80 protein-coding genes and 2 pseudogenes (1 of these 82 running past the window's edge) are annotated in these 86,751 nt (G+C 65.3%); 57 read left to right on the forward strand and 25 right to left on the reverse strand.

The genetic code is table 11. The features are described from left to right. The 4 genes in view from aliA to ACODRX_RS09585 are tightly spaced (at most 55 nt apart) and all read left to right on the forward strand, a layout consistent with a single transcriptional unit that may run on beyond the window. On the forward strand, positions 1 to 27 hold the end of the coding sequence (gene aliA, locus ACODRX_RS09570; protein ID WP_488871208.1) for a cyclohexanecarboxylate-CoA ligase. The gene continues 1,617 nt to the left of window position 1, outside the view; 27 of the gene's 1,644 nt are visible here — the last part of the coding sequence; its start codon lies beyond the left edge, outside the window; it ends in the stop codon at positions 25 to 27. Positions 28 to 82: 55 nt separating this feature from the next. Further along, positions 83 to 1,297 (forward strand): ABC transporter substrate-binding protein, encoded by a 1,215-nt coding sequence (locus ACODRX_RS09575; protein WP_488871209.1) that lies wholly within the window; start codon positions 83 to 85, stop codon positions 1,295 to 1,297. Further along, positions 1,288 to 1,770: an FAS1-like dehydratase domain-containing protein gene (locus ACODRX_RS09580; protein WP_488871210.1), complete on the forward strand. Its 483-nt coding sequence runs from the start codon at positions 1,288 to 1,290 to the stop codon at positions 1,768 to 1,770. Before ACODRX_RS09575 ends, ACODRX_RS09580 begins: the two co-directional genes overlap by 10 nt. After that, positions 1,760 to 2,218 (forward strand): MaoC/PaaZ C-terminal domain-containing protein, encoded by a 459-nt coding sequence (locus ACODRX_RS09585; protein WP_488871212.1) that lies wholly within the window; start codon positions 1,760 to 1,762, stop codon positions 2,216 to 2,218. The genes ACODRX_RS09580 and ACODRX_RS09585 overlap by 11 nt, the downstream gene beginning before the upstream one ends. Here the strand turns inward: ACODRX_RS09585 and ACODRX_RS09590 are convergent. Then, positions 2,196 to 2,885 carry a GntR family transcriptional regulator gene (locus ACODRX_RS09590; protein WP_488871213.1) on the reverse strand — a complete coding sequence of 230 codons (690 nt, stop codon included), beginning with the start codon at positions 2,883 to 2,885 and terminating at the stop codon, positions 2,196 to 2,198. The two genes, ACODRX_RS09585 and ACODRX_RS09590, sit on opposite strands and share 23 nt — an antisense overlap. 106 nt (positions 2,886 to 2,991) lie before the next feature. Here ACODRX_RS09590 and ACODRX_RS09595 point away from each other — a divergent pair, with 106 nt between their 5' ends. Genes ACODRX_RS09595 through ACODRX_RS09625 form a run of 7 tightly spaced genes read left to right on the forward strand, consistent with a single transcriptional unit; the run spans position 2,992 to position 8,557 of the window. Then, positions 2,992 to 4,062 (forward strand): porin, encoded by a 1,071-nt coding sequence (locus ACODRX_RS09595; protein ID WP_488871315.1) that lies wholly within the window; start codon positions 2,992 to 2,994, stop codon positions 4,060 to 4,062. A gap of 45 nt (positions 4,063 to 4,107) precedes the next feature. Continuing rightward, complete coding sequence (locus ACODRX_RS09600; protein WP_488871215.1) at positions 4,108 to 5,103, forward strand: Bug family tripartite tricarboxylate transporter substrate binding protein; 996 nt, start codon at positions 4,108 to 4,110, stop codon at positions 5,101 to 5,103. Positions 5,104 to 5,111: 8 nt separating this feature from the next. Beyond that, on the forward strand, positions 5,112 to 6,101 hold the full coding sequence (locus ACODRX_RS09605) for an NAD-dependent epimerase/dehydratase family protein (RefSeq protein WP_488871217.1): 990 nt from the start codon (positions 5,112 to 5,114) through the stop codon (positions 6,099 to 6,101). 4 nt (positions 6,102 to 6,105) lie between these two features. Beyond that, positions 6,106 to 7,020, forward strand: coding sequence for an alpha/beta hydrolase (locus ACODRX_RS09610; RefSeq protein WP_488871218.1), 915 nt, complete (start codon positions 6,106 to 6,108; stop codon positions 7,018 to 7,020). Continuing rightward, a complete protein-coding gene (locus tag ACODRX_RS09615; RefSeq protein WP_488871219.1) occupies positions 7,017 to 7,394 on the forward strand; it encodes a RidA family protein in 378 nt (125 codons plus the stop codon). The genes ACODRX_RS09610 and ACODRX_RS09615 overlap by 4 nt, the downstream gene beginning before the upstream one ends. Before the next feature lie 38 nt (positions 7,395 to 7,432). Beyond that, a complete protein-coding gene (locus tag ACODRX_RS09620; protein ID WP_488871220.1) occupies positions 7,433 to 8,185 on the forward strand; it encodes an SDR family NAD(P)-dependent oxidoreductase in 753 nt (250 codons plus the stop codon). Between the two features lie 30 nt (positions 8,186 to 8,215). After that, positions 8,216 to 8,557: an EthD domain-containing protein gene (locus tag ACODRX_RS09625; RefSeq protein WP_488871222.1), complete on the forward strand. Its 342-nt coding sequence runs from the start codon at positions 8,216 to 8,218 to the stop codon at positions 8,555 to 8,557. A gap of 1 nt (position 8,558) precedes the next feature. On the opposite strand, the gene ACODRX_RS09630 is transcribed toward ACODRX_RS09625, so the two are convergent. Further along, positions 8,559 to 8,981, reverse strand: coding sequence for a hypothetical protein (locus tag ACODRX_RS09630; protein ID WP_488871317.1), 423 nt, complete (start codon positions 8,979 to 8,981; stop codon positions 8,559 to 8,561). A gap of 134 nt (positions 8,982 to 9,115) precedes the next feature. Between ACODRX_RS09630 and ACODRX_RS09635 the strand changes: the two genes are divergently transcribed. Next, positions 9,116 to 9,940 carry a helix-turn-helix domain-containing protein gene (locus ACODRX_RS09635; RefSeq protein WP_488871223.1) on the forward strand — a complete coding sequence of 275 codons (825 nt, stop codon included), beginning with the start codon at positions 9,116 to 9,118 and terminating at the stop codon, positions 9,938 to 9,940. A gap of 64 nt (positions 9,941 to 10,004) precedes the next feature. Here ACODRX_RS09635 and acnB read toward each other — a convergent pair whose 3' ends face one another. The 5 genes from acnB to ACODRX_RS09660 all read right to left on the reverse strand — a co-directional run bounded on the left by acnB (position 10,005) and on the right by ACODRX_RS09660 (position 16,151). Continuing rightward, the gene (acnB, locus tag ACODRX_RS09640; protein WP_488871225.1) at positions 10,005 to 12,596 is read right to left on the reverse strand and encodes a bifunctional aconitate hydratase 2/2-methylisocitrate dehydratase; all 2,592 of its coding nucleotides are present in this window, start codon (positions 12,594 to 12,596) and stop codon (positions 10,005 to 10,007) included. An 89-nt stretch (positions 12,597 to 12,685) separates the two neighbouring features. Continuing rightward, positions 12,686 to 13,309: a hypothetical protein gene (locus tag ACODRX_RS09645; protein ID WP_488871226.1), complete on the reverse strand. Its 624-nt coding sequence runs from the start codon at positions 13,307 to 13,309 to the stop codon at positions 12,686 to 12,688. 37 nt (positions 13,310 to 13,346) lie between these two features. Continuing rightward, a complete protein-coding gene (locus tag ACODRX_RS09650) occupies positions 13,347 to 14,348 on the reverse strand; it encodes an HpcH/HpaI aldolase/citrate lyase family protein (RefSeq protein WP_488871228.1) in 1,002 nt (333 codons plus the stop codon). Then, on the reverse strand, positions 14,348 to 15,157 hold the full coding sequence (gene tam / locus ACODRX_RS09655) for a trans-aconitate 2-methyltransferase (protein ID WP_488871229.1): 810 nt from the start codon (positions 15,155 to 15,157) through the stop codon (positions 14,348 to 14,350). The genes ACODRX_RS09650 and tam overlap by 1 nt, the downstream gene beginning before the upstream one ends. A gap of 7 nt (positions 15,158 to 15,164) precedes the next feature. Then, positions 15,165 to 16,151, reverse strand: coding sequence for a malate dehydrogenase (locus ACODRX_RS09660; RefSeq protein WP_488871230.1), 987 nt, complete (start codon positions 16,149 to 16,151; stop codon positions 15,165 to 15,167). Positions 16,152 to 16,337: 186 nt separating this feature from the next. Between ACODRX_RS09660 and ACODRX_RS09665 the strand changes: the two genes are divergently transcribed. The 11 genes from ACODRX_RS09665 to qhpG all read left to right on the forward strand — a co-directional run bounded on the left by ACODRX_RS09665 (position 16,338) and on the right by qhpG (position 28,817). After that, a complete protein-coding gene (locus ACODRX_RS09665; protein ID WP_488871231.1) occupies positions 16,338 to 17,144 on the forward strand; it encodes a GntR family transcriptional regulator in 807 nt (268 codons plus the stop codon). Between the two features lie 133 nt (positions 17,145 to 17,277). Further along, positions 17,278 to 17,712, forward strand: a complete 435-nt coding sequence (gene sdhC / locus ACODRX_RS09670; protein WP_488871232.1) for a succinate dehydrogenase, cytochrome b556 subunit — start codon at positions 17,278 to 17,280, stop codon at positions 17,710 to 17,712. Between the two features lie 43 nt (positions 17,713 to 17,755). Continuing rightward, complete coding sequence (gene sdhD, locus ACODRX_RS09675) at positions 17,756 to 18,121, forward strand: succinate dehydrogenase, hydrophobic membrane anchor protein (RefSeq protein WP_488871234.1); 366 nt, start codon at positions 17,756 to 17,758, stop codon at positions 18,119 to 18,121. Positions 18,122 to 18,143: 22 nt separating this feature from the next. Next, positions 18,144 to 19,949: a succinate dehydrogenase flavoprotein subunit gene (sdhA, locus tag ACODRX_RS09680; protein WP_488871235.1), complete on the forward strand. Its 1,806-nt coding sequence runs from the start codon at positions 18,144 to 18,146 to the stop codon at positions 19,947 to 19,949. A 27-nt stretch (positions 19,950 to 19,976) separates the two neighbouring features. Then, positions 19,977 to 20,678: a succinate dehydrogenase iron-sulfur subunit gene (locus ACODRX_RS09685; protein ID WP_488871237.1), complete on the forward strand. Its 702-nt coding sequence runs from the start codon at positions 19,977 to 19,979 to the stop codon at positions 20,676 to 20,678. Positions 20,679 to 20,699: 21 nt separating this feature from the next. After that, positions 20,700 to 20,996 carry an FAD assembly factor SdhE gene (locus tag ACODRX_RS09690; protein WP_488871238.1) on the forward strand — a complete coding sequence of 99 codons (297 nt, stop codon included), beginning with the start codon at positions 20,700 to 20,702 and terminating at the stop codon, positions 20,994 to 20,996. Positions 20,997 to 21,007: 11 nt separating this feature from the next. Beyond that, a complete protein-coding gene (locus ACODRX_RS09695; RefSeq protein ID WP_488871239.1) occupies positions 21,008 to 22,318 on the forward strand; it encodes a citrate synthase in 1,311 nt (436 codons plus the stop codon). 668 nt (positions 22,319 to 22,986) lie between these two features. After that, the gene (locus ACODRX_RS09700) at positions 22,987 to 24,900 is read left to right on the forward strand and encodes a sigma-54-dependent Fis family transcriptional regulator (protein WP_488871240.1); all 1,914 of its coding nucleotides are present in this window, start codon (positions 22,987 to 22,989) and stop codon (positions 24,898 to 24,900) included. A 107-nt stretch (positions 24,901 to 25,007) separates the two neighbouring features. Next, the gene (locus ACODRX_RS09705) at positions 25,008 to 26,726 is read left to right on the forward strand and encodes an ABC transporter ATP-binding protein (protein WP_488871242.1); all 1,719 of its coding nucleotides are present in this window, start codon (positions 25,008 to 25,010) and stop codon (positions 26,724 to 26,726) included. Further along, complete coding sequence (gene qhpE, locus ACODRX_RS09710; RefSeq protein WP_488871244.1) at positions 26,723 to 27,466, forward strand: subtilisin-like serine protease QhpE; 744 nt, start codon at positions 26,723 to 26,725, stop codon at positions 27,464 to 27,466. The genes ACODRX_RS09705 and qhpE overlap by 4 nt, the downstream gene beginning before the upstream one ends. Further along, on the forward strand, positions 27,438 to 28,817 hold the full coding sequence (gene qhpG, locus ACODRX_RS09715; protein ID WP_488871245.1) for a flavin-dependent monooxygenase QhpG: 1,380 nt from the start codon (positions 27,438 to 27,440) through the stop codon (positions 28,815 to 28,817). The genes qhpE and qhpG overlap by 29 nt, the downstream gene beginning before the upstream one ends. Here the strand turns inward: qhpG and ACODRX_RS09720 are convergent. Then, entirely contained in the window at positions 28,781 to 30,280 is a 1,500-nt protein-coding gene (locus tag ACODRX_RS09720) for an aldehyde dehydrogenase family protein (RefSeq protein WP_488871246.1), read from the reverse strand. The two genes, qhpG and ACODRX_RS09720, sit on opposite strands and share 37 nt — an antisense overlap. A gap of 379 nt (positions 30,281 to 30,659) precedes the next feature. On the opposite strand from ACODRX_RS09720, the gene peaA reads away from it, so the two are divergent. From peaA to ACODRX_RS09750, 6 genes are all read left to right on the forward strand, one after another. After that, positions 30,660 to 32,246, forward strand: coding sequence for a quinohemoprotein amine dehydrogenase subunit alpha (gene peaA, locus ACODRX_RS09725; RefSeq protein WP_488871247.1), 1,587 nt, complete (start codon positions 30,660 to 30,662; stop codon positions 32,244 to 32,246). A 36-nt stretch (positions 32,247 to 32,282) separates the two neighbouring features. Continuing rightward, on the forward strand, positions 32,283 to 33,722 hold the full coding sequence (gene peaB / locus ACODRX_RS09730; protein WP_488871249.1) for a quinohemoprotein amine dehydrogenase maturation protein: 1,440 nt from the start codon (positions 32,283 to 32,285) through the stop codon (positions 33,720 to 33,722). 1 nt (position 33,723) lies between these two features. After that, positions 33,724 to 34,065 (forward strand): quinohemoprotein amine dehydrogenase subunit gamma, encoded by a 342-nt coding sequence (gene qhpC, locus ACODRX_RS09735; protein ID WP_488871250.1) that lies wholly within the window; start codon positions 33,724 to 33,726, stop codon positions 34,063 to 34,065. Positions 34,066 to 34,085: 20 nt separating this feature from the next. Beyond that, positions 34,086 to 35,213: a quinohemoprotein amine dehydrogenase subunit beta gene (gene peaD, locus ACODRX_RS09740; protein ID WP_488871251.1), complete on the forward strand. Its 1,128-nt coding sequence runs from the start codon at positions 34,086 to 34,088 to the stop codon at positions 35,211 to 35,213. Positions 35,214 to 35,340: 127 nt separating this feature from the next. Next, positions 35,341 to 36,153, forward strand: coding sequence for a TorF family putative porin (locus ACODRX_RS09745; protein ID WP_488871253.1), 813 nt, complete (start codon positions 35,341 to 35,343; stop codon positions 36,151 to 36,153). 40 nt (positions 36,154 to 36,193) lie between these two features. Further along, on the forward strand, positions 36,194 to 37,771 hold the full coding sequence (locus ACODRX_RS09750) for an amidase (protein WP_488871254.1): 1,578 nt from the start codon (positions 36,194 to 36,196) through the stop codon (positions 37,769 to 37,771). Positions 37,772 to 37,863: 92 nt separating this feature from the next. Here ACODRX_RS09750 and ACODRX_RS09755 read toward each other — a convergent pair whose 3' ends face one another. The 4 genes from ACODRX_RS09755 to ACODRX_RS09770 all read right to left on the reverse strand — a co-directional run bounded on the left by ACODRX_RS09755 (position 37,864) and on the right by ACODRX_RS09770 (position 39,418). Beyond that, a complete protein-coding gene (locus ACODRX_RS09755; protein ID WP_488871255.1) occupies positions 37,864 to 38,097 on the reverse strand; it encodes a hypothetical protein in 234 nt (77 codons plus the stop codon). Further along, positions 38,094 to 38,363, reverse strand: a complete 270-nt coding sequence (locus ACODRX_RS09760) for a sodium:solute symporter family transporter (protein WP_488871256.1) — start codon at positions 38,361 to 38,363, stop codon at positions 38,094 to 38,096. Before ACODRX_RS09760 ends, ACODRX_RS09755 begins: the two co-directional genes overlap by 4 nt. Further along, positions 38,360 to 38,599 (reverse strand): DUF485 domain-containing protein, encoded by a 240-nt coding sequence (locus tag ACODRX_RS09765; protein ID WP_488871257.1) that lies wholly within the window; start codon positions 38,597 to 38,599, stop codon positions 38,360 to 38,362. Before ACODRX_RS09765 ends, ACODRX_RS09760 begins: the two co-directional genes overlap by 4 nt. A gap of 111 nt (positions 38,600 to 38,710) precedes the next feature. Next, the gene (locus ACODRX_RS09770; protein ID WP_488871259.1) at positions 38,711 to 39,418 is read right to left on the reverse strand and encodes a GntR family transcriptional regulator; all 708 of its coding nucleotides are present in this window, start codon (positions 39,416 to 39,418) and stop codon (positions 38,711 to 38,713) included. A 109-nt stretch (positions 39,419 to 39,527) separates the two neighbouring features. On the opposite strand from ACODRX_RS09770, the gene ACODRX_RS09775 reads away from it, so the two are divergent. The 15 genes from ACODRX_RS09775 (at position 39,528) to ACODRX_RS09845 (ending at position 55,275) form a co-directional block, all read left to right on the forward strand. Continuing rightward, positions 39,528 to 40,526 carry a Bug family tripartite tricarboxylate transporter substrate binding protein gene (locus ACODRX_RS09775; RefSeq protein ID WP_488871261.1) on the forward strand — a complete coding sequence of 333 codons (999 nt, stop codon included), beginning with the start codon at positions 39,528 to 39,530 and terminating at the stop codon, positions 40,524 to 40,526. 36 nt (positions 40,527 to 40,562) lie between these two features. Next, positions 40,563 to 42,896: a xanthine dehydrogenase family protein molybdopterin-binding subunit gene (locus ACODRX_RS09780; protein WP_488871262.1), complete on the forward strand. Its 2,334-nt coding sequence runs from the start codon at positions 40,563 to 40,565 to the stop codon at positions 42,894 to 42,896. Beyond that, positions 42,893 to 43,747 carry an FAD binding domain-containing protein gene (locus ACODRX_RS09785; RefSeq protein ID WP_488871264.1) on the forward strand — a complete coding sequence of 285 codons (855 nt, stop codon included), beginning with the start codon at positions 42,893 to 42,895 and terminating at the stop codon, positions 43,745 to 43,747. Before ACODRX_RS09780 ends, ACODRX_RS09785 begins: the two co-directional genes overlap by 4 nt. Next, positions 43,740 to 44,258: a (2Fe-2S)-binding protein gene (locus ACODRX_RS09790; RefSeq protein WP_488871265.1), complete on the forward strand. Its 519-nt coding sequence runs from the start codon at positions 43,740 to 43,742 to the stop codon at positions 44,256 to 44,258. The genes ACODRX_RS09785 and ACODRX_RS09790 overlap by 8 nt, the downstream gene beginning before the upstream one ends. Next, positions 44,245 to 45,354 (forward strand): DODA-type extradiol aromatic ring-opening family dioxygenase, encoded by a 1,110-nt coding sequence (locus ACODRX_RS09795; protein WP_488871267.1) that lies wholly within the window; start codon positions 44,245 to 44,247, stop codon positions 45,352 to 45,354. The genes ACODRX_RS09790 and ACODRX_RS09795 overlap by 14 nt, the downstream gene beginning before the upstream one ends. Before the next feature lie 23 nt (positions 45,355 to 45,377). Then, the gene (locus tag ACODRX_RS09800) at positions 45,378 to 46,526 is read left to right on the forward strand and encodes an FAD-dependent oxidoreductase (protein ID WP_488871269.1); all 1,149 of its coding nucleotides are present in this window, start codon (positions 45,378 to 45,380) and stop codon (positions 46,524 to 46,526) included. 1 nt (position 46,527) lies between these two features. After that, positions 46,528 to 47,166 carry an SRPBCC family protein gene (locus ACODRX_RS09805; RefSeq protein WP_488871270.1) on the forward strand — a complete coding sequence of 213 codons (639 nt, stop codon included), beginning with the start codon at positions 46,528 to 46,530 and terminating at the stop codon, positions 47,164 to 47,166. After that, the gene (locus tag ACODRX_RS09810) at positions 47,163 to 48,731 is read left to right on the forward strand and encodes a gamma-glutamyltransferase family protein (RefSeq protein WP_488871272.1); all 1,569 of its coding nucleotides are present in this window, start codon (positions 47,163 to 47,165) and stop codon (positions 48,729 to 48,731) included. The genes ACODRX_RS09805 and ACODRX_RS09810 overlap by 4 nt, the downstream gene beginning before the upstream one ends. Positions 48,732 to 48,790: 59 nt before the next feature. Then, positions 48,791 to 49,543, forward strand: a complete 753-nt coding sequence (cnbZ, locus tag ACODRX_RS09815) for a 2-amino-5-chloromuconate deaminase CnbZ (protein ID WP_488871273.1) — start codon at positions 48,791 to 48,793, stop codon at positions 49,541 to 49,543. 2 nt (positions 49,544 to 49,545) lie between these two features. Next, positions 49,546 to 50,529 (forward strand): fumarylacetoacetate hydrolase family protein, encoded by a 984-nt coding sequence (locus tag ACODRX_RS09820; protein ID WP_488871274.1) that lies wholly within the window; start codon positions 49,546 to 49,548, stop codon positions 50,527 to 50,529. Between the two features lie 262 nt (positions 50,530 to 50,791). Next, on the forward strand, positions 50,792 to 51,619 hold the full coding sequence (locus ACODRX_RS09825) for a transporter substrate-binding domain-containing protein (RefSeq protein ID WP_488871277.1): 828 nt from the start codon (positions 50,792 to 50,794) through the stop codon (positions 51,617 to 51,619). Positions 51,620 to 51,686: 67 nt separating this feature from the next. Beyond that, positions 51,687 to 52,382, forward strand: coding sequence for an amino acid ABC transporter permease (locus ACODRX_RS09830; protein ID WP_488871278.1), 696 nt, complete (start codon positions 51,687 to 51,689; stop codon positions 52,380 to 52,382). Between the two features lie 9 nt (positions 52,383 to 52,391). Then, positions 52,392 to 53,105, forward strand: coding sequence for an amino acid ABC transporter permease (locus tag ACODRX_RS09835; protein WP_488871280.1), 714 nt, complete (start codon positions 52,392 to 52,394; stop codon positions 53,103 to 53,105). Continuing rightward, the gene (locus ACODRX_RS09840) at positions 53,102 to 53,839 is read left to right on the forward strand and encodes an amino acid ABC transporter ATP-binding protein (protein WP_488871281.1); all 738 of its coding nucleotides are present in this window, start codon (positions 53,102 to 53,104) and stop codon (positions 53,837 to 53,839) included. Before ACODRX_RS09835 ends, ACODRX_RS09840 begins: the two co-directional genes overlap by 4 nt. A gap of 146 nt (positions 53,840 to 53,985) precedes the next feature. Continuing rightward, positions 53,986 to 55,275, forward strand: coding sequence for a DEAD/DEAH box helicase (locus ACODRX_RS09845; protein ID WP_488871283.1), 1,290 nt, complete (start codon positions 53,986 to 53,988; stop codon positions 55,273 to 55,275). A gap of 15 nt (positions 55,276 to 55,290) precedes the next feature. Here ACODRX_RS09845 and ACODRX_RS09850 read toward each other — a convergent pair whose 3' ends face one another. Beyond that, the gene (locus ACODRX_RS09850) at positions 55,291 to 56,313 is read right to left on the reverse strand and encodes a GlxA family transcriptional regulator (protein ID WP_488871284.1); all 1,023 of its coding nucleotides are present in this window, start codon (positions 56,311 to 56,313) and stop codon (positions 55,291 to 55,293) included. 236 nt (positions 56,314 to 56,549) lie between these two features. On the opposite strand from ACODRX_RS09850, the gene ACODRX_RS09855 reads away from it, so the two are divergent. The 3 genes from ACODRX_RS09855 to ACODRX_RS09865 all read left to right on the forward strand — a co-directional run bounded on the left by ACODRX_RS09855 (position 56,550) and on the right by ACODRX_RS09865 (position 59,332). Beyond that, positions 56,550 to 57,668 carry an S-(hydroxymethyl)glutathione dehydrogenase/class III alcohol dehydrogenase gene (locus tag ACODRX_RS09855; protein ID WP_488871285.1) on the forward strand — a complete coding sequence of 373 codons (1,119 nt, stop codon included), beginning with the start codon at positions 56,550 to 56,552 and terminating at the stop codon, positions 57,666 to 57,668. Between the two features lie 143 nt (positions 57,669 to 57,811). Beyond that, positions 57,812 to 58,657 (forward strand): S-formylglutathione hydrolase, encoded by an 846-nt coding sequence (gene fghA / locus ACODRX_RS09860; RefSeq protein ID WP_488871319.1) that lies wholly within the window; start codon positions 57,812 to 57,814, stop codon positions 58,655 to 58,657. Positions 58,658 to 58,813: 156 nt separating this feature from the next. Next, positions 58,814 to 59,332, forward strand: coding sequence for a hypothetical protein (locus tag ACODRX_RS09865; protein WP_488871286.1), 519 nt, complete (start codon positions 58,814 to 58,816; stop codon positions 59,330 to 59,332). A gap of 107 nt (positions 59,333 to 59,439) precedes the next feature. Here the strand turns inward: ACODRX_RS09865 and ACODRX_RS09870 are convergent, their stop codons facing one another. Then, positions 59,440 to 59,634 carry a hypothetical protein gene (locus ACODRX_RS09870; RefSeq protein WP_488871287.1) on the reverse strand — a complete coding sequence of 65 codons (195 nt, stop codon included), beginning with the start codon at positions 59,632 to 59,634 and terminating at the stop codon, positions 59,440 to 59,442. Between the two features lie 73 nt (positions 59,635 to 59,707). On the opposite strand from ACODRX_RS09870, the gene ACODRX_RS09875 reads away from it, so the two are divergent. After that, the gene (locus ACODRX_RS09875; protein WP_488871288.1) at positions 59,708 to 60,595 is read left to right on the forward strand and encodes a LysR family transcriptional regulator; all 888 of its coding nucleotides are present in this window, start codon (positions 59,708 to 59,710) and stop codon (positions 60,593 to 60,595) included. A 41-nt stretch (positions 60,596 to 60,636) separates the two neighbouring features. On the opposite strand, the gene ACODRX_RS09880 is transcribed toward ACODRX_RS09875, so the two are convergent. From ACODRX_RS09880 to ACODRX_RS09910, 7 genes are all read right to left on the reverse strand, one after another. Beyond that, complete coding sequence (locus tag ACODRX_RS09880) at positions 60,637 to 60,936, reverse strand: putative quinol monooxygenase (RefSeq protein ID WP_488871290.1); 300 nt, start codon at positions 60,934 to 60,936, stop codon at positions 60,637 to 60,639. A 119-nt stretch (positions 60,937 to 61,055) separates the two neighbouring features. Then, the gene (locus tag ACODRX_RS09885; protein WP_488871292.1) at positions 61,056 to 62,039 is read right to left on the reverse strand and encodes a Bug family tripartite tricarboxylate transporter substrate binding protein; all 984 of its coding nucleotides are present in this window, start codon (positions 62,037 to 62,039) and stop codon (positions 61,056 to 61,058) included. Positions 62,040 to 62,081: 42 nt separating this feature from the next. Further along, positions 62,082 to 63,068, reverse strand: a complete 987-nt coding sequence (locus tag ACODRX_RS09890; protein ID WP_488871293.1) for a tripartite tricarboxylate transporter substrate binding protein — start codon at positions 63,066 to 63,068, stop codon at positions 62,082 to 62,084. Between the two features lie 83 nt (positions 63,069 to 63,151). Next, a complete protein-coding gene (locus ACODRX_RS09895) occupies positions 63,152 to 64,291 on the reverse strand; it encodes a mandelate racemase/muconate lactonizing enzyme family protein (RefSeq protein ID WP_488871321.1) in 1,140 nt (379 codons plus the stop codon). 46 nt (positions 64,292 to 64,337) lie between these two features. Next, positions 64,338 to 65,504: a mandelate racemase/muconate lactonizing enzyme family protein gene (locus ACODRX_RS09900; protein WP_488871295.1), complete on the reverse strand. Its 1,167-nt coding sequence runs from the start codon at positions 65,502 to 65,504 to the stop codon at positions 64,338 to 64,340. Continuing rightward, positions 65,501 to 66,526, reverse strand: coding sequence for an NAD(P)-dependent oxidoreductase (locus tag ACODRX_RS09905; protein ID WP_488871297.1), 1,026 nt, complete (start codon positions 66,524 to 66,526; stop codon positions 65,501 to 65,503). Before ACODRX_RS09905 ends, ACODRX_RS09900 begins: the two co-directional genes overlap by 4 nt. A 7-nt stretch (positions 66,527 to 66,533) precedes the next feature. After that, on the reverse strand, positions 66,534 to 67,265 hold the full coding sequence (locus tag ACODRX_RS09910; RefSeq protein ID WP_488871298.1) for a FadR/GntR family transcriptional regulator: 732 nt from the start codon (positions 67,263 to 67,265) through the stop codon (positions 66,534 to 66,536). A 146-nt stretch (positions 67,266 to 67,411) separates the two neighbouring features. Between ACODRX_RS09910 and ACODRX_RS09915 the strand changes: the two are divergent. Next, positions 67,412 to 68,156 (forward strand): annotated as a pseudogene (locus ACODRX_RS09915) (IS4 family transposase); the annotation flags it as partial. Positions 68,157 to 68,591: 435 nt separating this feature from the next. Here ACODRX_RS09915 and ACODRX_RS09920 read toward each other — a convergent pair. The 3 genes from ACODRX_RS09920 to ACODRX_RS09930 all read right to left on the reverse strand — a co-directional run bounded on the left by ACODRX_RS09920 (position 68,592) and on the right by ACODRX_RS09930 (position 72,192). After that, positions 68,592 to 69,542, reverse strand: coding sequence for an NAD(P)-dependent oxidoreductase (locus tag ACODRX_RS09920; protein ID WP_488871300.1), 951 nt, complete (start codon positions 69,540 to 69,542; stop codon positions 68,592 to 68,594). Next, entirely contained in the window at positions 69,539 to 70,933 is a 1,395-nt protein-coding gene (locus ACODRX_RS09925) for an aldehyde dehydrogenase family protein (RefSeq protein WP_488871322.1), read from the reverse strand. The genes ACODRX_RS09920 and ACODRX_RS09925 overlap by 4 nt, the downstream gene beginning before the upstream one ends. Before the next feature lie 62 nt (positions 70,934 to 70,995). Beyond that, positions 70,996 to 72,192 (reverse strand): ABC transporter substrate-binding protein, encoded by a 1,197-nt coding sequence (locus tag ACODRX_RS09930; protein WP_488871301.1) that lies wholly within the window; start codon positions 72,190 to 72,192, stop codon positions 70,996 to 70,998. A 272-nt stretch (positions 72,193 to 72,464) separates the two neighbouring features. Here ACODRX_RS09930 and ACODRX_RS09935 point away from each other — a divergent pair, with 272 nt between their 5' ends. From ACODRX_RS09935 to ACODRX_RS09970, 8 genes are all read left to right on the forward strand, one after another. Next, complete coding sequence (locus ACODRX_RS09935; protein ID WP_488871303.1) at positions 72,465 to 73,688, forward strand: tyrosine-type recombinase/integrase; 1,224 nt, start codon at positions 72,465 to 72,467, stop codon at positions 73,686 to 73,688. Positions 73,689 to 73,824: 136 nt separating this feature from the next. After that, on the forward strand, positions 73,825 to 74,172 hold the full coding sequence (locus tag ACODRX_RS09940; protein WP_488871305.1) for a type II toxin-antitoxin system RelE/ParE family toxin: 348 nt from the start codon (positions 73,825 to 73,827) through the stop codon (positions 74,170 to 74,172). Beyond that, positions 74,153 to 74,470, forward strand: coding sequence for a helix-turn-helix domain-containing transcriptional regulator (locus ACODRX_RS09945; protein ID WP_488871323.1), 318 nt, complete (start codon positions 74,153 to 74,155; stop codon positions 74,468 to 74,470). The genes ACODRX_RS09940 and ACODRX_RS09945 overlap by 20 nt, the downstream gene beginning before the upstream one ends. Positions 74,471 to 74,482: 12 nt before the next feature. Beyond that, positions 74,483 to 75,418, forward strand: coding sequence for a hypothetical protein (locus ACODRX_RS09950; protein ID WP_488871306.1), 936 nt, complete (start codon positions 74,483 to 74,485; stop codon positions 75,416 to 75,418). A 17-nt stretch (positions 75,419 to 75,435) separates the two neighbouring features. Then, positions 75,436 to 76,278, forward strand: a complete 843-nt coding sequence (locus tag ACODRX_RS09955) for a TIGR02391 family protein (protein ID WP_488871307.1) — start codon at positions 75,436 to 75,438, stop codon at positions 76,276 to 76,278. Positions 76,279 to 76,691: 413 nt separating this feature from the next. Then, positions 76,692 to 78,950, forward strand: a complete 2,259-nt coding sequence (locus tag ACODRX_RS09960) for an nSTAND3 domain-containing NTPase (RefSeq protein WP_488871309.1) — start codon at positions 76,692 to 76,694, stop codon at positions 78,948 to 78,950. Between the two features lie 767 nt (positions 78,951 to 79,717). Continuing rightward, the gene (locus ACODRX_RS09965) at positions 79,718 to 84,220 is read left to right on the forward strand and encodes an HTH domain-containing protein (protein WP_488871310.1); all 4,503 of its coding nucleotides are present in this window, start codon (positions 79,718 to 79,720) and stop codon (positions 84,218 to 84,220) included. Continuing rightward, positions 84,210 to 86,135 (forward strand): hypothetical protein, encoded by a 1,926-nt coding sequence (locus tag ACODRX_RS09970; RefSeq protein ID WP_488871312.1) that lies wholly within the window; start codon positions 84,210 to 84,212, stop codon positions 86,133 to 86,135. Before ACODRX_RS09965 ends, ACODRX_RS09970 begins: the two co-directional genes overlap by 11 nt. Before the next feature lie 374 nt (positions 86,136 to 86,509). Here the strand turns inward: ACODRX_RS09970 and ACODRX_RS09975 are convergent. Beyond that, positions 86,510 to 86,751 (reverse strand): annotated as a pseudogene (locus ACODRX_RS09975) (TonB-dependent receptor); the annotation flags it as partial.

Below are 86,751 nucleotides of genomic sequence, written 5' to 3' on the forward strand. Positions count from 1 at the left end.
GAGCTGCTGGAGGGCGAAGCGCCCTGACTGGGCTCGCCCGCCCGCCCCGCAAGAATCCGAAAAAAACAGCCAGGAGACACACATGCAGGCACGCCAGCCACATCTCGCCCTGTGCATCGCGCTCGGCCTGCTCGGCCTGGGCAGCCCGAGCGGCCCCGCCAAGGCGCAGGCGCAGGAGAAAATCCGCATCGGCTTTCTGACCGACATGTCCAGCGCCTATGCCGACCTGGACGGCAAGAACGGCGCCCTGGCCATCCAGATGGCCATCGACGATTTCGGCGGCCAGGTCAACGGCCAGCCGGTCGAGCTGCTCAGCGCCGATCACCAGAACAAGGCCGACATCGCCGCCTCCAAGGCGCGCGAATGGATGGACACGCAGAACATCCGCATGCTCGTGGGCGGCACCCACTCCGCCGCGGCCCTGGCCATGGCCAAGCTGGCGCAGGAGAAGAAGCGGGTCTTCATCGTCAACGGCTCCGGCAGCTCGGCGCTGACCAACGAGCAATGCTCGCCCTACACCATCCACTACGCCTGGGACACCACCGCGCTGGCCAAGGGCACGGCCGGCGCCCTGCTGCAGCAGGGCTACAAAAGCTGGTTCTTCCTGGCAGCCGACTATGCCTTCGGCGAGGCGCTGCAGCGCGATGCCACCAGCGTGATCAAGGCCAATGGCGGCCAGCTCGTAGGCAGCGTGAAGCACCCGCTGGGCGTGGCCGACTTCTCCTCCTTCCTGCTGCAGGCGCAAAGCTCCAAGGCGCAGATCCTCGGCATTGCCAATGGCGGCAGCGACATGATCAACGCGCTCAAGGCATCGCGCGAATTCGGCATCGGCAAGAGCATGAAGGTCGCCAGCCTGATGCTCTTTCTGGTCGACGTGCACAGCATGGGCCTGAAGAACGCCGAAGGCCTGCTGTTCACCACCAGCTGGGACTGGAGCCTGAATGACGAAAGCCGCCAGTTCGGCCGCCGCTTCTTCGACAAGACCCGGCGCATGCCCACCGACATCCAGGCCGCGAACTACTCGGCCACGCTGCAGTGGCTCAAGGCGGTGCAGGCGGTCAAGAGCACCGATGCCGACCAGGTCATGGCCTGGTTCAGGCAGACCCCGCTCAAGGACTTCTACGCCCAGGGCCATGTGCGCGCCGACGGCCGCTACGTGCACGACATGTACCTGATGCAGGTCAAGTCGCCCGCCGAGTCGACCATGCCCTGGGACTATGTGAAGCGGGTCGCCACCATGCCGGGCGAAGCCGTCTTCACCACCAAGGCCGAGAGCCGCTGCGCGCTGTGGAAGTGAGCTGGGACCCGGCGCTGGCGGGCAGCGCGCTGACGCCCTTCAGCGCCGAAGTGGAGCGCGGCCGCCTGCGCGCCTTCGCGCGCGCCACCGGCGAGGAGAACCCGGTGTTCTACGACGAGGCGGCGGCGCGCGCCGCGGGCCATCCGGCGCCGCTGGTGCCACCCACCTTCTTCTTCTGCCTGGCCATGGAAGGCCCCAACCCGCTGGAGATCTACGAACGGCTGGGCGTGAACTACGCGCATGTGCTGCACGGCGAGCAGCACTTCAGCTGGCACCGCCCGGCCTTCGCCGGCCAGACGCTGCACTTCGAGCCGCGCATCGGCCAGCTCAAGCTGCGCAAAGGCGGCACCCTCGGGTTGTTCGAATGGCACAACCGGGTGTGCGACAGCCAGGGCCGCGCGCTGGCCGACCTGCGCAGCGTCATGGCCGTGCGCGCGCCGATGCCAGGGCCGGGGAATGCCCATGCCGCCTGATTTCGACGCCCTCGCCGTCGGCGACACACTGCCCCCGCTGGTGCTTGGCGCCATCACCCGGCACACGCTCGGCCTGTACGCCGGCGCCTCGGGCGACTACAACCCGCTGCACATCGACCAGGACTACGCCCGCCGGCAGGCGGGCGCGCCCGACGTGTTCGCGCACGGCATGCTGTCGGCCGCCTATCTTGCGCGCCTGCTCACCCGCTGGGTGGAGCCCGGCACGATCCGGCAGCTGAGCCTGCGCTTCGTGGCCATCACCCACCTGGGCGACGAGGTGCATTGCCGCGCCACGGTGGCCGGCAAGTTCCACGACGGCGCCACGCCCTGCGTGCGCCTCGAGCTGCTGGCCCACAACCAGGCGGGCGAGCCACGGCTCAGGGGCACGGCGGTGGTGGCGCTGGGCCCACCCGCGGCTGCAGCCGCTACCAGCCCAGCGCCGCATTGACGGCTTGCTCGGTGCCGCGCAGATGCTGCTCCATCAGCGCGATGACCGCATCGGCATCGCGGCGCAGGGCCGCATCGAGCAAGGCCTGGTGCTCGGCCTGCACATCCCGCGCAACCAGCGGGCCATGCAGGCGTATCTTGCGGTAGCGCTCCGAATGATCGACCAGCTGGTTCCAGAACTGCAGCAGCCATTCGGAGCCGCAGGCGCTCACCAGCGCCGTATGAAAGCGCCGGTGCTGCGACTCCCACTCGGAAGACAGCGCCGCGGGGCTGCCGTCATCCGGCAGCGGAACATGGGCCAGCATGTGCAGCGAGGCAATGGCCTCCGCCTCCCAGCGGGCATCGCCGCGCCGCACCGATTCGGCAAGGCACAGGCGCTCGATATCGCGGCGGGTCTTCATCAGGTCGGCGAACTCCGGCGCTGAAATTCCGCGCACCCTGGCCCCCCGGTTGGACTCGGCCGACACCAGCCCCTCCATGTCCAGGCGCACCAGCGCCTCGCGGATAGGCGTCAGCCCCAGGCCGAAGCGCTCATCCAGATCCGCCGCCCGCAGGCGCTGGCCGGGCGCCAGCTCGCCCCGCAGGATCTCGACCCGCAGGCGCTGATAGGCGCGCTCCGTCCTCGATCCGGCATCGCCCTTGTCATCCGGTACTCCATTTTCGTCCATAGGTGTACGAGAGCTTATCCTCATATTGATTTTCATCAAATATCTTAAATTTCATGAAATCACAAATATTTCATGAAATATGAATCTCCATTATTCCACCCAACCCATGGCCCAGCAGGCCAAGGCACGCCCGCCACTGTCACCCGCATGCATCGCCTCGCTGAGCGCTGCCCTGGCATTGGTTCCGGCATCCAGTATGGCCCAAAGCGGCACCACGGTTTACGGGGTCGTGGACCTCGGCTTTGTGCGCGAGAGCGGCGGCCCCAACGGTGCCAGCGCCAACAAGCTGACCAGCGGCGTCGCCTCGGGCTCGCGCCTGGGCTTCAAGGGCAGCGAAGATCTGGGCGGCGGCCTGGCGGCGTTCTACACGCTGGAGACGGGCCTGCTGGCGGACACCGGCGGCCTGGCACAAGGCGGCCTGGCCTTCGGCCGCCAGGCAGCGGTCGGTATCCAGGGAAGATTCGGCTTGCTCGCGCTGGGCCGCCAATACACGCCCGTGGCACTGATCCAGACCGAGACCGATCCCTTCGTCACCGGCCTGGCGGGGGATTCCGCCAACCTCATCAGCGCGGGCGGCGCCGGCGGCAACAACCGCATGGACAACACGCTGCGCTACACCTACAAGTCAGCCAGCGGCCTGGTGGCCGACGCGGTCTACGGCTTCGGCGAAGCCGCCGGCAACGCACAGGCCAACCGGCAGTATGGCGGCGCTTTCGGCTATGCATCCGGCCCCGCCTATGTCAAGCTCGGCTACCACAGCGTCAATGATGCAAGCGGCAAAGCCGGCCGGCTCAGCTTTCTCGGCGCGACCTACGACTTCGGCGTCGCCACGGCGCACTTTAACTACGTGGTGAACAAGGGCTCCGCCGTCTTCGGCATCGTGAACCAGGACTCGCGCGACCTGCTGCTCGGTGTCAGCGTGCCCAACGGAGCGGGCCGCTTCATGGCCTCGTACATCCGCAAGGACGACAAGACGGCAGCCAACTTCGACGCCAACCAGTGGGCCTTCGGCTACCTCTACTTTCTGTCGAAGCGCACCACGCTCTACACCTCCATCGCGCGCATAGACAACAACGCGCCGGCAACCTCGAAGACGGGCTTCTACCGCGTTGGCAACGCCACCGAGCAGGGCCTGGGCTCGCGCGCCTTCAATTTCGGCATCCGGCACAGCTTCTAGGCCGGAGCCTCCCCCATACTCAACAACCAATCGCAGGAACCCACCATGCAAGTATCCCGCCGGCGCACCTTCCTTGCCGCCGCATGCGCCACGGCCTTCGGCCTTCTGTCCGGCAGCGCCCCCGCGCTGGCCGCCGACCGCTATCCGCACAAGCCCATCACCCTGGTGGTCGCCTACCCCGCGGGCGGCGACACCGACGTGCTGGCGCGCGTCATCGCCGAAAAGCTGACCACGCGCCTGGGCCAACCGGTGATCGTCGAGAACCGCACCGGCGCGGCCGGCACCATCGGCACCGCGTACGTGGCAAAGGCCGTGCCCGACGGCTACACGCTGCTGCTAGCCCCGAACACCATCACCATCACGCCCCATGTGCTCAAGGGCGTGGCGGGCGCGCAGGTCGACCCGGTGCGCGACCTGACCGCCATCTCGCAGCTGGGCAGCCAGTCGCTGTTCGTCGTGGCCACGGCGGCCTCGGGCGTCTCGTCGGTGAAGGAGCTGCTGGCCAGCGTGAAGGCCGGCAAGATCACCTCGTATGCCAGCCCCGGCAACGGCTCGCCCATGCACATCCTGGGCGAGCTGTTCGACCGGGCCACCGGCGTGAAGATCGCCCAGATCCCCTACCGCGGCAGCGCGCCGGCCGTGGCCGACCTGGTCGGCGGGCAGGTGCCGATGATGTACACGACGCTGGGGCCAGTGGCGCCCTACATCAAGACCGGCAAGCTGGTGCCGCTCGCGGTCGCCGATGCCCGGCGCTCGCCCTTCCTGCCGCAGGTGCCCACCCTCGCCGAGCTGGGCTACCCGGGTGTCGAGGTCGGCGCCTGGCAGGCGCTGATGGGCCCCAAGGGCCTGCCGCCGGAACTGGTCAGGCTGCTCAACCAGCACTGTGAAGCCATCCTCAAGATGCCCGACGTGGTCGCGCGCATGGAAACATTGGCGCTAGCCCCCGCCGGCGGCGACGCCGCCGCGCTGGGCAAGCTGGTGCAGAGCGACTACCAGCGCTACGAGAAGGTCGTCAAGGACTTCGGCATCCAGGCCAACTGAAGAACGCCATGACCACACTTGTTACCGGTGCCGGCGTGATCGGCTGCCATACCGCCCACCTGCTGGCGCAGCGCGGAGAGTCCGTGCTCCTGGTCGACGTGGCGCCCGCCCGCGCGGCAATCGCCACCATCGTAGACGATCCCCGGGTCCGCATCGAAGCCGCCGACGTGACCGACCATGCCCAGCTCACCCGGCTTGTAGAGAACCACGGCGTGCGCCGCATCGTCCACACAGCGGCCCTGCTGTCCACCGCCATCCGCCAGAACCCGCTCAAAGGCGTGGAGGTCAACGTCATGGGCACAGCCCATGTGCTCGAGATCGCCCGGCGGCACCGGCTGGAGCGGGTCGTCCTCGCCAGCTCCACGACCGTCGGCTACCCCGTATTCGGCGAATTCGAAGGCGACAGCCTTCCCGAAGACTTCGCACTGCGCTCGATCCGCCACCGCCCCGGCTCCCTCTATGCGGCAACCAAGGTGGCCGCGGAGCATCTGGCGCTGCTCTACCGCGACCTGTACGGCGTCGATACCGTATCGCTGCGCTATGCCGCGGTCATCAGCGCCTGGAGCGGCCCAGGCACCTCGGTGCCGGCGCGCGTGCTCTCGTCGCTGGCCGGCCCCGCCGCCCGGGGTGAAGTCTCCGTCATCGACGATCCCTATCTCGTCTGGCAGGGCGGCGAGGAATTCATCGACGCCCGCGACTGCGCCCTGGCCAATGTCGCGGCGCTGGATGCCGCGCATCCGGCACAAGGCATCTACCACATTGGCCTCGGCCGGCTGCATGGCTTCGATGACTTCGTGGCCAGCGTGCGCCATGGCTACCCGGCTCTGCGGGTTGAAATGCGGGTGGAGCCGCGGGGCGGCTTCGCGGGCTTTGCGTATGTGCGCAGAGCCGCATCGGACATCTCCGCCGCGGCGCACGAGCTTGCGTGGCAGCCCACCCACGCGCTCGGCGACTCCATCGCGCACTTTGCGCCCTTTTGCATTTCCAAGGAGGACTAAGCCCATGCAGGATCAGTATCTTGCCGGCGAATGCCTCCCGGCCGATGTCCCCTGCTCGCTGGCCGACCCCGACCACCAGATGCCTCTGCCCTTTCCGCAGGCCAAGGCCTATGCGCGCCAGGTCATGGGCTGGGCGCGCGAGCTACCAACCGGCGGCCTGGACGTGCGCCTGGGCGTGCCCTACGGCCCGCATGCGCTGCAGCGCTATGACGTCTTTGGCCCACAAAACGCCCGGGGCGCGCCACTCCTGCTCTTCTGGCACGGCGGCGGCTGGACCAACGGCTACCGCGGCTATGCCAGCTTCATGGCGCCGCTGGTCGCGGCGCTGGGCTGCATCCTGGTGGCCCCGTCCTACCGGCTCGCGCCGCAGCACCGGCTGCCCGCCGCCTACGAAGACGGCCTGGCCGCGCTGCGCCATGTGTTCGACCACGCCGAGGCCTATGGCGGCCACGCGCAGCGCCTGCATCTGGCCGGCCATTCCGCCGGAGGCCACCTGGCGGCCCTGATCGCGCTGCGGCAGGCCGATGCCCGCAAGGCCGGCATACCGGCCGAAGCCGTGCGCGCCTGCCTGCCCATCAGCGGCATCATGGACCTGCACCACCCGGCCCCTGAACCCAACAGCCTGGAGCAGCGCGTCTACACCCTGGTCCTGCGCGAGCCCGGCGACGATGCCGCCATGAGCCCCGTCCACTGGAGCGCGGGCAGCACCGTGCCCATGCATCTGAGCTACGGTGAGCACGACAGCGAGCGCGTGCAGCGCTCCAACCAGGAGCTTGCGCAGCGGCTGCGGCAGGCCGGCACGCCCTGCTCGCTCTCGGTCGAGGCGGGCCTGGATCATTTCTCCACCCACACCGCCTTGCGCACGCCCCAGGTCCCCTGGTACCGGCGCCTGGCCAGCATCCTGGAGGCATCCGCATGAAGCACATCGTCGACACCGGCCTGCCCGCCATCGGCCAGCCCTTCTCCTGGGCAGTGAAAGCCGGCGGGCTGCTGTTCACCACCCACGGCCCGGTGCGCGCCGACGGCTCGATCGACACCGGCCCCGTCGAGCAGCAGACGCGGCTGACGCTGGAAAACCTGCGCCATGCCATCACCGCAGCCGGCGGATGCATGAGCGACGTGGCCCAGGTGCTGATCTACATGGTGGATGAAAACGACATGCCCGCCATCGACCGCGTCTATCGCGAGTTCTTCGCAGCCCCCTACCCCAACCGCTCCAGCGTGGCGGTGCGCGGCCTTGTCGCGCCCGGCATGCGCGTGGAGATGGTGGCCTATGCCTGCACAGGCTCCTGAAGGCCCGCCCCTCAACCCCATCAACCTCAAGAAACAGCATGAAACCCACACCATCGCCAGATTCTGGCAAGGAAACCGCCTTTGTCACCGGCGCCGCCTCCGGCATCGGCCTGGCCGCGGCCCGGCGGCTGGCCGAAGAGGGCTTTCGCGTCATCCTTCTCGACCGGAGCCAGGAGGCCGTCTCGCAGGCGGCGGCCGGACTGCGGCATGAAGGCCTGGACGCCTGTGCCCACGCGGCGGACATCCGCGACCGCCCGGCCATTGCGGAGGCCTTCGCCGCGCAGGCCCGGGTCGATGTGCTGGTCTGCGCGGCGGGCATCGGCCCCATGCAGGCCTTCCAGGACATCACCGACGAGGACTTCCGCGCCGTGCTCGATGTCAACCTGCTCGGCACCTTCATCTGCTGCCAGGAAGCCTCGCGGCGCATGCAGCCCGGCGGGCGCATCGTCACCGTTTCGTCGCGGGCCGCATTGGGGACCGGCCATTTTGCCCACTACGTGGCCTCGAAGTCGGGCGTGGTCGGCCTGACCCGTGCCATGGCCATCGACTTGCGCGCACAGAAGATCTCGGTCAACTCCGTGGCGCCGGGTTTCACCGACACGGGCATGACGCGCTCCCTGACGCCCGAGCAGCATGCCGCCGCCAGCGCGCTGGAGCCGTCGGGCCGGCCGGCTGCCCCCGCCGAGATCGCCAATGCGATCGCCTTCTTCGCCTCGGCCCGCACCAGCTTCATCACTGGCCAGACCCTGTTCGTCGATGGCGGCAAGTCGCTTGGCAGCCTGGGTGCCTGACCGGGGCCCGCAACCCCAGGGGATTCCTCGATGATTGTCAGAACCGCCTGCCTGGAAGGACGCGTGCAGCCCCAGGATATAGCCAGGCTCGACGCCCTGGTCACCACGGAAATCGTGCCGCTGATGAGGCGCTTTCCCGGCGTGCAGTCGATACGCGTGCTGCGCGCCCTGTCCATCGAAGACGATGGCCCCCTGCTGCACCTGACCTTCGAGTCGGCCTACGAAAGCGAGGAAGCCATGCGCCAGGCCTTTCTCGACCCGGTGCGGCAGGAGCTCAAGGCCCGGCTGGCGCAGGCGGCCCCGTGGTTCACCGGGCGCCTGTTCCATATCACCCAGAAAGTCATTGCCGACGAGCGCGTGGTCGCGGACTGAATCAGGCCGCCACCTGCTGCCCGCGCTGCGCCGCATGGCGCGTGGCGCTCAGGCCGGCCACCTGCAGATCGGCCAGGGCCAACACCACGACTGCCTGCGCCGCCACCCAGGCCACGCCCCAGGCGCTCAGCGCCAGGCCGGAACCGAAGATCAGCGCCAGGCAGCCCAGCGCCCAGCCCAGGTTGCCCGCGGCCACCAGGCCGATCAGCGTGCGCGGCACCGGCTGGCGACGCGCCATCCACGCGGCGGCCAGCGCATAGACCAGCAGGAAGACACCCGTGCCCAGCAGCAAGGGAACCGGCAGGCCCGTCAGCGCCGCCAACGGCTGCGTGGCGGCCAGCTGCAGCGCGCCGGTGGCGGCGCACGAGGCCGCGTCGGCAGCCATCACACGGGGAAGAAAGCGGGGCGAAGCGAAGATGGACATGGTGAACTCCTGTGGGAAAGTGGGCGGCCGGCCCGATGCCGGCTGCTGGGCTCCATGATTGCGGCGCGGCTGCAGCGCGTCGATAACCTCGGAGGTCATGGCCGCGCGCAGCGGCCAGCCGCTACGATGCCGCCGTGAGCTCCAGCCCAGCCCTCTCTTCCCCGCCGCCCGGCGCGCGCGCCCCGTTCGGCGACCACCTGCGCCACTGGCGCCAGCACCGGCGCCTGAGCCAGCAGAGCCTGGCTTTCGAGGCCGAGGTCTCGACCCGCCACCTGAGCTATGTGGAGACCGGGCGCGCCCAGCCCAGCCGCGAGATGGTGCTGCGCCTGGCCGAGCGCCTGTCGGTGCCGCTGCGCGAGCGCAACGTGCTGCTGGTGGCCGCGGGTTTCGCACCCATGTACCAGGCGCGGCCGCTGGATCACCCCGAGCTGGCGGCCGCGCGCCAGGCCGTGGACCTGGTGCTGAAAGGCCACGAGCCCAACCCCGCGCTGGCCGTGGACCGGCACTGGAACCTGGTGGCCGCCAACGCCGTCGTGCCACTGCTGCTCGACGGCGTGGCGCCGCAGCTGCTGGCGCCGCCGGTGAACGTGCTGCGCCTGAGCCTGCACCCCGAGGGCCTGGGCCCGCGCCTGGCCAATGTCGCGCAGTGGCGCGCCCATTTGTTGCACCGATTGCAGCAGCAGATCGCCGCCACGGCCGATGGCGAGCTGCAGGCGCTGCACGACGAGATTGCGGCCTACCCGTTCGACGACAAGCGCAGCCCCCCGCCGCCCAGCCCCATCGCCGTGCCCTTCGAGCTGCGCACCCGGCTGGGCACACTGAGCTTCATCAGCACCATCACCATCATTGGCACGCCGGTGGACGTAACGCTGCAAGAGCTGGCCGTCGAGTCCTTCTTCCCGGCCAACGCCGAGACCCAGGCGGCGCTGCAGCAGCTGCGGCAGGCGGCCGCGCCATGAAAAAAGCCCGCAGGACCTTCGTCCCGCGGGCTTTCGGCAGCAGGCCCCGAAGGCCCCTGGCAGCTTAGGCGGTCACGCCCTTGGCTACGTCCGCGTATTCCTCGATCTGGTCGAAGTTCATGTAGCGGTACACCGATGCCTTGTCGGCATCGATCACGCCCATTTCCTTGAGATACTCTTCCTTGGTGGGCAGCTTGCCAATACGCGAGGCGATCGCGGCCAGCTCGGCCGAGCCCAGGAACACGTTGGTGTTCTTGCCCAGGCGGTTGGGGAAGTTGCGGGTCGAGGTGGAGATCACCGTCGCGCCTTCGTGCACCTGCGCCTGGTTGCCCATGCACAGCGAGCAGCCGGGCATTTCGGTGCGGGCGCCGGCGGTGCCGAAGGCGGCGTAGTGCCCTTCCTTGATCAGCTCGCTCTGGTCCATCTTGGTGGGCGGTGCCACCCACAGCTTGACGGGGATGTCGCGCTGGCCGCCGAGCAGCTTGGCGGCTGCGCGGAAGTGGCCGATGTTGGTCATGCACGAACCGATGAAGGCTTCATCGATCTTGGTGCCGGCCACTTCGGACAGGAACTTGGCGTCATCCGGGTCGTTGGGGCAGCAGACGATGGGCTCCTTGATGTCGGCCAGGTCGATCTCGATCACGGCGGCGTACTCGGCGTCCTTGTCGGCTTCGAGCAGCTCGGGCTTGGCCAGCCAGGCCTCGACCTTCTCGATGCGGCGCTGCAGCGTCTTGGCATCGGCGTAGCCGTCGGCGATCATGTTCTTCATCAGCACAATGTTCGACTTCAGGTACTCGATGATCGGCTCCTTGTTGAGCTTGATCGTGCAGCCGGCGGCCGAGCGCTCGGCCGAGGCGTCGGACAGCTCGAAGGCCTGTTCCACCTTCAGCTCGGGCAGGCCTTCGATTTCCAGGATGCGGCCCGAGAAGATGTTCTTCTTGCCGGCCTTGGCCACGGTCAAGAGACCGGCCTTGATGGCGTACAGCGGGATGGCGTGCACCAGGTCGCGCAGGGTCACGCCGGGCTGCATTTCGCCCTTGAAGCGCACCAGCACCGATTCGGGCATGTCCAGCGGCATCACGCCGGTGGCGGCGCCAAAGGCCACCAGGCCGGAACCTGCGGGGAAGGAGATGCCGATGGGGAAGCGCGTGTGCGAGTCGCCGCCGGTGCCCACGGTGTCGGGCAGCAGCAGGCGGTTGAGCCAGCTGTGGATCACGCCGTCGCCGGGGCGCAGGGCCACGCCGCCGCGGTTGCTGATGAAGGCCGGCAGCTCGCGGTGGGTCTTGACGTCCACCGACTTCGGGTAGGCCGCGGTGTGGCAGAAGGACTGCATCACCATGTCGGCCGAGAAGCCCAGGCAGGCCAGGTCCTTGAGCTCGTCGCGGGTCATGGGGCCGGTGGTGTCTTGCGAGCCCACGGTGGTCATGCGCGGCTCACAGTAGGTACCGGGGCGCACGCCCTGGCCTTCGGGCAGGCCGACGGCGCGGCCGACCATCTTCTGCGCCAGCGTGAAGCCGGCGTTCGAAGCCGCGGGCGCCTGCGGCAGGCGGAAGGCGGTCGATGCGGGCAGGCCCAGGGCTTCGCGGGCCTTGGCGGTGAGCGAGCGGCCGATGATCAGGTTGATGCGGCCGCCGGCGCGCACTTCGTCGAACAGCACATCGCTCTTGAGCTGGAACTCGGCGACGGTCTCGCCGTTCTTCACCAGCTTGCCGTCATAGGGCAGCACGTCGATGACGTCGCCCATCTCCAGCTTGGAGACGTCCACTTCGATGGGCAGCGAGCCCGAGTCTTCCTGCGTGTTGAAGAAGATGGGGGCGATCTTGCCGCCCAGCGTCACGCCGCCGAAGCGCTTGTTGGGCACGAAGGGGATGTCCTGGCCCGTGGCCCAGACGATGGAGTTGGTGGCCGACTTGCGCGAGGAGCCGGTGCCCACCACGTCGCCCACGTAGGCGACCAGGTGGCCCTTCTTCTTGAGGTCGTCGATGAACTGCATCGGGCCGCGCTTGCCGTCTTCCTCGGGCTTGAAGGCCGCGTCGGGGCGGGTGTTCTTGAGCATGGCCAGGTAGTGCAGCGGAATGTCCGGACGGCTCCAGGCATCGGGCGCGGGCGACAGGTCGTCGGTGTTGGTCTCGCCGGGCACCTTGAAGACGGTGACGGTGATCTTTTTGTCGACTTCGGGGCGCGAGGTGAACCACTCGGCGTCGGCCCAGCTTTGCATGACTTCCTGGGCCTTGGCGTTGCCGGCCTTGGCCTTGGTGGCCACGTCATTGAAGAAGTCGAACATCAAGAGCGTCTTCTTCAGCGCATCGGCGGCCACACCGGCGACTTCGGCGTCGTCCAGCAGCTCGATCAGCGGATGCACGTTGTAGCCGCCCACCATGGTACCCAGCAGCTCGGTGGCCTTGGCCTTGGAGATCAGGCCGACCTGGATGTCGCCATGCGCCACCGCGGCCAGGAACGAGGCCTTGACCTTGGCCGCATCGTCCACACCCGGGGGTACGCGGTGGGTCAGCAGATCCAGCAGGTACGCCTCTTCGCCGGCGGGCGGGTTCTTGATCAGCTCGATCAGCTCGGCCACCTGCTGGGGCGCAAGAGGCAGTGGGGGGATGCCCAGTGCGGCGCGTTCGGCCACATGGTCACGGTAGGCTTTCAACATGGTTTTCTCCGGTTTTTGATATCGATGCGGGCTTACGGTTTACCCACGGCCGGCCATCGCTGGCGGGCCTTCAATTTGGCATGCCTTGCTTACTTGGAGCCGCCCAGCAGGTCGCTGGCGGGCTGGCTCTTCATGGCATCGGCAAACTTCAGCTGTTCGGTGCTCTGGCAGTCGTCGGCCATGCGCTGGCCCTGCTTGCGGTTGATCAGCATGGACTTGTTCGCCACCTGCAGCCACATGGCGCCCTGCTTGGCGTCTTCCAGGCGCACCGCGCCGGTGGAGGTCGCCACCGGCGACATGTGGTAGCGAAAGCCCTTGCCTTCCACGAAGAAGTAGCCGGGGTTGACGCTGTCCTTGCTGATGTTGACCGTGGCGCCCAGCTCGCACTGGATGTGGCCCTGGTACACGCCCTCGGCAATCGCCAATTCGGCCGGGGTCAGCGCGGCTTCGGCGGCGGCCACGCCGCTGGCCACCTGGCTGGTGGCGCTGCGCAGCTGCGTGCGGCTGCCGGCGGGGTTGTTCTTGCCCTTGGTCGACACCTTCTTGGTGGACTTGGCCGGCGCCTGCTTGGCGGTTGTGGCCTTCTTGGCTGCCGGCTTGGCCGCAGCCTTTGCCGCCGTCTTGGCCGCAGGTTTCGCGGCGGGCTTGCCATTGGTCTGGGCCATCACCATCGCAGGCACCAGGATCAGCAAAGAGATCAAGCTTTTTTTCATCACAACTCCTGCGACCACAAGGTCGGAAAATCAATATTCACAGCCACTCGCGCACCGACTCGGGCAGGGCGCGCCCGGTCTGGGCCGCCCGCTCCAGCACTTGCCAGAAGTAGCGGTAGCTGGCGCGGTCGTGCAGCACGCCGTCGTCGCTGATGGGCGCCCACTGCGCATCGGCGGCAGCGCGCACGATGCGCGCGGCCTGCCCGATCAGCGCATCCGTGGGCGCGAAGGCGCTCAGGATCGGGCGGATCTGCGCGGGGTGGATGCTCCACATCCGGGTGTAGCCGAATTCGTCGGCCGCCTTGCCGGCGGCGCGCTGCATGGCATCGGCATCCTTGAATTCGGTGACCACGCAATGCGACGGCACCTTGCCGTGCGCATGGCAGGCGCTGGCGATCTCCAGCTTGGCCCGCACCACCAGCGGATGGCTGAACTGGCCGGCCACGCCCATGGCGCTGGCCGGGATCGCGCCGCCGTGGGCCGAGACGAAATCCATCAGCCCGAAGCTGATGCTCTGCACCCGGGGGTGGGCGGCGATCTCGTGGGCATGCTGCAGCGCCAGCGGCGACTCTATCAAGACATGCAGCGGCACGCGCGTGCCGCTCGCGCGCTCCAGCAGCTTCTCGGCCTGGAGCACGTCGTCGACCGACTCGACCTTGGGCACCATGATGTGGCACAGGTGCTCGCCCGCCTCGCCGGCGATGGTGGCGATGTCGTCGGCGAATGCCGGGTGGTCCACCGCATGCACCCGCGCCGCGACGCGGTTTGCCGGATCGCTGGCCTTGAGCAGCGCCACCACCAGGCGCGCATGCGCGCGCTCCTCGCCGACGGCGGCGCCGTCCTCGCAGTCCAGTGTCACGTCAAAGACGCAGCGGCCGAACTCCTGCGTCATCTGCTGCTGCAGCTGCAGGCTCTTGCGCATGCGTTCCTCGACGCCGCTGTAGTGGTCGCACACCGGCAGCGCGGCATGGCCGCCCTGGGCACCGAGCAAGACCGCGGCGGGGTGGATGGAGGAAGAAGAAACGGTCATCTCGGTCATCAGGCGCCTTCGCCAGTACGCTGGGCAACCATGAACATGCGGGGAAAGGCCAGCAGCCGGCGCCCGTCGGCGCGCGGCGGATAGGCGGCATCGATGCGCCGGGTGTATTCGGCGACGAAGCCCTGCGCCAGCGCCGGGCCGAGCGGCTGCAGGAAAGGCCTGAGGCCGGTGCCGCTCACCCAGTCGACGATGGCCTTGGCATCGGCCATCGGGTGCTGGTAGATGGTGTGCCACACGTCCACGCGGGCCACCAAGCGGGCATCCCGCACCAGCAGATCGTAGTATTGCCCGATCTTGAGCAGATCGGTGCGCATCTTGTGGGGGTCGCCAATCGCCTCGGCCCAGGGTGCTTCGCCGGCCACCTCGCGCATCAGGCGGTGCGTGGGCTCTTCACGGTTGTCGGGCATCTGCACTGCGAGCACGCCGCCGGGCGCCAGCATGGCCAGCAGGCGCGGCAGCAGCGTCTCGTGGCCGCCCACCCACTGCAGCGCGGCGTTGGCATAGATCAGCTCGGGCTTGCGACCCTGCAGCAGCGGGGCTTGCCACCGGGCGATATCGCCCCATTCGAAACTGGCGGCCGGCAGGCGCTGGCGCGCATCGGCCAGCATGGACTCGGAGTTGTCCACGCCCAGCACATGCGCCTTGGGAAAGCGCCGCGCCAGCAGCTCGGTGGAGTTTCCCGGGCCGCAGCCCAGGTCGACGACATAGGCCGCGTCATCGGCCAGCGGCACCCGCGCCAGCAGCTCGGCGGCGGGACGGGTGCGCTCGTCCTCGAATTGGCGATAAAGCCCGGGGTTCCACTGCAGCATAGGCAGATCAGAGCAGGTGCTTGACGCCGTCCTGCTCGCCTTGCAGCTCGGCCAGGGTCTTGTTGATGCACTCTTGCGAGAAGGCGTCGATCTCCAGGCCTTCGACGATCTTGTATTCGCCGTTTTCGGTGGTCACGGGGAAGCCGAACACGATGTCTTTGGGAATGCCGTATTCACCGTTGGAGGGCACGCCCATGGTGACCCATTCGCCCTTGGAGCCCAGGGCCCAGTCGCGCATGTGGTCGATCGCGGCATTGGCGGCCGAGGCCGCCGAGGACAGGCCGCGCGCCGCGATGATGGCGGCGCCGCGCTTGCCCACGGTGGGCAGGAACACGTCCTTGTTCCAGGCCTGGTCGTTGATCGCGTCCTTGACCGACTTGCCGTCCACGGTGGCGAAGCGGTAGTCGGCGTACATCGTGGGCGAGTGGTTGCCCCAGACGGTCAGCTTGCGGATGTCGCCCACCTTGAAGCCGCCCTTGGCAGCCAGCTGCGATGCAGCGCGGTTGTGGTCCAGGCGCAGCATGGCGGTGAAGTTCTTGGCCGGCAGGTCGGGGGCCGACTTCATCGCGATGTAGGCGTTGGTGTTGGCGGGGTTGCCCACCACCAGCACCTTCACGTTGCGCGAGGCCACGGCGTTCAGCGCCTTGCCCTGTGCCGTGAAGATCTGCGCGTTGGCGGCCAGCAGGTCGGCACGCTCCATGCCGGGGCCGCGCGGACGGGCGCCGACCAGCAGCGCATAATCGGTATCCTTGAAGGCGGTCATCGGATCGCTGTGGGCTTCGATGCCGGCCAGCAGCGGGAAGGCGCAGTCTTCGAGTTCCATGATCACGCCCTTGAGCGCGTTCTGGGCCTTTTCGTCGGGGATTTCGAGCAATTGCAGGATGACGGGCTGATCCTTGCCCAACATTTCGCCGGAAGCGATGCGGAACAACAGGGCGTAACCGATTTGGCCAGCGGCGCCGGTGACGGCAACACGGACGGGCTTTTTGCTCATGGGGAAAACTCCAGAAAAGGAAAGATAAGAGGGATCAACCCAAGCTGCTGCCCCAACCCGCCCCGGGAAAACTCCACTTGCACGGCATCCGGCATCAGCCTGTCAAACCGGCCGCAAGTGTACTCCTGATTTCTTCGCCCGGTCAATTTGTCTTATGTCTTATATAAGATATGATTGCAGATTGAAATGGCAGTCACACTTTCCAACGCGCAGCCCAGTGCGCAAGAGCCCAGCCTGCCCCTTGCCGGCGACGGCACGGGTGCCCCCACGCCGGCATTCAGCCCCCTGTACCAGCAGATCAAGGGGCTGATCCTGCAGGGCCTGCAGGGCGGCATCTGGAAGCCCGGCGAGATGATCCCCAGCGAGATGGAGCTGGCCTCGCGCTACCGCGTCAGCCAGGGCACGGTGCGCAAGGCGATCGACGAGCTGGCCGCCGAGAACCTGCTGATGCGCCGCCAGGGCAAGGGCACCTTCGTGGCCACGCATGCCGAGCGCCATGTGCAGTACCGCTTCCTGCGCCTGCTGCCCGACAAGGCCGACAGCAGCGAGGAAGGCCCCGCGCAGCGCAGTATCATCCAGTGCCGCGCCGTCAAGGGCAGCAGCGAGATCTGCAAGCTGCTGTCCGTGCCCACCGGCGAATCGCTGATCCACGTGCGGCGGGTGCTGGCCTTCTCGGGCACGCCCACCATCCTCGAGGACATCTGGCTGCCGGGCGCCAACTTCAAGTCGCTCACCGCCGAGCAGATGCGCGACTACGCCGGCCCAACCTACGCCATGTTCGAGCTGGAATACGGCGTGCGCATGGTGCGGGCCGAAGAGAAGCTGCGCGCCGTGCTGCCCGACGCCGCCCAGAGCGCGCTGCTCCAGGTCGCCGACCGGACACCGCTGCTCAGCGTAGAGCGCATTGCTTACACTTATAACGACATTCCCATGGAGTTACGAAGAGGCCTCTACCGCACCGATACCCACTACTACAGCAACACCTTGAGTTAACAAGCGCCACCGTCGTGCAATTCTCATGCGATATAGTGTGAAACCCTTAGGCGTTTTCGCTGCATTGCAATAAAATTTTCCCGGTTTTTTGCCACCGAGTTACACAGCAGTTACCTCCACGAAAGAAGCACCCATGACCGAAATCACCAAGAAGCGGCCGGAGTTCCGGAATATCAACGTATTCACGGACGTCTCGGGCTACCGCATGCCCCTGGCCGCCATCCTGTCGATCCTGCACCGTGCCAGCGGCGCCCTGATGTTCGTGCTGCTGCCCTTCGTGGTCTGGTTGTTCGACACCTCGCTGACCTCGGAATTCTCGTACGCGCGCTTCACCGCCGCCTTCAGCACCGGCGCCGGCATCTTCCCCGGCTGGTTCATCAAGCTGGCCACGCTGGCGCTGATCTGGGCCTACCTGCACCACTTCTGCGCCGGCCTGCGCCACATCTGGATGGACGTGTCGCACCACGCGGTGAGCAAGGAATTCGGCAAGTCCTCGGCCGTCGGCTGCTTCGCGATCAGCCTGATCCTGACCGCGGCCCTGGGCGCCAAGCTGTTCGGCCTGTACTGAACCCCACGCATAAAAGCAGAGAAATAACAGGAAAGGAATCCCCATGTCCGTCAATTACGGCTCCAAGCGCACCGTGGTCGGTGCGCACTACGGCTTGCGCGACTGGCTGGCGCAGCGCGTCACCGGTCTGCTGATGGCGCTGTTCACCATCGTGCTGCTGGCGCAGGTGCTGCTGATCAAGGGCCCCATCGGCTACGAGCAGTGGGCCGGCATCTTCTCGCAGCAGTGGATGAAGTTCATCACCTTCGGCGTGCTGGTGGCGCTGGCCTACCACGCCTGGGTGGGCATGCGTGAAATCTTCATGGACTACGTCCAGCCCGTAGTCCTGCGCCTGGTGCTGCAGGTCGGCGTGCTGGTGTGGTTGGTGGGCTGCCTGGGCTGGGGCCTGCAGGTTCTGTGGCGTCTGTGATACCCGCGATTGAAAGAAAACAATGAGCTATACGAAAGAGAACATCAGCAAGCGCAAGTTCGACGTGGTCATCGTCGGCGCCGGCGGCTCCGGCATGCGCGCGGCCCTGGAGCTTTCTCGCGCGGGCCTGAACGTGGCCTGCCTGTCCAAGGTCTTCCCCACCCGCTCGCACACCGTGGCCGCCCAGGGCGGCGTGTCGGCGTCGCTGGGCAACATGAGCGAGGACAACTGGGAATGGCACTTCTACGACACCATCAAGGGCTCGGACTGGCTGGGTGACCAGGACGCCATCGAATTCATGTGCCGCGAGGCACCGAAGGTGGTGTACGAGCTGGAGCACTTCGGCATGCCGTTCGACCGCAACCCCGACGGCACCATCTACCAGCGCCCCTTCGGCGGCCACACCGCCAACCATGGCGAAAAGCCCGTGCAGCGCGCCTGCGCCGCGGCCGACCGCACCGGCCACGCCATGCTGCACACGCTGTACCAGCAGAACGTCAAGGCCAAGACCAACTTCTTCGTGGAGTGGATGGCGCTGGACCTGATCCGCAACGAAGCCGGCGACGTGGTCGGTGTAACCGCGCTGGAACTGGAAACCGGCGACCTGTACGAGCTGCAGGCCAAGGCCGTGCTGCTGGCCACTGGCGGCGCGGGCCGCATCTTCGCCGCCTCGACCAACGCCTTCATCAACACCGGCGACGGCCTGGGCATGGCCGCGCGCGCCGGCATCCCGCTGCAGGACATGGAGTTCTGGCAGTTCCACCCCACCGGCGTGGCCGGCGCGGGCGTGCTGCTGACCGAGGGCTGCCGCGGCGAAGGCGCCATCCTGCTCAACAGCGAAGGCGAGCGCTTCATGGAGCGCTATGCGCCCACGCTCAAGGACCTGGCGCCGCGTGATTTCGTCTCGCGCTCGATGGACCAGGAGATCAAGGAAGGCCGGGGCTGCGGTCCGAACAAGGACTACATCCTGATGAAGCTCAGCCACCTGGGCGCGGACACCATCCGCAAGCGCCTGCCATCGGTGGAGGAGATCGGCCACAACTTCGCCAACGTGGACATCACCAAGGAAGACATTCCCGTGGTGCCCACCATCCACTACCAGATGGGCGGCATCCCCACCAACATCAACGGCCAGGTCGTGGTGCACGACGGCCAGCAGAACCAGGTGGTGGGCGGCCTGTACGCGGTGGGCGAATGCTCCTGCGTGTCGGTGCACGGCGCCAACCGGCTGGGCACGAACTCGCTGCTCGACCTGCTGGTGTTCGGCAAATCGGCCGGCAAGCACATCGTCGAATTCGTCAACGGCTATGGCGAGTTCCAGCCGGTGCCGGCCGACGGCAGCGAGCGCACGCTGGCCCGCCTCAACGAGCTGGACAGTTCCTCGGAAGGCATCTACGCGCAGGACATCGCCAATGAGATCCGCGCCTCGATGCAGCAGCACGCCGGCGTGTTCCGCACGCAAAAGGGCATGGACGAAGGCGTGGTCAAGATCAACGCCATCCGCGACAAGGTCGGCAAGGTCACGCTCAAGGACAAGTCCAAGGTGTGGAACACCGCGCGCATGGAAGCGCTGGAAGTCGACAACCTGATCGAAGTGGCCCAGGCCACGATGACCTCGGCCGCCGCCCGCCACGAATGCCGCGGCGCGCACACGGTGTACGACTACGAGCACCCGGCCGACCACGCCGACTTCCCGCTCGGACGCAATGACAAGGAATGGCTCAAGCACACGCTGTGGCACAGCGCCTCCAACAGCCTGAGCTACAAGCCCGTCAACCTGAAGCCGCTGACGGTGGAATCCATTCCGCCCAAGGTCCGCACGTTCTAACCATCAGCCGCCTCACGAGAGAAGAACATGAAACGCACTTTCCAAATCTACCGCTACGACCCGGACAAGGACGCCAAGCCCTACATGCAGACCGTCGAGGTCGAGCTGGACGGCCATGAGCGCATGCTGCTGGACGCGCTGGTCAAGCTGAAGGCGCAGGACCCGTCGATCTCGTTCCGCCGCTCGTGCCGCGAAGGCGTGTGCGGCTCGGACGCGATGAACATCAACGGCAAGAACGGCCTGGCCTGCCTGACGAACATGAACACCCTCAAGGGCACCATCGTTCTCAAGCCCCTGCCCGGCCTGCCGGTGATCCGCGACCTGATCGTGGACATGACCCAGTTCTTCAAGCAGTACCACTCGATCAAGCCCTACCTGATGGTGGACACGCCCGCGCCCGAGCGCGAGCGCCTGCAGTCGCCCGAAGAGCGCGAAGAGCTCAACGGCCTGTACGAGTGCATCCTGTGCGCGAGCTGCTCGACCAGCTGCCCCAGCTTCTGGTGGAACCCCGACAAGTTCGTGGGCCCGGCCGGCCTGCTGCAGGCCTACCGCTTCATCGCCGACAGCCGCGACGAGCACACCGGCGAGCGCCTCGACAACCTGGAAGACCCCTATCGCCTGTTCCGCTGCCACACCATCATGAACTGCGTGGACGTGTGCCCCAAGCACCTGAACCCCACGCGCGCGATCGGCAAGATTAAGGAACTGATGGTGCGTCGCGCCATCTGACGGATGGTGCAGGACACAGCGATGAACAACGAACTGCTCGGTGAACGTGAACGCAACCTGCTCCAGTGGCGCTGCCGCCGGGGCCTGGTGGAAAACGACATCTTCATCGAACAGTTCTTCAAAACCTATGGAGCAAGCCTGACTGTCCGCCAGGCGCAAGGGCTGACCGCTTTGATGGACCTGTCCGACAACGACCTGCTCGACTTGCTGCTCAGGCGCAAGGAGGCCACGGCCGAACTCGGCACCCCCGAGGTCCAGGAAGTACTCGGGATGCTGCGCAGCCGCAAAACAAACGCATCCACGCGGACCAACTCGTGAAGGAATCAGTGATGAAACTAGCAGACAACAAAGCCACGCTATCGTTTAGCAACGGCGCCGCCGGTATCGAGCTCCCGGTCTACCAGGGCACGATCGGCCCGGATGTCATCGACATCCGCAAGCTGTATGCGCAAACGGGCATGTTCACCTATGATCCGGGCTTCCTCTCTACCGCGGCCTGCCAGTCCGCCATCACCTATATCGATGGCGACAAGGGCGAGCTGCTGTATCGCGGCTACCCAATCGAGCAACTGGCCAAGAACTGCAACTTCCTGGAAACCTGTTACCTGCTGCTGTACGGCGAGCTGCCCAACGAAAAGCAGAAGGCTGACTTCGAGCACCTCGTGACCCAGCACACCATGGTCAACGAGCAGATGCAATTCTTCCTGCGGGGCTTCCGCCGCGACGCGCACCCGATGGCCGTGCTGACCGGCCTGGTGGGCGGCATGTCGGCCTTCTACCACGACAGCACCGACATCAACAACCCCGAGCACCGCAACATCGCCGCGATCCGCCTGATCGCCAAGATGCCCACGCTGGTGGCCATGGCCTACAAGTACGGCGTCGGCCAGCCCTACATGTATCCCAAGAACGACCTGTCGTACGCCGGCAACTTCATGCGGATGATGTTCGGCAACCCCTGCGAGGAGTACAAGGTCAACCCCGTGGTCGAGCGCGCGCTGGACCGCATCTTCATCCTGCACGCAGACCACGAGCAAAACGCCTCCACCTCCACCGTGCGCCTGTGCGGCTCGTCGGGCACCAACCCCTTCGCCGCCATCTCCGCCGGCGTGGCCTGCCTGTGGGGCCCTGCCCACGGCGGCGCCAACGAAGCCTGCCTGAACATGCTGGAAGACATCCAGCGCAACGGCGGCATTGCCAAGGTTGGCGAGTTCATGGAGCAGGTCAAGGACAAGAACAGCGGCGTCAAGCTGATGGGCTTTGGCCACCGCGTCTACAAGAACTACGACCCGCGCGCCAAGCTGATGCAGGAAACCTGCAACGAAATCCTGTCCGAGCTGGGCCTGGAGAACGATCCCCTGTTCGCGCTGGCCAAGAAGCTGGAGAAGATCGCGCTGGAAGACGACTACTTCGTGCAACGCAAGCTCTACCCGAACGTGGACTTCTACTCCGGCATCGTGCAGCGCGCCATCGGCATCCCGGTGAACCTGTTCACCGGCATCTTCGCGCTGGCCCGTACCGTGGGCTGGATCGCCCAGCTCAACGAGCAAATGGCCGACCCCGAGTACAAGATCGGCCGTCCGCGCCAGCTGTTCACCGGCGCCGCCAGCCGCGACGTGAAGCCTATCGAGCAGCGTTGATCCCCTCCGCCGGTGCACCCGCCGGCGGCTGCCTCGCAAGCCCATGCGCCATCGGCGCGTGGGCTTTTTTCATCGCCGGGCCGCCCCAAGATGAAAAGCACCCCTCTTGGAGGGGCAGCGACCACACGAAGTGGGGAGCGTGGGGGGTCATTTTTCATCGCCGGGCCGCCCCAAGGTGAAAAAGCATCCCCTCGGGGGATCGGGCAAGCGCGAAGCGGTTGGCCGAGGGGCCACTTTTCATCGCCGGGCCGCCCCAAGATGAAAAGCGCCCCCTTGGGGGCGCCCGGCATAGGGGGCAGCGGCTACACGCAGTGAGCAAGCGTGGGGGTCTTTTTCTCACCGCCGGGCCGCCCCAAGGTGAAAAAGCGCCCCCTCGGGGGGCAGCGGCTACACGCAGTGAGCAAGCTTGGGGGTCATTTTCCACGGCCAATCCAGGCAGAGCCCCCATGGCGCCAAGAGGATTAGGGCAAACTCCAGTTGCCAAGCCGGCATGGGGCGTATGCAATCACTTTCAATCCTTGCCCGATATCGCCGCCCTCAGGCCCGTGCCATGCAGATTTTTCGCCCAGGCGAGTGCCCCCGGGCCTTGTGGAGCGCCGAGGGCCCGGCCTTGGGCATGACCTCCTCAGAGAAGGGTTGCCCCCAGGCCATATGCAATGACCGTTGCCATGACTCCAGTCCCCGAGCCCCCTCCGTGGAACAATGAAGAGGAGCGGCTGCGCGTGTTGCAGAGCATGCGCAGCCGGCTTCATGGCGAAGGCTTGCTGGCCCAAGGCATTCTCCCTCCAGCCATCGAGGCATCCTGGAAGCGCAGCCTGTCCTATGGCCTGCGCCCCGGCGAAGTATGCCCCACCGGCCACAGCCTGGGCTCCAGTCGGGATGCCGAACTGCTGAGGCAGTGCGCCGAGCCCGAACTCGAATTCCTGACCCAGCAATATGCACGGCATGGCGCGCTGGTGCTTGCCGATGCCGATGCCCAGGTGCTGCGCGTCAATGGCTCGCTGGGCAATGCCAGCAACCCGATCTGCGTCGAGCAGGTGCGCGAGGGGGTTTGCTGGGACGAATCCATCCGGGGCACCAACGCCCTGGGCACTTCGCTCGTGCACCAAAATCCCGTCTGGATCAACAGCGGCGAACACTTTCTCGACGGACTGGCCCATCTGTCCTGCATAGCCGTGCCGATACGCAATGCACACGGCGAGTTGGCAGGCGTTCTGGACCTGACCCGCGAAGGCCCGCTGCGCGCGCCCCGCGACAGCATCAACCTGCTCATGCTCTCGGCCAGGCAGATCGAGGGCCGGTTGCTGTGTGCCGCCCATGGCGAGCACCTGGTCCTGTCCATGCACAGCCGCCAACCGTACCTGGAATCCGCCTGGCGCGGCCTGCTGGCCATCGATGGCAAAGGCATCATCCAGGCCGTCAATGAACAGGCATGCAGCCTGCTCAACCGGCCGGCGCAGCAGCTGCGCGGCATGCGGCTCGATGAACTGCTGGGCCTCTCGCTTGAGTCGCTGCAGGTACGCCTGCACCATGTCTCCATACTGGAACAAGGCTACCGCGGATCCACGCTGTACATGCGCTGCGAGCAATGGCCCGCCGCGCTGCGGCGGCAGCTAGCCCCGCAGGGCGTGGCGAGGCCCGCGGCCAAGGCTGCCGCCACCCAGCCACCCATGAGCGGCGCCGGCCTGGGCCAGCAGCTGCAGGACAGCATCAAGGCCCTGAATGCCGGCGTACCCATCCTGCTGCAAGGCGAGACCGGCACCGGCAAGGAGGTCGCGGCGCGCACCCTGCACGCCCATAGCAAGCGCGCGCAGCAGCCCTTTGTCGCCATCAATTGCGCCGCCATTCCCGAAGGCCTCATCGAGTCGGAGCTGTTCGGCTACCGTGAAGGGGCCTTCACCGGCGCCCGCCGCGGCGGCGCGCCCGGCCGGCTGCTGCAGGCCCATGGCGGCACGCTGTTTCTCGACGAGATCGGCGACATGCCGCCGAGCCTGCAGGCCCGATTGCTGCGTGTGCTGCAAGAGCGCAGGATCACTCCGCTGGGCTCGGGCGCCGAGGTGGAGCTGGATGTGCTGCTCATCTGCGCAACCCACCGCGACCTCGCGGCGATGGTCGCGCAGCAGCAGTTCCGCCAAGACCTCTTCTACCGCATCCATGGATTCACGCTGCTGCTGCAGCCGCTGCGCCAGCGCGGCGATTTTGCCGAGCTGGCCAGCCAGTTGGCCCAGCGGCTGGCTGGTGTGCCCGTGCCTATCAGCCCCGAGTTCATGCAATTGCTGCGGCGCCACGACTGGCCCGGCAATATCCGCCAGCTGGAGATGGTGCTGCGCACCGCGCTGGCTTTGCGTGAAGATGCGCACACGCCTTTGCAGCCCGGCCATTTGAGCGCGGGATTTCTCGCCCAGTTGAGCACCGGCACCATGCCCCCGGCAGCTGCGCCCGCCAGCAAGCTGCAGGCGCTGCAGGCCCAGGCCCTGACCGAAGCGCTGCAGCAGCATGGCGGCAACGCGACGGCGGCAGCGCGCTCGCTGGGCATCAGCCGGGCCACTTTCTACCGCAAGCTGCGCCAGTATGGATGCTAAAGCTGCCGACCGCCATCCCCCGGCGCCAGCGGGGGGCCACGGCCTTGGCGCCGCCCCCTATTCTTGACGGCGTCCTCACCCGAACCAGGTCCACCCCAGCCCGCGCCATGCCAGCCAGCCCCGCCCCCGCGCCGCATCCCGCCACGCCCCTGGGCTGGCTGTATGCTTTCGTGCGGCCCGAGCGCCGGGCCATCGCCAGGCTGCTGGCGACATCGCTGCTGGCCACAGGACTGGCGCTGGCGCAGCCGTGGTTCACCAAGCTGCTGATCGACGACGGGCTGGTGGCGCGCGACTATGCCATGCTGGCCACCATGTGCGGCGTGCTGCTGCTCGCCGGCCTCGCCGCTGTCGTGCTCTCCGGCATCAACCGGCTGCAGCACACGCGGCTGTCCGGCCGCATCCTGTTCGCGCTGCGCGCCGACATCTATGCGCATCTGCAAAGGCTGTCGCCATCCTTCTTCGCCCGCAAGCGCCTGGGCGACCTGCTGTCGCGCCTGGACTCCGATGTGGCCGAGATCCAGCGCTTCGCGGTGGACTCCCTGTTTGCCGCGCTATCCAGCCTGATCGGCCTGCTGGGGGCCCTGGCGCTGCTGCTCACGCTGTCGTGGAAGCTGGCCCTGGTCGCCGCCTTGCTGCTGCCGCTCGAATTTCTCTGGCTGCAGCGCATGCGCCCGCGCCTGGAAGCGCGCACCCGGGCGCTGCGCGAAAGCAGCACCGACCTCTCCTCCTTCCTCGTCGAAAGCCTGCCGGCCCTCAAGCTCACCCAGGCCAGCGGCCAGCAGCAGGCCGAGCTGCAGCGGCTGGGTCGGCACACCGGGCACTACATGGACAGCCTGCTGGGCCTGCAGAAAACCGAAATCCTCACCCAGGCACTGCCCTCCACCCTGACCTCGCTGTCCCGGGCCGCCGTCTTTCTGCTGGGTGGCTACTGGGTCATCCAGGGCCAGTGGCAGCTGGGCTCGCTGATCGCCTTTTCCTCCTACCTGGGCATGGCAATAGGCCCGGTCAAGAGCCTGCTGAACATCTATGTCGCCACCCAGCGCATGCAGGTCAGCCTGGCGCGGGCCATGGAATTGCGCCAGGCCCCGGTGAGCGTGCAGGCCGCGCCCGCGCCGCGCGCGCCAGCCGCCGGGATCTGCGACCTGGAGCTGGAGGGCGTGTGCTTTCGCTATCCCGATGCGGCCCGCGCCGTGCTCGACGGCGCCAGCGCCCTCTTCCCTGCAGGCCGCAAGATTGCCCTGCACGGCGCATCGGGCGCCGGCAAATCCACCCTCATCGACCTGCTGCTGCGCTTCGAAGACCCGGAGCTAGGCTGCATTCGCTATGGCGGCCAGCCGCTGACGGCGCTGGAGCTGCAGCAGTGGCGCCGCCGCATCGCCGTGGTCAGCCAGGATACGCTGCTGTTTCGCGCCAGCCTGCGCGACAACATCGGCTATGCCTGCCCGGAAGCCGGCGACGAGCGCATTGCCGATGCCGCGCGCCGCGCCGGCCTGTCGGACTGGATTGCGGGCCTGGAGCACGGACTGCAGACCCAGGTGGGCGAACGCGGCCAGCAGCTGTCGGGCGGCCAGCGCCAGCGCATTGCCATCGCCAGGGCGCTGCTGCAGGAGCCGGCCATTCTCGTGCTTGATGAGGCCACCTCGGCCGTCGACCTGAAGCGCGAGCGCCAGATACTCGCCGAGATCGATGCCCTGTTCCACGACCGTACGCGCATCCTGGTCAGCCACCGCCCCGAGACGCTGGCGGGCGCGGACCAGCACTGGCGGCTCAGCCAGGGCCGGCTGCAGGAACTCCGGCCCGAAGCCGCCGCAAGGGCTACGGCATGAGACCGGTGCGCATAGGCATCATCGACAGCGGCGCGGACTCCGGGCTGCAGCCGCCTGCGCTGCAAGGCCGGGGGTTCGTGCTGGCTGCGGACGGCGCCGTCGCCTGCGCGGCCCTGCAGCCCGACGCCATGGGCCACGGCAGCGCAGTAAGCCGGATCGTGCGCCGCTACGCCCCCCTGGCCGATCTGCTGATCGCCCAGGTATTCGATGCGGGCGGGCGGACCAGCACGCTGCAGATCGCCGCGGCGCTCGACTGGCTGCGCAGCGAGCAGGCCGACATGGCCTGCATGAGCCTGGGCGTGCGCGATGACCGCCCGCGCCTTGCCCAGGCGGTGGCAGATGCCCTGGCCGCGGGCATGCTGCTATGCGCCTCCGCGCCCGCGCGCGGAGCGCCCGTCTACCCAGCTGCCTACCCCGGCGTGCTGCGCGTCACCGGCGACGCCCGCTGCGCCGCGCACGAATGGTCCTGGCTGGGCAGCGCCCAGACCGATTTCGGGGCCGCGGTGCGCCAGCAGGCGCAGGGCCCCGCCGGCGCCAGCATGGCCAATGCCGCGCTGTGCGGGCACCTGGCGGCCCAATGGCACGAATGGCGCGAACGGACCGAACGGACCAAATCGCCAGCGCTGTCCGCGGCGCGCCAAATCGAGCTGCTGCGCCAGCGCGCCAGCATCCAGGGGCCCCAGACCCCGCCCTCAGCGAAAGCGGTACGGCATGCTGCGCCAGCCTCCGGCATCGTGTGACGTTCTGGTGCTCGGCACAGGCCCCGCGGGCTGCGCCGCGGCGCTGGGCCTGGCGCGGCTGGGCTATGCCGTCTGCGTGGCCGGCGACTGGCGGCGCTTCCAGGCGATAGAAGGCATTTCCGCCCGCGGCCTGCAGGGCCTGCGCCAGGCCGGCCTCACCGACGCCGCGGCCACCGCGGGCGGCCCGTCGCTGCGCACCGTGCGCTGGAATGGCGACGAACGTGCCAGCAACCAGGAGTGGTTGCTGGATCGCCAGCGGCTGGATGCCGCGCTGCGCGAAGACCTCGCACAGGCCTCGGTGCCGGTGCTGCAGTCCAGCATCCGCTCCTGGCAGGTCCATGCCAGCGGCCATACCGTACAGCTCGATACCGCCGGCCGGCTGCACAGCCTGCAGGCCGGTTTCGTCATCGAAGCCCGGGGGCGGCTGGCGCCGGCCCTGGCCCAGGGCCGCAAGGGACCGCAGACCCTGAGCCTGCTGCATGCCTGGCAAGGCCCGGCGATGGCGGAAAGCCGCGTGGGCATCGAAAGCATGGAACAGGGCTGGGCCTGGATGGCCTGCCTGGCCGACGGCCGCCGCTACTGGCAGTGCACGCTCGATCCGCGGCACGCCGCGCTGCCGCCGCGTCCAGGGATTGCGCAGTGGAGCCAGCCCCTGCGGCAGACCCCGCTGGCATTGCGGCTGCTGGGGCCGCCGCCCGCTGCAGCGCAGATAGCGCTGAACGCAAGGCCCAGCACCGCGACGCTCAGCGCCGAAACCGGCGGCGCCCACTGGCTGCGTGTGGGCGATGCCGCCATGGCTGTGGACCCCCTGTCGGGCAATGGCATCTTCCAGTCCCTGTCCTCGGCGCTGCAGGCGCCGGCCGTGGCCCATACCTTGATGCAGCGGCCCGGCGACGCGGCGCTGGCCCTGCAATTCCACGCCCAGCGCATAGAGCACCTGTACCTGCGCTTTGCGCGCACCGGCAGGGATTTCTATGCGCTGGAGCAGCGCTGGCCCGGCCACGCCTTCTGGCGCGAGCGCAGCGGCTGGCCCGACCGCGAACCGCTGCATCCGGCGCCGGGCGCGCAGCTATCACTTGCCGCCCGCCCGGTCGTGGATGGGCACTACATCCGGCAGGCCGAGGTCGTCATCAGCGCCGACCAGCCGCTGGGGATGTGGCAGGTGGCCGGCGTGGAACTGGCCCCGCTGCTCCTGGGCCTGCGCCAGGCACCGCAGCCAGAGGCCTGGCTGCGCCTGCAACTGCAGGCCCAGGCACCCGCCGCCCGAGCCGCGCTGCTGGGCTGGCTGCAGGCGCACGGCCTGCTTGGCGGCCATCAAACGCTCATCACCACCGACTTCAGCTCGGTATAGTGCTCGATGGAGGCCGCCCCCATCTCGCGCCCCAGGCCCGAGAGCTTGTAGCCGCCGAACGGCATGCTCGGGTCCAGCGCGCTGTGGCAGTTCACCCAGACGGAGCCGGCCTTGATGCGCGGCACCAGCCGGTGTGCATCGCTGAGGTTGTTGGTCCAGATGCTGGCACCCAGCCCATAGCGCGAGTCGTTGGCCAGGCGCACGGCCTCGTCCAGGTCGTCGAAGGGCATGGCCACGAGCACCGGGCCGAAGATCTCCTCCTGCACCAGCAACCCTTTCTGCTGCACGTCCACCATCACCGTCGGCTGCACGAAATAGCCCGGCCCGCTCTTGCCGCCGCCGGAGGCCAGCGTGGCGCCCAGCGCCCGGCCCTGCTCGATGTAGCCGAACACGCGCTGCTGCTGCTTGGCCGAAACCAGCGGCCCCATGTCCACAGAGGGGTCCATGCCGCTGCCCAGCTTCATCCTGCTGGCAATGCCGGCGATGTCTCCCACCACATTGTCGAAGTGCTTGCGATGCACGTACAGGCGCGAGCCCGCGCAGCAGACCTGGCCATGGTTGAAGAAGATGGCGCCCGCCGCGCCGGCCGCCGCCACCGCGGGATCGGCATCCGCCAGCACGATGGTGGGCGATTTGCCGCCCAGCTCCAGGGTGACGCGGGTCATGGAATCCATGGCTGCCTTGCCGATCAGCTTGCCCACCTCGGTGGAGCCGGTGAAGGTCAGCTTGTCCACCGCAGGGTGGGCTGCCAGCGCAGCGCCTGCCTCGGCGCCCACGCCGGTCACCAAGTTGAAGACGCCGGCCGGATAGCCCGCCTCCTCGACCAGCCGCGCCAGCCACAGCGCCGAGAGCGGCGTTTCGTCGGCCGGCTTGAGCACCATGGTGCAGCCAGTGGCAAGCGCCGGCCCCAGCTTCCAGCACGCCAGCAGCAGCGGAAAATTCCAGGCCACCACGGCCCCCACCACACCCACCGCCTCGCGGCGCACGAAGCTGTGGAAATGCCCGTCCGGCATCAGCGGCATCGATACCTCGGGCACGCTGCCCTCGATCTTGGTGGCCCAGCCCGCCATGTAGCGCAGGAAGTCGATGCACAGCTGCACATCCATGGCCCGGGCCACCGCAGCGCTCTTGCCGTTGTTCTGGCATTCGATCTGGGCCAGCACGTCCGCGTCGCGCTCGATCAGATCTGCCAGGCGCCACAGCAGATTCTGGCGTTCGCGGGGACGCATGCGGCTCCAGCGAGAGTCATCGAAAGCCCTGCGCGCAGCCTGCACGGCGCGCTCCACATCGGCGGCCGTGCCGCGTTGCACCCGGCATAGCTCCTCGGCCGTGGCGGGGTTGAACAAGGCCATGGTCTGGCCGGAGCCGGCCGCCTCCCAGCGCCCGTCTATCCAGAGCCGGTGGTCTTGCCGAAGAAATTGCTGCACGGCCGGCAGGACTGCAAATTGCTCACTCATTCTCATGTCTCCTAATGGAAGTTGCCAGGGTAAGGAGACCAGGCTTGAGCAGCTTCCATGCCAACCGGCAGCCATGCCGCCTCCAGCCGGCAGCCCCCTGGCCACTGCGCCCGCGGCATGGCCGCCGGCGTGCAGCGAGGCCGCGCCCTGCGGTCTCAAGAATGAGACTGGCCGAGACGATGCGAGACGGCCTGAGACAGTTCCACTGCGCCACCGCCGCCCACACCCGCAATCCAGGCTCAATGGCATGCGCCGGCCCGATAGCAATCCCCCGGGTTTCCCCGAAACAGGCCCGGATTGGCACGCGCCATGCTTTATGGCTGGCGAATGCGGTAGGGCCATGCCGGCCTTGCAAGCTCATAAGACCCACGGAAGGAGACATCTCTTGAAGCACAAGCAGCACTTGCACAGGCATATGGCCGCCCTGGCCATTACCGCCTTCTCGCTCTGCGGCGCCGGCGCTGCCACGACGCAGCCGCGCGATGCCGTGAGCATCATCACCCAGACCTGCGCAGCCTGCCACGCCCCCCAAGGGCCGCAGGCATGGAGCCGCATCAGCCACCAGCGCAAGACTCCCGAAGGCTGGCTGATGACGATTGCGCGCATGCAGAACGCCCATGGCGTGCAGATCAGCGATGAAGACCGGAGCACCGTGGTCAAGTACCTGGCGGACCGCCAGGGCCTGGCCCCCGCGGAAAGCGCCTTGGGCCACTATGCGCTGGAGCGCCGGCTCAACACCGTCGAGCAGATCGGCGACCAGCGCTACAAGGAAATGTGCGCCCGCTGCCACTCGGCTGCCCGGCCCACTCTGCAGCGCCGCCCGGAGCAGGAATGGCGCCACCTGGTCAATCAGCACCTGGGCCAATGGCCATCGCTCGAATACCAGCAATACGGCCGCGACCGCGAGTGGCTGAAGATCGCACTGGAAGAGATGGTGCCCTACATGGCCAAGACCTATCCCATGGACAGCGCCGCCTGGCAACAGTGGCGCCAGCACATGCCCGGCAGCGCCGCCTTCGCGGGCAACTGGAGCTTCAGCGGCCACATGCCCGGCAAGGGTGAGCTGCGCGGCAGCATGCGCGTCCAGGCCGCAGAGCAGGACCGCTACGCCGTGGAGTTGCAGGGCCAGTTTGCCGATGGCTCGCCCTTCAGTGGCAAGGGCCAGGCCCTGGTCTACACCGGCCATGAGTGGCGCGCCAGCCTGAACATCAACGGCGTGGCGATGCGCCAGGTCTTCTCGGTGCAGGACGGCCGCATGCAGGGCCGCATGTTCGAAGCCGAGCACGACGAGCGCGGCCTGGACTTTGCGGCTGCCCGCGAGGACGGCCCGGCCACGGTGCTGTCGGTGCAGCCCGCCCATGTGCGCCGCGGCAGCGAGGCCACGCTCACCGTGATCGGCACCGGCCTGCAGGGCCGCCCCGACTTCGGCCCCGGCGTGCAGGTGCTGTCGGTCAAGGGCAGCGGCAGCCGCATGCAGGTCCAGGTGCGCGCGGCGGCCGACGCAGCGACCGGCGTGCGCACGGCCAGCGTGGCCGGCGCCGCGGGCTATCCCGTGGCGGTGTACGACAGCGTGCAGCAGGTCAAGGTGGTGCCGGCCTATTCGGTGGCGCGCATCGGCGGCAACGGCGGCAGCCGGCCCAAGATCCAGGGCCGCTTCGATGCCGAGGCCTGGGGCAAGGACGCCCAGGGCCAGGACTTCCGCATCGGCATCATGCCGGCCCACTGGTCGGTCCAGCCCTTCCATGACATTGCCCGGCAAGAGCGCGATGTGGAGTTCGCCGGCAAGATGGATGCGCGCAGCGGCATCTTCACGCCCGGCGACGCGGGCCCCAACGCCCGGCGCAAGATGGGCACCAACAACGCAGGCAACCTGAAAGTACTGGCCACGGTGCAGGACGGCAAGCAGTCCGTGCAGGGCGAAGGCCAGCTCATCGTCACGGTCCAGACCTGGATCAACGCCCCCATTCCCTGAGCTCAGCGTCCGCACTTCATCCACAAGGAGACTGCCATGGGTTCCCGCCTTCAACTGGTAGAACACAATATGCACGAGGTGCAGCTCGCGGACGCGGCCAGCCGGCTGCTGTTCCATGTGCCCAGCAGCTCGCTGTTCGCGGCCGACGATGCGGTGGCCGGCATCATCGATACGCTGCGCGCCGGCAGCTGCACGCAGCACGACCTGCTGCAGCGCCTGGGCCTGCGCTTCAGCCCCGAGCTGCTCGGAGAAACGCTGCAGGAGCTGCGCAGCCTGGAGATCGTGGCCGAGCAGGGCCAGGCGCTGTCGCCCGACATCCGGGTGCGGCAGATCGAGCGCACGGCGCTGAGCACCGTGGTGCTAAACGTCAATACCGGCTGCAACCTCAGCTGCACCTACTGCTACAAGGAAGACCTGGACACGCCGGGCGCCGGCAAGCGCATGGGCGCCGAGACGGCCGAGGCCGCCGTGGAGATGCTGCTGCGCGAGTCGCCCGGCGAGCCCCGCTACACGGTGGTTTTCTTCGGTGGCGAGCCGCTGAGCAACCGCGCGCTCATCGAGCACATGGTTGGCTACTGCGAGCGCCGCTTCGCCGCCCTCGGCAAACCGGTGGACTTCGTCATGACCACCAACGCCACGCTGCTGAACGAGGAGATCGTGGATTGGCTCGACGCCCACCGCTTCGGCCTCTCGGTCAGCATGGACGGCCCCGCAACCATCCACGACCGCAACCGCCGCACCGTGGGCGGCATGGGCACCTATGCCACCGTGCGGCGCAAGGTGGACATGCTGCTGTCGCGCTACCGCAGCCGGCCGGTGGGCGCGCGCGTGACCCTGACGGCCGGCACCACCGACGTGGAGCGTATCTGGGAGCACCTGTTCAACGAAGTAGGCTTTGCCGAGGTGGGCTTCGCCCCCGTCACCTCGGGCAGCATCGACACCTTCAACCTCAGCCAGGCCGAAGTGGCCGAGATCTTCACCGGCATGAAGGCGCTGGGCCGCCGCTACCTCGACGCGGCGCTGCAAGGCCGCAGCACGGGGTTTTCCAACATGCACCAGCTGCTCACCGACCTGCATGAAGGCCACAAGAAATCGCTGCCCTGCGGCGCGGGCCTGAAGATGCTGTCGGTGGACCACCGCGGCGAGCTGGACCTGTGCCACCGCTTCACCGGCTCCAGCCTGCCTTCGTTCGGCAACGTGCGCACCGGCGTGGACACGCCACGCCTCACCGAGTTCCTGTCGCAGCGGCTGGACCGCAGCGGCACGGGCTGCGCCACCTGCCGCATCCGCAACCTGTGCTCGGGCGGCTGCTACCACGAAAGCTATGCGCGCTACGGCGACCCCACCCACCCTACCTACCACTACTGCGAGCTGATGCGCGACTGGGTGGACTTCGGCATCGGCGTCTATGGCCAGATCCTGCAGACCAACCCCGCGTTCTTCGAGCGCCACATCGATACCCGAAAGGCCCACTGAGATGAAACACCTGACCCCTCTGAACCACAAGGCCCGCCAGATGGAGCACGCCGTGGACGACAACGCCGCAGGCGCCGATGCGGTGGCCGACGTGGTGGCGATGAGCACCATCGCCGGCTGCACCGCCACCATCGATCCGGGCTGGGAAGTGGATGTCTTCGGCGGCGTGGCATCGCTGTGCCAGCCCATGGAATCCGACCTCTACGGCTGCGCCGACCCTTGCTGGTGGCCGGCCCAGGTGCCGGACATGATGTCCACCTACCCCGGCTGGAGCGACAAGGCTCCCGACTCCAGCCAGGACTGGCGCCAGCTCGGCTCCGTCTTCCCGACCGACAAGAAGTAAATCGCCCCATGGAGACAAGAATGCCTGCGATACCCCGCTTCATGCAGCGCGCCCTGGCGCTCCTGGCCACTGCCTCGGCCGCCGCCACCGCAGCCCAGGCCGCGCCCGATACGCCACTGACGCCCGGCCACGAATACCTGGCCGTCACCAACCGCCCCAACAACCTCAGCATCGTCGACACCCAGACCGACACCGTGCTCAAGACCTGCCAGATGCCGGACGGCTTCGGGCCCGGCACCTTGCAGGTCAGCCCCGACGGCGCCCGCATCTATGTGCTCAACAACCATTTCGGCGATTTGTACGGCATCGAGGTGGACAGCTGCAAGACCGTCTTCCACGCCTCGCTGAGCACCGAGCCCGGCGAGCGCGGCAAGGCCATGTTCTCGATCGCCGTGAGCCGCGACGGCAAGGAGCTCTACAGCATCGCCAACCCGACGCTGCGTGGCTTGGACCATCTGGAGGTCAAAGAGCCGCGCCTGCTGGTCTTCTCCACTGCCGACGGCCTCGACGCCAAGCCCGTCCGCCAGTTCCCGGCCCCGCGCCAGACCACGCTGATGCAGGTAGGCAACGATGGCACGCTCTACGTGGTCGGCCCCGATCTCTACCGCGTCAACGCCAAGACCGGCGCATTCACGGTGCACGAGCCGCTGCGGCATTGGCAGCATGCGCTGACCAGCGCCCCCGACGTGCTCTACGTCTGGCCGCAGCAGCGCCCCCAGAACACCATGGGCCTGCTCTACACCGCGCAGCGCTTCAAGGACGACAAGCGCGACCCCGACACGGCAAGTACCTACTACGGTTTTCTCGACCTGGATCTGGCCACCGGCAAGACCGAGCTGCTGAACTTTGCCGACTTCACCGAGGTGTATTTCACCGGAGCGCGCTCCCCCAAGGACCCGAACCTGATGTACGGCGTGCTCAACCACCTGCACAAATACGACATCCGGGAACGCAAGCTGCTCGCCAGCGCGTCGCTGCAGCACACCCTCTACGCACTGGCCTTCAACAAGAGCGGCTCCAAGCTGTATGCGGGCGGCACCTTCAACAACCTGGCGGTGTTCGACCCTGACAGCCTGCGGCAGACCGCCAACGTCAAGCTGCCCGGCGGCGACATGGCCATCAGCACGCCGCAGATATTCACGCGCTGACCTTCAGGCTCCCCCTGGCCGCGAGCCCCCTTGCCGCATGCGCCCATGGCTGCGCAGGGAGGCTCGTGCGCTCACGCCCATCCTTTGGCAACACACCATGCACCTTCATTTTTCGCAACCTCCCCGAATGGCCCGCCGCGCCGCGCCACTGCTGCTTGCCGGCCTGGGTGCCGCAGCCCTGCTGCCAGCGCTCGGCGCCCGGGCCGGCGAAGCGCCGCCCCCCTCGCCCTGGAGCGCCAATGTCTCCATTGCCAGCCAATACGTTGCACGCGGCATCCGCCAGACCTGGGGCGGCCCGGCGCTGCAGGCCGGGCTGGACTATGCCGGCCCCGGCGGCTTCTTCATGGGGGCCTGGACTTCCAACGTCAGCCACAAGTTCATCGATGGCGGCCATCTCGAAATAGACCTGTACGGCGGCTACGGCTGGAGCGCCCAGGGCGTGAACTACCGCGCCGCGCTGTTCTACTACCTCTACCCGGGCGCCCGCATGGCAGCCACCGGCACCCGCTATGACTACGGCGAGGCCGTGCTGTCCGCCAACTACCAGTGGCTGACCCTCAAGTACGCGCTAACCGTGACACGCGACTACTTCGGCTTCAACAGCGCCACCCTGCTGGAAGGCACGGGCCGGCACTCGCTCGGCTCAGGCTACCTCGATGCCAGCCTCAACATTCCAGTGGCGGAACAAACCGAGCTGCAGCTGCACTATGGCTACCAGCGCGTCAACCACTTCTCGCGCTTCAACTGGCAAGACATCAAAGTGGCCTTGTCGCGGAATTTCGACGGTGGCTGGAATCTGGCCGGTGGTCTGACCCGGGCCTACAACAGCCACCACGTATACGACGCCTACACCACGGGCACACCCGGCGCGCGCGGCGAAATCGCCACCTCCAATCCACTCAAGGCCACCGCTTTCGTCACGCTGACCAGGACCTTCTGACACCAACACCCACCACACGAGAACCCCAAGGAGACCCACCATGCCCGCCACACCTGCGCCGGACCGCCGGCAGTTCCTGAAAACCACCGGCGTACTCTCCATGTCGGGGCTTGCGCCCGGTGCCGCCCGTGCCGCCAGCCCGGCGCTGCCCAAGGGCCCAGGCAAGAGGCCTGGCGATGCGCGCGACATCGTGATGGCGGATGCGCTGGTGCTGTCCGGCTGGATCCATGCGCGCCAGGTTTCGTGCCGCGAAGTGATGAATGCCTATCTGGACCACATCGAGCGCATCAACCCCAAGGTCAATGCCATCGTTTCGCTGCAGGAGCGCGAGGGACTGCTGCGCCAGGCCGACGAGCGCGACCGCCAGCTGCAGGCCGGCCAATCCCAGGGCTGGATGCACGGCATGCCGCAGGCGCCGAAGGACCTGGCCGCCACCGCCGGCATCGTCACCACCAGCGGCTCGCCCATCTTCCGCAACCATGTTCCCAAGCAAGATGCCATCATCGTGGAGCGGGTGCGGCGCAACGGCGCCATCCTGATCGGCAAGACCAACACCCCGGAATTCGGCCTGGGCTCGCACACCTACAACACCGTGTTCGGCATCACCGGCAACGCCTATGCGCCCGAGCTGTGCGCCGGCGGCAGCAGCGGCGGCGCCGCCGTGGCGCTGGCCACCCGCATGCTGCCCGTGGCCGACGGCAGCGACATGATGGGCTCGCTGCGCAACCCCGGCGCATTCAATAACGTCTATGGCTTTCGCCCGTCCCAGGGGCGGGTACCGTTCGGGCCGGCCAGCGAGGTGTTCTACCAACAACTGGGCTACGAAGGCCCCATGGGCCGCAGCGTTGCCGACCTCGCCATGCTGCTGTCGGTGCAGGCGGGCTTCGATGCGCGGCTGCCACTGAGCATGGGCCAGGATGCGCGGCAATTCGCCGGCCGCCTGCAGCGCGACTTCAAGGGTGCGCGCATCGGCTGGCTGGGCGACTTCAACGGCTACCTGCCCATGCAGCCCGGCGTGATGGAGTTGTGCACCCAGGCGCTGGGAGGCTTCGAGGCCATTGGCTGCAAGGTGGAGGCCGCCCACCCCGACTACCCGATGGAGCAGCTATGGCAGACCTGGCTGACGCTGCGCCACTTCCTGGTCGCGGGCCTGGCAGCCTCCATGTATGCCAACCCGGCCCAGCGCGCCCAGATGAAGCCTGAAGCCATCTGGGAAATCGAAGGCGGCCTGAAGCTGAGCGGCGCCCAGGTCTACCAGGCATCGGTACAGCGCAGCAAATGGTATGAAAGCCTGCGCCAGCTGCTGCAGACCTACGACTACCTGGTGCTGCCCACGGCGCAGGTCTTCCCCTTCGAAGCCGCGGTGCACTGGCCCAAGGAGATCGCCGGCCGCAGCATGGACACCTACCACCGCTGGATGGAGATCGTCATCGGCGGCACGCTGTCGGGGCTGCCGGTCATCAACGTTCCCGCAGGCTTCAACGCCGCAGGCCTGCCCATGGGCCTGCAGGTGATGGGCCCCGCCCAGGCCGACATGGCGGTGCTGCAACTGGCCCATGCCTACGAACAGGCCACCCAGTGGGTGCAAAAGCGCCCGCCCGCCATGATCGGCGCATGAGCTGCACAAAGCCCGCAGGCGGTGGGCGCATGGCCGCTGACAGCCCTCCCTGGACGGGACATGGTTCATGGCGCCGCATCGCCAGCGACCGCTCAGTGGGATGCGGCGGCAATGCCCACCGCGGTTTCCGCGCGCACCTCCTGCGCGGGGAAACCGGCCCTGTCCAGCGCGGCGCGCGGCGAGCGGTCCGTGAGGGATACCGCGACGATCGCCACGAACGCCAACGGCATCGAGATCAGCGTGGGGTAGTCGTAGGGAAAGACCGGCTCGGCGAAGTTGTCGCTCAGCGCATAGCGCCCCAGGTTGCGCAGGCGCTCGGCGATCACGAAAGGATCATCGGCCAGCCCATGAAGGCGCACACCGCGTAGACCAGCGCATCGAAACCATTGGAAAACGCCAGGCTGGAGATGCCCAGCAGCGTGGCGGCCGACATGTAGTCGCCCACGATTGCCATGCCGTTCTGGGTGCCGGTGATGCCGCCGCCCGCGGTGTAGAAGTCCGAGGTGGGGCGCGTGCGCTGCGATGCCCAATAGGTGATGCCCAGGGTGACGATGACGAAGCCCGCGAAGATCAGGATGGCCTGCGTGTTCATGCCTGCACCTCCGACAGCAGGCGCTCGCACCAGTCGTCGAAGCGCGTATTGGCGATGTGGATATAGATGCCGGTCAGCACCCACGACAGCGCGATCAGCCCGATGGCGCATGCCACGCCAGCGGTAAGCATGCCCGCGCGGTTCAGCGGCGCGGCCAGGCTGGCCGGCGACAGCACCGCCGCCAGGATGAAGGCCATGCACAGCCCCAGGCACAGGCCGGCGAAGGCAAAGGCCACCCGCGGTCTCCATCGCGCCTTCCGCCACTGCAGCGGGATGACGCCCGGCGCCTACCGGGCCGCGCAGCGCAGCATCGCCCACCCTGCCGGGCGACCTGTCGGCACCCCGCACTAGCACAAGCCCAGCGCTTCGGCGTTGGGCGTGTTCTCTATCGACGCCTCGGCCAGGGATTCGGTGTGCGCGATGTGCGCCAGGGTCAGCTGCTCGGCCAGCTGCACGTCCTGGTCGCGCACGGCTTCGAAGATCGCCCGGTGCTGGGCCATCGACTCGCGGCGCTGCTGCCACTCCACCGAGATGAAATAGCGATGCAGCTGCAGCTCCAGCTTGGAGATGCTTTCGCTCAGCATCTTGTTGCCGGCCGCATGGCCCATGGCGGAGTGAAAGCGGCTGTTGGTGGCGCTCAGCAGGATGATGTCGCCGGCCTTGATCGCGGCCGAGCTCTTGTCCAGCAGCTCCTGCATGGTCGCCAACTGCGCCTCGGTGCGGCGCCTGGCGGCCAGGCCCGCACTGTAGGGTTCGAGCAGCCGGCGCAGCTCGAAGATCTCGCGCAGCTCGTTGCGCGACAGCGGCGTGACATAGGTGCCACGCCTGGGCCTGGACTGCACCCAGCCATCCATCTCCAGCGCCTTCAGCGCTTCGCGCACCGGGATCTTGCTGACACCGAAGTGCAGCGCCACATCGTCCACGAAAAGGCGCTCCCCCGGCGCCAGCGCGCCGTTGAGTATGGCCTCTTGCAGCACCGCCTGCACATGGCTGGGCAGATTGGCCGAAGGCACGGCCTTGGGCAGGCTCGCCAATCCAGTTGATTCTTGGTTCATTGCGTATGGGTCTTGCCGGGCTAGGGATTTCCCGGGTCTGCTGGCGCCATTTTCGCATAGATCCACAAACAATTATTAAGTATACTTTATACGTGAAAGGACGGTATCCATGAAAAAGCTCCCCCACGCCCTGTGGCGCCGCACCGTGATTCTTGGTGCGGCGTCGCTGATCGCAGGCCTTTCGCTGCCTGCGCTCGCCACGGAAAGCACGACATACCCCTCCCGGCCCATCACCATCGTGGTGCCGTTCGCCGCGGGCGGCGCATCCGACACGACGGCCCGCCTGATCGCGCAGGAGCTGAGCGGCTCGCTGCACAGCTCGGTGATCGTGGAAAACAAGCCCGGCGCCAACTCCCAGGTGGGAACCGGCTTCGTGGTGCGCTCGGTGCCCGATGGCTACACCTTGCTCATGGGCACCACATCGCTCATCAACAATCCCCTGCTCTATCCCCAGATGCCGTATGACGCGGCCCGCACGCTCACGCCCGTCGTCGGCGTGGTGGATGTGCCCGCCTTCCTGCTGGTGGGCAAGAACATCAGGGAAAAGACCGCCAAGGACTTCATCGCCATGGCGGCCAAGAGCGGCGACAGGCTGAACTACTCGTCTGCCGGCGCAGGCAGCACTTTGCACCTGGCGGCGGAGTGGTTCAGGTCCACTGTGGGCTTCAAGCCGACCCATGTTCCGCAAAAAGGCAGCGGCCCGGCGGTCACTGCGGTTGCGGCCGGCGAGACCGACTTCAGCTTCGAGAACCTCGCGCCCGCCCAGCCCCAGGTCGATGCCGGCCGGGTGCGCTTTCTGGCCGTGGCCGCGCCCCGGCGCTATCCCGGCCTGCCCGAGCTTCCCACCCTGAAGGAAGCGGGCCTGCCCGACGTGGACATGTCCAGCTGGTTCGTGCTGATGGCCCCCAAGGGCACGCCCGCCGGCGCCATCCAGACCTTGAACCGGGCGGTCAACAGCGCCCTGGCCAAGCCCGAGATCAGGGAGCGCCTGCTCAAGATCGGACTGGTGCCGCTGGGCGGCACGCCTGCGCAATTCGAGGCGCGGCTCCAGCAGGACGCCGACAAGTGGGGCGCCATCATCCGCCATGCGCACATCAAGCTCGACTGACGTGCCCCGCGGCACAGAACTCCAAGGTTGCAAAGCATGATCGGTGTACCCGTCGCCCGTGTGGAAGATGCACGCCACCTGCAAGGCATTTCGCGCTTCGTGGCCGATGTGCAGGTGCCCCATTGCACTGAAGTGGCTTTTTTGCGCAGCCCCGTGGCCCACGGCCGCCTGCGCGGGCTGTGCCTGCCGCCGCAGCTGCAGCCGCACGATGTGTGGGATGCGGCCCGCATCGAGCCGCTCACGCGCCCCATTGTCGGCAAGCTCGACCGCGAAGGCTTCAACGGCGCGCCGATGCCGCTGCTGGCCTCGGGCCGCGTGCGGTATGTGGGCGAAGCCATCGCGGCTTTCACCGCGCCGTCGCGGCCGCAGGCGGAAGACCTGGTGGAGCAGTGCTCGGCAGACATCGAGCCGCTGCCAGCCATCACCGACGCGCTGGCCGAGCTGGCGCACCCGGGCATACCCATCCACGAGGGACTGCCCTCGAATGTGGTGATGCGCTCGGGCCGCACGACGGGCGACGAATCCGCCTTCTCGGGCGCCAGCGTCGCGCGCCATTTCTCCATGGCCCGGGTGCTTGCCTCGCCGCTGGAGGGGCGCGGCTGCGTGGCCATGATCGACGCTGCCACCGGCGAGCTGCTCGTCTATGCATCGCACCAGCGCCCGCATCTGCTGCGCACCTTTCTCGCCGAGCATCTGGTGGGCATCGCGGAAGCCGACATCCGCGTGGTCGTGCCCGACGTGGGCGGCGGCTTTGGCGCCAAGAGCAATCTCTATCCCGAAGAGCTGGTGGTGGCGGCGATGGCGCTGGCCACGGGCAGGCCGCACCGCTGGATCGAAGACCGCTACGAGCACTTCGTGGCCTCCAACCACAGCCGCCAGCACGAGCAGCAGATCGCCGCCTGGTACGACGCCAGCGGCCGCATCCACGCGGTGCAGGCGCGCTTCGTGGTCGACTCCGGCGCCTACTCGGCCAAGACATCCACCGGCGCCATCGAGGCCAACATGGCGGCCAATGTGATGCTCGGCCCCTACGACATCCGCAACTACCGCTTCGAGTCGATTGCCGTCTATACCAACAAGTCGCCCGTAGGGCCGTTTCGCGGCGTGGGCCGGCCGGCGGGCTGCTTCGCGATGGAGCGCATCCTTGACGAAGTGGCGCATGCGCTCGGCATGGACCCGGCCGAGGTACGCCAGCGCAACCTGATTGCGCCCGATCGCTTCCCCTACACCAGCGCCACCGGCCTGTACTATGACTCGGGCGACTATCCGGCCTCGCTCGCTGCGGCGCGCAGCCATGCGGCCGGCTGGCCGCAGGCGGCGGACGACGGGCGCTACGCCTGGGGCATCGGCTACGGCATGTATGTGGAGCAGGCCGCGCACGGCTCGGTGGAGTGGCACCGCCGCGGCTCGCCCTACATCTACGGGCATGAGGCGGCGCGGGCCACGGTCACCCCCGGCGGCGAGCTGATCGTCGACGTGGGCACGCTGGGCCACGGCCAGGGCCACTACACCTCGCTCGCGCAGATCGCGGCGCAGGTCACCGGCATGCCGCTGCAGGCCATACGCATCCGCCAGGGCGACACCGGGCGCACGCCCTACGGCCTGGGCACCGTGGCCTCGCGCTCCATCGTGATGGCCGGCGGGGCGGTCACCCGAGCATCGGAGCTCATTGTCGCCAAGGCCCGCCGCATTGCCGCCGCCACGCTGCAATGCGACGAACAGCACATCGTGCAGGACGGCATCCGCTTCCAGTCGCCCGATGGCAAGAGCATCGACTATGCGGGCATAGGCCGCCTGGCGGTGGTGGAGCTGCAGCGCCTGCCGCACGATATTGCCCCCGGCATGTCGGTCGAAGGCATCTACCGCCCGCAGGTGGAAACCGGTACCTTCTCTTACGGCACGCATGTGGTGCGCGTGCGCGTGGACACCTTCACCGGGCTGGTCAAGGTGACGGACTATGCGGTGGTGGAGGACTGCGGCACCGTGGTCAACCCGCTGATCCTCGATGGCCAGGTACGCGGCGGCGTGGCCCAGGGCATAGGCCAGGCACTGCTTGAAGCCATGCGCTATTCCGAGGACGGGCAGCCAACCACCGTCACCTTCGGCGACTACTCGCTGCCCAGCGCGATGGAGGTGCCCCGCATCGAGGTCATCCACCAATGCACGCCCTCGCCGTTCTCCGAGTTCGGCATCAAGGGCGCCGGCGAAGGCGGTTGCGTGGCCGGGCCCGCCGCCATCGGCAATGCGGTCCGCGCCGCCTTGCTCGAACGCGGTGTCGCGGTGGACTGCACCCCCATCACGCCCGACTACCTGCTCGCCCAGCTGCTGCAGGCCCCATGCCGGCAGCCGGCTGTACAGGAGGCGCCATGAAGCTCGCATCGCTGGAGTTGCGCAGGCCCGCCACGCTCGACGAGGCGCTGGCCCACCTGGCGGCGCTGGGCAGCGACGCACAGGTACTCGCGGGCGGGCAGAGCCTGGTGCCCTTGCTGCGCTACCGCGTGGTCACGCCGCATGTGCTGCTGGACATCAACCGCATTGCGGCACTTGAGGAGTTCAGCCTGGATGCGCCGGGCCTGCGCATAGGCGCGCTGGTGCGCCATGCGGCGCTTGAGCGCGCCGCGCAGCAGCACGACTGCCGGCTGGCGCGGCTGCTCGGCGCGCACGCGCGCGAAATTGCCTTCTGGGCGGTACGCAACAAGGGCACGGCGGTGGGCAGCATCCTGCAGGCCGATCCCAAGGGCGATTGGCCGCTGCTTTTCAGCGCGCTCGACGCCCAGGTGGAGCTGATGAGTACCCGCGGCATGCGCTCGGTGCCGGTGCGCGAGTTCATTCTCGCGCCGCTGCTGACGGCGCGCGCGGTCGACGAGCTGGCGGTGGCGCTCACCGTATCGCCCGCGAATGCGGACATCTCCGCCTGGGGCCGCTCCAAGCTGATGCACCGCGCGGGCGAATACGCCATGTGCTCGGCGGTGGCGATCCTGCGCCAGGGCCACTGGGAATGCTGGCTCGGCGCGGTGGCAGACAAGCCCCTGGCCTTGCCCGCGCTGGCGCGCGAACTCGGCGCAGCTGGCCGAGCCCCGCCATCGGCATTGCTGGAGGCCGCGCGCGCAGACCTTGCCAGCCAGCTGCCGGAGCTCGATCCGCTGCAGCGCCAGCGCCATGCCATCAATGCACTGGACGCGGTCCGGCAAGCCCAGGAAAGGCAACACACCCATGCATGACCACGACCCACAGGAGCTGAAGCTCAACGGCCAGCGCCTGGCCCTCGCCGGCGAACACCGGATATCGCTTGCCGACTTCGTGCGCGAGCACGGCGCCACCTCGGTGCACACGGCCTGCGAGCACGGCGTGTGCGGCGCCTGCAACGTGCTGGTCGACGGCGCGAGCCTGCGCTCCTGCCTCGAATTGGCGCACGCCTGCGCGGGCCGCTCGGTAAGCACGCTCGATGGCCTGCAGGATGCGCTTGCGCAGCGGCTGCGCACCGCCTTCAACCGGCACCATGCGCTGCAATGCGGCTTTTGCACGCCCGGCATGTTCATCACCGCCTACGAGCTGCTCCAGTCGGGGGCGCCCTTGAACGCCGAGCTGGTACGCGAGCGACTCGCGGGAAACATCTGCCGCTGCACCGGCTACCAGGGCATCGTGGAAGCGATCCTCTCGCTCGCCCAAGCCGAGCAGCACGGCACCGATCCGCACACCTCTTGCGCACAGGCCTGCCATGCACACCACTGACACCCACAACCCGCACTACAAGCGCGCCGGCATCATTGCCGCGGCCGCGGTTCCCCATGCGCCCCAGCTGCTGTCGCGCCCCGACAGCGAGGACCAGGCCCAGGTCGACCGCGTACAGGCGCAGCTCGCCGCCATCGGCCAGGTATTCCTCGCCAAGCAGGCCGATTGCGTGATCGTGGTCTCCAACGACCACGGCGACCATTTCGTGACGCACAGCGTGCCGCCCTTCTGCGTCCACGTCGCCCGCTCGGCCGACGGCATGCACAAGCATCGCGGCGACTGGGCACTGGACTCCGAGCTGGGCTATGCGCTGGTGCCCGAGATGGGGGCGCTCGGCTTCGACCTCGCCTTCACGCTGGGCGCGCAGCTGCAGACCGCATTCACCATTCCCTATGCCTACATGGGATTCACGCGCGAGATGCCCATGACTGCCTTGTTCGTGAACTCCTATATTCCCCCGCAGCCCTCGCCTGCCCGCTGCCACGCATTCGGCCAGGCGCTGGAGCGGGCGCTGTGCAAGCTGGGCAAGCGCGCCCTCTTGATCGCCAGCGGCGGGCTTTCGCACTATCCGGGCACGGTGCACTACCCCCACCCCGACGTGAAGACGGATGAAGGCCTCTTCCAACAGCTCACCCAGGGCAGGCTGCAGGCCATGCTCGGCATGAGCGAGCGCGAGCTCGACCGCTCGGGCAATCTCGAACTGCGCTCCACCCTGATGCTGGCGGGCGCCATCGGCGAGCGCATGCCCTTCGCGGCGCATTTCGAGCCGTCGTGGCACCACACCTACGCCACGCTGGCCTGGGACCTGGAAACACCCAACCCGCTGGCGCAGGACTACGAGCCCATCTACCCACCGCTGCCGGCGCGGCATGCGGCGCTGGTCGAGGCGGTGCTGCGCCTGCGCACCCGGGCGGAGGATGCGCGCAGCTTCCTCGCCGATCCCGCGGCATGGGCCGACGGCTTTCGCCTGGCGCCCGACGAGCGCGAAGCGCTGGTGGCGCTCGACGTGGCGCGACTGCGCGACGAATTCCAGATCCACGCTTTGCTGACCGCCGGCGCAGCCACCCAGGTCAATCTGCAGCGCAGCAAGCGCTGACCCCCAAACCCCAGGAGCAACCCATGTCCCCACGCATCGCAGAAATCGCCGGAGGCGGCATCGGCGGCCTCGCCACTGCCACGCTGCTGGCCCGCGCCGGCTGGCAGGTCCGTATTCATGAACGCGGCGACCAGATCCGCGAGATCGGCGCCGGCATCTACATCAAGAACAACAGCATCGAGGTGCTGGAGCGCATCGGCGTCTTCAAGCGCATGGAGCGCGAAGGCCTGAAACTGCAAAAGGCCGAGATCCGCTTTGCCGACGGTTCGCTGCGCCAACAGCGGCTGCTGGAGGGCGCCGCGCGCGTGCATGTGTTCGCGCGCCAGACCCTGATCGAGGCCCTGCGCGACGCCGCGCTGGAGGCCGGCGTGGAGATCGCCACCAGCTCCAGCGTCACCGGCGTCGCGCCGGACGGCAAGGCGCTGCTCACCGCCGACGGCAAGGCCCATCCGGCCGACCTGATCGTGGGCGCGGACGGCGTGAGCTCCGCGGTGCGCAATTCCCTGCCCATCCGCAGCCGGTTCACGCTGCTGCCCACCATCATCGACCGCTTCCTGATCGACGGGCGCGAGTTCACGCCGCAGGACAAGACGGTGGAGTGGTGGTCCGGCAACCGCCGCATCGGCGTCACCCCCTCGGGCCCGCACCAGACCTATGTCTACATGGTGGCCCCCGAGCGCGATGCGCTCGCCAAGGAGATCCCGCTGAACGTGCAGGACTGGTCGGCGCGCTTTCCCCATCTGGCCGGCCTCATGCACGAGCTGGGCCGCGCGCCCTCCACGCAATACAACTACGGCGTGGTCGATTGCGAGCAATGGGCCGTTGGCCGCGTGGGCATCCTGGGCGATGCGGCACACGGCCTGCCGCCCACGCTGGGCCAGGGCGCCGGGCTCACCCTCATCAACGCCTATGCACTGGCGCATTTCGTGCAGCAGCAAGGCGACGTGCAGGCCGCGCTACGCCAGTGGGAGTCGCGCGTGCGCTTCATCAGCGACCGCACCCAGGCCTGGGCCTGCCGCTATGACTGGTTTTCGCGCCAATGGCCCACGCGGCTGGACGTGGCGCGCCCGCTCATCACCTGGGCGTTCGGCCATATCCGCTACCTGAACGAAAGCATGCGCATCGCCGATCGCGGCCTGCGCCTGGCCGGCATCGACATGGAGCACGGCTGACATGCTGATCGAAGGCACGAAAATCCTCGCCCTGCCGCGCGCCGAGGTCTGGCGCGCGCTCAACGACCCAGCCTTCCTGCAGGCCACCGTCCCCGGCTGCTCGCAGGTACGCGAGCCCCAGCCAGATGCGCTGGAGGTGGAGCTGAGCGCATCGGTCGGCCCGATCAAGGTGAACTTCAGCGCCAAGGTGCAACGGCTCGAAGTGCTGCCCCCCGAATCGCTGGTCCTCCAGGGCAGCGGCAGCGGCGGGGTGGCAGGCTCGGCCACGGGGCGGGTGCAGCTGCGCCTGGCCGAGGTACCGGGCGGCACGCAGCTGAGCTACAGCGCGCAGACCGAGATCACCGGCCGTATCGCGCAGTTGGGCGCGCGCCTGATCGACAGCACCGCGCGCAAGTTCTCCGAGGAATTCTTCGCCAACGTAGCGCGCAGGCTGTCCAAGCCCGAAGAGGCAGCACCGCCCCCGGCAGCCGCCGCTGCGGCGCAGCCGGCCATGCGCCCCTCGGCCTCGGGCACCGGGGGCCAGCCGCTGCCCTGGCAGCTGCTACTCGACGGGCTCGCATGGCGCGTGGCCCTGGGCGCGGCAGCCGGCAGCTTTGCCGGCATGCTGGCCGCGGGCCTGTTGCTGCGGGCCGGCTCATGATGGAAAACGTACGCCCGCACGCTGGCCCCAAGAGCCTCCACGGCCGGCACGCCGCGGTGGTCAGCGGCCACCACCTGGCCACGCTGCATGCGCAGCAATGCCTGGCAGAAGGCGGCAGCCTGGTGGATGCCATGCTCAGCGCCTCGGCCAGCCTGGCGGTGGCCCTGCCCCATGCAAGCTCGCTGGGAGGCTGCGCCATGATGCTGTACTACGATGCGGCGAGCGGTTGCCTGCATGCGCTCAACGGCTCGGGCCGCGCGCCGCTGGCCGCCGAGCCCGCGCTGTTTGCCGGCGGCATGCCGCAGCGCGGGCCGCGGGCCGCCGTCGTGCCCACGCTGGTGCGCTTGTGGGCCCGCGCGCACGAACGCTTCGGCCGCCTGCCGCTCGCCCGCCTGCTGGCGCCGGCGCAGCAGCTTGCCGACCAGGGCGTGCCGGTGGCACAGGAGCTGGCGCGCAACCTGGCGCTGGCCGATGCCCAGGTGCTGCAGCAGCCGGGCTTTGCCGATGCCATGCTACCCGGCGGCAGACGCTGGGCCGCAGGCGAGCTGCTGGTGCAAAAGCGCCTGGCCGCGGTGCTGGCCGATATTGCGCAAGGCGGCGAGCAGGCCTTCTACCGCGGCCCGGCCGCGCAAAGCCTGCTGCGCTTTTCGCGCAACAACCACGGCCTGCTGGCCAGCCAGGACTTCGAGCGCGCGCAGGCCGACTGGGTGGATTCGTGGTCGCTGCCCATCGGCCATGCCCGTGTTCACGTCATGCCGCCCAACTCGGTGGGCGTGCTCATGCTGCAGCAGCTGGCGCGCTGGCGAGAAGCACGGCAAAGCACCCAGCAAAGCAAACGCCCGGATGATGCCGTGGCCGCGGTGCAGGCCGCCATCGCGGTGATTGCCGAAGGCCGCAACCGCATCGGCGATGCGGCGCGCACGCCGGCCGGCGCCGGACAGTTCGGCCTTGGCTCCGAACCCTATACCGGCGCCAGCCTGCAGAGGTTCCTGCACAGCCGCGCCGGCGTGGGCGATACCACCGGCATGGTGGCCATGGACGCGCAAGGCAATGCGCTGGCCATGCTGCAAAGCGTGTTCCAGCCCTTCGGATGCGGCGCCATCGACCCCGGCACCGGCATTCTTCTGAACAACCGCATGTTCGACTTCTCGAACCGGGCCGGCGATGTGAACGCGGTTGCTCCGGGCGTCCGGCCCTCGCACACCCTCAATCCCTGGATGGTGGTGGATGCGCAGGGCGCGCAGATCGCCGGCATCTCCCCCGGTGGCGTGAGCCAGACCACCACCGGCTACCAGATCGTGACCGGCGCCCTGGACGGCGGCATGACGCTCGGCGAACTCGTCAGCCGCCCGCGCTGGAGCCTGTCGCGCGACGGCGCGGTACTGCTGGAGCCTGGCATGCCCCCGCAGGTGGCCGAGCAGCTGCGCGGCCAGGGCCTGAGCGTGCAGGAAAACTCCCGCCACGAGTTCTATTTCGGTTCCGCCAAGGTGGTGCGCAGGCAGACCACCGGCTGGATCGAGGCCGCGGCGGACCAGCGCCGCCAGGCCGCCGCGCTCGCATGGTGAGCCATGCGTGCATCGATCTTCCCCTTTCCCCGCATTGCATCAACTACAGGAGCTTGCAAATGACTCTGAGCACCACCCACTTCGCCCCCGGCGGCTACCGCTATATCCCATCCGTCTTCCAGTATTCGGGGGGCGTGGCGGCCGAGCCCGGCTTCGAGCTGGCGCGCGTGCGCTTTCTCAAGCCGCTGCCCATGGATGAGGCCTTCGCGGCGGTGGAGGCCCATCTCGCCGGCGCCGGCCGGCCCACCACGGCCTTTGCGCAGTGCGAGCTGCGCTCGCCAGATCCGTTCAGCGACAAGGGCTTTGCCGATTTCAACACCCACTATGTGAAGACGCTGGAGCGCTGGGGCCTGTACAAGGACGGCGTGAATCCGGTGGCCCGCACCAATGTCTGCCCCATGTATGGCAAGCCCGGCGAATCGCGGATGTTCGCCTTCAGCTACACCGTGCCATCGCAGCGGCGCCGCGCCAGCTTCCAGATCTCCGGCAGCGCCGACGCCCATACCGGCAACGAGCCGGTGGCCGAGCGGGCCATCGCCTTTGGCGACACCTCGCCCGAGGGCATGCGCACCAAGGTGACCTTCGTCGCGGATGAGATGGCCCGCCGCCTGGAGGTGCTGGGCGCCAGCTGGGCCGATGCGGTCTCGACCCAGCTCTATACGGTGCAGAACATCGGCCACCTCATCGGCGAGGAGCTCGCGCGGCGCGGCGCGGGCGCCGGCGGCCTGAACTGGAACTATGCACGCCCGCCGGTCCGGGGGCTCGAATTCGAAATGGACGTACGCGGCCATGCCACCGAGCTGGTGATCTGAGCATGCAAGCCCAGGCCATGCAGCTTTTCACCTTCGAGGCGCCGGACGGCGGGCACCGCATGGGCGCGGTGCTCGCCGATGGCCGCGCCATCGACTTTACCTCGCTGTGCACCCAGGGCCACATCGCGGCCATGGCGCGCCGGGCTCCGGCCGACGTGCAGGATTTCATCGACAGCCGCGCCGCGGGCGATGCGGCCCTGCAGGAGCTGGCGCGGCTCGGCGCCGCCACTTTGGCGCCCTTCGGGCTGAAGTTCGATGCCATCCGCCTTGCGGCGCCGATCCCACGCCCGCGCAAGAACATCTTCTGCGTGGGCCGCAACTACCGCGAGCACATCATCGAAGGCAATATCGCCCGCGGCCGCGCTATCGACGACTTTCCCCTGGCCGCCGAATTCTTCACCAAGCCGCCCACGGCGGTGGTGGGGCACGGCGCCCGCATCAGCAGCCATGCCGGCGCCACGCAGATGCTCGACTATGAGGTCGAGCTGGGCATCGTCATCGGCAAGCCCGGCAGGAACATCGGCGTGGACCAGGCGATGGAGCATGTGTTCGGCTACACCGTGGTCAACGACATCACGGCACGCGACCTGCAGACACGCCACGGCCAGTGGTTCAAAGGCAAGGGGCTCGACGGCAGCTGCCCCATCGGCCCGGTGGTCGCGCTCAAGAGTAGCATCGCCAACCCGGGCGCGCTGCGGATCGGGCTGAGCGTGAACGGCGAGCGCCGCCAGGACTCCAGCACCGGCGACCTGCTGTTCGGCATCGAGGAGATCATCCACCAGCTCTCGCAGGGACTGACGCTGGAGCGCGGCGACATCATCGCCACCGGCACGCCCTCGGGCGTGGGCCTTGGCCTGAGGCCGCCGCGCTTTCTCAAGCCAGGCGACCTGGTCACCGGGCGCATCGAAGGCATTGGCGAGCTTAGCAACCTCATCGTCCAGGAGGCCCCATCCCAAGTGAAGGTAGCGGACGTCAGTAAGCAATGACTCTGCGCTCCAAAGCAAAACAGGCGCGCGGCCTCCCATAAGTCAATGCGATAAGCCCATTCCCCCATCCACCGACCACCTCCTGAAATCGGTTTTTTTCGCGCCTGCAGGCGCTATCCGCCGGGCCCCGGGTTTATGATGCCTGGCCCGCCCGGCCCTGCGGCAGCCGCCGGATCGGAGGGGCGCAGCGGCCAGCTGGCAGATATAAGCAAGCTATAAGCAACCTATAGGCAAGCAATAACCAGGCAAGGAGAAGAACCCCATGAAGTTTCATTGGTTGGCAACCGTGGCTGCCGGCGCAGCGCTGCTGGGCGGCGCTGTGCATGCGGATCAGCTCGCAGACGTCAAGAAGAAGGGCGAGCTGGTGGTGGGCGTGCTGGGCACCGACGAGCCCAACAGCTATATCGACCCCAAGACGCGCGAGCTGGTCGGCTACGAGGTGGACCTGGGCCGCGCAGTGGCGCAGAAGCTGGGCGTGAAGCCGGTGTTCAAGCAGATCACGCTGGCGGCGCGCATCCCCGAGCTGCAGCAGGGCCATATCGACCTGCTGGCCGCCTCGCTTACCCACAACAAGGAGCGCGAAGCGCAGATCGATTTCTCGGTCACCACCTTCGTGACCAACCAGCAGGTCATGGTCAAGGCCAGCAGCCCGGTGAAGGACGTGCCCGACCTGGCCGGCAAGCGCGTGGCCACCGCCAAGGGCAGCTCGATGGAAGTGAACATCAGGAAGGCGGTGCCCACCGTCAACGTGATCTCGTTCGACACCTCGCCGCAGGCGCTGATCGCGATGCAGCAAGGCAAGGCGGTGGCCTTCGTCAACGAAGACCAGAGCCTGGCGCGCGCGCTGGTGGAAATGGGCAGCCAGCGCAAGGACTACCGGCTGCTGCCCACCAGCATCAGCACCGAATCGCTCGCGCTGGGTATCAAGAAGGGCGAATCGGGCCTGAAGAAGGCGGTCGACGACACGCTGCGCGAGCTTGAGGCCAACGGCAAGGCGCAGGGGCTGTACGAGCAGTACTTCGGCAGCAAGAGCGCGCTGAAGATGGGGGCGCGCCGCTTCAAGATGGACAGCGACCAGATCACCGAGTGATCCCTCTCGGCATCGGGCCGCAGGCATCCCTCCATTGGGTCTGCGGCCCTTTTTCGTTCATGAGCCCATGACCAGCTTTGACCCGCAGATGCTTCTCTCAGGCCAGTACCACGACATGCTCGTGGCCGGCCTCAAGATGTCGCTGCAGTACCTGTTCTTCGGCCTGTGCCTGTCGCTGCCGCTGGGGCTCGTGATTGCGCTGTGCCGGCTTTCGCCGTTCAAGGCGCTGCGCGCGCTGGGCGCCGGCTATGTGGAGGTGGTGCGCAGCATTCCGCTGCTGGCGCACATGCTGTTCTGGTACTTCGGCGTGCCCGAGCTGCTGCCCGAGGCGCTGAAGCAGGCGCTGTACGAGGGCCCGGTCGAATCCATCTGCGCGGTGCTGGCGATCGGCTTCTACACCGCGGCCTACATGGCGGAAGACATCCGCAGCGGCATACGCGCGGTGCCGCCGGTGCAGCTGGAGGCAGCGCGCGCCATCGGCCTGCCCTACCTGAGCGCCATGCGCCTGGTGATACTGCCGCAGGCCTTCCGGCTCACGGTGCCGCCACTGATCTCGCAGACGCTGAACCTGTGGAAGGGCACCTCGATCGCCACGGTGATCGGCGCCGCCGAGATGATGTACCAGGCCGGCCAGGTGGAGAGCCAGACCTTCCGCAGCTTCGAGGCCTTCGCCTTCGCCAGCATCGCCTACCTGGCGGTGTCGCTCGCCATCACCGGCCTCGCCAGCTGGTTCCAGCACCGCTTCCCGGTGCGCACGATGTAGGGCGCGGCCATGCTTGAGCTGATCCAACAATACTGGCTGTACTTTCTGATCGGGCAGTACCCGAACGGGCCGCTGGGCGGGCTGGCGCTCACGCTGATCCTCGCGGCCCTGGGCCTGCTGCTGTCGCTGCCGCTGGGCCTGGTGTTCGGGCTGATGCGCGTGTCGCCCTGGGGCTGGCTGCGCGGGCCGGTCACCGGCTTCATCTACCTGGTGCGCGGACTGCCGCTGCTGATGGTGGTGTTCTGGGCCTATTTCTTCCTGCCCAGCATCACCGGCGTCAAGACCGACCAGTTCTGGACCATGCTGATCGCGCTGGTGATCTTCGACGCCGCCTACCTGGCCGAGATCGTGCGCGCGGGCATCCAGGGCCTGCCCCGCGGCCAGATGGAATGCGCGCGCGCGCTCGGCCTGCCCTACCTCAAGGCCATGCGCAGCGTGGTGCTGCCGCAGGCGCTGCGCAACTCGCTGCCCTCGCTGGTCAACCAGTTCATCTCCACCATCAAGGAGACCTCGCTGGGCTACATCATCGGCCTGACCGAGGTGAGCTTCATCGCCAACCAGATCAACACCCTGGTGTTCACCAAGCCGGCCGAGGTCTTCGGCATCCTGGGACTCACCTATTTCGTGCTGTGCTTCGGCCTGTCGCGCTGCGCGCACTGGATGGAAAAGCGGCTTGCGCGCCGGGGCCTGGGCAGCCACATCACCGCAAAGGTTGCAGCATGATCGAACTCAAGAACGTGAACAAGTGGTATGGCGACTACCACGCGCTGGTGGACGTGAGCGAGACCATCGCCAGCGGCGAAGTCGTCGTGGTCTGCGGCCCCTCGGGCTCGGGCAAGTCCACGCTGATCCGCACCATCAACCGGCTGGAGGAGATCCAGGGCGGGCAGATCCTGGTCGACGGGCGCGACGTGCACGCCCCCGGGCAGGATGTGAACGCGCTACGCGCCGGCATAGGCTTCGTGTTCCAGCAGTTCAACCTGTTTCCGCACCTCACGGTGCTGGAGAACTGCACGCTGGCCGCGGTGCAGCTCAAGAAGCTCGCGGCTTCGGAGGCCCGCGAACGCGCCATGGCGCTGCTCGAACGGGTGGGCCTGGCGCACAAGGCGCAGGCGATCCCCAGCCAGCTCTCGGGCGGCCAGCAGCAGCGCGTGGCGATTGCGCGCGCACTCACGCTCAAGCCGCCGGTCATCCTGTTCGACGAACCTACCAGCGCGCTCGACCCCGAGATGGTGGGCGAAGTGCTGCTGGTGATGCGCGACCTCGCCAAGGACGGCATGACCATGGTCTGCGTGACGCACGAAATGGGCTTTGCCCGCGAGGTGGCCGACCGCGTGATCTTCATGGACCAGGGCGCGGTGCTGGAGCGCGCCACGCCGCACGATTTCTTCAACCACCCGCAGCATCCGCGCACGCAGAAGTTCCTGGCCGACATCCGCTCGCCCTTCGAGAAATGAGCTCCCCCCTGTGCTGCTTCGCCGCTTCCCCCAAGGGGGACGACAGCCTTGGCTGGGGCAGCCCTTGCTGCGGGGCGGCCCTTGCTGGCCGTCCCGCAACTGAGCCCTGCCTGTTCCACGACTTTTGCTCTTGATTGGTATCCGCCATGACTTTTGCCACCCTCGGCCTGCGCTCCGCGCTGGTGAATACGGCCCTTGAACTGGGGCTGGCCGAGCCCACGCCCATCCAGCAGCAGGCCGTGCCGGCCGTGCTCGCGGGCCGCGACCTCCAGGCCTGCGCGCCCACGGGCTCGGGCAAGACCGCCGCCTACCTGCTGCCGCTGCTGCAGCGCTGGCTGGACTCGGGCGCCGCGCACAGCCGCAGCGGCTTCATCCGCACGCTGGGCACCTTGATCCTCGTGCCCACGCGCGAGCTGGCGCTGCAGGTGCACGAGATGCTGAGCGATCTGGTGCGCCCCCTGCAGCAGCCCCCGCGCTACCGCGTGGTCTACGGCGGCGTGTCCATCAACCCGCAGATGATGCAGCTGCGCGGCAGCGCCGACTTCCTCGTTGCCACGCCCGGCCGCCTGCTCGACCTGGTGGAACACAATGCCGTGCGCCTGGGCACGGTGCGGCACCTGGTGCTGGACGAGGCCGACCGCCTGCTCGACCCGGGCTTTGCCGACGAACTCAACCGCGTGCTGGCCCTGCTGCCGCGCCAACGCCAGACCTTGCTGTTCTCGGCCACCTTTGCGCAGAACGTGCAGGCCCTGGCCGGCCAGCTGCTGCACGAGCCGGTACACGCGCAGGTGGAGGCAGACGCCACTGCCGAGCACGCCAGCAGTCCGGATAGCATCGCCCAGCGCGCCATTGCCGTCGACAGCACGCGCCGCACCCAGCTGCTGCGCCAGCTACTGCAAGACGGCAAGGACAGCCCGGACTGGGAGCGCGCGCTGGTCTTCGTCGCCAAGCGGCACACGGCCGAGATGCTGGCCGACAAGCTCTACCGCGCCGGCATCCATGCCGCCCCTTTCCACGGCGACATGAGCCAGGGCGCGCGCAACGAAGTGCTGGCGCAGTTCAAGGCCCGGCGCCTTCAGCTGCTGATCACCACCGACCTGGCCGCGCGCGGCATCGACATCGCGCAGCTGCCCGTGGTCGTCAACTACGACCTGCCGCGCTCGGCCGCCGACTATGTACACCGCATTGGCCGCACGGGGCGCGCCGGCCACCACGGCCTGGCCATCAGCTTGGTGACGCCCGCCGACAGCGCGCACTGGCAGCTGATCTGCAAGCGCAACGGCCTGGAGCTGGAACTGGAGCTGTTGCCCGGCTTCGAGCCCACCGAGCCGCCCCCGCCGCCACTCGTGGCGCAGGACGGAAATGGCGGCATCAAGGGCCGGCGCACGAGCAAGAAAGACAAACTGCGCGCCGCTGCGGCCGGCAAGCCCCGCTGAAACCGGGGCCGGCGCTCAATCGCCAAAGCGCTCGCGGTAGGCCACCGGCGTGATGCCCAGCTTTCTCACGAACAGATGCCGCAGCGCCTGCTCCGAGCCCAGGCCCACATGCGCGGCCACGGTCTTGAGCGGCCACTGGCTGCGGTTTTCCAGCAGCTGCTTGGCGGCTTCGAGCCGCGCATGCTCGACGAAGGCCGACGGGCTCTGCCCCGTCTCCTGCTGGAACACGCGCCGGAAATGCCGCTCGCTCATCGCCGCCTGCTCGGCCATCTGCGCCAGCGTCACCGGCTCTGCCAGATGCGCCAGCACCCATTGCTGCACCGCCTGCACGCCGCTGTGCCGCGTGGACTGCGCCGCCAGCGGCACGCTGAACTGCGATTGGCCGCCCGGCCGCTTGAGGTACATGACCAGGTCGCGCGCCACCTCCAGCGCCAGCGCATGGCCGAAATCCTGTTCCACCACGGCCAGAGCCAGGTCGATGCCGGCAGTCACGCCGGCCGAGGTCCAGAGCTGGCGAGTGCCATCACTGTCCTGTATCTCGTCGCGCACATAGATGGCATCGGCATCCACCTGCACCCGCGGATAGCGCTGGGCCAGCACGCCGGCCACGCTCCAGTGCGTGGCCGCGCGGCGGCCGTCGAGCAGGCCGGCCTCGGCCAGGAAAAAACTGCCCGAGCACAGCGCGATCAGCCGCGCCACCGTGGGCGCCACCGCCTGCAGCCATTGCACCAGCTCGGCCGAGGCAGCCAGCACCTGCTCGATATGGCGCGAGCCGACCACGATCACGGTGCAGCCTGTGCTGTGCTCGCGCAGCTCGGCCAGCGACTGCGTGGCCTGCAGCGCCATCAGCGTGTCCGACGCCACCATCCCTTTCTGCGCGGCCGTGATGCGCACCCGGTAGCCATCGCTTTGCCCCCGCGCGCGCAGATGCACATTGGCATAGTCGAACACCGACATGGGGCCTATCGCCTCCAGCGACTTGAAGCCCGGGTAGACGATGAGATCGATCAGATGCGGCAGGGAATGGCGGTGTTCCATCGGGCAGGCAATGAGCAGAAAGCAGCTGGCTGAAACGTCGACTATACGTGGGGAAGGCACGGCACCGCCCCACTTACAACACCGGCCCCAAGAGGCCATAAACTACACCGATATTCGGCCAAAGCCCTTCAGGCAGCGGCCATGCGCCACCCCTTCGCCGCCCAAGTGGCCTACATTCGGGCTTTCGCACAGCGAAGCTGCGGCCTCGCCCCACCCACCACACAGGAAAGACAGACATGAAATCACGCGCCGCCGTGGCCTTCAAGGCCGGAGACCCCCTGCAGATCGTCGAGATCGACGTGGCCCCGCCGCAAAAGGGCGAAGTGCTGGTCAAGATCACCCACACCGGCGTATGCCACACCGATGCCTTCACCCTCTCGGGCGACGACCCGGAAGGCATCTTTCCCGCGGTGCTCGGCCATGAAGGCGCGGGCATCGTGGTCGAAGTCGGCGAAGGCGTGACCAGCGTCAAGCCCGGCGACCATGTGATTCCGCTGTACACCGCCGAATGCGGCCAGTGCCTGTTCTGCAAGAGCGGCAAGACCAACCTCTGCACGGCAGTGCGCGCCACCCAGGGCAAGGGCGTGATGCCCGACGGCACCACCCGCTTCAGCTACAACGGCCAGCCCATCTACCACTACATGGGCTGCTCCACCTTCAGCGAATACACCGTGGTGGCCGAAGTCTCGCTGGCCAAGATCAGCCCCGAGGCCAACCCCGAGCAGGTCTGCCTCTTGGGCTGCGGCGTGACCACCGGCCTGGGCGCGGTCAAGAACACCGCCAAGGTGCAAGAGGGTGACTCGGTGGCGGTGTTCGGCCTGGGCGGCATCGGCCTGGCCGTGCTGCAGGGCGCCAAGCTGGCCAAGGCCGGCCGCATCATCGCCATCGACACCAACCCCGGCAAGTTCGAGCTGGCCAAGACCTTCGGCGCCACCGACTGCGTCAACCCCAAGGATTTCGACAAGCCGATCCAGCAGGTGATCGTGGAGATGACCGGCTGGGGCGTGGACCACAGCTTCGAGTGCATCGGCAACGTCAACGTGATGCGCGCCGCGCTGGAATGCGCGCACCGCGGCTGGGGCCAGAGCGTGATCATCGGCGTGGCCGGCGCCGGCCAGGAAATCAGCACCCGCCCTTTCCAGCTCGTCACCGGCCGCAAGTGGCTCGGCACCGCGTTTGGCGGCGTCAAGGGCAGGAGCGAGCTGCCCGGCATGGTGCAAGACGCGATGGACGGCAAGATCCAGCTCAAGCCCTTCGTCACCCACACCATGGGCCTGGCGAAGATCAACGAGGCCTTCGACCTGATGCACGAAGGCAAATCCATCCGCAGCGTGGTGAACTACGCCGAGGCCTGATTGCGCCAGTGCCGATAGCTATATAAAACATAGCTATTTGCGCAGCACAGGCAATACTTTCAATATGAAACATGCTGCAATCGCTTGATGATCAAGCGCTTGCAGCTTCTGATTTTGGAGCACCGATGACGGCCCAGCCCCCCATGGAACTCAAGAGCGCCCATGCCTGCTTTGGCGGCGCGCAGCGCTACTACGAGCACTTCTCCAGCGAGATCGGCCTGCCCATGAAGTTCTCGGTCTACCTGCCGCCCAAGGCCGCGGCCGGCGAGAAGGTACCTGCCCTGCTCTACCTGGCGGGCCTGACCTGCACCGAGGAAACCTTCATGATCAAGGCTGGCGCCCAGCGCCTGGCGGCCGAGCTGAACATCGCGCTGATCTGCCCCGACACCAGCCCGCGCGGCGCGGGCCTGCCCGGCGAAGCCGATGCCTGGGACTTCGGCGTGGGCGCGGGCTTCTACCTCGACGCCACGGCCAAGCCCTGGGCCCTGCACTGGCGCATGGAAAGCTACCTCCTGAACGAGCTGCTGCCGCTGGTCGGCGCCAGGCTGCCCGTGGACCTGAAGCACCTGGGCATCTTCGGCCACAGCATGGGGGGGCACGGCGCGCTCACGCTGGCGCTGCGCCACCCAGGCCGCTTCAAGAGCCTCTCGGCCTTCGCGCCCATCGCCAATCCCGTCAACTGCCCCTGGGGCCAGAAGGCCTTTGCCGGCTACCTGGGCGACGACCAGGCCGAATGGGCCCGGCACGATGCCAGCGCACTGATGGCCGCGCAAAAGCAGGCGCCCTACCCCGCGGGCATCCTCATCGACCAGGGCCTGGCCGACAAATTCCTGCTCGAAAAGCAGCTGCTGCCCGAGGCCTTCGAGGCCGCCTGCGAACAAGCCGGCCAGCCGCTCACGCTGCGCCGCCATGCGGGCTACGACCACGGCTACTACTTCATCCAGAGTTTTGTGGACGAGCACCTGCGCTGGCATGCGGGGCAGTTGTGAGGGTGAGGCTGCCACGGCGGAAATCTGCGGGCTCAAAAAATCCGCCATCGGGCGGATTTCTTTTGAAAGGTATGGTGGCTGTGGACCCACAGCTATCGTCCATGGATGACCTGTGGTCTCTATGATCTAACCACGTTATGTTGCAATGGAGCATCCGTGACAATCCTTGATGAGATCGAAGTTGAGACATGGCACATTTTGACAACAATCTACACGCATCAGCGATTGATGGAAAACCTTGCTAGTAGTGCCACAAGACTCGACCTTGCAAATCAGCTTGTGGCCATGAATGCATTGATGGAAATCTTGGTAGTCCGCATTGCTCGCCTCGCAGATAAGCGAAAGGACGTTAGATCTGTTTCGATGCTTTTGAAACGCGGCTCATTTCAGGCACCTCATGCAGCCGTGAAAGATGCTGCAGACAAGTTTCTTTCCCACGCAGAGCCAGTCTTGAAGATTCGACACGAGCAGATCGCACATATGAAGCTGGGCATGCTTAGCAGCTTCGAGCCGAGAGACCTGCCAGCTAAAGTTTTGAGGGCAACGGAGGCTCTCGTTCAACTCGTTGACATTGCTAAAGGCCAGTCACTGTCGTACACCTACCAGGTCGGATCTAGAGAGCCTGTCATCGACTTAAAGGCATCGCTAATGGCTGGCAAAATCGTGGCGACATAACGCAGGCGGTGAGTGGCTGCTTTCTCTTGTGGTCATCAACGACTCCCAGCCGACTGCAGCCTCCCAGCACGCGACGCAGCACCCCTGCAATACCGGCACACCCCACCTCACCCCCCACCCGGCGGCACCCGAAAATTCTCGGTGACCCGCCGCTCGGCCCGCTCCAGCGCGGCGGCGGCCCAGCGCAGCCAGCGGCGTGGCGGCGGATCGGCCGGGGGCGGCTCGTTGCCGCAGCGCTGGCCCCGCGGCTGCGAAGCTGTGGGATGGTCGCGAGATTCAAGGGGATGGATTTCATTCGACATGGCACTGCCATGCTCGTATTTGCTCTACCATCTGTAAAGTTGAATTCACTGACCGTCAAATTCATAAATCCTGATGCGCAACCTCAACCTCGACCAACTGCAGACGCTGGTCGCCATTGCCGATCTGGGCACGTTTGCCGCGGCGGCCCAGGCGCTGCACCTAGCGCCGCCCACGGTCAGCCTGCACATCAAGGAGCTGGAGTCGCGCATGCGCGCCGAGCTGGTCGTGCGCGGCCGGCGGCAGGCCGAGCTGACCCCGGCCGGCGCGGCCCTGGTGCATGAGGGCCGCAAGCTGCTCGCGGCCAGCGACGATCTCATCGAGCTGGTGCGGCGCCGCGCCAGCGGGCTCGAAGGCCTGGTGCGCGTGGGGGTTTCGGCCGGCGTCAGCACCCGGCTGCTGCCGATGATGCTCGAAGCGCTGGGCCAGCGCAGCCCGGGGGTGGAGGTACGGCTCGAAGCGCTGGGATCGGCCGACGCCATGCTGCGCCTGAAGGCCGGCACGCTCGACGTTGCCATCGTCGCCAGCCCGCAGCCCGCGGTGGCGGAGATCCGGCTGACGCCCTGGCGCAACGACCCGATGGTGGCGCTGCTGCCCGCGTCGTGGCATGCCCCCGAGCAGGTGACGCCCGAGTGGCTGGCCGGCCGCCGCTGGGCCTCGTTTGCACCGGCCACGCAGATGCATGGGCTGATCTCGGCCTGGTTCGGCCAGGCGGGTTTCCATCCGCGCCCCTTCCTCACGCTGAGCTACCCCGGCGCGCTCAAGAGCCTGGCGGCGGCCAGCCAGAGCGCCGCCCTGCTGCCGCTCGAAGAAGTCGAAGACCAGCAGCATGCACCAGGCGTGCAGATACGCCAGCTGCAGCCCACGCTGATGCGCCCCATGGCCGTGGCGCACCGGCATGCGCCCGTGCCCAACCAAGCCATCGTTAGCGTGCTGCAGGTGCTGGCCGATTTTGCGAGCTAAGAGCGTGTTCTAATGGCAACGGTGCCGCGGCAATCCTGCGATCAGGTCCGGCGCGCCTCGGTCACCTCGTACACCCGCAGGTCGCGCTCGCCAATGCCCAGCGCGGGCCAGGCCGCACGCCATGCGGCGATATGGCTGGATGCGAAATGCGCATCCAGCGCAGCCTGGTCGCGCCACAGCTCCTTCACATGGATCAGGCCCGGCACCAGCACGTCTTCGGCATAGCCGTATTCGAGGCAGCCCGGCTCGGCGCGCGAGGCCTGCACCATGGCCCGCATGGCGGGGCGGGCGCGCTCCAGGTTCTCGGCGGGCAGGCGCACGGTTCCTACGATCAGTTGCATTCTTTCCCCCAGGCAAGGCCGATTCCAGCGCATTATCCTCGGCGGTGGCAATGCCCGGGCCAGGGCATTGCAAGGCTCACCCTGCGGTACCCTGGGCTTGTCGGCGAGGACTGGAAAGACTATTCAACCTTGATGTGGGCCACCTTTACCACCGCGGCATACCTGGCGATATCGGCGCGGATCAGCGCCCCGAACTGCTCGGGGCTGCCGCCTTCAGGCTCCAGGCCAAGATCCACGAGCTTTTCTTTGGTAGCCGGATCGGCCAACATCGCCTGGAGCGCGGCGTTGATCTTGTCAACCACCGGCCGCGGCGTATTCTTCGGCACCACGATACCGTACCAGGTTCCTGTCTCGAAGCCGCGCAGCGCGCTTTCTGCGATCGTCGGTACTTCAGGTAGCGCGGGCACGCGGCTACTGGAGGAAACGCCCAATGCACGCAGTTTGCCGCTCTTGACGAATGGGACCAGGGTGACAAGATTGTCGAACTGCGCCTGAACCACGCCGCCCAGCAGATCGGTGGTCGCCGGTGCACTACCCTTGTATGGGATGTGCTGAACGTCCACCCCCGCCGCCATGGCAAAGCTGACGGCGCCCAGATGCTGTGCGGTCCCGGTGCCGCCATTGCCTATGGTGAGCTTGCCGGGCTCCCGCCTGGCCAGTTCGATGAACTCCTTGGCATTCTTTGCCGGAACACCGGGATTGACCACCAGCAGAAGCGGAGCCTTCACCAGCAGCGAGACAGGTTGAAAGTCCGTCGCAGAGTCGTAGCTGAGCTTTGGGTAGATCGACGGGTTCACAGCCATGAAACCCGCTGCCGCCAACGTAAGCGTGTATCCGTCGGGAGCAGCCCTTGCTCCGGCCTCGGCGCCAATGTTGCCGCCTGCACCGGGCCGATTCTCGACTATCGCAGGCTGCCCCAAGGCGTTCGACAAGTGCTGTGCCACCATGCGTCCAAGCGTATCGGACGCGCCCCCAGGAGGAAAGGGCACGATGACCCGCAACCCCTTGGTGGGATAGTTCACCTGCGCCTGCGCAGCAGCGTGGCCCATCCCCAACAATGCGGCGCAAGCTGCCGCCAGCGAAACTCTCCTGATCAGATTCATGCCCGTATCTCCGTTAGGCCATCCATGCTCCATGGCCAGGGGTTAGTCCAATTTAGCGCCCGATACTTTGACCACCTCGGCCCAGCGCTGTGTTTCCTTTCGCAGGAAGTCGGCAAACTCCACCGCTGTGCTGGGCATCGGATCGACGCCCATCTTGATCAGGCTTGCCTGGAAATCGGTGTCCTTCAGCGTCTTGTTGATCTCGGTGTTCAACCTTGCCACGATGGAGGCCGGCGTTCCAGCCGGCGCGAGGATACCGAACCACACGTTGACGTCATAGCCGGGCACCCCAGCCTCGATCATGGTAGGAATGTCAGGCGCTGCCGAGGAGCGGCGTGCCGTGGTTACCGCAAGCGCACGCACGCGGCCGCTCTGCACGTGAGGCAGCACGGCAGGAACCTGGTCGAACAGCATCGATGTCTGTCCGCCCAGCACGTCCGTCATGGCCGCAGCTCCGCCCTTGTACGGCACGTGAAGGATGTTGATTCCCGTTTTTGCCTTGAGCATTTCCCCTGCGAGGTGGCTGGAACTTCCGTTGCCGCTCGATCCCTGCGAGAGCTTGCCAGGGTTGGCCTTTGCATAGGCAATGAGTTCCTTGACGGAATGGATGGGCAGCGACGAGCTGACCGCCAGGATGTTCGCCACACCGCCATACAGGCTGATAGGCGCAAAGTCCTTGAGCGGGTCGAAATTCAGCTTCGGATAGATTGCCGGATTGATCGCCAGCCCGATAGGCCCCATGAGCAAGGTATAGCCATCGGGTGCCGAACGTGCAACGGCCTCCATCGCGATGTTTCCGCCGGCGCCGGGCCGGTTTTCAACTATCACGCTCTGGCCAAGGCTCTGCGTCAGTCGTTCGGCCAACAGCCGGGCCAGGGCCGAGGTAGTTCCACCTGCGGCGAATGGGACCAGCAGCCGGATCGGCTTGTCGGGGTATTTGCCTTGTGCTCCGGCGCCGAAGGGCAGGATCAATCCGGCGGCCACCAAGCCGGCAAGCGCGGCACGGCGGCCGCTATCGAATGAATTCATGATGTCTCCGTCAAGTTCTTGAAAAAAGATACGGGTGCTTCCGTAGCGCCAATGCACGCCACGTCCCCGCGCCTGGTCAGTGCTCAGGAGTAGCCCAGGCCGTCGATCAGCGGAAAGGCGGCGAAGGCCTTTTCATCCACTTCCAGCCCCACGCCGGGCCGGTCGATGGGCTCAACGCAGCCGTCTGCGCCAATCTCGAACGGCGTGCCGAACATGTCGCGAAGCGGATTGAGTTGCGACACGCAAGCCTCGAAGTAGCCGGCGTTGTCGATGGCCGACAGAAGATGGACGGTGCTGGCCATGTTGATCCCGCCAGCGGAACTGTGCGGGTGGATCGGAATACGCCATGCCGAAGCCAGCGCAGCAATGCGCTGGGTTTCGGTAACGCCGCCGGTCTTGGACAAATCTGGCTGGAATACCTGCACTGCGCGGTCTTCCAACATGCGCGCGAACTCGAAGCGCGTGTAGTGGTTCTCTCCAGCAGCCAGTGGCACGCGCTGGCTGATCTGCGCCGCAGCCCGGTATGAAGCGAAGTCCTGGCAGGCAAAGGGCTCTTCAAGCCAGCCAACCTGCAACTCCTCCAGCGCGGGCAGCACGCGGCGCACGTCGGCCAGGGTATAGGCCGTGTTGGCGTCGACGAGGATCTCGATCTCGCCGCCCAGTGCAAGCCGTACCGCACGGATGCGTTCGAGATCCCGCTCCACGGTATCGCCCACCCGCAGCTTTACGGCGCGGTAGCCACGGGCCACATGGCCTGCGGCCTCCTCAGCGAGCGCAGATGGCGCCTGATAGCCCAGCGCCACTCCGCCGGCATAGGCCTTGACGCGCCGCCGCGAGCCGCCGAGCAACCGGTACAGTGGCATGCCGGCAGCCTTGCCGCGTACATCCCACAGCGCAATGTCGATTCCGCTCAACGCAATCGCCGAGGCCGCGCCAAGGCCATGGCTGGACAGCTGCATGCGCTGCACCCGAGACCACACGCCCACAGTGTCACAAGCCTCCATGCCGCTCACCAGCGGGCCCAGCGTATTGTTGATGAGGCTGGCCACCGCGCCCGGACTGCGCCCGGGATGGGATTCCCCGTAGCCCACAATGCCGTCGCTGGTGCGAACGCGCACCACGATCACATCGCGCTTCTGGGCATTGCCGATGCCCATGGGCACAGTCCTGCCCTTGGGAAATTCATAGGTCATCGCAAAGGCCGTGACGCTCTCGATCTTCATGCTCATGTGTCTTGTATTCCTTTCGATCTGTTGGGCGGCGCGCGGATCAAGCCACCGTATAGCGGTCCACGAAGTCTTCGCGGATCGTGATGCCCAGGCCCGGGCGATCGGGGATATCGATCAGCCCGTCGCTCACGCCGAACTGCTCCTGCGCCAGCTCCTGCAGCAGTGGATTTGCGCCCACCGAGTACTCCAGCAGCCAGCCTGCAGGCGAGGCGCAAGCCACCTGCATGCCCGCAGAAAACGCCAGCGCGCCAGTCCACAAATGCGGAGCAAGCTTGATGTTCCATGCCGAAGCAATCGCTCCAATACGCATCGCTTCGGTGATGCCGCCGCAGATGGCCAAATCGGGCTGGAAGACATCAGCGGCGCGAAGCTCGGCAAGATCGCGGAAATCGAAGCGGTTGAATTCGCTTTCGCCAGCGGCAATCGGAATCGCAGTGGATGCGCGCACTTCGGCCATGCCGCGCTTGTCGTCAGCCGTGACCGGCTCCTCGAACCACAGCAGGTTGCAGTCTTCGACGAGCCGGCAGAACCGCTTGGCCTCGGCCACCGTGTAGGTACCATGGGCATCGCAGGCCAGGCCGATGTCAGGGCCCAGAGCCTCGCGCGCCGCGATGACACGGCGGGCCGAATGGATCGGATCGCCATCGATCACGCCGACGCGCATCTTCACCGCGCGGAATCCCCCGCGCCGTACATAGCCCAGCAACTGCTCGCCAATGTGGTCGGCATCGGCCCACCCGCCCGAGGCGTAGGCTTGCATGCGTTCGGCCTTGCGTCCGCCAAGCAGCCGCCACACCGGCTGACCAAGATGCTTGCCCAACAGATCCCACAGCGCCATGTCGATGCCGCTGATGGCGGCAATGGACACGCCGCGGCGGCCCATGATGGGAAACACGTGGCCGTGCTGCAGGGCATAGTGCCCACGGCAGCCGCTGTACATCTGCTCCCACAGGCGATTGATGTCACGCGCATCTTCTCCCACCAGCGCGGGGCCGAACTTGTGGTTGATGATGGCGACGACGCCATGGCTGTTACCTTCGCTGCCGACCTCCTCCTTCGCTTCGCCCCAGCCAACCAGGCCATCCTCGGTCTCGATGCGCACCAGGACGGAGTCGAACGATGCGACACGGCCGAAATCGGACACGTGCTGCTTCTCATAGGGAATGGGGACATGCAGCCAGCAGGCCTTGATGCTCTTGATTTTCATAGCGGAAGTTGAGACCAGCGCCGGAAGATCGCTTCCTGCGCATCGGGGTTGACGAAATGGCGAGGCAGCCGACCGCGGAGAATTTCCAGCACTTGGTCGACGGCGATCTCGCTCATGCGCTGCATGCTGTCGCTGGTGATGCCAGCCATGTGTGGAGACAGCAAGACATTGGGAAGCCTCGGCAACGGCGAGCCAGCCGGCAAGGGCTGGGACTCGAAGACATCGAGCGCAGCGCCCGCCAGCTGCCCGGCTTCTAGCGCTTGCACCAGCGCGGATTGGCACACCACAGGGCCGCGCGAGACATTGATCAGCCTCGCTCCCGGCTTGATGCGCTCCAAGCATGCCGCATCGACAAGACCGCGCGTCTCGGCCGTCAACGGGCATGCCAGCACCAGGAAATCGGTCTGGGGCAGCGCATCTTCCAACGAGAGGTATTCGCAGCATCGGTCTTCGTTCGCCGGTGGCGTGCGCCGCACCCCCAGGGCCCGCATGCCCAGGCCCAGGGCACAAATGCGGGCCACCGCCCTGCCGATGGCACCCATGCCCACGATGGTCACCGTCTTGCCGCACAGATCCAAGCCGCTGTCGGCCATCCCGCGCGCCGCCGGCCAGCCCTGCGTGCGCAGCATGGCATCGATGGCTCCCAGCCGACGGGCCAAAGCAATCATCTGACCAACGACGTACTCGGCCACGGTGCTGGCATTTGCACCGGGCACATTGGCCACGGCCACCCCGGCGCGGCTAGCCGCCGCAACTGGAATCATGTCCAAACCAGCGCCATGGCGAACAACGCCACGCAAACTGCGTGCTTCATCGAACAGGCGCTCGGGCAGCGGATCGCGCACAACCACCACGCTCACACCTGCGGCTTCGCGGCACAGGGTTTCGCCGTCTACAGCGCTCGCCACACGGACTTGCGCATGGGCAGCCAGTCGCTCTGCCTGCCGTGGCTCGATCGGCTGCGTCAGCAAGACAGCGGGCCGATCGCCCACGGCCGAAGTGCGGATGAGATCAACCAGCATTGCAAACTCACTTCGTGCGCAGCACGTCCGCCTCGACTTGGCCGAGCCAGAAGCGTTCCACGTTGCCGAGATGATCCTGCAGGATGTCCAAGGCCCGCGCCGCTTCGCCGGCAGCCACCGCATTGCGCAAGGCCGTGTGCTGAGCAATGGAGCGGCGCCCATTGGCTGGGTCGCTGAAGTAGCGCTCCCGGCGTGCACGGGACGCCAGCCAGAAAGAGTTTGCAGCGCGTTGGATGAGTTTGTTGCCGCTGGCGGAGCACAACGCAATGTGAAAACGCGCGTCTTCCTCGCTGAGCGACTGTCCGGCCGCATGCCGGGCATTGGAGACGGCCAGGATCTCGTCGATCAGCGCGATGTCCGCATCGGTCCGCCGAATGCAAGCCAGTTGGACCGACTGAATCTCAAGCATGGAGCGGAATTCGTTCAGATCCTTGACGTCATCCGGAGAGGCTGGCATGCCCAACTCGGACTCGACCACCAGCATGTCCAGCGAGGCTTCGCGCGCCACATCGCGCAGGTAGATACCTGACTGGGGCCTGCGCTGCACGACACGCAAGGCCTCAAGAGCAGACAACGCCTCGCGCAGCAAGCCGCGACTGACGCCGAAGCGCTCTGACAGCTCGCGCTCGGAAGGAATGCGCTCGCCAGGCTCATAGCCCCGTTCGCGGATGAAAGGGAGCATTCGCGACAAAAGCTGGGCACTGTCACTGTGCATGTGAGAGGAGTTGGTATTCATCATCAAATTGGATAGACCAAATTGGTAAAACCAATTTGGCATGACCAAATTTTGCGATCAATCCAACTCAAGAAACAACAGGGTTTACCCCTGGATTGCCATCAGCTTGCTGCCAACCTATGAAACAGCCGGAATCTGGGCCGCCGTCAGCCGTGGGGCCCTATGCAGGCAAGGACACGGGTAAGTTGGCGTTGCTTCGCGATCCGCACGGCACCTTCAGTGCGCGCGACGTGGTGCTGGCCGATGCGCTGTACTGCAACTACTGGTTGATTGCCACGATGCTGGCCGCAGAAGTGGATATCGTCATGCAGCAGCATGGCGCGCGACATACCGACTTTCGGCGAGGCAAGTCCCTGGGCAAGTGCGATCACATAGTGAGCTGGTCCAAGCCGGCGCACCGTCCCAACTGGATGACTCGCCAGCAGTATCAGGCGTTTCCTGAGCAGTTGATGCTGCGTGAGTCCAAACGCCAGCACAGGATAGTGGTCACCAGCCTGCTCGATGCACGAGAGGTCAGTCAAGAACAACTCTCGCAGTTGTACGCCAAGCGCTGGAACGTGGAGTTTGATCTGCGCAATATCAAGACGAGCATGGGTATGGATGTGCTCGATTGCCACAGCTTGGAGATGAATATCAAGCAACTATGGGTCCACCTGCTGGCCTACAACGTGATCCGGCTACTGATGGCGCAGGCAGCCCGTCACGCTGCAGTGGATCCACTGCTCGCTGAGCTTCAAACACACCGTGCAGCTATGCAGCGAATGGAGTGCCAGGGATTTGTCAGCCACGGCAAGCCACAACGCACTGTTCGAGCTCATCGCGCAGCGTACGGTGGCCAATCGCCCTGGCCGCCAGGAGCCTCGCATGCGAAAGCGACGACCTAAATCCTATCCTTGACTCAAAGAGCCTCGGGCACTTGCACGCGAACACCCGCGAATACACGGACATGCCCCACGAACTCGCTAAAGTAAGTGCCATTCGGTTCAGTGCGCAAAAGTGCGCATTCACCTCCGCGCTGGTGCTGACGTACACCCCGCCGGCATACTGCGGCAAGTGGCTGCACCGCAGCGCCTGCACCCAGCCGGCATCCAGGTGCTGCATCTGGTAGTTTCACGGCGCACCGGCCTCGGGTTTGCAGGCATGCACCTGGTGCGGCGGCATTCCACATGGGCATGACGGCATCGCACCAGAACTCGACACTCGCCGGCATGGTTCAAGCCCGGCGCTCAGTCACCTCGTACACCCGCAGGTCGCGTTCGCCAATGCCCAGCGTGGTCCAGCGCATTATCCCCGGCGGCGGCAATGCCCGGGCCAGCGGCATTGCAAGGCTCAGCCCGCCTTCCAGCCCTGCGGTACCCTGGGCTTGTCGATCTTCGCGAGTTCGCAGACCACGTCGGCGATTCCCGAGAAGTCGATGCTGCCGAACGCGCTGGCCCGGGCCAGGCTGAACGACTCGTGCACCGCGGCGGCGACCGGCATGGGCACCCGCGCGGCATGCGCGGCCAATACGATCAGCGACAAGTCCTTGTGGGCCAGGTCGATCGTGAAGCCCGGCGAGGTATCGCCGATGAGCACCTTGTTGGGAAAGTTCATGCGCAGCTGGCCATTGCTGGCAGACGTGCCATACAGCACCTGCAGCGTCTTGGTGATGTCCAGGCCGAAGCGCTGCGACAGCGCCAACGCCTCGGCATTGACCTGGCACAGGGTGACGGCGACATAGTTGTTCACCAGCTTGGTACGGCCGCCCGTGCCGACGGGGCCGCAGTGGTAGATCGCGGTGCCCATCGCCTCCAGCAAGGGCTTGACCTTGGCGAAATCGCCGTCGCTGGCCCCCACCATGAACAGCGACTCGCCCCGGTCGGCATGCTCCGCGAGCCGCCCCACCGGCGCATCGACCACACTCATGCCGCGGGCGCCGGCCATCTGGCTCAGCCGGTCGGTCGCCAGCGGGTCGATGGTGCTCATGTCCATCAGGATGGTGCCCGGCCGGGCGTTGGCGAAAATGCCGTCCTCGCCCTGGGCCACCTGCTCGACCTCGACCGAGGACGGCAGCATGGTGATGACGATGGCGCAGCCCTGCGCGATCTCCTGGATCGAAGCAGCCTGCGCGCCAAGCTCGACCAGCGCCTGCACCGCGGAGGCATTGAGATCGCTCACCTGGAGCTGGAAGCCCTTCTTCTGCAAGTTCGCCGCCATGGACTTGCCCATGCGGCCCAGGCCGATGAAACCAATTTTTTCCGCCATTGTCTTTGCCTCCTGTTCGTGATCGGTAGTGGTCAATACGCCATGTAGGCCGTCTTGCCGACGGTGTAGAACTCCACCGCGTGCCGGCCCTGCTCGCGCGGCCCATAGCTGGATGCCTTGGTGCCGCCAAACGGGACATGGTAGTCCAGCCCGGCGGTCGGCAGATTCACCATGGCCAGGCCGCTCTTCACATGCTGGCGGAAATGGTGGGCATGGCGCAGCGAGGTGGTGCAGATGCCGGCGGACAGCCCGTAGGGCGTGTCGTTGGCGGTTGCCAGCGCCTCGTCATAGCCGCTCACGCGGATCACCGCGGCGACCGGGCCAAAAATCTCCTCCTGGCTGATGCGCATGCCATTGCCGGCCCGCGCAAACAGCGTGGGCTGCACGAAGTAGCCCGGCGTGGAGCATTGCGCAATACCGCCGCCCTCGACCAACTCGGCGCCCTCATCCCGCCCGATCTGGATGTACTGCAGCACCTTGTCGAGCTGAGCCTGGTTGATCACCGGCCCGATCTGCGTCTGCTTGTCCAGGCTGCTGCCGACCTTGAGCTGCCGCATGCGCTGCGACATCGCCTCGACAAAGCGGTCGTGGATCTTCTCGCCCACGATCAGGCGGCTCGACGCGGTGCAGCGCTGCCCGGCAGAGAAGAAGGCGCCGTTGAGCGCACACTCCACGGCCACGTCGAGATCGGCATCGTCGAGCACCACCAGCGGGTTCTTGCCCCCCATCTCCAGCTGCACCCGGATCATCCCGCCCATGGCCGCCTGCGCCACGCTGCGACCGGTGCGTACGCTGCCGGTGAAGGACACCGCGTCGACTCCGCCGAGCAGGCTCTGGGCCGCGTCGGCCCCCTTGCCGTTGACCAGGTTGGCCACGCCCGGCAGCAGGCCCTGGCTCTCGAGGATGCGGAACAGGACATGGGCTACGCCGGGCGTGTATTCGGAGGGCTTGAGCACCACCGTGTTGCCGAACGCCAGCGCCGGGGCCATCTTCCACGCCAGGATCGCGATGGGAAAGTTCCAGGGCGTGATCAGGCTGACCACGCCGACAGGATGGCGGCTGACCTGCACCTCGATGCCGGGCCGCACCGAGGGCAGGCTTTCGCCGCCATAGCGCAGGCATTCGCCGGCGAAGAACTGGAAGATCTGCGCCGCCCGCAGCACCTCGCCCTGGCCTTCGGCCAGGGTCTTGCCCGCCTCCCGCGATACCAACAGCCCCAGCTCGTCCTTCTCGGCAAACATCTGGATCGCCACGCGCTGCAGAAAGTCCGAGCGCATCTGCGTCGTGGTGCTCTGCCAGCGCGCCTGCGCCGCGCGGGCCGCCTGCACGGCCTGCGCCATCTGCTGCGCATCGGCGCAGGCATATTCGCCGACGACTTCGCGCGTATCCGATGGGTTGAGGCTGCGCAGCACTTCGGCCGAGCCCATCCAGTTGCCATTGATCAGATTTCCATTCTCCACATCAACTCTCCTGCTGGTTTCCAGGCGCCCTACTTGAGCAGCGGGCACACGCCTTGCTTGGTGGGCGCATAGGCTTTTTCGCCCGGGATGGTTGCAACGATCCGGTAGTAGTCCCAGGGCTTCTTCGACTCGGCGGGCTGCTTCACCTGCATCAGGTACATGTCGTGCACCATGGCGCCGTCGGCGCGGATATAGCCCTTGGCAAACATATCGTCGATGGGCTGGGACTTGAGCGCCTGCATGACCTTGTCGGCATCGGTGGAGCCCGCTTTCTGCAAGGCCTTGAGGTAGGTGGTGACCGCCGAATAGTCGCCCGCCTGGAAGGTCGTGGGCATCTTCTTTTGCTTGTCGTAGAAGCGCTGGGCGAATGCGCGCGAGCCTTCGCTCATGTCCCAGTACCAGCCCTCGGTCAGGTACATGCCGCCCGTCGTGGCGAGGCCCAGGCTGTGGATGTCGGTGATGAAGGCCATCAGCGCGGCGACGTGCATCTTCTTGTCGATGCCGAACTCCTTGGCCGTCTTGATCGCATTGATGGTATCGCCGCCACCGTTGGCCAGCCCCAGCACCGTGGCCCCTGAGCTTTGCGCCTTCATCAGGTACGAGGAAAAGTCGGAAGTGCTCAGCGGGTGGCGGATCGCGCCCACCACCGTGCCGCCGGAATCCTTGACCACGTTCATGCCGGCCTGCTCCATCGAGTGGCCGAAGGCATAGTCGGCGGTGAGGAAGTACCAGTCCTTGTGGCCTTGCCCCACCAGCGCCGCTGCGGTTCCGCGCGCCTGCGCCGCGGTTGCATAGGTATAGCGCACCATGTAGGGCTGGCACGCCTCCTCCGTCAGCGAATCGGCGCCGGCGCCGGCGCTGATGAAGACCTTCTTCTTGTCCCGGGACAGGTTGCTGAGCGCCAGCGACACCGCGGAGTTGGAGCCGGCGACGATGAGGTCAACGCCCTCCTTGTCCCACCATTCCCTGGCCTTGCTGGACGCGATGTCGGCCTTGTTCTGATGGTCTGCCGCGATGATCTCTATCTTGCGGCCCAGCACTTCGCCGCCGAAATCGGCCACCGCCATGCGGATGGCCTCCAGCCCGCCCCGGCCATCGAAGTCGGAGTACAGCCCCGACATGTCGGTGATGAAGGCGATTTTCACCGCCCCCCCAGCCGATCCTGCCGGCTGTGCCTGCGCCGCGCTGGCACAGGCCATGGCAAGTGCCAGCGCGGTCCATCGCATGTAGGTGTTTTTCATCGCCGGGCCGCCCCAAGATGAAAAGGCGCCTCCTCGGTGGGCAGCGGCTACACGCAGTGAGCATGCGTGGGGGTCATTTTTCATTTCACGATGACATCAGTACCGCATTTCGCTGGACTACGCCGAAGCCAGATACAGCAGGTTTATCAATAACTTAGGCGAGTTCATCATATGCCGGTGCTTTCTGAAACCCGACCCGACAGGCGACCGCATGGCTCCCATGTGGCCCCTGAAAAACGGGTCTTTGAGGAGTCATCGTGGCAAAAATCAAACTCACCAAAACCGCCGTCGAGACGGCGCAACCCGAGGCGCAGGCCGTCGAACTGCGGGACACTCTGGTGCCCGGCTTCCTGTGCAAGATTACACCAGCGGGCCGCAAGGTGTTCATGCTCCAGTACCGCACGAACGGCGGGGAGCGGCGCAAGCCCGCCCTGGGCCTATTCGGGGAATTGACCGTCGAGCAGGCCCGCGCGCTGGCGCAGGAGTGGCTGGCCCAGGTGCGCCGGGGCGGCGACCCGGCCGCCGACAAGGCGGTGGCGCGCACCGCTCCCACGGTCAAGGAGCTGTGCACGAAGTTCATGGAGGATCACTCCAAGCAGCGCAACAAGCCCAGCACGCAGAAAGGCTACTGGAAGACCATCAACAACAACATCATCCCGCTGCTGGGCCGCATGAAGGTGCAGGACATCAAGCGTCTGGATGTAGCTGCGGCCATGAAGAAGATGGCCCACAAGCCCGCGGACGCGAACCACACGTTCAGCGTCCTGCGCAAGATGTTCAACCTGGCCGAGGTATGGGGCTACCGGCCGGATGGCACCAACCCGTGCCGTCATGTCCCGATGTACCCCAACGGTAAGGCCACCCACCTCATCAGCGACGAGGACATGGGCAAGCTGTTCCGCCACCTGGATCACCTGGAGGCCGAAGGGCTGGAGCACTACACCATCCCCCTGGCGATCCGGCTGCAATTCGAGTTCGCGGCCCGCCGCTCGGAAATCATCGCCCTCGAATGGGCCTGGGTCGATCTGGATAACCGCCGCGTGGCCTGGCCCGACAGCAAGACCGGTGGCATGTCCAAGCCCATGAGCGAGGAAGCCTACCGGCTGCTCTCGACCGCTCCGCGCCGGGACGGTTGCCCCTACGTCCTGCCGTCGCCCAACGACCCGGACAAGCACCTTACCGAGGGCGAGTACTACGGCGGCTGGAGCCGGGCTCTGAAAGCGGCCGGAGCCCAGCATGTCGGTACGCATGGCATCCGCCACCGCTCGGCGACCGACATTGCCAACTCGGGGATTCCGGTGAAGGTGGGCATGGCGCTGACGGCGCACAAGACCGTGGCCATGTTCATGCGCTACGTCCATACCGAAGATGCGCCAGTGCGGCAGGCCGCCGAGCTGGTGGCGAACCGGCGCAAGACGGTGGTGGCGGGAAAGCGCACCGGACAAGGGTCGGGCGAGGTACCGGCTTCGGCGGCGGCATGAGTTGTCCGGTGCCGAAAATCCTAGACAGTGTCTCGGAAATTTATCCTCTGAGAATTGTCGTGATGCCATCACGACAATTCGGATGCCTACCCGTCGCCCGCTGTTATTGACTTTTATTCGTCTATAAACGAAAATAATGCCGTACCAAATCGAGCACTACCTGACGGCCGACGGGCAGAAGGATCTCTACATCGACTGGTTGCGTCGTTTGCGCGATGCGCAGGCCAAGGTGGCGGTCATCCGGCGCGTGGCCCGCGTCGAGCAAGGCAACTTCGGCGATCACAAATTCTGTCGTAATGGCGTGTGGGAGTTGCGCATCGACGTGGGGCCGGGCTACCGGGTGTATTACGGGCAGGCGGGCCAGCGGCTGGTGCTGCTGCTGTGTGGCGGCGACAAGCGCACGCAGGATGCGGACATAGACCGCGCAGTGAGCTATTGGCAGGACTGGCAACGGAGATTGGATGATGAGAAGCAGACCCCATGACGAAGCGATGGCCGAGCTGTACCGCAGCGATCCGGCGCTGGCGCTCGAAGTCATCAATAGCATCCTGGCCGATGGAGACCAAGCCGAGCTGATGATCGCGCTGCGCCAGGTCGCGCAGGCGGTAGGTGGCGTGCAGGTGGTGGCTGAACAAGCGCACCTGAATCCGACGCAGCTTTACCGCACACTGTCGCCGAAAGGCAATCCAGCCCTGAACAGCCTGACCGCTATCCTCAAGGTGATGGGACTGCGCTTAGCGGTGCAGCCGCTGGCTTCGTCGCCCTCGGCACATGCCGTTTGATGCCCATTGACTATGGCGAGTACCGCTCACCCAATTCACTTTGAAGACTACAGTGGCGTTCAATTTGAACGCCTTGTTTTTGCGTATCACGTTCGCGCTGGCTGGCGTGACCTGATCTGGCATGGCCAATCGGGAGGCGACCAGGGGAGAGACATCTTCGGCATTGAGGAGTTTGATGATCGACCTGCACGCAAGACAGTCATTCAGTGCGCGAATCGTGATGCGCTGACCCTGGCAAAAGCCAAAGCCGACATGGAGAAGGCTGTCGCAGTTGCTGGCGGCAAGCCGGATGCGTTCAAGTTCGTCTGCCGCGGTGCTGTTTCCGATGCCACCAGGGGACGGATTAACAACGCCGCCGCCGCACTCGGCGTAGCGCATGTGACGATCTGGTCGAGCGTTGAGTTCGAGGAGAACCTGCGCCTGCGTGGCGAATACCTTTTGCACCGCTTTGTCCAGGGCGTCGAGTTCCCTGAAGCCGAAGCTGAAATCCGCAAGTTCGCTGACGACTTCCCTGATCTATCCGACGCGGAATCGCTGGGCCTCATGGCCGCAGTGTTCGACCGGCCCGCTTTTCGCACGCCATTTCGGCAGGAAAGTTCACTGCCGGCTTTTCAGCAGGCCGTGGAAGACACGATCGGGGCACTCAATACCGGCGCGTGGCGCACGCGCGAAGGCACCGAAATCCGACGCATACCGTCGATCCATCACATTAGAGACCAGCATGTTCGCAAGGTGCTGGCCCAAGTTGTGCGCCAGGTCGATGAACTACGCCGCATCTTCGTCTCTCGCCTCCGAGAGGGTGAGATCAGGCATTGCGGATGCGGCAAGGCGGACTGCCCTACGTACATTCTCAGTGCTTGTGTGGCCGACGAACTGGATGATGCCCGCGACCGCATCCTCACCACATTTCGCTCGGTGCATGCACCGTTCGATGTCGTCGTTCGATAGACACAGGGAGTTTGGCAATGGCGGCGCAAATTCCCCCGTTCAGCTCGCAGCACCTTGAAGCCGCCTGCCGCGTGCTTGCCGACACCGAGCGTGGCCTGAGCGGCACGCAGATCGGAAGGTTGCTGCAAGACATGGAAGTGTCCGACCCATCGCCAAGTATGACGAAGTGGAAGCGGTTGTTCAACGCACTTGCTGAGGTACAGAACAGGCAGCAGCGAGGCAACCACCTGATCATGTTCATCAACCGCGCGATGAAACCAGTGAGCTTCACGCGCGATCCTGGAGCATTTGCTTGGTTGCGCGATGAACTCAATGTCGTACTGGCGTTCTCAGGCTTTTGTGTGCTTGACGATGGCAGAGTGGCGTATGCCGACAAGGCTGCGACGCTGGATGCGGCCCGCGCGCGTGCCGGCCGTCTCAAGGCGGCGCTCGAAAGCCGCGTCGTCCATCCAGAGGTCTTGAACTATTGCCGCGCCGAGCTATTGGACGAAAACTATTTTCATGCGGTCTTCGAGGCAAGCAAGGGCGTCGCCGAGCGGATTCGCACACTGTCGGGCTTGACCAGCGATGGTGCCGACTTGGTGAACAAGGCGTTCGCGGGCCAGCAGCCAATCTTGGCTTTGGGGCCATTGAGTACTGAGTCGGAAAAGAGCGAGCAACGAGGGTTTGCGAACCTGCTGATCGGGTTGTTCGGTGCCGTGCGTAATCCCTTAGCGCATGCCCCAAAGACGAATTGGCCCATGTCAGAACAAGATGCGCTCGACATCTTGACGCTGGTGTCGCTCATCCATCGCAAGCTGGATGGGGTGCAAGGGGTAGCGAGTTCGAATCCCGCCACGCCGACCATTTATTCTCAATGAAATCAACTGGTTACAACAGAAATGCCGTAGCCCGTTCTTCTTTGCCAGAGGGCGTTTGGGGCTGAGGGGTAAACCAAGGGGTAAACCGGAATCCGGTTCAGCTGCTTGTCAAGGGCTGTAGGGTGCATGAGACACTTCAACTCTCACTCAACTCAGGACTGCCCGTAGACGACTTTCGTCTACGGGCAGTCCAGTCTGATGTCGGTCGACTATGAGCAAGCCAAAGCCGAGCGTTTTGGATCAGCTTGAAGTCGGCTTCGCAGCGGGAACCGCCGCTCACCAGTAACGCCCGATAGCCTGCTCTGGGTCTGAAAGCGGACATCATCCTCGTGAGCTACGAGAGATGGGGACGAAAGCTGGTCCAGTGGCCATTGGGCAAGCCGTAACATCTAGCTGAACTCCAAAGAACGAATATGACGATACCCACTTTCGAGCTGCATATCCTTGGCTGGAAAGCCTTCGAAGATCTTGTGACGTGTGTGTTTCGAGACATCCTCGGCCAAACGCTACAAATTTTTGCGGAAGGCGTCGACGGCGGTCGTGACGCCGCATTCAAGGGCATTTGGTCACCAGCAGGTACTACGGAAACGCATTACGGTAGCTACTGTGTTCAATGTAAGCACACCAGTAAGGTCTCGAAGACTCTGAGCGTCAGCGTCGTCAACGGCGAATTTAAGAAGGTCACTCGCCTTGCGGCCGAAGGGCTGTGCGATACCTACTTTCTGGTGACGAACTATTCGGTGCCAGCAGACGTTGCGGCCGACCTCGAGAAAAGGTTTATCAACGCAGGAGCAAAGCGCGCCTTTGTGTATGGCGCCGAATGGTTGAACCAGACCATTGCCCTCAATCCTCGCCTGAGAAGGCTTGTGCCGCGGATTTATGGCCTAGGTGACTTGACACAGATCATCACCCATCAGGCATATGCGCAAGCTCGAGAGGTCCTCGACTCCATTGCGCCAGACTTGGGTTGCTTTGTGCCGACATCTGCGTATCGGAAGTGTGCTCATGCGCTCCAAGAGCACGGATTCGTTCTGCTTATTGGTGAACCCGCCAGTGGAAAGACCATGATCTCAAATCTAATGGCACTCTCCGCCGCCGACGAGTGGGGATTACAGACGATCATGGTCAGCAGTCCCACAGACTTCACAAAGCACTGGAACCCAGAAGACCCCGGACAGTTCTTGTGGGTCGACGACGCATTTGGAGCTACGCAGTATGACGCGTCTCGTGCCGGAGAGTGGAATCTGCACCTCACGAAGCTCAAAGCAGCGATCAAAGCCGGCGCGAGAGTTGTCTTTACTTCGCGCGATTACATATTTGCCGCAGCCAAGCGAGATCTGAAGCTGAGTGCCTTTGAACTATTCGATGACAGTCGCGTGTTGATCAGGGTCGAAGAACTGACGCAGGCCGAACGAGAGATGATTCTCTACAACCACCTGAAATCTGGCTCGCAGCCACGCGATTTCAAGACACGCGTGAAGCCTTTTTTGGAAGCCGCCGCCAAAGTCCCGAAGTTCTTGCCAGAGATATCGAGACGGTTTGCCAACCCGAAGTTCACCAAAAGGATGGTCGCAAACGAAGCAGGAGTCCTAAACTTCTTTGCGGAACCGGTACAAGTTCTTCTCGACGTGGTGGACGCACTTGCCGCTTCCGAAAAGGCAGCTTTGGGATTGGTCTTCATCGCCGCCGGGAAGCTGTCGATACCTCTGACAGTGGATTCCAATGTAGCCAGTGTGCTCGAATTTCTGGGTGTCACCATTGGAGAAGTGAAGTCCGCACTAGCCAGCTTGGACGACTCCCTGCTAAAGCGTGTCATCGACTCCTCAGGCTCGCACTGGACTTTTCGCCATCCGACGATCCGTGATGCGTACGCGACGATGGTGGGCCGGAATCCGGAACTAATAGATGTCTATCTTGCAGGGGTGACCACTGAGCGAATGTTGAAGGAGGTGACCTGCGGAGAAACATCGATCCAAGGCGTCAAAATCGTTGTTCCGTCCTCGCGATACCACATAGTTGCAAAGCGTTTGAATGACTACAAGCCTGCAAGCCACTCATGGCAGGATCCAAAGCTCGTCTTCTTAAGCAGCCGATGCTCGGCGGAGTTCATTGCTATCCACTTCAAAGACAAGAACATCGCTGAATTAATTCCGACATCTCACATAGCTACTTATGACAGTGGCCTCGGAGTACTGGGAAAGCTGAATCGTGCCGGGCTCCTAGAAGAGGGCGTACGGCAGCCTCTCGCCGCTCGGATCGTGCAAATGTGTAAGCAAGATCGTTCGTGTAAATCGCTCGAGTCATCGGCCTTCAGGGCGCTACTTACCGACACGGAATACCAATCTGCCGCACTCAACATCGGTTTTGATGTGCTAACAAATGGTCCACAGCTAATTGAAGATCTGAAGAGCGAGTGGGATGCTGAAACTGATCCATCCGAAGTCTTCTATGATTTTGATAGAACACTGGAGTTCATCGAATGGGATGAGCTATTTGACGAAGACCAACAAGCCGAGGCTACGACTCTGCGAAAGCTTGTCGAAGAAGCCGAACGGGAATTGAACGAGCGCTATGAGGAGAAGCCTTATGAGAAGCTGGCGGCTGAGGAGGCTGTACAGGCAACGCCCACTACAACGAAGAGCAAGAGTGTGTTCGACGACGTGGACGAGTAGCTGCCGTCGATCTGGCTTAGCTGATTTCAGACCCACTTTTGTCAACCACGTAAGTTGATTCGCTGGAGTGCCGAGCTGAATCGCGGGCGTTGTCCAATGGCAAGGCCTGAGCTTTTCAAGCTTGATACGAGGCTTCGATCCCGTCAACGGTTCCAGCCAAAGTACTGAGCCCAGCGATTCTCAACGGGTGAAGTTTGCCAGCTTCGCGGTGCTCGGCGAACCAATGTTAGTTGAGACGGATGGCTTCCCAATCTCAGGTCCTCAGTCGAGAGTGGTCGCTGAAAGGTCGATGGGTAAAGGTCAGCTGTCAGCCTAGATGCGGCAGTGCAGCGAATGCTACCGCTCATCTCCACCGGTCGTACTCACGCTGTCTTTCGCTGAGCAGTCATTGAGTGCTGGCGAAGGATAAGATATTTCGAGACCGCGTGCTGGACTGTGGGGCCAACGGAGGTTCTCACTATCCTTCGGCCAGGAGCGTACATGCTTCATGGAGACTCACCTGCATCGGACATGGGCCAAAGGAATGGCTGGCGTACAAACTTCGTGATCACCCGATCAGCTACGGATTTACTGTGGTGTACCTTAGCTTCGCGTAGGATTACATCAAATAACGACCATGGGGGCTAATTCTGGCTGAACTCCAATCTATCTTCGGCAACCATGCTGATGCCGAAACTCATGTCATTTTTGTGCACGGACTTTCGGGTGACATTAAGGCCACTTGGACCTCTACGGCATCAAAGCCACCAGTACTGTGGCCAGGCTGGTTGTCTGAGGACATCGCAGGTCTTGGCATATGGCTGGTTGGCTATCCTGCTCCAAAAACCAACTGGGGGGGCATCGCGCTGACGCTGGCTGATCGGGCGGACAACATCCTTGCCCGCCTGCTTTTGGAACCCCGCCTGGCAAAGGGAAATATCGTCTTTGTCGCGCATAGCCTTGGTGGACTTGTCGTGGAGCAACTGCTCCGGAGCGCTGATCGTGATGCCGCGAGCGATAGGCGGGCTGAGGATTTTCTCTTGCGCGTTAGGCGCATTGCTTTCTTGGGCACGCCGCATAGAGGGGCCCTCCTGGCGAACATCGCAACCTCGCTTCGCGTATTCTGGCTGCGACCTTCAGCCGCAACTCGAGATCTACTTCTAGGCAGTCCACAACTAAAAGAGCTCAACCGATGGTATCGAACGAAGAGCCAAGACAATGGCATCGAGCATCTTGTGTTAGCCGAGGGGTGCCCAGAACGTCTGTTCGGGTTCAATCTCCCCGAGACGCTTGGAAAGGTCGTTTGGTCGGATAGCGCTGACCCTGGATTACCAGAGCTATCGATCACTGTCGATGAAAGTCATACGACCATTTGTAAACCTCGTAGCCGCGAAGCAGATGTATATCTTCACCTCAAGGAGTTCATAGCTCGCCCTTTTGCCGTCCCGCGCGTGGCTCGGATGGCAGAAGTGATCGAAAGCAACACTAGCCAACTCAAGCAACTCACAACACAAAGCCAGGAGCAAACTCGGGCGCTTGAGGCATTCAAGCGCACAGTGGAAAGCAGACCGCTTGCGCCGGCTATGGACACGGCAATCATCGATGCCGAAGTGGCGAACCAAATGGAACGCTTGTGCAAATGTCGATTTTTTGCAGGCGTCAATACGGTAGATGAGGCGCGGCGATTGGCCGTCAGCCTAGATAGCGGCGCTCTCGCCGTGGCTAGCAGCGCTGTAAAGAGTGATGCACTCGCGTGGTGTGCAAGGTTGTTAGCGACCACCGCGCCTGCCGAGGCACAGTCAATACTAGATAGCATCACGAGCCCAAACCAAGAATTGATTGCGATTGCGCGCGGGTTCGTGAAACAAGGTAGTGGCAATCTTGCGGAAAGCTTGGGGGAGCTAGCCGGCATTACCACGCCAATGGGCCGCGGCGCCGCCTACATCTGTGTCCTGAGGACTAAAGGGTTTGAAGAGGCTGAAAGTTGGCTCCAGCAAGCTGGCTTGACTGACGCCGATCTAGACAGCGATGCGAAGTTCTTCCATCTCGGATCTGCGCTGGACATAGGGGCATGGGACATTGCGTATCGAATTGCGACCACCCTGACCGGCGGCGACTTTGATCGATCACCGGCGATTCTCAGGCTCACAGCGGATGCCCATCTTGCACAAGTGATTCCGGATGAACTACGAACGCTACTGCGTCAATACATTCCCAGCAACGCCGCGACCGTTCCACTGCGCGGTGATCCGGGCAGCCTTCATAATAGAAGAATCGCTGGGGAGCTCTATGATCGATTGGCAATGGCTGCCACCGCACTCGGTATGCCTGCGCATGCGGGGGATGCAAGTGACCGAGCGCTCTGGCTTCGGCTTAGGGATCCTGAGCATGTCGCGACTGCCCGAACTGAATTGATCACCAGCCTGAGAGATCCGGCAGTGCTCCTTCGACGCCTGAATCTTGCTGTTCAGTTTGGAGTCGAGATTGATCTACCGCAGGTCGAGAAGGAGGTCGATCGCCAGACGGCACTGAGTGGCGGAACCTCCCCCGATGCCGCGGTTGCTCGCTTCTCGCTTGCCTTCGTACAGGGAAGTCCCGCCGCTGCAGCAGCGTACATTGACAAGCATCGCGCGCAATTGGTGGAGCACCTTGAGTGGAAGGGTATCTATTTCTTTGAAATCGAGGCACTCGCCAAGTCAGGGCAGGTCGCACAAGCAGAAACTCTCTTGCGGGAGGCGATAGGCAAAGGTATTTCGCCAAACGAGAAAGATCGCTTGCGCCGCCTGCTCGAAGAGGTTGCTGGCAACGATCCTATCGACGGCCGACTTGCGACCTATGAAACAAGCAAGTCCGTTGTGGATCTGCGCCTCCTTGTCGATGCTTATGAGGGGGCGACCAATTGGGCAAAGACCGCGGAGTACGGCAAGGTTTTATTGGCCATGACTGGCGATCTTGCTGACGCGCATCGATACGTGGTCGCGCTGTACAACCAAGAGCGCTTGGACGAAGTGTTGGCTGTATTTGCTGAGTACGCAGACCTAGCCACTCAGTACGATCAAGCTCGTCTGCTCTATGCTCAAACCCTTTTCGAGCAAGGCAGCATCAATGAGGCGCGCCTGGAGTTGAATGCCATCCGTCAAACTTACGATTCAGCCGTCGCGCGTCAACTGCACGTCAGTCTGGCGGTCGCCTCCGGGGACTGGGATTCGCTGCAGGGTTTTGTCGAAAGCGAGTGGAGCAACCGCTTGGAGCGGACGCCGAAGGAGTTGCTCCGCGCTGGGCAGATGGCGCAGCTCATCGGCGCTGCCCGTGGACAGGAGCTCGTGCGCGACGCGGCACGGAGGGCTACGGGAGACCCTGCAACACTGATGGGCTGCTATCACGCAGCAGTCTCCGCTGGCTGGGAAGAGGGCCGCGAAGCTTTTCAATGGCTGGAGCAGAGCGCTGCACTATCAGAGCAGGCGGGCGACGGACTTATTCAGAAGCTCTCGCTTGAAGAGATCGTTGAGAGAAAGCCAGCATGGGATAAGCGTGCGGGAGGTGCTAGGGATCTACTCACCAAAGGAGAGATTCCCCAATTCACGTTTGGTCAAGTCCTAAACCGTTCTCTTCTGACTCTCTTCCTATCACCGGCGCTCAGCAATGTCGATGAACCAGACGTTCGCCGACGACCAATAGTTCATGCGCTGAGTGGCGCACGCGCTTCCTCAGCGTTTGACCCCAACGTGATTGCGATGGACCCAACGGCTCTGATAACGGCTGAATTGTTGGGAGTCATCGGGTTATTCATTTCGACATTCGACAGAATCTTCATCCCCCACAACACGCTTGGCTGGCTGTTGGAAGAGAAGGCACGGATTCTCTTTCATCAGCCCAGCCGGGTCGCTGCTGCCCGAGACCTTTTGCAAATGGTTTCGGATCAACATTTGTGCGCATTCGACGGTACTTCGCATGCGCCCGACGGCCTCATCAGTGAGGTTGGCGACTCGCTGGCTGCGATGCTTGCTGACGCTTCGGCCCCTAGCCATTCAGACAAGAAGCAACGGCTGGTTGTTCGCGGTGGACCCATTCACAGGGTCAGCACCTTCATGAAAGAGGAAGCCGATCTTGCTGAATTTATGCCGTATCTCTGTAGTGCAGTGGATGTGGTGGACAAGCTAGCGCAAAAGGGGGTCCTTACTCTAAAGGAGGCCAACGAGGCCCGCGAAGATCTCAGATTGCGAGAACGGCCCTGGCCGTCAAGAACTGAAATTGCGGACGGAGCCATTCTCTATCTGGACGACCTCACGGTCTCTCACCTGAGATTTCTCGGGCTCCTGCAGAAGTTGCATCGCGCCGGAATTACCGCAATCATTTCTCAAGGCGAAATTGAAGAGGCGCATGCGCTCATCAAACATGACGCAAGTAGTGCGGCGGTCATCAGGACTGTGGACGGACTGCGTGCCAATTTGAAGGATGCTCTTGAGAGCGGAAAGGTTCGCCTTGGAAGAGCAATTCGAGTCGACAACGAAGATGGGCCAAAAGGCGCTTTGGCGCATCCGTCCGTCGCCCTGCTGAAATTGATCGATAGCACAGAGGCTGGCGTCAGCGACGACCGATTCCTGAATCAACATCTTTCGATCTCGTCAGAGACGTCGACCAAACCGTTACTGACGACCGTGGATCTACTCGATACCCTGTGGCGGCGAGGGGTGCTCTCTGGATCAAGGGTCCTAGAAGCCAGGACAGCGCTGCGTCGTGCGAACTATGCCCTTATGCCGCTCCATCATGAGGAGCTGACCGAGTTCATTTCCAGCGCTCCGGTTATCAATGGAACTCTTGTTGAGACGGCAGAGCTGCGAATCATTCGGGAAAGTGTCCAACGTATTCGCATGAGCGACTTGCTCCAGTTCCCCAAAGAACTGCCTTGGCTGAACAGTTTGCTCGGCGTTTCATTGCTCGTACTGAAGGAGCAATGGACTGGAGAGCTAGACGAAGCTGCGGCGTGCGCACGGTCCGACTGGCTTTTGCAACTAGGTGATGTTCGAGGCTGGACGCATCGCCTGAATGAAGGGGTGCAGCAGCTAGAAGATCGATACTTGAACTGGGTGTCGCTTCTGATGATGGTTGCTGTGGCTCAGTCTCAGACAGTGAAAGAAGCATATTGGCGCTGGTTTAGTTCTCGCATCCTCAAGCCAATAGTCGATGAGGGTGGAAACGCATATGCGCTTCTGCTCGAGCGCGCTAAGATGATTGTCGCGCAAAGTGTTGATTCCTCGGCGTTGGGTCTGGAGGCTGGAAATGAATCGTAAGGCTATTGAAGGGCTGTTTGTTCAAGCCACCATTGACCTATTCCCTCCAGATATTCAACGCTCCTTGCTTGAGGACCATGAATTCATTCGAAGATGGAAAATCGCAACAGAGACGATCCTGACGCTAGGAACGGATGGTCCGTCTTTTAGCCGCAGTCGATTCTTTGAAAGCATTCGTAGCGCCATCCGAGATCCTGGTTCTGTTATTCCTGTTGAGGATCAAAGTGGTCTAGCTTGGCAACTGATCGCCGAGCAGCAAGGCGAGAACTTTATGTTCTCACTGTGTGCCAAAGAGAAGAAGCAGTATTCTTTGATCGACCACTCGGCACTTGCGGAAGATGTGTCGATTAGAACTCGCTGGCTTGAACGAATAGGGTCGGTGATATTTTTGGACAGCGAGAGCTGCCAAAATTGGCTTCATCGTCTGCAGCAATCGCCGCTTAGCGACGATGAGTTCGCAGCACTGATGGCAGACATCGATCTAACACCAGCAAATTTCCTCCACGCTCTTCGAGTGAACTTGGCGCGAGCAAATGTTAGTGTCTCAATGTTGGTGCCATATGAAGGTCGCTACTATGAACGTCTTATTGGGCAGCTTGGACGAAGTGCCACCGTCTCGGAGTATGTTGAGGCCGGAGCAAAGTTTCGCATCGAGGAACTTCGAATTGGCAATAGTCGGCAAGGGTTTAGTTTTTCGCTGCTGCTGTGCTCGGTAGGGACAATTGCTGACTACATACAACTAGACGCGTTTGATCGACGTGAGCTAGTTCAAACTTATGAGTGGTTGGCTGAGCACGGCGATCCGATCTCGCGAGTCGGTGCAGTAGAGCTTGCCCTCTCTCACCTAGATCGCTTTCCAGAGCTTGTTCCGTTTGTTGAGCGGATAGTCTCAGAACTACTGGCAGATGATCCGGCAAACGATGGCAGCAGCCTTGCTCTTTTGTGCGCCATGGTTGTCATGGCAGCTTCTGAACTTGTGAGAAAGCGCACTTTTGGAGATGCCCCTCCGTTCTATATCAGGCAAGCAGCAATCGCACATGCGTCGCTTGTGATCCGGGCGGTCAATGAAGCGCACCTCAATACAGCGAGCTTTACTCGGTGGGGCCAGGCTTTGGACACTGATCACATCTACCTTCTGCGCGGGCTGATCGATCTTCGCCGCGAACCACGCTGGCTACCCGACTTCATAAGTGCCGATCAACTGCGATTTGAGTTCATAGGTCGCATCACGAATGCAGTAGGTCGACATGAAGGCAAGATCCAGTTCGCCTCCTTACGGAAGCTTCTTGTTGGCCCAGACTCAAAGCTTGCACAGGCTGCCCAGTGGCCGTACCCGTATCTCCCCGGCCCGATGGAAGGCGCAATCGCTTCTGGGCGCCCCTTTCCTGACGATTTACTGCGCGAGGTCAAAACCGCGCTCGAGGCTAGTCGTCTTGAGGCAAATTCATTTGCGGGACTTGTAAATGGTGCATTGATATTTGACATGCAGGAAGAGATGGCTAGCCTCGCAGCGGCTGCTTTGCGGCGTATCAGCTTTTCACTTGAAGACACGGACGATAAAGATAAGAACTTCCGCCTTGTGGCTGGGCTAGCAGTTCTTGCCGCGGTCACGCGCTGTGGAGACCTCGCGGACGCGGTCCGCATGCTTACCCGTGTCATGCGGCGCCGGAAGCGACTTAATGGAAGTCTAGACGAGGAATTAAGGATTGCTCTGATCAGTGCTGCCTCGTTTGAGGACCCAGAAGCGTGGGCTCGATTTACAGGTGAATGGTTCACTGAGATCGCGTTCGAGGCAAGTGACAAGGGTGCGGCAAAAACCTTTCTATCCAAGCTCCGACAGTTGGTGAAATTGGAACCGACGCTTGCCAAGCATTGCGCATCTGCTGATGCTGCTCTCGACGCTTTCGCACACTAGACCTGCCCATCACCCCCTTCAAGACGAAAAGCTGATGACTTTCATAGAATGATTCCCGCCCACACTGGGCGCGTCTATACAAACTGAACGCCTATGCCAAGTTCGTCTGGATCTACCGTCTACTTTGAAATGAAAACTGCGGGCGGCGGGATTGGTATATAAACTGCCTGCTCCGTAGCCAATTGACCAGTACCTGGGGTGATGCAATCGGTCGTGGTAAGCATGGTTCAATGACTGGTGTTCGTGGATGCAGTCGTTCGGGGACTACATCACGAATGACTCGGACCAGCCTGAAGTCGACTTTGTTGCGATTGCAAACGACCCAAACCATGACCAGTCTGCCCAACTTGTCAAGATCGCTGGCGAGAGCTCAGCTAAAACGTCCACCGCGCCGACACCCGCACACTGCGGGGCTCCATCGGGTGCACATGGCGGCCGTCGATGCCCGCGCCGCAGACGCCGCTGCTGACCTCGCGCGCGGAGCACGAGGCGTACCAGTATTCGATGTCGTTGCCTTTGCTGCCCATCAGGTTGAACACCTGCAGACCCAGCGTGAGGTTCTTGTTCACGGCATAGCTGGTGCCGAAGTTCAGCAGCGTCACCGGCCGCGAGCGCA

It is taken from the genome of Comamonas sp. FG99 (assembly GCF_057808605.1).

What these genes read in the sequence shown, in the direction of transcription:
- sdhC (WP_488871232.1), top strand. Translation starts at nt 17,278, where the DNA reads ATGACCGAAATCACCAAGAAGCGGCCGGAGTTCCGGAATATCAACGTA.
- ACODRX_RS09745 (WP_488871253.1), top strand. Translation starts at nt 35,341, where the DNA reads ATGGCCCGCCGCGCCGCGCCACTGCTGCTTGCCGGCCTGGGTGCCGCA.
- ACODRX_RS09590 (WP_488871213.1), bottom strand. Translation starts at nt 2,885, where the DNA reads ATGGACGAAAATGGAGTACCGGATGACAAGGGCGATGCCGGATCGAGG.
- qhpG (WP_488871245.1), top strand. Translation starts at nt 27,438, where the DNA reads ATGCTGCGCCAGCCTCCGGCATCGTGTGACGTTCTGGTGCTCGGCACA.
- ACODRX_RS09660 (WP_488871230.1), bottom strand. Translation starts at nt 16,151, where the DNA reads ATGAGCAAAAAGCCCGTCCGTGTTGCCGTCACCGGCGCCGCTGGCCAA.
- ACODRX_RS09615 (WP_488871219.1), top strand. Translation starts at nt 7,017, where the DNA reads ATGAAGCACATCGTCGACACCGGCCTGCCCGCCATCGGCCAGCCCTTC.
- ACODRX_RS09700 (WP_488871240.1), top strand. Translation starts at nt 22,987, where the DNA reads ATGACTCCAGTCCCCGAGCCCCCTCCGTGGAACAATGAAGAGGAGCGG.
- ACODRX_RS09910 (WP_488871298.1), bottom strand. Translation starts at nt 67,265, where the DNA reads ATGATGAATACCAACTCCTCTCACATGCACAGTGACAGTGCCCAGCTT.
- ACODRX_RS09775 (WP_488871261.1), top strand. Translation starts at nt 39,528, where the DNA reads ATGAAAAAGCTCCCCCACGCCCTGTGGCGCCGCACCGTGATTCTTGGT.
- ACODRX_RS09770 (WP_488871259.1), bottom strand. Translation starts at nt 39,418, where the DNA reads ATGAACCAAGAATCAACTGGATTGGCGAGCCTGCCCAAGGCCGTGCCT.
- ACODRX_RS09875 (WP_488871288.1), top strand. Translation starts at nt 59,708, where the DNA reads ATGCGCAACCTCAACCTCGACCAACTGCAGACGCTGGTCGCCATTGCC.
- ACODRX_RS09940 (WP_488871305.1), top strand. Translation starts at nt 73,825, where the DNA reads ATGCCGTACCAAATCGAGCACTACCTGACGGCCGACGGGCAGAAGGAT.
- ACODRX_RS09790 (WP_488871265.1), top strand. Translation starts at nt 43,740, where the DNA reads ATGCATGACCACGACCCACAGGAGCTGAAGCTCAACGGCCAGCGCCTG.
- ACODRX_RS09645 (WP_488871226.1), bottom strand. Translation starts at nt 13,309, where the DNA reads ATGAAAAAAAGCTTGATCTCTTTGCTGATCCTGGTGCCTGCGATGGTG.
- ACODRX_RS09620 (WP_488871220.1), top strand. Translation starts at nt 7,433, where the DNA reads ATGAAACCCACACCATCGCCAGATTCTGGCAAGGAAACCGCCTTTGTC.
- ACODRX_RS09870 (WP_488871287.1), bottom strand. Translation starts at nt 59,634, where the DNA reads ATGTCGAATGAAATCCATCCCCTTGAATCTCGCGACCATCCCACAGCT.
- ACODRX_RS09605 (WP_488871217.1), top strand. Translation starts at nt 5,112, where the DNA reads ATGACCACACTTGTTACCGGTGCCGGCGTGATCGGCTGCCATACCGCC.
- ACODRX_RS09820 (WP_488871274.1), top strand. Translation starts at nt 49,546, where the DNA reads ATGCAAGCCCAGGCCATGCAGCTTTTCACCTTCGAGGCGCCGGACGGC.
- ACODRX_RS09845 (WP_488871283.1), top strand. Translation starts at nt 53,986, where the DNA reads ATGACTTTTGCCACCCTCGGCCTGCGCTCCGCGCTGGTGAATACGGCC.
- ACODRX_RS09945 (WP_488871323.1), top strand. Translation starts at nt 74,153, where the DNA reads ATGAGAAGCAGACCCCATGACGAAGCGATGGCCGAGCTGTACCGCAGC.
- ACODRX_RS09970 (WP_488871312.1), top strand. Translation starts at nt 84,210, where the DNA reads ATGAATCGTAAGGCTATTGAAGGGCTGTTTGTTCAAGCCACCATTGAC.
- sdhD (WP_488871234.1), top strand. Translation starts at nt 17,756, where the DNA reads ATGTCCGTCAATTACGGCTCCAAGCGCACCGTGGTCGGTGCGCACTAC.
- ACODRX_RS09895 (WP_488871321.1), bottom strand. Translation starts at nt 64,291, where the DNA reads ATGAAGATCGAGAGCGTCACGGCCTTTGCGATGACCTATGAATTTCCC.
- ACODRX_RS09805 (WP_488871270.1), top strand. Translation starts at nt 46,528, where the DNA reads ATGCTGATCGAAGGCACGAAAATCCTCGCCCTGCCGCGCGCCGAGGTC.
- ACODRX_RS09665 (WP_488871231.1), top strand. Translation starts at nt 16,338, where the DNA reads ATGGCAGTCACACTTTCCAACGCGCAGCCCAGTGCGCAAGAGCCCAGC.
- ACODRX_RS09835 (WP_488871280.1), top strand. Translation starts at nt 52,392, where the DNA reads ATGCTTGAGCTGATCCAACAATACTGGCTGTACTTTCTGATCGGGCAG.
- tam (WP_488871229.1), bottom strand. Translation starts at nt 15,157, where the DNA reads ATGCTGCAGTGGAACCCCGGGCTTTATCGCCAATTCGAGGACGAGCGC.
- ACODRX_RS09705 (WP_488871242.1), top strand. Translation starts at nt 25,008, where the DNA reads ATGCCAGCCAGCCCCGCCCCCGCGCCGCATCCCGCCACGCCCCTGGGC.
- ACODRX_RS09630 (WP_488871317.1), bottom strand. Translation starts at nt 8,981, where the DNA reads ATGTCCATCTTCGCTTCGCCCCGCTTTCTTCCCCGTGTGATGGCTGCC.
- ACODRX_RS09610 (WP_488871218.1), top strand. Translation starts at nt 6,106, where the DNA reads ATGCAGGATCAGTATCTTGCCGGCGAATGCCTCCCGGCCGATGTCCCC.
- ACODRX_RS09690 (WP_488871238.1), top strand. Translation starts at nt 20,700, where the DNA reads ATGAACAACGAACTGCTCGGTGAACGTGAACGCAACCTGCTCCAGTGG.
- ACODRX_RS09830 (WP_488871278.1), top strand. Translation starts at nt 51,687, where the DNA reads ATGACCAGCTTTGACCCGCAGATGCTTCTCTCAGGCCAGTACCACGAC.
- ACODRX_RS09880 (WP_488871290.1), bottom strand. Translation starts at nt 60,936, where the DNA reads ATGCAACTGATCGTAGGAACCGTGCGCCTGCCCGCCGAGAACCTGGAG.
- ACODRX_RS09800 (WP_488871269.1), top strand. Translation starts at nt 45,378, where the DNA reads ATGTCCCCACGCATCGCAGAAATCGCCGGAGGCGGCATCGGCGGCCTC.
- ACODRX_RS09600 (WP_488871215.1), top strand. Translation starts at nt 4,108, where the DNA reads ATGCAAGTATCCCGCCGGCGCACCTTCCTTGCCGCCGCATGCGCCACG.
- acnB (WP_488871225.1), bottom strand. Translation starts at nt 12,596, where the DNA reads ATGTTGAAAGCCTACCGTGACCATGTGGCCGAACGCGCCGCACTGGGC.
- sdhA (WP_488871235.1), top strand. Translation starts at nt 18,144, where the DNA reads ATGAGCTATACGAAAGAGAACATCAGCAAGCGCAAGTTCGACGTGGTC.
- ACODRX_RS09960 (WP_488871309.1), top strand. Translation starts at nt 76,692, where the DNA reads ATGACGATACCCACTTTCGAGCTGCATATCCTTGGCTGGAAAGCCTTC.
- ACODRX_RS09950 (WP_488871306.1), top strand. Translation starts at nt 74,483, where the DNA reads ATGGCGAGTACCGCTCACCCAATTCACTTTGAAGACTACAGTGGCGTT.
- ACODRX_RS09650 (WP_488871228.1), bottom strand. Translation starts at nt 14,348, where the DNA reads ATGACCGAGATGACCGTTTCTTCTTCCTCCATCCACCCCGCCGCGGTC.
- ACODRX_RS09750 (WP_488871254.1), top strand. Translation starts at nt 36,194, where the DNA reads ATGCCCGCCACACCTGCGCCGGACCGCCGGCAGTTCCTGAAAACCACC.
- ACODRX_RS09825 (WP_488871277.1), top strand. Translation starts at nt 50,792, where the DNA reads ATGAAGTTTCATTGGTTGGCAACCGTGGCTGCCGGCGCAGCGCTGCTG.
- ACODRX_RS09695 (WP_488871239.1), top strand. Translation starts at nt 21,008, where the DNA reads ATGAAACTAGCAGACAACAAAGCCACGCTATCGTTTAGCAACGGCGCC.
- ACODRX_RS09850 (WP_488871284.1), bottom strand. Translation starts at nt 56,313, where the DNA reads ATGGAACACCGCCATTCCCTGCCGCATCTGATCGATCTCATCGTCTAC.
- ACODRX_RS09585 (WP_488871212.1), top strand. Translation starts at nt 1,760, where the DNA reads ATGCCGCCTGATTTCGACGCCCTCGCCGTCGGCGACACACTGCCCCCG.
- cnbZ (WP_488871273.1), top strand. Translation starts at nt 48,791, where the DNA reads ATGACTCTGAGCACCACCCACTTCGCCCCCGGCGGCTACCGCTATATC.
- ACODRX_RS09795 (WP_488871267.1), top strand. Translation starts at nt 44,245, where the DNA reads ATGCACACCACTGACACCCACAACCCGCACTACAAGCGCGCCGGCATC.
- ACODRX_RS09760 (WP_488871256.1), bottom strand. Translation starts at nt 38,363, where the DNA reads ATGAACACGCAGGCCATCCTGATCTTCGCGGGCTTCGTCATCGTCACC.
- ACODRX_RS09855 (WP_488871285.1), top strand. Translation starts at nt 56,550, where the DNA reads ATGAAATCACGCGCCGCCGTGGCCTTCAAGGCCGGAGACCCCCTGCAG.
- ACODRX_RS09595 (WP_488871315.1), top strand. Translation starts at nt 2,992, where the DNA reads ATGGCCCAGCAGGCCAAGGCACGCCCGCCACTGTCACCCGCATGCATC.
- peaD (WP_488871251.1), top strand. Translation starts at nt 34,086, where the DNA reads ATGCCTGCGATACCCCGCTTCATGCAGCGCGCCCTGGCGCTCCTGGCC.
- ACODRX_RS09955 (WP_488871307.1), top strand. Translation starts at nt 75,436, where the DNA reads ATGGCGGCGCAAATTCCCCCGTTCAGCTCGCAGCACCTTGAAGCCGCC.
- ACODRX_RS09810 (WP_488871272.1), top strand. Translation starts at nt 47,163, where the DNA reads ATGATGGAAAACGTACGCCCGCACGCTGGCCCCAAGAGCCTCCACGGC.
- qhpC (WP_488871250.1), top strand. Translation starts at nt 33,724, where the DNA reads ATGAAACACCTGACCCCTCTGAACCACAAGGCCCGCCAGATGGAGCAC.
- ACODRX_RS09885 (WP_488871292.1), bottom strand. Translation starts at nt 62,039, where the DNA reads ATGAATCTGATCAGGAGAGTTTCGCTGGCGGCAGCTTGCGCCGCATTG.
- ACODRX_RS09925 (WP_488871322.1), bottom strand. Translation starts at nt 70,933, where the DNA reads ATGGGCTCGGCCGAAGTGCTGCGCAGCCTCAACCCATCGGATACGCGC.
- ACODRX_RS09685 (WP_488871237.1), top strand. Translation starts at nt 19,977, where the DNA reads ATGAAACGCACTTTCCAAATCTACCGCTACGACCCGGACAAGGACGCC.
- qhpE (WP_488871244.1), top strand. Translation starts at nt 26,723, where the DNA reads ATGAGACCGGTGCGCATAGGCATCATCGACAGCGGCGCGGACTCCGGG.
- ACODRX_RS09625 (WP_488871222.1), top strand. Translation starts at nt 8,216, where the DNA reads ATGATTGTCAGAACCGCCTGCCTGGAAGGACGCGTGCAGCCCCAGGAT.
- ACODRX_RS09575 (WP_488871209.1), top strand. Translation starts at nt 83, where the DNA reads ATGCAGGCACGCCAGCCACATCTCGCCCTGTGCATCGCGCTCGGCCTG.
- ACODRX_RS09890 (WP_488871293.1), bottom strand. Translation starts at nt 63,068, where the DNA reads ATGAATTCATTCGATAGCGGCCGCCGTGCCGCGCTTGCCGGCTTGGTG.
- ACODRX_RS09930 (WP_488871301.1), bottom strand. Translation starts at nt 72,192, where the DNA reads ATGCGATGGACCGCGCTGGCACTTGCCATGGCCTGTGCCAGCGCGGCG.
- ACODRX_RS09720 (WP_488871246.1), bottom strand. Translation starts at nt 30,280, where the DNA reads ATGAGAATGAGTGAGCAATTTGCAGTCCTGCCGGCCGTGCAGCAATTT.
- peaB (WP_488871249.1), top strand. Translation starts at nt 32,283, where the DNA reads ATGGGTTCCCGCCTTCAACTGGTAGAACACAATATGCACGAGGTGCAG.
- ACODRX_RS09905 (WP_488871297.1), bottom strand. Translation starts at nt 66,526, where the DNA reads ATGCTGGTTGATCTCATCCGCACTTCGGCCGTGGGCGATCGGCCCGCT.
- ACODRX_RS09780 (WP_488871262.1), top strand. Translation starts at nt 40,563, where the DNA reads ATGATCGGTGTACCCGTCGCCCGTGTGGAAGATGCACGCCACCTGCAA.
- ACODRX_RS09785 (WP_488871264.1), top strand. Translation starts at nt 42,893, where the DNA reads ATGAAGCTCGCATCGCTGGAGTTGCGCAGGCCCGCCACGCTCGACGAG.
- ACODRX_RS09900 (WP_488871295.1), bottom strand. Translation starts at nt 65,504, where the DNA reads ATGAAAATCAAGAGCATCAAGGCCTGCTGGCTGCATGTCCCCATTCCC.
- ACODRX_RS09840 (WP_488871281.1), top strand. Translation starts at nt 53,102, where the DNA reads ATGATCGAACTCAAGAACGTGAACAAGTGGTATGGCGACTACCACGCG.
- fghA (WP_488871319.1), top strand. Translation starts at nt 57,812, where the DNA reads ATGGAACTCAAGAGCGCCCATGCCTGCTTTGGCGGCGCGCAGCGCTAC.